The sequence below is a fragment of the Labilibaculum manganireducens genome (genome assembly GCF_963665805.2).
GTDB lineage: Bacteria > Bacteroidota > Bacteroidia > Bacteroidales > Marinifilaceae > Labilibaculum > Labilibaculum manganireducens.
On sequence record NZ_CAXXEE010000003.1, the window covers coordinates 1614804 to 1730146 of the forward strand.

General features: G+C 35.9%; 93 protein-coding genes (2 of these 93 cut by a window edge). 53 read left to right on the forward strand and 40 right to left on the reverse strand.

Features of this window, described 5'->3' with window-relative positions:
• From ACHZAX_RS06120 to ACHZAX_RS06130, 3 genes are all read left to right on the forward strand, one after another.
• Positions 1-1215, forward strand: partial view of a hypothetical protein gene (locus ACHZAX_RS06120; protein WP_320018425.1) — the 3' portion only. It extends 1167 nt beyond the left edge of the window; only the last 1215 of its 2382 coding nucleotides appear in the window; its start codon lies beyond the left edge, outside the window; it ends in the stop codon at positions 1213-1215.
• A 9-nt stretch (positions 1216-1224) separates the two neighbouring features.
• The gene (locus ACHZAX_RS06125) at positions 1225-3177 is read left to right on the forward strand and encodes a glycoside hydrolase family 97 protein (RefSeq protein ID WP_320018426.1); all 1953 of its coding nucleotides are present in this window, start codon (positions 1225-1227) and stop codon (positions 3175-3177) included.
• A 1214-nt stretch (positions 3178-4391) separates the two neighbouring features.
• Entirely contained in the window at positions 4392-7460 is a 3069-nt protein-coding gene (locus ACHZAX_RS06130; protein ID WP_320018427.1) for an ATP-binding cassette domain-containing protein, read from the forward strand.
• An 89-nt stretch (positions 7461-7549) separates the two neighbouring features.
• On the opposite strand, the gene ACHZAX_RS06135 is transcribed toward ACHZAX_RS06130, so the two are convergent.
• Both ACHZAX_RS06135 and ACHZAX_RS06140 read right to left on the reverse strand, forming a co-directional pair.
• Positions 7550-8131 carry a peroxiredoxin family protein gene (locus ACHZAX_RS06135; protein WP_320018428.1) on the reverse strand — a complete coding sequence of 194 codons (582 nt, stop codon included), beginning with the start codon at positions 8129-8131 and terminating at the stop codon, positions 7550-7552.
• A gap of 161 nt (positions 8132-8292) precedes the next feature.
• Positions 8293-8706: an OsmC family protein gene (locus ACHZAX_RS06140; protein ID WP_101310386.1), complete on the reverse strand. Its 414-nt coding sequence runs from the start codon at positions 8704-8706 to the stop codon at positions 8293-8295.
• Between the two features lie 366 nt (positions 8707-9072).
• Between ACHZAX_RS06140 and clpB the strand changes: the two genes are divergently transcribed.
• Both clpB and ACHZAX_RS06150 read left to right on the forward strand, forming a co-directional pair.
• The gene (gene clpB, locus ACHZAX_RS06145) at positions 9073-11664 is read left to right on the forward strand and encodes an ATP-dependent chaperone ClpB (protein ID WP_320018429.1); all 2592 of its coding nucleotides are present in this window, start codon (positions 9073-9075) and stop codon (positions 11662-11664) included.
• 233 nt (positions 11665-11897) lie between these two features.
• Complete coding sequence (locus tag ACHZAX_RS06150; protein WP_320018430.1) at positions 11898-13331, forward strand: ADP-dependent glucokinase/phosphofructokinase; 1434 nt, start codon at positions 11898-11900, stop codon at positions 13329-13331.
• A gap of 158 nt (positions 13332-13489) precedes the next feature.
• Here ACHZAX_RS06150 and ACHZAX_RS06155 read toward each other — a convergent pair whose 3' ends face one another.
• Complete coding sequence (locus ACHZAX_RS06155) at positions 13490-15763, reverse strand: GH92 family glycosyl hydrolase (RefSeq protein WP_320018431.1); 2274 nt, start codon at positions 15761-15763, stop codon at positions 13490-13492.
• Positions 15764-16640: 877 nt separating this feature from the next.
• Here ACHZAX_RS06155 and citD point away from each other — a divergent pair.
• The 5 genes from citD (at position 16641) to ACHZAX_RS06180 (ending at position 22146) form a co-directional block, all read left to right on the forward strand.
• Positions 16641-16928, forward strand: coding sequence for a citrate lyase acyl carrier protein (gene citD / locus ACHZAX_RS06160; RefSeq protein WP_101310382.1), 288 nt, complete (start codon positions 16641-16643; stop codon positions 16926-16928).
• Between the two features lie 23 nt (positions 16929-16951).
• Positions 16952-17824, forward strand: coding sequence for an HpcH/HpaI aldolase/citrate lyase family protein (locus ACHZAX_RS06165; protein WP_197092754.1), 873 nt, complete (start codon positions 16952-16954; stop codon positions 17822-17824).
• Positions 17825-17854: 30 nt separating this feature from the next.
• Positions 17855-19414 (forward strand): citrate lyase subunit alpha, encoded by a 1560-nt coding sequence (citF, locus tag ACHZAX_RS06170; RefSeq protein WP_320018432.1) that lies wholly within the window; start codon positions 17855-17857, stop codon positions 19412-19414.
• Between the two features lie 87 nt (positions 19415-19501).
• Entirely contained in the window at positions 19502-20893 is a 1392-nt protein-coding gene (locus ACHZAX_RS06175) for a triphosphoribosyl-dephospho-CoA synthase (protein ID WP_320018433.1), read from the forward strand.
• Positions 20894-21072: 179 nt separating this feature from the next.
• The gene (locus ACHZAX_RS06180) at positions 21073-22146 is read left to right on the forward strand and encodes a [citrate (pro-3S)-lyase] ligase (protein WP_320018434.1); all 1074 of its coding nucleotides are present in this window, start codon (positions 21073-21075) and stop codon (positions 22144-22146) included.
• Positions 22147-22194: 48 nt separating this feature from the next.
• Here the strand turns inward: ACHZAX_RS06180 and ACHZAX_RS06185 are convergent, their stop codons facing one another.
• From ACHZAX_RS06185 to ACHZAX_RS06200, 4 genes are read right to left on the reverse strand one after another with little or no spacing between them, the layout of a single operon-like run.
• On the reverse strand, positions 22195-22512 hold the full coding sequence (locus ACHZAX_RS06185; protein WP_101310377.1) for a PQ-loop repeat-containing protein: 318 nt from the start codon (positions 22510-22512) through the stop codon (positions 22195-22197).
• Between the two features lie 57 nt (positions 22513-22569).
• Positions 22570-24132 (reverse strand): response regulator, encoded by a 1563-nt coding sequence (locus ACHZAX_RS06190; protein WP_101310376.1) that lies wholly within the window; start codon positions 24130-24132, stop codon positions 22570-22572.
• Positions 24133-24141: 9 nt separating this feature from the next.
• Positions 24142-24492 (reverse strand): STAS domain-containing protein, encoded by a 351-nt coding sequence (locus ACHZAX_RS06195; RefSeq protein ID WP_101310375.1) that lies wholly within the window; start codon positions 24490-24492, stop codon positions 24142-24144.
• 24 nt (positions 24493-24516) lie between these two features.
• Positions 24517-24972: an Hpt domain-containing protein gene (locus tag ACHZAX_RS06200; protein ID WP_101310374.1), complete on the reverse strand. Its 456-nt coding sequence runs from the start codon at positions 24970-24972 to the stop codon at positions 24517-24519.
• A 333-nt stretch (positions 24973-25305) separates the two neighbouring features.
• Here ACHZAX_RS06200 and ACHZAX_RS06205 point away from each other — a divergent pair, with 333 nt between their 5' ends.
• From ACHZAX_RS06205 to ACHZAX_RS06300, 20 genes are all read left to right on the forward strand, one after another.
• Entirely contained in the window at positions 25306-27054 is a 1749-nt protein-coding gene (locus tag ACHZAX_RS06205; RefSeq protein WP_320018435.1) for a hypothetical protein, read from the forward strand.
• 153 nt (positions 27055-27207) lie between these two features.
• Positions 27208-28311, forward strand: a complete 1104-nt coding sequence (gcvT, locus tag ACHZAX_RS06210; protein ID WP_320018436.1) for a glycine cleavage system aminomethyltransferase GcvT — start codon at positions 27208-27210, stop codon at positions 28309-28311.
• A gap of 437 nt (positions 28312-28748) precedes the next feature.
• Entirely contained in the window at positions 28749-29825 is a 1077-nt protein-coding gene (gene serC / locus ACHZAX_RS06215) for a 3-phosphoserine/phosphohydroxythreonine transaminase (protein WP_320018437.1), read from the forward strand.
• Between the two features lie 148 nt (positions 29826-29973).
• A complete protein-coding gene (locus ACHZAX_RS06220) occupies positions 29974-30897 on the forward strand; it encodes a 3-phosphoglycerate dehydrogenase (RefSeq protein ID WP_320018438.1) in 924 nt (307 codons plus the stop codon).
• Positions 30898-31012: 115 nt separating this feature from the next.
• Entirely contained in the window at positions 31013-32263 is a 1251-nt protein-coding gene (locus tag ACHZAX_RS06225) for a DUF1015 domain-containing protein (protein ID WP_320018439.1), read from the forward strand.
• Positions 32264-32451: 188 nt separating this feature from the next.
• The gene (locus ACHZAX_RS06230; RefSeq protein ID WP_320018440.1) at positions 32452-33894 is read left to right on the forward strand and encodes an ABC transporter permease; all 1443 of its coding nucleotides are present in this window, start codon (positions 32452-32454) and stop codon (positions 33892-33894) included.
• On the forward strand, positions 33870-34874 hold the full coding sequence (locus tag ACHZAX_RS06235; protein WP_320018441.1) for an ABC transporter permease: 1005 nt from the start codon (positions 33870-33872) through the stop codon (positions 34872-34874). Before ACHZAX_RS06230 ends, ACHZAX_RS06235 begins: the two co-directional genes overlap by 25 nt.
• 207 nt (positions 34875-35081) lie before the next feature.
• The gene (locus ACHZAX_RS06240) at positions 35082-35690 is read left to right on the forward strand and encodes a TetR/AcrR family transcriptional regulator (protein ID WP_320018442.1); all 609 of its coding nucleotides are present in this window, start codon (positions 35082-35084) and stop codon (positions 35688-35690) included.
• 10 nt (positions 35691-35700) lie between these two features.
• A complete protein-coding gene (locus ACHZAX_RS06245) occupies positions 35701-36984 on the forward strand; it encodes a TolC family protein (protein WP_320018443.1) in 1284 nt (427 codons plus the stop codon).
• Between the two features lie 107 nt (positions 36985-37091).
• The gene (locus tag ACHZAX_RS06250; RefSeq protein WP_320018444.1) at positions 37092-37976 is read left to right on the forward strand and encodes an HlyD family secretion protein; all 885 of its coding nucleotides are present in this window, start codon (positions 37092-37094) and stop codon (positions 37974-37976) included.
• Between the two features lie 3 nt (positions 37977-37979).
• Positions 37980-38906: an ABC transporter ATP-binding protein gene (locus tag ACHZAX_RS06255; RefSeq protein ID WP_320018445.1), complete on the forward strand. Its 927-nt coding sequence runs from the start codon at positions 37980-37982 to the stop codon at positions 38904-38906.
• Complete coding sequence (locus ACHZAX_RS06260; RefSeq protein ID WP_101310363.1) at positions 38903-39649, forward strand: ABC transporter ATP-binding protein; 747 nt, start codon at positions 38903-38905, stop codon at positions 39647-39649. Before ACHZAX_RS06255 ends, ACHZAX_RS06260 begins: the two co-directional genes overlap by 4 nt.
• Positions 39650-39772: 123 nt before the next feature.
• On the forward strand, positions 39773-40879 hold the full coding sequence (locus ACHZAX_RS06265; protein WP_320018446.1) for an ABC transporter permease: 1107 nt from the start codon (positions 39773-39775) through the stop codon (positions 40877-40879).
• A gap of 47 nt (positions 40880-40926) precedes the next feature.
• Positions 40927-42045 carry an ABC transporter permease gene (locus tag ACHZAX_RS06270; protein WP_320018447.1) on the forward strand — a complete coding sequence of 373 codons (1119 nt, stop codon included), beginning with the start codon at positions 40927-40929 and terminating at the stop codon, positions 42043-42045.
• A gap of 258 nt (positions 42046-42303) precedes the next feature.
• Positions 42304-43590 carry an adenylate/guanylate cyclase domain-containing protein gene (locus tag ACHZAX_RS06275; RefSeq protein ID WP_320018448.1) on the forward strand — a complete coding sequence of 429 codons (1287 nt, stop codon included), beginning with the start codon at positions 42304-42306 and terminating at the stop codon, positions 43588-43590.
• Positions 43591-43975: 385 nt separating this feature from the next.
• Positions 43976-45316 carry a serine hydrolase domain-containing protein gene (locus ACHZAX_RS06280; RefSeq protein ID WP_320018449.1) on the forward strand — a complete coding sequence of 447 codons (1341 nt, stop codon included), beginning with the start codon at positions 43976-43978 and terminating at the stop codon, positions 45314-45316.
• Positions 45317-45655: 339 nt separating this feature from the next.
• Complete coding sequence (gene buk / locus ACHZAX_RS06285) at positions 45656-46732, forward strand: butyrate kinase (protein ID WP_101310359.1); 1077 nt, start codon at positions 45656-45658, stop codon at positions 46730-46732.
• 344 nt (positions 46733-47076) lie between these two features.
• Positions 47077-47544, forward strand: coding sequence for an NADH-quinone oxidoreductase subunit NuoE (nuoE, locus tag ACHZAX_RS06290; protein ID WP_101310358.1), 468 nt, complete (start codon positions 47077-47079; stop codon positions 47542-47544).
• A 47-nt stretch (positions 47545-47591) separates the two neighbouring features.
• Positions 47592-48785 (forward strand): NADH-ubiquinone oxidoreductase-F iron-sulfur binding region domain-containing protein, encoded by a 1194-nt coding sequence (locus ACHZAX_RS06295; RefSeq protein ID WP_101310357.1) that lies wholly within the window; start codon positions 47592-47594, stop codon positions 48783-48785.
• Positions 48786-48842: 57 nt separating this feature from the next.
• Positions 48843-50624 (forward strand): NADH-dependent [FeFe] hydrogenase, group A6, encoded by a 1782-nt coding sequence (locus ACHZAX_RS06300; RefSeq protein ID WP_245870374.1) that lies wholly within the window; start codon positions 48843-48845, stop codon positions 50622-50624.
• Between the two features lie 75 nt (positions 50625-50699).
• Here the strand turns inward: ACHZAX_RS06300 and kdsA are convergent, their stop codons facing one another.
• The 3 genes from kdsA to ACHZAX_RS06315 all read right to left on the reverse strand — a co-directional run bounded on the left by kdsA (position 50700) and on the right by ACHZAX_RS06315 (position 55019).
• Positions 50700-51518, reverse strand: a complete 819-nt coding sequence (gene kdsA / locus ACHZAX_RS06305) for a 3-deoxy-8-phosphooctulonate synthase (RefSeq protein ID WP_180327317.1) — start codon at positions 51516-51518, stop codon at positions 50700-50702.
• Positions 51519-51737: 219 nt separating this feature from the next.
• Positions 51738-53012, reverse strand: a complete 1275-nt coding sequence (locus ACHZAX_RS06310; RefSeq protein ID WP_101310354.1) for a replication-associated recombination protein A — start codon at positions 53010-53012, stop codon at positions 51738-51740.
• Between the two features lie 30 nt (positions 53013-53042).
• A complete protein-coding gene (locus tag ACHZAX_RS06315) occupies positions 53043-55019 on the reverse strand; it encodes a tetratricopeptide repeat protein (RefSeq protein WP_320018450.1) in 1977 nt (658 codons plus the stop codon).
• A gap of 170 nt (positions 55020-55189) precedes the next feature.
• Here ACHZAX_RS06315 and ACHZAX_RS06320 point away from each other — a divergent pair, with 170 nt between their 5' ends.
• The 7 genes from ACHZAX_RS06320 to ACHZAX_RS06350 all read left to right on the forward strand — a co-directional run bounded on the left by ACHZAX_RS06320 (position 55190) and on the right by ACHZAX_RS06350 (position 64275).
• Positions 55190-55900 (forward strand): cytidylate kinase-like family protein, encoded by a 711-nt coding sequence (locus tag ACHZAX_RS06320; protein WP_320018451.1) that lies wholly within the window; start codon positions 55190-55192, stop codon positions 55898-55900.
• A gap of 206 nt (positions 55901-56106) precedes the next feature.
• A complete protein-coding gene (locus ACHZAX_RS06325) occupies positions 56107-57321 on the forward strand; it encodes a C1 family peptidase (protein WP_320018452.1) in 1215 nt (404 codons plus the stop codon).
• A gap of 189 nt (positions 57322-57510) precedes the next feature.
• The gene (locus ACHZAX_RS06330) at positions 57511-58092 is read left to right on the forward strand and encodes a porin family protein (RefSeq protein WP_320018453.1); all 582 of its coding nucleotides are present in this window, start codon (positions 57511-57513) and stop codon (positions 58090-58092) included.
• A 125-nt stretch (positions 58093-58217) separates the two neighbouring features.
• Positions 58218-59405, forward strand: a complete 1188-nt coding sequence (locus tag ACHZAX_RS06335; protein WP_320018454.1) for an ATP-binding protein — start codon at positions 58218-58220, stop codon at positions 59403-59405.
• A gap of 101 nt (positions 59406-59506) precedes the next feature.
• Complete coding sequence (locus ACHZAX_RS06340) at positions 59507-61906, forward strand: ABC transporter substrate binding protein (RefSeq protein WP_320018455.1); 2400 nt, start codon at positions 59507-59509, stop codon at positions 61904-61906.
• Between the two features lie 65 nt (positions 61907-61971).
• On the forward strand, positions 61972-63417 hold the full coding sequence (locus tag ACHZAX_RS06345) for a sigma-54-dependent transcriptional regulator (protein WP_320018456.1): 1446 nt from the start codon (positions 61972-61974) through the stop codon (positions 63415-63417).
• A 342-nt stretch (positions 63418-63759) separates the two neighbouring features.
• Complete coding sequence (locus tag ACHZAX_RS06350; protein ID WP_320018457.1) at positions 63760-64275, forward strand: LUD domain-containing protein; 516 nt, start codon at positions 63760-63762, stop codon at positions 64273-64275.
• A 248-nt stretch (positions 64276-64523) separates the two neighbouring features.
• On the opposite strand, the gene ACHZAX_RS06355 is transcribed toward ACHZAX_RS06350, so the two are convergent.
• The 4 genes from ACHZAX_RS06355 to ACHZAX_RS06370 all read right to left on the reverse strand — a co-directional run bounded on the left by ACHZAX_RS06355 (position 64524) and on the right by ACHZAX_RS06370 (position 68341).
• A complete protein-coding gene (locus ACHZAX_RS06355; protein WP_320018458.1) occupies positions 64524-65153 on the reverse strand; it encodes a chloramphenicol acetyltransferase in 630 nt (209 codons plus the stop codon).
• 245 nt (positions 65154-65398) lie between these two features.
• A complete protein-coding gene (locus tag ACHZAX_RS06360) occupies positions 65399-66778 on the reverse strand; it encodes a pectate lyase family protein (RefSeq protein ID WP_320018459.1) in 1380 nt (459 codons plus the stop codon).
• A gap of 236 nt (positions 66779-67014) precedes the next feature.
• Complete coding sequence (locus tag ACHZAX_RS06365) at positions 67015-67770, reverse strand: DUF1835 domain-containing protein (protein ID WP_320018460.1); 756 nt, start codon at positions 67768-67770, stop codon at positions 67015-67017.
• 157 nt (positions 67771-67927) lie between these two features.
• Entirely contained in the window at positions 67928-68341 is a 414-nt protein-coding gene (locus tag ACHZAX_RS06370) for a winged helix-turn-helix transcriptional regulator (protein WP_101310343.1), read from the reverse strand.
• 101 nt (positions 68342-68442) lie between these two features.
• Between ACHZAX_RS06370 and ACHZAX_RS06375 the strand changes: the two genes are divergently transcribed.
• The 5 genes from ACHZAX_RS06375 to ACHZAX_RS06395 all read left to right on the forward strand — a co-directional run bounded on the left by ACHZAX_RS06375 (position 68443) and on the right by ACHZAX_RS06395 (position 73439).
• Complete coding sequence (locus ACHZAX_RS06375) at positions 68443-69207, forward strand: SDR family oxidoreductase (RefSeq protein ID WP_320018461.1); 765 nt, start codon at positions 68443-68445, stop codon at positions 69205-69207.
• A 571-nt stretch (positions 69208-69778) separates the two neighbouring features.
• Positions 69779-70876 carry an alkene reductase gene (locus tag ACHZAX_RS06380; RefSeq protein ID WP_320018462.1) on the forward strand — a complete coding sequence of 366 codons (1098 nt, stop codon included), beginning with the start codon at positions 69779-69781 and terminating at the stop codon, positions 70874-70876.
• 26 nt (positions 70877-70902) lie between these two features.
• A complete protein-coding gene (locus tag ACHZAX_RS06385) occupies positions 70903-71628 on the forward strand; it encodes an SDR family oxidoreductase (RefSeq protein ID WP_320018463.1) in 726 nt (241 codons plus the stop codon).
• Between the two features lie 27 nt (positions 71629-71655).
• Entirely contained in the window at positions 71656-72423 is a 768-nt protein-coding gene (locus ACHZAX_RS06390; protein ID WP_320018464.1) for an SDR family oxidoreductase, read from the forward strand.
• Positions 72423-73439, forward strand: coding sequence for an NADP-dependent oxidoreductase (locus ACHZAX_RS06395; RefSeq protein ID WP_320018465.1), 1017 nt, complete (start codon positions 72423-72425; stop codon positions 73437-73439). Before ACHZAX_RS06390 ends, ACHZAX_RS06395 begins: the two co-directional genes overlap by 1 nt.
• Positions 73440-74060: 621 nt before the next feature.
• On the opposite strand, the gene ACHZAX_RS06400 is transcribed toward ACHZAX_RS06395, so the two are convergent.
• The 11 genes from ACHZAX_RS06400 to ACHZAX_RS06450 form a co-directional block, all read right to left on the reverse strand.
• Positions 74061-74477, reverse strand: coding sequence for a VOC family protein (locus ACHZAX_RS06400; RefSeq protein WP_320018466.1), 417 nt, complete (start codon positions 74475-74477; stop codon positions 74061-74063).
• 74 nt (positions 74478-74551) lie between these two features.
• Positions 74552-75124, reverse strand: a complete 573-nt coding sequence (locus ACHZAX_RS06405) for a Crp/Fnr family transcriptional regulator (RefSeq protein WP_320018467.1) — start codon at positions 75122-75124, stop codon at positions 74552-74554.
• Positions 75117-75383, reverse strand: coding sequence for a DUF3781 domain-containing protein (locus tag ACHZAX_RS06410; protein ID WP_101310338.1), 267 nt, complete (start codon positions 75381-75383; stop codon positions 75117-75119). The genes ACHZAX_RS06405 and ACHZAX_RS06410 overlap by 8 nt, the downstream gene beginning before the upstream one ends.
• A gap of 10 nt (positions 75384-75393) precedes the next feature.
• Positions 75394-75873, reverse strand: coding sequence for a GyrI-like domain-containing protein (locus ACHZAX_RS06415; RefSeq protein WP_320018468.1), 480 nt, complete (start codon positions 75871-75873; stop codon positions 75394-75396).
• A 172-nt stretch (positions 75874-76045) separates the two neighbouring features.
• Positions 76046-76681, reverse strand: coding sequence for a MarC family protein (locus ACHZAX_RS06420; protein ID WP_320018469.1), 636 nt, complete (start codon positions 76679-76681; stop codon positions 76046-76048).
• Between the two features lie 63 nt (positions 76682-76744).
• The gene (locus ACHZAX_RS06425; protein WP_101310336.1) at positions 76745-77260 is read right to left on the reverse strand and encodes a DUF3124 domain-containing protein; all 516 of its coding nucleotides are present in this window, start codon (positions 77258-77260) and stop codon (positions 76745-76747) included.
• A 521-nt stretch (positions 77261-77781) separates the two neighbouring features.
• On the reverse strand, positions 77782-78159 hold the full coding sequence (locus ACHZAX_RS06430; protein WP_320018470.1) for a nuclear transport factor 2 family protein: 378 nt from the start codon (positions 78157-78159) through the stop codon (positions 77782-77784).
• Positions 78160-78284: 125 nt separating this feature from the next.
• Entirely contained in the window at positions 78285-79469 is a 1185-nt protein-coding gene (locus tag ACHZAX_RS06435) for an iron-containing alcohol dehydrogenase (protein ID WP_101310334.1), read from the reverse strand.
• A gap of 18 nt (positions 79470-79487) precedes the next feature.
• Positions 79488-80255 carry a carboxymuconolactone decarboxylase family protein gene (locus ACHZAX_RS06440; protein WP_320018471.1) on the reverse strand — a complete coding sequence of 256 codons (768 nt, stop codon included), beginning with the start codon at positions 80253-80255 and terminating at the stop codon, positions 79488-79490.
• 10 nt (positions 80256-80265) lie between these two features.
• Positions 80266-81255 (reverse strand): aldo/keto reductase, encoded by a 990-nt coding sequence (locus ACHZAX_RS06445; protein ID WP_320018472.1) that lies wholly within the window; start codon positions 81253-81255, stop codon positions 80266-80268.
• A gap of 3 nt (positions 81256-81258) precedes the next feature.
• Positions 81259-81777, reverse strand: a complete 519-nt coding sequence (locus ACHZAX_RS06450; RefSeq protein WP_320018473.1) for a flavodoxin — start codon at positions 81775-81777, stop codon at positions 81259-81261.
• Between the two features lie 263 nt (positions 81778-82040).
• Here ACHZAX_RS06450 and ACHZAX_RS06455 point away from each other — a divergent pair, with 263 nt between their 5' ends.
• Positions 82041-82940 (forward strand): helix-turn-helix domain-containing protein, encoded by a 900-nt coding sequence (locus ACHZAX_RS06455; protein ID WP_320018474.1) that lies wholly within the window; start codon positions 82041-82043, stop codon positions 82938-82940.
• 434 nt (positions 82941-83374) lie between these two features.
• Here the strand turns inward: ACHZAX_RS06455 and ACHZAX_RS06460 are convergent, their stop codons facing one another.
• From ACHZAX_RS06460 to ACHZAX_RS06505, 10 genes are all read right to left on the reverse strand, one after another.
• Positions 83375-84583 carry a GIY-YIG nuclease family protein gene (locus tag ACHZAX_RS06460; RefSeq protein ID WP_320018475.1) on the reverse strand — a complete coding sequence of 403 codons (1209 nt, stop codon included), beginning with the start codon at positions 84581-84583 and terminating at the stop codon, positions 83375-83377.
• A 65-nt stretch (positions 84584-84648) separates the two neighbouring features.
• Entirely contained in the window at positions 84649-86610 is a 1962-nt protein-coding gene (locus ACHZAX_RS06465; protein ID WP_324292980.1) for a DEAD/DEAH box helicase, read from the reverse strand.
• Positions 86611-86686: 76 nt separating this feature from the next.
• A complete protein-coding gene (locus tag ACHZAX_RS06470) occupies positions 86687-87781 on the reverse strand; it encodes a virulence RhuM family protein (protein WP_320018477.1) in 1095 nt (364 codons plus the stop codon).
• Positions 87782-87804: 23 nt separating this feature from the next.
• Positions 87805-87963, reverse strand: coding sequence for a four helix bundle protein (locus ACHZAX_RS06475; protein ID WP_394698229.1), 159 nt, complete (start codon positions 87961-87963; stop codon positions 87805-87807).
• Entirely contained in the window at positions 87944-88165 is a 222-nt protein-coding gene (locus ACHZAX_RS06480) for a four helix bundle protein (RefSeq protein ID WP_320018478.1), read from the reverse strand. The genes ACHZAX_RS06475 and ACHZAX_RS06480 overlap by 20 nt, the downstream gene beginning before the upstream one ends.
• 1034 nt (positions 88166-89199) lie before the next feature.
• Positions 89200-89661, reverse strand: coding sequence for a phage tail protein (locus ACHZAX_RS06485; RefSeq protein ID WP_101310327.1), 462 nt, complete (start codon positions 89659-89661; stop codon positions 89200-89202).
• A gap of 863 nt (positions 89662-90524) precedes the next feature.
• The gene (locus ACHZAX_RS06490; protein WP_320018479.1) at positions 90525-91100 is read right to left on the reverse strand and encodes a hypothetical protein; all 576 of its coding nucleotides are present in this window, start codon (positions 91098-91100) and stop codon (positions 90525-90527) included.
• Positions 91101-91115: 15 nt separating this feature from the next.
• Positions 91116-91604: a hypothetical protein gene (locus ACHZAX_RS06495; protein WP_320018480.1), complete on the reverse strand. Its 489-nt coding sequence runs from the start codon at positions 91602-91604 to the stop codon at positions 91116-91118.
• Positions 91605-91743: 139 nt separating this feature from the next.
• Positions 91744-92112, reverse strand: coding sequence for a tyrosine-type recombinase/integrase (locus tag ACHZAX_RS06500; protein WP_320018481.1), 369 nt, complete (start codon positions 92110-92112; stop codon positions 91744-91746).
• Positions 92113-92469: 357 nt separating this feature from the next.
• Positions 92470-93219 carry a hypothetical protein gene (locus ACHZAX_RS06505; protein WP_320018482.1) on the reverse strand — a complete coding sequence of 250 codons (750 nt, stop codon included), beginning with the start codon at positions 93217-93219 and terminating at the stop codon, positions 92470-92472.
• Positions 93220-93763: 544 nt separating this feature from the next.
• Here ACHZAX_RS06505 and ACHZAX_RS06510 point away from each other — a divergent pair.
• The 6 genes from ACHZAX_RS06510 (at position 93764) to ACHZAX_RS06535 (ending at position 102694) form a co-directional block, all read left to right on the forward strand.
• A complete protein-coding gene (locus ACHZAX_RS06510; protein ID WP_320018483.1) occupies positions 93764-94237 on the forward strand; it encodes a LutC/YkgG family protein in 474 nt (157 codons plus the stop codon).
• 9 nt (positions 94238-94246) lie between these two features.
• Positions 94247-96397 carry an L-lactate dehydrogenase (quinone) large subunit LdhH gene (gene ldhH / locus ACHZAX_RS06515; protein ID WP_320018484.1) on the forward strand — a complete coding sequence of 717 codons (2151 nt, stop codon included), beginning with the start codon at positions 94247-94249 and terminating at the stop codon, positions 96395-96397.
• Between the two features lie 12 nt (positions 96398-96409).
• Positions 96410-96601, forward strand: a complete 192-nt coding sequence (locus tag ACHZAX_RS06520; RefSeq protein WP_320018485.1) for a hypothetical protein — start codon at positions 96410-96412, stop codon at positions 96599-96601.
• Positions 96602-96617: 16 nt separating this feature from the next.
• Complete coding sequence (locus ACHZAX_RS06525) at positions 96618-98276, forward strand: L-lactate permease (RefSeq protein WP_101311642.1); 1659 nt, start codon at positions 96618-96620, stop codon at positions 98274-98276.
• Between the two features lie 147 nt (positions 98277-98423).
• A complete protein-coding gene (locus tag ACHZAX_RS06530; RefSeq protein WP_320018486.1) occupies positions 98424-101252 on the forward strand; it encodes an FAD-binding and (Fe-S)-binding domain-containing protein in 2829 nt (942 codons plus the stop codon).
• Between the two features lie 206 nt (positions 101253-101458).
• Positions 101459-102694 carry a hypothetical protein gene (locus ACHZAX_RS06535; protein WP_320018487.1) on the forward strand — a complete coding sequence of 412 codons (1236 nt, stop codon included), beginning with the start codon at positions 101459-101461 and terminating at the stop codon, positions 102692-102694.
• A gap of 522 nt (positions 102695-103216) precedes the next feature.
• Here ACHZAX_RS06535 and ACHZAX_RS06540 read toward each other — a convergent pair.
• The gene (locus ACHZAX_RS06540; RefSeq protein ID WP_101311645.1) at positions 103217-106708 is read right to left on the reverse strand and encodes a hypothetical protein; all 3492 of its coding nucleotides are present in this window, start codon (positions 106706-106708) and stop codon (positions 103217-103219) included.
• Between the two features lie 430 nt (positions 106709-107138).
• On the opposite strand from ACHZAX_RS06540, the gene ACHZAX_RS06545 reads away from it, so the two are divergent.
• The gene (locus tag ACHZAX_RS06545; protein WP_320018488.1) at positions 107139-108065 is read left to right on the forward strand and encodes a PfkB family carbohydrate kinase; all 927 of its coding nucleotides are present in this window, start codon (positions 107139-107141) and stop codon (positions 108063-108065) included.
• Positions 108066-108246: 181 nt separating this feature from the next.
• Here the strand turns inward: ACHZAX_RS06545 and pdxH are convergent, their stop codons facing one another.
• The 3 genes from pdxH to ACHZAX_RS06560 all read right to left on the reverse strand — a co-directional run bounded on the left by pdxH (position 108247) and on the right by ACHZAX_RS06560 (position 110987).
• Entirely contained in the window at positions 108247-108885 is a 639-nt protein-coding gene (gene pdxH, locus ACHZAX_RS06550) for a pyridoxamine 5'-phosphate oxidase (RefSeq protein ID WP_320018489.1), read from the reverse strand.
• A gap of 4 nt (positions 108886-108889) precedes the next feature.
• The gene (locus ACHZAX_RS06555) at positions 108890-109387 is read right to left on the reverse strand and encodes a hypothetical protein (RefSeq protein WP_320018490.1); all 498 of its coding nucleotides are present in this window, start codon (positions 109385-109387) and stop codon (positions 108890-108892) included.
• A gap of 94 nt (positions 109388-109481) precedes the next feature.
• Entirely contained in the window at positions 109482-110987 is a 1506-nt protein-coding gene (locus ACHZAX_RS06560) for a NapC/NirT family cytochrome c (RefSeq protein WP_218973180.1), read from the reverse strand.
• A 405-nt stretch (positions 110988-111392) separates the two neighbouring features.
• Here ACHZAX_RS06560 and ACHZAX_RS06565 point away from each other — a divergent pair, with 405 nt between their 5' ends.
• The 3 genes from ACHZAX_RS06565 (at position 111393) to ACHZAX_RS06575 (ending at position 113561) form a co-directional block, all read left to right on the forward strand.
• Positions 111393-112550, forward strand: coding sequence for an adenylate kinase (locus tag ACHZAX_RS06565; RefSeq protein WP_320018491.1), 1158 nt, complete (start codon positions 111393-111395; stop codon positions 112548-112550).
• 18 nt (positions 112551-112568) lie between these two features.
• Positions 112569-113072, forward strand: coding sequence for a hypothetical protein (locus tag ACHZAX_RS06570; protein WP_320018492.1), 504 nt, complete (start codon positions 112569-112571; stop codon positions 113070-113072).
• A gap of 120 nt (positions 113073-113192) precedes the next feature.
• Positions 113193-113561, forward strand: a complete 369-nt coding sequence (locus tag ACHZAX_RS06575) for a putative zinc-binding protein (RefSeq protein WP_101311651.1) — start codon at positions 113193-113195, stop codon at positions 113559-113561.
• Between the two features lie 436 nt (positions 113562-113997).
• Here the strand turns inward: ACHZAX_RS06575 and ACHZAX_RS06580 are convergent, their stop codons facing one another.
• A protein-coding gene (locus tag ACHZAX_RS06580; protein ID WP_320018493.1) for an ABC transporter permease crosses the window boundary here: on the reverse strand, positions 113998-115343 show its 3' portion. The gene runs 1012 nt beyond the window's last position; the window shows 1346 of its 2358 coding nt (coding positions 1013-2358); the start codon falls outside the window, past its right edge; the stop codon is at positions 113998-114000.

The window sequence follows — 115343 nt, forward strand, 5'->3', positions numbered from 1 at the left end:
CTTATTGCCGGTTTCCAGGCTTATGATGAGCCCAGCCTAGTAGGAATAGACTATCAGTTGGTTCGCAATGTTCCCGATAAACCTATATTGATTAAAGTTTTAGGAATGCCTGGAACCAGTGCTGAAATTCAGCTGAAAAATGCAGGAGATTATAAAACGGCTACTCTTAATGGAAATGATGTTAGCAATTTACTGAATGGAAAATCGCTTAATGTGAAATTTGAAGGAAGAAAGCTGGGAAATGCATTTCATAGAAAAATAGCCGACTTCAAAATAATTAAAACACCGGTTGATGCAGACGTATTATATGAAGCAACCTGTTTTGCTGCCGATAATAATGCGCTTGAAGTGAGATCAATTAAACGATCTGGTGCAACAAGTATTCCTCAGGTACAAAAAGCCCGGGATGCCTTTTTTCAGCAATCTACTTTCGTTGATCGTGGTATTTGGGATAAAAATTTGTTTGATGGAGATATGAAAACAGGATTCTGGCCATCACGAAAATATGATATTGACTTAAAAGTTAAAGGCGGTTGTTTCCGGCTTGATTTTGGAGAAGTCACCGATATCGATCAGATCATTATTAAAGTACCTGATGATTTTTCTCTTCAGCCATTATTAAAGGGGGAAGGAAATTACGCTGAAGTATCTTCGGATCTGAAAAAATGGAGAATCATCACTTATTGCGCAGGTGAGGAAATGATGATTGATGTGAACGAGCCTATCCGTTACTTAAGATTAAGAGAGCAACCAGGACGAATTGTTGAAATTGAAGCTCTTAAAGATGGCAGGAAAATAGATAGAACCAATTGGAGAGCATCCAATCTATTTGCCCATGCTGGGAAAATGAAAACTGAGAAAGTCTGGATGTCAACCTTTAGATTGAATGAGATTCCGGAAGGTTCCTATCTGTCAATAGCAATAAATGGAAAACATGGTGTTGAAGGAGCTTATGCTGCAGCTAAAATAGGTGGCGAATACAAGGGGTGTTTTGATCGCAGTGTTTCATTTCCATCAAATACCTGGGAGTATGTGAATTCAGAAAGTGATAGTAATTACACGTATTATCTGCCTTTGGATGAAAGTATGACAGGACAGGAAATTGAAGTTTTTGTGATGGGATACGATAAGGAGAATCTCGATTTTAATCCTGAAGTATGGATTTCAGCAAATCCAACTCCATTTAAAGAGCAAATTTTAGAATTAACCAAATAAACTTAAATAATGAATAAAAAGATATTGGCCTTACTGTGTTTTTGCCTGTTGATTACTTCAACTTTTGCGAAAAACTATAAATTAGAATCTCCAAATAAAAAAATAAGTGTCAGCATTCAAACAGGAACTGATCTGAGTTTTACAGTTAAGCATGATCAAACATTTTTGATTAGCCCAACCAAGATTGCGATGGAACTTGTAAATGGTACTATTTTGGGTGCAAATCCTGTTGTTATTAAAAACAGCAACAATAGTGTTAATAGGGAATTAAGACCTGAGGTACGTGAAAAGAACGAAACGATAATCGAAAACTATAATGAGTTAAAATTGTCTTTCAAACAAAATTTCGATTTGGTATTCAGAGCCTACGATAACGGGATTGCTTACCGTTTCGAAACCCGTTTCTCTGGTGAAATTACAGTGAAATCGGAAACGGGTCAGTTCAACTTCCCAAACAACAATTTGGTTTATTGGCCTAGAGAGAAGAGTTTTCATTCAAACAATCAGGTGTATTACGATTTCACCTCATTGGGAGAACTTTCATCTAAAGACCTGGGATCTTTACCAGTGCTTATGACATCAGAAAATGCACCCAGTATTCTAATTGGAGAAACCGATTTGGAAGACTATCCAGGTATGTGGTTCAATGGTGCAAAAGGGAACAATTTGGTGTCAACATTTCCTGCTTATCCTGATAAAACAGAACAGGAAGGCGACAGGGATGTATTCGTGCGTACGAGAAAAGAGTATATCGCAAAAACAGATGGAACCAGAACTTTTCCCTGGCGTTATGTCGCAATTGCTGAAAATGACGGTGATTTTATTACTAACCAACTATCATGGTTATTGGCTGACACTTGCGTGATTGAGGATCCAAGCTGGATTAAACCTGGGAAAATCGCCTGGGACTGGTGGAATGCAAACAATATTTACAGGGTCGATTTCCGTGCGGGGATCAATACCGAAACTTATAAATATTACATTGATTTCGCTGCTGATTATGGTCTTGAATACATTATCATGGACGAAGGCTGGTATGAATTAGGCGATTTATTAAAAATTGTACCCGAAATTGACATGGAAGAATTGACATCTTACGCCAAAGAAAAAGGTGTGGGTATTATTTTGTGGGTTGTTTGGAAAACCTTGGATGATCAGTTGGCAGCAGCGCTTGATCAGTTCCAATCTTGGGGTATAAAAGGAATTAAGGTGGACTTTATGGATAAGGATGACCAATGGATGGTGAATTATTACCACAAAATAGCGAAAGAATGTGCTGATCGAAAGCTGCTGGTTGATTTCCATGGCTCTTACAAGCCTGCTGGAATAAGAAGGAAGTATCCAAATGTTTTAACACGCGAAGGAGTGAATGGAGGAGAGCAGTACAAATGGAGCATGCGTCAAACGCCTGAGCATAATTTGATTACTCCTTTTTCAAGAATGGTTGCCGGCCCTATGGATTATACTCCCGGAGCGATGAGTAATGCTCAGCAAAAAGATTACAGACCAATTTTCGATACTCCTATGAGTATGGGAACCCGTTGTCATCAATTGGGGATGTATGTGGTTTATGAAAGTCCTTTGCAAATGCTTTGTGATAACCCATCGAATTATAGAAAAGAAGAAGAGTGTATGGAATTTCTATCGGCTGTACCTTCTGTTTGGGATGAAACCAAGATACTGCGAGCTAAAATTTCAGATTATATTTTAATAGCCCGAAGAAGTGGCAATGAATGGTATGTAGGTGCAATGGGTGATTGGGATAAACATGAGCTTTTATTGGATTTTAGCTTTCTGGAAAAAGGGAATTATGAAATGAGTCTTTACCGGGATGGTGACAATGCTGACCGTAACGCCATCGACTATAAAAAAGAAGTGAAAAGAGTAAAGTCAACAGATAAACAAACTCTTAAATTGGCTCCAGGTGGGGGTTGGGTTGCTCGGATTATTCCAATAAAATAAGACTTGTGAATGGTGTGATTAAAAAATAATAAGATGGTTGTTAATGAAAAAATCCGGGTCCCCACCCGGATTTTAATCTAACCACTAATAGTAACTAATCTATGAAAAAAAACATTTGTGTGTTTTTACATTTCAAAAGTAGACAAGAGACGAGTAAACTACATTAAGATGATCTTAAGTAATTATAAACTATATGTACTCTTTTATACTTATTCTGCAGGGTTTATTTTTAACGTAGTTTATAAAAACAGAAAAAAGCCTGGATCCCCACCCAAGCTTTTCTACTAACCACTATTTACTAACCTAAATCTATTTTCTATGAAAAAACGTTTACCACTCGTTTACCTTACAAACATACTGCATTCTTTCGTTAAGTGCTTTTAACAAAAGTTAAAGAATGCTAAAAGGGTTTTTATAGCTGATTCTTCTTTGCTTTTAAATCAGAGATGAAAAAAAGTAGCAAACAGAAAAAAGCTTGGATCCCCACCCAAGCTTTTCTACTAACCACTAATTACTAACCTAAATCTATTTTCTATGAAAAAACGTTTACCACTCGTTTACCTTACAAACATACCGCATTCTTTCGTTAAGTGCTTTTAACAAAAGTTAAAGAATGCTAAAAGGTTTTTTTATAGCCGATTCTTTTTTGCTTTAGATCAGAAATGAAAAAAAAGGGTAAACAGAAAAAAGCCTGGATCCCCACCCAAGCTTTTCTACTAACCACTAATTACTAACCTAAATCTACTATCTATGAAAAAAACGTTTATTATTCGTCTACTTTACAAACATACTGCATTCTTTTGTTAAGTGCTTTTAACAGATGTTAATTGTTGCTAAAAATACGAAGCTCGGTAAGTTTGCTGCAACATAGGTTTTCCAAAATAAATAATTTAAAAAAAGCCTAGGTAATCACCTAGGCTTTTTAATCTAATCAATAACCTAAATCTATTATCTATGAAAAAACCTTTTTTGTCGTCTGCTATTATAAATATACGAAAATCTTTGATAAACGGTTATAAATAGATGTTAAAAATCCTTAATATGTTTTTTTACTGTTCTGAAATGGGATAAACGGGATCTGATTTAGATTGTTTTTAAATTAATTTTAGAAAATTACTTTATGGAGTTTGAGCCTTATAAAAAAGAACTTTTCCATAGCTCGGGGAATTTATCTAAATTAGGCCTTTAGCAAAAATTTAACTTCTATATAACCCATGAATGAGTCAGTACTAAATGCTCTAATGCAACTTTTTGCCATTATTGTGGATGAACAACAGGTTGGTTTTGAGATCGCTGCGCGAGATGTTGTTTCAAAGTATTTAGTGAAGCGGTTTAGTAAGGAATGGCATGAAAGATATTTGGATAATTTCAATCGTTACCTGAAAGAATCATATTCCACCAAAGGAAATAAGGATACAATTCAAAACAAACACAAGCAAGTGGCAGATGTTTGTGCAAAATTAGTTGAGGAGGCAGAGCAGGAACAGAAAGTTTGGATTATGTTGCAGCTTCTTGAATTTATTGATGATTCTGAATTTACAGGTCCTGAAGAACTTGGATTTGTAAAGACCGTATCGAAAGCTTTTAAGATTCCTAAAGAAGAATTTGAATACAGTCTGCAGTTTATTTTAGGAACCGAATATTCTATTCCGTTTAATCCGTATTTATTAATTATTGATGCTAATGAAACTTTCGAACATGAGGTAGTTAAGCATATTTTTAGTCCCAGACTACGAGGTCGTTTATTTATTCTTCATCTTGAAAGTACGAATACTTTCCTGATGAAATATTTTGGTGAGTACAACCTTTTTTTAAACGGTCATAATATTAAATTGGATCGTGCCTATATACTCTCGTATGGATCTGTGATTAGAAGTCATAGAATTGATCCAATATACTATTCTCAAATTGTATCAGTATTTATTGAGCGGAAAAATCTTTCGGATATTCGCTTCGTCGCTAAAAATATTGAATTTAAGTTCCCAGGTTCTAATAATGGTGTATTCCCTGTTAATTTTCATGTAGAATCAGGACAGCTGATTGGAATAATGGGAGGCAGTGGTACAGGGAAATCTACTTTGTTAAATGTGTTGAATGGGAATTTGCCTTTAAATCAGGGTGATATATATATTAATGGATATAATCTCCATAAGGATAAAGAGGAACTTGAAGGTGTTATTGGATACGTTCCTCAGGATGATTTGCTGGTTGAGGAATTAACAGTTTACCAGAATTTGTTTTTTAATGCCAAGTTATGTTTCGATAATTTGGATGAGGAAACAATTGAGAATATTATAGATGATACTATTGAAAACTTTGATTTGGTTGAAGCCAGAGATTTAAAAGTTGGAGATCCTATTAATAAGGTTTTGAGTGGAGGACAAAGAAAGCGCTTAAATATCGCATTGGAATTAATGCGGGAACCTTCGGTTTTGTTTGTGGATGAGCCTACCTCCGGATTATCGAGTATGGATTCGGAAAAGGTGATGCTGTTGCTGAAAAGACAGGTTTTAAAAGGGAAATTGGTGATGTGTAACATTCATCAACCCTCATCAGATATTTTTAAGCTGCTGGATAAGTTAATTATTATGGATCAAGGTGGTAAAGTGATCTATTTTGGAAATCCAATTGATGCAGTTGTCTATTTTAAAACTCAAAGTCAGTATGTTAAAGCAGATGAAAGTGAGTGCCTGACTTGTGGTAATGTAAATTCGGAGCAGATTCTAAGAATTGTGGAAACACGGATGATGAATGAGTACGGCAGGCAAATCCGTAAAAGAAAGAGAAGCTCCGATGAATGGTATGAATTGTACAAAGAGAATATTGAAGCGAAGAATCCGGTTAAGGTACCAAAGCGGAAACGAATGATTCCAATCAATTATTTTAGTATTCCCAAACGAACAGAGCAGTTAAAGATTTATTTGGCGCGTGATGTAAAGGCTAAAATCAGCAATAAACAGTACATTTTTATTACTCTCCTTGAAGCTCCTGTTTTAGCAGTTATATTAGGATATTTCACCAAATATATTAGTGGCACAGATGATGATCCTTCGGCTTATATTTTCTCAAATAATGAAAATATCCCCTCCTTTATTTTTATGGCAGTGGTGGTATCTCTCTTTTTAGGATTGATTATTTCGGCGGAAGAAATTCTTCATGACAGGAGAATTATGAAGAGGGAATCCTTTCTCAATTTAAGCCGGTTTAGCTACTTAAACTCAAAGGTAATTGTGATGCTTGTAATTTCGGCAATTCAAACCTTGCTGTTTGTTTTAATAGCTAATACTATTCTCGAAATTAAAGGATTGACTTTAGAATATTGGTTGGTTTTGTATACAGCATCAGCCTGCGCTAATATGATCGGCTTAAATTTGTCGGCAGCATTGAATACAGTTGTGGCGGTTTATGTTTCCATCCCTTTTATTTTGGTGCCACAGCTATTGTTTTCAGGTGTAATTGTGAACTTTACCAAATTGCATCCAGCTATAACTTCGCAAAAATATGTGCCGTTTGTCGGCGATTTAATGACTTCGCGTTGGGCTTATGAAGCTTTAATAGTAGAACAATTCAGAAACAACGATTTTGAGAGTCAGTTTTTTGATTATGAACAAAAAATGAGCGAGGCTTCGTTTCGGTCATCATTCTATATCCCTGAATTAAAGCAACGATACCAAAGCTGGTTGCAATCAGGGAATTTAAAACAGCTGCAGGTATTGCAGAACGAATTTGGAAAATTGGCAGACTTATATACTTTGCCAAGTGGAGTGGAACTTACCGAAAATGGATTTGTGAACTCTTCGGTTGATTTATTGGAATGGCTAAAGAAAATCAAACAAAACGGGTGGGCTAATTACAAAACCGAATCAGATAAAAGAGATCAGGCTTACCTAAATTTACTGGAACAGTACGGAGGTAAAAAAGGATTGTTTGAATTCAAACAAAAACACCATAATGAAGCTATTGAACAGATTGTTTTAAATCGAAGAGAGCTAAATAAAATTGTTGAATTTAAAGGCGAATTGATTCAATTGAAAGACCCTGTTTTTCAAATTCCCGTGAACAAAATGGGAAGAGCTCAACTATTTTCATCTCAGAAACGAATTGGCAATTACCTTGTGAATACTTTTTGGTTTAATGTGATTGTTATTTGGTTAACCAGCTTGTTTTTTTATTTTACACTTTATTTCGACGCTTTAAGAAGAGTATTGCTTCTGATAGAAATATTATGGGTGAAAATACTTCCCGAAGGTCACATACGAATTACCAGAAAACGTCTGAAGTAATTGTGATGAATATAAAAAAGGAGTTAAAATCAATGGTTTAACTCCTTTTTTATTAGAGTTTTTTTGTACTTAAAGCGAATAATAACATATTACAAATGTTTTAATATTTCTTTAGCATTCGATCTGTTTTTGTAATCAGGATCATACTGCACATATTTTACGATACCATCTTTTCCAATCACATAAGTTGCTGGAACAGGAAGTGTCTGATCATCATTTCCATTTGAAACGGCAAGATCAATACCATATTCCTTATATTTTTTCTGTAATTTTTCAGGCAATACAAAATCAACACCGTATTGCTTCATGATTTTGGAATCTACATCGTGCAGAATGGAATATTCTGCTTTTGTTTTATCGATGGTTTTACTAACACTCATAGTGGTTTCTGGTGTAATTGCTACCAGTCGGGCACCTGCTTTTTTAAAATCTCCAACATGATCTTGTAGATGAGATAGGTGTTTATTGCAGTAAGGACACCACTGTCCGCGGTAAAATACAACGATTAATTGTTCATTCTTTAAAATTTCATCGCTTGCTATTGTTTTGCCATATTGATCCACTGCCTTAAACATAGGAGCTTTTTGCCCTACCAATATGCTGCTTTGTTCCATCTGACCAAAACTTGTAAGACTGATCAAGAATATTGCTGTCACCAGTAAAATTTTCATATTCTAATTGTTTTTCGTGAAATAAGATACAAATTAGTCTTTTATTTTTTATTTATAAACAAATAGAAGGCTGTGTTGGCGTTAATGATTTGTTAATGGCTGTAAATGAAAAAAAAATCCCTTGCGCAAGCAAGGGATTAGATTACTGATTTAGTTTCAGTTTATGCTTTTTGTAATTTTTCAATTTTGTAAGTTGTGTTTACACCTGCTTGGTGAAATAAAACACCTACAGGACACATTTTCAAAGTTTGTTGTAAGCACTTGTCGATTTTTTCATCACTTGCATTAGAGTCAATTCTCAATTCAACCTCAACATCAGTAAAGGTTGGAGCTCCATCTTTCTGATATCCGGTAGTATCTACTTCTAGAGTAGTAAATTCAATTCTCATTTTTTTTGCAACGATATTGAAAATTGTATTTACGCATCCGGAGTAACTCATTAAGCACAATTCAAATGCTGTAGCTCCTAAATCTTCTCCACCTTTTCCTTCAGGTAGGTCAATTGTAACTTCGTGACCTCTGTTATCTGTAATAATTGAAGACGTTCCTTGAGTCCAAGTTGTAGTTGCTTTCATATGTTTATTATTTGTTTTTCAGTTGCCATATGGAACTTACCATGCCGGGAATAATCATCTCCCTGTGTGTCAAAAAATGTTTTGGCATGGACGTTTCATATAGTATCTTTATTTGTTTTAAATTTCAGCTTGTAAATATATATAATTATGCAGATGTGTTGCTATTTTTTTGTTTGTTTAACAGCATGTCGGAAATGTTTTCAGGTAAGTTGTTGATAATATGTCAAATTGGCTGATTGTTTTACTGTAGTTCAGACATTTTTTCTGCTTATTGACCACATTGTTGACTTGGCAAATGTTTTGAATGATTCGTTTTGAATGACAATTAGCCATTTTATAATACAATGAAGTCGTAAAATCAAAAATATGAACTACAATAATTTTACAATTAAATCGCAGCAGGCAATTGAAAAGGCTTTTCAGTTAGCCACAGGTAAACAACAACAGGCAGTTGATACCGGACACATTTTAAAGGGTGTTTTGGTAGAAGGAGAGAATATCACCAATTTTCTATTTAAGAAGTTAGGAGTAAACTTAATAAACTTCTCGTTGGTCTTAGATAAGGTTTTAGAAAGCTATCCAAAGGTAGTTGGAGGCGATCCTTACCTTTCAAGAGAAGCCACAAGTGCTTTGCAGTTTTCAACCGAGATCTCAAATAAAATGGGCGATCAGTTTGTTTCTCTTGAGCATATATTGTTAGGTCTTTTAAAAGGGAAGGATCAAATTTCAAATCTGCTTAAGGATAATCAAATTAATGAAAAAGACCTTACTGTGGCTATTAATGAATTACGAAAAGGAGCAAAGGTCGATTCTCAAACTGCTGAGGATACATTTAATTCTTTACGAAGATTTGCCATTGATTTAAACGAACGGGCCCGAAACGGAAAATTGGATCCTGTAATTGGACGAGATGAGGAAATAAGAAGAATTCTTCAGATTTTATCGCGGAGAACGAAAAATAACCCGATTCTAATTGGTGAGCCAGGTGTGGGAAAAACAGCTATTGCCGAAGGATTGGCTCATCGTATTGTTAAGGGTGATGTTCCGGATAATTTGAAAAACAAACAGGTTTTTTCTTTGGATATGGGCGCATTGATTGCGGGGGCAAAATACAAAGGTGAATTCGAAGAGCGGTTAAAGTCAGTGGTGAAAGAGGTGGTTGAATCGGATGGTGATATTGTTTTGTTCATTGATGAGATTCACACTTTAATTGGTGCAGGAAAAGGCGAAGGTGCTATGGATGCGGCCAATATTTTAAAGCCGGCATTGGCTCGTGGTGATTTGCGGGCAATTGGTGCGACTACCTTAGATGAATATCAAAAGTATTTTGAAAAGGACAAAGCTTTAGAGAGACGTTTTCAAAAGGTTATGGTGAATGAACCGGATACCCTAAGTGCAATTTCCATCCTTCGTGGATTAAAAGAGCGATATGAAAATCATCATAAGGTTCAGATTAAAGATGAGGCAATTATAGCGGCTGTTGAGTTATCTCAAAGATATATCTCTGATCGGTTTTTGCCTGATAAGGCGATTGATTTGATTGATGAGGCTGCTGCCAAATTGCGTTTGGAAATGAATTCGTTGCCCGAAGAACTGGATGAAATTGAACGACGAATCAAACAATTGGAAATTGAACGAATGGCAATTCAGCGGGAAGGTGATAAAAAGAAATTGGAAGATTTATCGCGGGAAATTGCTGAGTTGAATGATGAAAGAAATCGTCTTCGGGCAAAATGGGAAGCTGAACGCGAAGTAATTGACGGCATTCAAAAGAATAAGGAAGAATTGGAAAACCTGAAGTACGAGGCAGAAAAAGCTGAGCGTGAAGGTGATTATGCCAGAGTTGCGGAAATTCGTTACGGAAGAGTAAAAGAGGTTGAGAAAGAAATTGAGCGTTTGAATGAACAGTTGAAAATCAATCAGAATTCAGATGCTATGATTAAAGAGGAGGTTGGAAGTGAAGATATTGCTTATGTGGTATCACGCTGGACGGGTATTCCTGTAAACAGAATGTTGAAAAGTGAAAGGCAAAAATTGCTTGGTTTGGAAACAGAGCTTCATAAAAGAGTTGTAGGGCAAGAGGAGGCAATTTCCGCTGTTGCTGATGCTGTTCGCAGAAGCAGAGCGGGCTTGCAGGATGCGAAAAGGCCAATTGGATCATTCATTTTTTTAGGGACAACCGGTGTGGGGAAAACGGAATTGGCAAAAGCATTGGCCGAATTTCTGTTCGATAACGAAAACTATATGACTAGAATTGATATGTCCGAATATCAGGAACGTCATTCCGTTTCAAGATTGATTGGAGCGCCTCCGGGATACGTTGGATACGATGAAGGTGGTCAGTTAACCGAAGCGGTTCGCAGAAAGCCATATTCTGTTGTTCTTCTTGACGAGATTGAGAAAGCGCATCCGGATGTTTTTAATATTCTGCTGCAGGTTCTTGACGACGGGCGATTAACGGATAACAAAGGAAGGGTAGTTGATTTCAAGAATACGATTATCATCATGACTTCAAATGTGGGTTCTCACCTGATTCAGGAAAAAATTTCGAAAATGAACTCTAACAATAGGGGAGAACTAATCTGGGAAGCCCGAAATGAAGTTCTCAATTTGTTGAAAAAGACCATTCGTCCTGAATTTTTAAATCGTATCGATGAAACCATTGTTTTTACTCCATTGGATCGGGAAGAAGTAAAACAAATTGTTCGATTACAGTTTGAGATGGTAAAATCAATGCTCCTGAAAAACGAAATTAGTATTGAGTTAAGCGAAAAGGCAGTTAGTTACCTTGGAAATGTTGGTTTTGATCCTCAATTTGGTGCCCGTCCAATAAAAAGGGTACTTCAAAGAGAGGTTCTTAACGAACTGTCAAAACAAATTTTGTCAGAAAGTATTGCTCCCAATCAAAAGATTCTAATTGATGCTGAGGAAAATGGATTGGTTTTTCGTAATCTGTAAAAAGATCAAACGTAATTAAATACAAAGCCTGCTTGCATTGTGAGCAGGCTTTTTTTAGCTTAAAATTTGATAACATGAAATTGTGAATGTTGAAGTTTATCTGTTATTTCAAACCATTGCGGAGATATATTTATGCTTTTCATGGACTATTTTTATAAATTGAGATTTAATTTAATTTCTTTGTTAATTGATAAATTTAGAAAACTAGTATTTTAACTCTAAAATAGGACCAAATGTCTTCGATCGAATTAAAAACAAAATGGCTTGAAAACTACAAAACAGCACCAGCCCAATTGCAAAAAATGGGTGAAATTAATGGACTGATTAGTGCTTTTAATGCCAATGTTGATGCCGTAATTAAGGTGAATGGCAAAGGAATTCAAAACCTGATTGCTGAAAATAACCTGAACACAGATTTGATTCTTGGTGAAGGAGAGAATAACATTCGCTGCAATGAAGATGCAATTCGTGGTTTTCTGAATTGTTTTAAAAATGGAATTGCCGAAGAATGGTTGATTGAAGATGTTGGCGTTTTTGAATGGCTAAACAAAAATGTTGGCTACGACAAAATGCAAATGGGAGGCCAGGGTGGTATTGTTGCAAATGTGATGGCTGTTTGCGGTGTAAACTCGGTTTATGTGCATTGTGCATCAGCTCCAAAAGATCAATCTAAACTGTTTTTAGATCTTCCCAATTTATTAACAAACGATGAAAACGGCGAAATTAAGCAGGCATCTAAGGTCGATCGCTCTTCCGATTTAGCTTTAATTCATTGGATTATCGAATTTGATAAGGGAGATTCTATCAGTTTGAACGGTAAAACTTATGTGTGCCCGAAAGCAAACCGTTTTATTGCAACCTACGATCCATTAAATTTTAAACTGCATATCGACGAGAATTTTGCAAACAGAATGTCGCAAAACGACATCAATCCTGAATATATAATTTTATCTGGTTATCAGATGCTTCATGAGTCTCTTCGCGATGGAACCAAAGGAACTGATCGAATCGATTTTTCAAAGGCAATGATTGAAAAATGGCGGGAATCTTGTACGGATAGTTTACTGCATTTAGAAGTTGCTTCAACTCAGAATAAAGTAATTCGTAAGTATTTAATTGATAATTTGGTTGAAAGTGTTGATAGTTTAGGTTTTAACGAACGGGAATTAATCGATATTTTAGAAGTGATCGGTGAGGACGAATTGGCGCAAAAATGCGAAGAAAATACCAATAGTTCGAACTTGTTTGAAGGAATGCTGAAGATTCGTGAGTATACCAATTGCTCTAGAATGCAGCTTCATATGTTTGGACTGTATCTTACTCTTCAGGAAAAAGGATTTAGCGTTTCTCCTCTTCAGAACCGAAATGGAATGCAATTAGCCGCTACTGTTGCTGCAGCAAAAGCAGGAACAGGCGCTATCGATAAAAAAGAAGTATTGCTTTGGGCTAAAGACCATGAAGTGTCTGAGGTTGGGTTAAATGAATTGTCAAAACTTTCAAAGACAGTAACCAATTTTTTTGGAGACAATCAGCTCTTGGAAACAGGAATATTTACAAATGAGAAATTAGAAATTATTGCAGTTCCAACCATCTTAATTGATAAACCAGTTACACTTGTTGGTATGGGAGATACAATCTCTTCGGTATCATTGGTTGGTGCGCGTTAAAGAAGAACGAAATTGAATAAAAATGGAGGTCATGAAATCATCTGATTTTATTGCCTCCATTTTTTGTGACATAGAGAAACCCCGATATGGTACTTTCGGGGCTTACTACTGAACTACTTGTGTGGAATAGTTCTTACTAACCTAATCTAAATCACTAACTAATTTTTACTCACCGAATAGGGAACAAATTTTGGATTGCTTCCCCATGTTTTATTTGGTCTTGGCCCCATCTCCAATATTAGTTTGGCTCCGTTAATAATTTCCGAATGCTCAAAGTAGGGACCTTTTAATTCCTTACCATTCAAACTTGCCGATTGAATGTATTTGTTTTTTGCAGAGCAATTGTTCGCAATTATTTGTAGTTGATTACCATTGCCTAAATCAATTGTAATCTCGTTAAATATCGGACTACCAATGTTGTACTCCGGAACACCTGGTGTGACCGGATAAAATCCCATGGCCGAAAAAACGTAAAATGCAGATAAACCTCCGCCATCTTCATCGCCGCAAATTCCAAAAGGAGAGTTGGTGAACCACACTTCCATAAGGGAACGGATTCGTTTTTGTGTTTTCCATGGTGCTCCCGAATAATTATACAAATAAGGAATGTGTAAACTGGGTTCATTTCCCATTACAAATTGACCGGTTAAGCCCGTTGCATCCGGAAAAATATCCCAATAATCCCACTTCGGAATACCGAATGGTTCTACAAATAGTTGATCCAGTTTGTTGTTAAATTTTTCATTTCCACCCATCAAATTTATTAATCCGGCAATGTCATGCTGAATATCCCAGGTGTAAGTCCAGGAGTTGTTTTCTGCGAAATAGGCTCTTCCACCTAAACCACCGGATAATTTTGGATCGAATGGTCTAATCCATTTTCCATCAGATGATTTTGGAGCCATAAAACCGATTTCAGAATCAAAATTGTTTTTATAATTATTGGCTTTTTTTGAGAAAAGCTGGTAGTCTTCTTTCTTGTTAAGATCCTTTGCCAATTGTGCAATGCACCAATCATCATAGCTATGCCCAAGTGTTAAGGCCACTGCTTGTCTTTTTTCCCAATGGTGAACTTCTTTCACCCATTCTTTTTCTCCTGGCTTTAAAGCTGGGAAAAAGCCATTTTCATGATAAAAGGTATCTAATTCTGTTGCCGGACCATTCTTCCATGGTAACATGGTAGCTTCCAATTCATTCTTTTTTAAGCCCTCAAAGGCTTTCTCGATGTTAAATCCTCTTATTCCTTTAAAATAAGCATCTGCTATAATCGAAGAGGCGTGATTTCCATTCATGCAAGTATGATCGCCCGTAAACAGGGGAAAGGATGGCATCCAGCCACTTTGTTCATACATTTTAATGTAGGAATTGATTTTTTTTGATTGATTCTCCGGATCAATTAAGCACATCAATGGATGAGTCGCCCGGTATGTATCCCAAACCCAATCGTCAACGAAAAAATCAACGCCATCATCACTATGGATTTTTTGATCGTAATTACTAAAGTATTTTCCGTCTTCAGAAATATTCACCATTCTCTCATAGCAACGGTAAAGTGCCGTGTAGAAAACTGTTTTTTGATCTTCACTTCCACCTTTCACCAGTATTTTACTCAGTGCATCATTCCATATCCGTTTGTGAGATTCTTTGTATTGATCAAAATCCCAATCAGGCATTTCGCTTTTCAAATGTTTTTTAGCCTCTTCTGCCGAAATATAAGAAACAGCTATTTTAAGTTGTAATGGATTTGAAGTATCATCAAATCGAAAAAACGCTCCAATTTTATTTCCCGAAATAGTTTTGCTGTTAGAGTCTAATTTGTTTGTGTCGAAAGTGCCGTAATCAGACATGTTTTGATCAAACCGGACTGCAAAATAAACTTTTACAGGATGCTCAAGATCAATGCCGTCAACCGCTGTAATCATATCAAAACCTGTAATTGTATTTTCTTTAGGAGAAATGTTAAATTTCCCATTATCTCTGCATTGCAAGTATAAATTTGCAGGAGCATTGTTTGTGAAGCTAAAACGTGAAAGTGAAACATGTTGACTTGCAGTTAATTCCATTTTGATATCAAAATCTTCCAATAAAACGGAATAGTAATACGGACTGACTGTTTCCTGGTCATGGTCATAGGCAGACTCCCAATTTTCAGGTTTTTGCGAGGTCGGATTCTGAGAAATCATGAATTTGCCGATTGTACCTTTCCTGTGAGAAACAATAGTGAAGGGAAAGTGTGTAATTTTCTCGCTTTGATAACCTTTTGGCTCTTTTGAAATACGCATCATGCTGTTGGGAAGATGCACCAATGGAATTGTTGGTTCGAGCATATGACCAATGCCTCCGATATTTGGATTCACATAGTCGACAATTTTCTTTTGTGCAAATAGAGTCAAAGAAAAAAGTAGAGAGAATAGTAAAGTGAGCTTCTTCATTAAAAGGTATTCTGATTAATATATTGAAGCAAAACTATGTTGCGTCAATTAATTTTAATTTAATTGTGGATTAACTCCGTAAATTAAATTATTAATCAATGTTTTCTTTTGGGTTTAGTTGGCAGTTTGTAAGGGAGTTGTGTTGTTTGTTTTTGTAATTGATATTTTTTTAGATAGGATCTTTTTTGTATTTATCATGATAAGAGGAAAGTGCATTTCGGTTGAATTAGTTTACCCATTACTAAATTACTTCAAGATTTATGAGTGCTTTTTTGGACTATCTGTGCTCTTTAAGTTCATTTTTATTCAGATTTTATGAAAATTATGGGCTTACAAGTGAAAAAATCATGGAAACGTTTGCGTAAACCAATTATTTACACTTATATTGTGAATCCTTTGTGAAAAAAACAAAAAATACCATTTGTAATCACATTGAATCACACTTTTTTTACTCATCAATTATTTGGTGAGACTTTACTAACCACTAACTAATCACTAACAATTAGATCCTGTTTATTCTAAATAAGCAGGATCTTTTTTTATCTTTTTTTTTCAATTTACCTTTATCGTTAGCTTAAGCATTTTGAAGAAAAAAGTCTTTTATTGTGATTAAAGTATGGAGATGTTCAACGAAAAAGTTTTAATTAGTAATAATTAGGCTTTATTAAAGCAAATGAGAAGATCCATAAATACTTGTGAAATTTTTATGGGTTAATAACAGACTGATCTGCAATCGTTTCCAATGGGTGTTTTATAACACGTAAAGATTGGGTTAAAAATACTTCAAAGTGCTTTGAATTGTATCGAAAGACCTTAAAATTTGCAGAAGCAAATTATACATATCATATAAGACTTAATTAACAAATATTTATTAACAATGACACCCAAGTTTAAAGCGCAAGCCGGAACTTTTGAATCAAGCGATATTATGATTCTGATTGAGCCTCTTGAAAAAGATTCTGGTCGCAAAGTTGATATTTCTTCAACAGTAATACTTCAGTTCGAAGAAGATATTAAAAAAACTATAAATCAGGTACTTGATCGGCTTCAGGTTAAAGATTTGCATCTTATTGCCAAGGACAAAGGAGCACTGACGCAGACAATCGAAGCACGAGTTGAAACAGCAGTTAAACGATCTTTAGGTATCCAGGAGGGGACAATGTAATGGTAAAGAAAAAAAGAAGGTCGATGTTGTACATTCCCGGTAATAATCCGGCAATGATTCAACAAGCAGGAGTTTATGGTTGTGATGCTGTTCTTCTTGATCTGGAAGATGCTGTAGCATTAAACCAAAAAGATGCAGCAAGAATTTTGGTTCGTAATATGCTTAAAACGGTTAATTTTTACGACACCGAAGTATGTGTGCGTGTAAATAATTTTCATACTCCGTTTGGATTAACGGATTTGGAGGAAATAGTGCCGTTACAGCCAGATAATATCCGTTTCCCGAAAACAGAAACAGTAGCCGATGTTAAGGAGTTCATGAAAGAAGTGCGGCGCATCGAAAAGGAACATGGAATTAAGAATCCAACCATGACTATTCATGTGATGATAGAAACAGCCAAAGGGGTTGCGAATGTTTATGATATCGCGGCTGCCGATCCAAGAATAGATGCTATTACTATTGGAGGGCAGGATTTAACTGCAGATATGGGTATTATAAAAACTCCGGATGGAGTTGGTATTGATTACGCACGTAAGAGAATCGTGATGGCTGGAAAAGCCAATGATTTAGACGTTTTAGATACTATTTTTGCTGATGTGAACGACGATGAAGGTTTGCGGGAAGAAACAGAATATATTAAAAAAATAGGTTTTGCAGGTAAGGCTCTTATAAATCCACGTCAGGTTGATGTTGTTCATGATGTGTTTAACCCGACTGAAAATGAGGTGCGTAAGGCATATCGTGTTTATTCTGAGTTTATTAAAAACAAAAAAGCTGGTATTGGAGTTTTTGCAATTGATGGAAAAATGGTAGATGCTCCTGTTGTTCAAAGAGCAATTACAGTTTTGGAATATGCCAAAATAGATTTGAAAGAAATTGAAAAGAATGCTGGTTAGTTTTTAAGCTTGGATTTAAAACGTAGACAAATGAAAAATGCAATAGGAGTTGAAATTCCTGAATATATAGAAGGCCTTGGGAAACTTGAACCTTTCCAGGGAGTTTGGAAAAGTATTATTGAAGACGAAGTTCCATCAACAAATATTTCACGAACGCTTAAGGCTAAAAAACCTCATGTTTCCAAACTTTGTAAAAATCTGGAAGAGGCTATCAAAAGATGTAAACCTTTTGATGGAATGACTGTTACTTGTCATCATCATTTAAGAGGTGGAGATGGAGTGTTGATGCAGACCATTAAAATACTTGATGAGATGGGCATTAAGGATATCACCTTGGCGTCCTCATCACTTACATCAGCTCATGATGGTTTGGTTCCTTATGTTGAAAAAGGAATGATTACCAGAATCTTCACATCAGGTATCAGAGGTGCATTAGGCGATGCAATATCAGTTGGGAAATTAAAATATCCGGCAATTATTCACTCTCACGGTGGTCGTGTACGTGATTTTTTAACAGGAAGAATTAAGCCTGATTTATCGGTTTTAGCAGCATCTGCAGCTGATGAAGAAGGAAATGCAACAGGTGCTCATGGCCCATCAGCTTTTGGATCTATGGGATACGCAGATATTGATGCCCGGTATTCTCGTAATGTAATTATTGTTACTGATAATTTGGTTGAATATCCTTGTGTGCCTTGTACTGTACGTCAACATTTTATCGATTATGTGGTAAAAGTGGATAGTATCGGTGATGCAACAAAAATTGCGTCGGGAACTACCCGTATTACCAATTCACCAATGGATTTACGTATTGCCCGAATTGCTGCAACAGTAATTGAACATTCTGGTTTGTTCAAAAATGGAATGTCGTTTCAGGTAGGTGCAGGTGGAGCTTCTTTGGCGGTGGCCAAATTTCTTCGCGAAGATATGAAGCGGAAAAATATAATTGGCAGCTTCATGATTGGAGGGGTAACTTCCTATGGTGTTGATATGTTGAATGAAGGGTTGTTTCATTCTATTTTTGATGTGCAGTCTTTCGATGCCGCAGTGAGTACTTCGGTATTGAATAATCCAAATCATATCGAAATTTCGTGTGATCAATATGCGAATCCCAATAACTGCGGATCTATGACTAATAAGTTGGATGTGGTTGTTTTGGGTGCACTCGAAGTGGATGTTGATTTCAATGTAAATGTAATTACGGGTTCTTCAGGAGAAATAAGAGGCGCATCCGGAGGTCACTCCGATACCGCATCCGGAGCGAACTTAACAGTTGTTGTTTGTCCGGCATTTCGCGGTCGGTTACCCATTGTAAAAGATCGCGTTCACACTGTTGTTACTCCTGGAGAAAGTGTTGATGTAATTGTAACCGAGAGAGGTGTATGTGTTAATCCAGCGAAACCAAATTTGGCAGCGAAACTTAAAGAAGCCGGGGTGCAGGTGGTTGATATTCGTGACTTGAAAGAGGAAGTGGAGAAAATGACTGGTGTACCTGCCGAAAAGCAATTGGGAGATCAGATTGTAGGCTTGGTTGAATATCGCGACGGGACTATTATTGATGTAATTTATAATGTAAAGAATCTCTCATAAGCTGAGGCCGATTTATACAAATGAAATATGATACACCCTACTTGTTTTAAGCATTTAGGGTGTATTTGTAAACAGGAAGTAGACAAAATGGAGAAAGTCGTAAGAGAAATTTTGGAGGCTAAAGAAATCCGGTCAAAAGAGAGACAGAAATTTGCTGAGTTAGGAGATATTTCACTAAGTCTGACTCTTAATATTCCCGGTGTTCCAAAATCGAATGATCAGATCAAATTGTTTTTCTCAGAATGTTTGTCTGATCTGAAACGATTTTTACTTTCTCATCGGATTATTATTGAGGAAAAAAGAGAAATTATTCGTCCTGATGCAGCAGGAGATTTTTATTTAGTCCCTGTTTCAGGCATTGAAATTTCAGCAGCAACAATAAAAGAGATTGCAGAGCTTTATGAAAAGGAGCATTCGTTAGGTAGACTCTTGGACGTTGATATTACTGATGAAAAAGGAAATCCGGTTTCATCGGGAAAAGCCAAGAAGTGTTATTTCTGTGATGAGCACCCTGCTGTGTTTTGTATGAGAAGGCAAACTCATGAATATGGAGAAATGAGAGCTGTTATCGAGAAAGACATATCCCGTTTTTTACAGGAAAGAAGGAAAATCAGGGTTTGTAAAGATTTGTCTGCATTTGCTTTAAAAGCACTTCTTCATGAAGTATCTCTGTCTCCAAAACCGGGTTTGGTCGATCGTTTTTCGAACGGATCTCATTCGGATATGGACTTTTCAACATTTTTAAATTCGAGTGCTGTCTTGTCTGTCTATTTTAAAGAAATAGCTGAGTATGGTTATTCTTATTCGTCTGCAAATATAAAAGATGCTCTGCCAAAATTGAGACAAATTGGGTTGCAAATGGAAGAGGATATGTACCGTGAAACTTGTGGGGTGAATACTCATAAGGGGGCCATATTTTTGTTGGGATTTTCACTGTTTGTAAGTGCCAATCAAATAAAAAACCGGAATTTTTCGTATGATTCATTTGTTAATCAAATAAAGGAATTAAACGGTAACTTAGTTGAGAATGAGTTGGGGAAGAAACTTTATAGCAGCAAAAAAACACATGGAGAAGAGTGTTTTGAGAAGTTTGGAGATATGGGGAAAGGAATTAGAGGCGAAATTCAATCAGGATTACCTTGTGTTTTCAATCATGCAATTCCTGTTTTGAGTTCTCATTTCGATAAAATGGATACAGTAAAAGATGAAATTATTCATGAAGGATTAAAACAAACACTTTTAGTTTTAATTGCTCACAATAACGACAGCAATATTTTATATCGTAAAGGAGAAAAAGTTCTTAATGAATTACAGGATATTTCACAACAGGCTTTTATTCTTTTTGGAACTCAATATTTTAATTCAAAGTATCAGGATTTATTGGATTATTGTAATGAAAATCGGATATCTCCAGGTGGTTCTGCTGATTTGCTTGCGGTTGCATTCTTTACATATATGGTGAATAAAAAGTACAATTAAAAAGTACTCAATACAAATTGAAAATGAATAATAAAACAACATTTGTCATGCTTTCATAGATGCTGAGCACCTTTCATAACATATAAAATTAGAGGGGTATTTTCTGTGAAATGCATATTATTGAGTGCGGAAATAAAAAGAAAATATTTACACAAAACAATACTAAACAACGAATAAGGATGGGAGTTGAGAATACAGATTATAGGGAAGAGTCTTTAGATCTAAACAATCCCTTTGATATAAAGCTGGTCTCAGAATTTCTGGAGCCATTGGGTTTTGAGTTCGATTCTACAGACGTTGATTACACCATGATTCTTTATAATTTGAATCAGGAGGTAATAGGAACCGGGTCGTATAAAGGAAGAGTACTTAAATATGTTGCAGTTTCTCCTAAATTTAGAGAAGGAGCTGCTTTTGCGCAAATTGTAACACATTTAATTGAATTGGTTATTAATGAGCACAAACACATTTTTGTTTACACGAAGCCTCGTAATTTAGAGGTTTTTAAAGGATTGGGATTTACCGAAATTGCAACTGCAGAGCCATTGTTCTCTGTTTTGGAATTTGGATATGAGAATATCAAAACATATCAGGACTATTTGCGGTCAATAAAAAAGGATGTAACTTTTGGTGGCATCGCAGCCATAGTTGTAAATTGCAATCCTTTTACTAAAGGGCATAAATATCTGATCGAAAAAGCTTGTGCGGAGAATAGAGTGTTGTACCTATTTATAGTTGAAGAGGATCGTTCGTCATTTACTTTTGATGTTCGATGGCGATTGATTCAGGAAGAATTGGGGCACATTAAAAATCTGGTAATGGTGAAGGGGGGAGATTATGTAGTTTCAGGAACTATTTTTCCTTGTTATTTTTTGAAAGATGAGAAAGAATGTGACATTGCGGCTAAACAAGCCGAATTGGATGTAGTCACTTTTTTGAATTATATTGTTCCAATTTTAAATATTAATAGAAGATACGTTGGAACTGAAATGTATTCGCCGGTAACTGCAGCCTACAACGAAGCCATGATTAAATATTTACCGTCCAATGGCGTTGAAATTCTTGAAATACCAAGAATTACACAAGGGAGCTCAGATAATTATATTTCTGCATCAAAAGTAAGAATTGCGATCCGTGAAGACAGACTGAATGAAATCCTCGATTTTTTACCGGATTCAACGAAGAATTATTTGTTGTCGGAGGAATCTGCTGAAATTAGAGAGAAGATAAAAAATACAGTTACCAGACATTAAACAGAAAAGCCGGATGAGCATCATCCGGCTTTTTTTAACTTTACAATATTATAAACCTATTCGTTTTCGGATATTAGAAAGTGTGGTTGGTTTTGAATTGTAGGTGTATTTTGCGAATATCAAATAAAAAAGCAATAGTAGATTGAATAAGTAATTGAAATACAGAGGTATATGGTAGTTGTTGCGGGCTATATCATCTATAAAAATATAGCATAAGGTAAAAACTTCACCCCAAAACCACAGCCATAAAAACAACTCGCTTAGGTCATCTGTTTTTTTTGTTTTAAACGTGTGGATTACTTGTGGCAGAGCACAAATTGCGAAAAGAATGCTTCCCATCCATCCAATAATTTCATTTGCTTGCATGTCGTCGTATTTTCATGCAAAAATGAACAAAACAAAGGAGAAAAATAAGAAATCCGGCTAATTTCTTTGGATTAACAACAAAGTGCGGTCATCATCAAATTTAGAGACATTGTAGATTTTGGTTAATTCCAATTCCACATCTTTGGGTTCAATAATTTCTTTTTCTTTGTTATTATCAAGAATGTAGAATATAGCTTCATCACCAATCATCTCACCGGTTCTGTCATTAACAGCTTCGGTGTACCCATCGGTATAAAAGAATAGTTTGTCTCCCTTATTAAACTCGTGAACTAAGCTTCTATATTTGATTCCCTTTACAACACCCAATAAGGTTCCAACAATATTTAATTGCGATATGGTTTTATCTATTCCATCATAAAGAAAAGGTCGAAGAGCTCCCGCTGATGCAATACTAATCTTATTCGACGAAGTACAAAGCGATATGATACTCAGAGTTGTGAATACTTCAGTTAACTGAATGTCTTTAAAAAGATATTCATTTATAATATCCAGAAATTTGCCCGGTGATTCAACAAAATCGAGTTCTTGTCGATTAACGAAAAAATTAATGGTACTTCGTATGTAGGCAATATAGGCTGGTACAAAGAACCAGGCATCCCATTTTTTTCCCATTACATCACCCAAAATCAATATTTTTCTATTCTGGTCTACATCAATAATTTCATAATAATCACCTCCGGGTAATTTATTGTAGGGCTGATGAAGAATTTGAATGTTGTAGTCTCGTATGGTATCCTGAAATTCATTTTCGAAACGAATTGGAGATCTTTTTGCTGCCGAATTAAGCGCGCTTAAGTATTTGCTTTTTAAATCATGTTCGCGCTGAACATTGGAGTTTATTTGATGGATAATTAGCTTCGGATTCAGATTCTTGAATAGAAAACCACTTATTTTGGATTGCATTAGACTTTCCAGTTTGTCCATGTCGTCAGCATCAGTAACAAGAATGTTTATTGGAATATGATTCGAAACAATTTCCGTTATTTTATCTAAGATTGAGATCGCCCAATTTGCTTTATCGTCAATAATAATGCCCCAGGTATTGGTGTCCTGCAGAGCCATGAAAAAATCAGAATCGGAATAAACAGCGGTAATATTTGTTTTGAGATGTTTTCTTGGAAGAGGAAAGGGTTTAATTCTATTTGCACAATATATCAGGTTTCCTTTTTCAAAACTGATGTCATCTTTTCTCGCACTATCAAGAATATCTTTTCTTAAATAGGCTTTCTTTAAATGGGATTTGATCTTTGAGATAAAGATCTTTTGTTTGATTGGTTTGGTGATAAAATCATCCGCACCGTCATTCAGATTTTTAATCCATGTGTCTTCCTCGTTGTTTCCAGAAAGAAAAATAAAAGGAGTGTGCTGGTATTCAGGTGTCTGTCTTAGTCTTCTTACCAGTTCATTGCCATCCATTAATGGCATGTATAAATCTGAGATGATAAGATCGAAATGTTGACTTTTGGCCTGATCAATAGCCTCTTTTCCGTTTTTTGCAAGTGTTGTTTGGTAACCTAATCCTTTTAGAGTAAACTCAATGAATTTTAGGATAACTACGTCATCATCAACAACCAGTATATTTGGCGAGACTTTTGCCATATCAGTATTTTATTCAACTGATGAAAAGCTGTTAACACATGCGGTTTGGTCTTGTAAAATATCAAAAATAGAATCCAACTGCATTAATTCTATCAGCTCCATCACATCTCTGTTGATATTGCAAAGTTTTATAAAACTTTTATGTTCTTTTGATGTTTTAAGAGCCGATAAAAGTGCACCAAAACCAGAACTGTCAATAAAGCTGATTTCTTCAAAATCAACAATTAATTTTGATTTAGGTTGAGACAAAAGTTCATTCATTTTTTCCTTCGCAATATTTGCATTTAAGGCATACAAACGATTGGTTTCTCCCAATTTCATTATTGTTATAGAGTTTACCTGTTTGGTTTCAATATTCATAGCAGTAAAATATGGTTACAGTGATTAAAGTTGTCCTAAGGTTTCTTTTAATTCTTTTATGGCTAAAGGACATTGTGATAAAAATTCCTCTACTAATACAGGAATATTTACTAAATCAATGTCATTCATAGTTTCGTTTTTTACGTTAGTCCAGTTTTTTTCATCTTGAGGACTAAATTCAATCCTGTTTTCTCTCTTCAGCTGCAATTCAAACTTTAAATTTCCTTTTGAAAAATGCTCTAATTGTTCTAGACAATCACCAGAATTTTCCATTCCCATTGTTCGTACGGATGATTTTGCCTTGTGGGCAATAGCGCCTAAATCCTGCCAGTTCCGAGCTTCAAAACTTCTTGATATTTCTTCTTCAAATTCAGGGATTTGTTCCAGAAAAATATCAATCATTTCACTGATGATGTTTTTGTCATTTCCAGACATCTCCTTTAAATAGGAGAGATCTGTGATCATTTCACCTTGAGTCATTCTGTTGATATGAGCTTGTTCGATTTAACATTTGTTTGATTTTTTTTATAAATTCAACTTTTATTTCGATAGAAATAATGCGCTGAATTTTGAGCAAAATCTTCATTATCGCATATGCAATAATACTAATTTATTTTTAATTTACCTATTGCTCCAGCTATTCAATTAGAGCTTAGTATGCTTGATTTTACTGATTGTTTATTGATCGTAATTTTTTAGATTTGCTATTGTTTGCCCGATTAATAATTAGGATTAAGCTCAACAAAAGATTTTTTTTTTCGTAACACTAATTTTTACAGAATTTATCTGAACAAAATATCTAACTTAATGTTTATGATCTGGAAGTTTACTACCGCTGTTTTTCTTTTTGTTTTTTTATTATCAGGGAATCTAACCGGGCAAGAGTTGTTGCCTGTGAAAAAGTCTGAATTTGTTGATAATGAACCGAATCGAAAACAAGCTTTTGCCCAAGTGAAAGAGGCATCTGAGCTGTATCAAAAAGGAATTGGATATGTGCCCCAGAGTTTAAATCTCTTTTTGAGTGCCTACAACTTAAATAATAATAATCCTGAGTTAAATTACAATATTGGTCTTTGTTATTTAATATCAGGACCAAGAGATGCTGCGCTGTCATATTTACTTGCTGCAAAATCTGCTAATGCTGATATCAGTGCAGATATTCATTTTCTGATTGGCTTGGCTTATAAATATCAAAATAATTTTTCTGATGCAATCATTCATTTTAAAATGAATAAAGAGTTAATTCAGCAGAATAAGTATAAAGAGCAGAAAGAACTTTTGCCTATAAGTGATAAACACATTCAAGAGTGTCGAAGCGGCAGGTTGCTAATGAAAAATAGTCTTGATCTGGAGATACAACCTGTTGAAGGAAATGTAAACTCAGAATTTGATGAATTTAATCCTCAAATAATAGATAGTAATCTGTTTTTTAGTTCGCGAAGAGGATTAGAGAATGATAGCAGGTCACCAGAAGATCAAAAGTTTTTTGAAAAACTTTTTAAGGCTTCAAAAAGTGAGGTGTTGGATATTGAGGTTCGTGAAGAGAAAAATAATTTAGGAGAAAATGTAAATTCTACTTTGCTGTCTAAATTTGACGATAAACAATTTGTATTTTATAATAGTAATTCGGGAGCAGGTGATTTGTTTCTGGCAGAAAAGGAGAGAGGCAAATGGAAAATAGGAAGAGCAATTAAATTCATTAACGAAAAGGATTCAAGAGAGAGTTCTGCAAGTTTACCTCAGTCGGGAGATGAAATTTATTTTGTAAGTAATCGTAAAGGCGGCTTTGGCGATTGTGATATCTATTTTTGTAAAAAAGAGTCGGAGTCTAAATGGTCTAAGCCAATTAATATTGGTGGCGATATTAATACTGAATATGACGAAGGTGATGTTTTTATAAGTGCGGATGGCACTAAGTTATTTTTCAGTTCAAAGGGGCACAATACCATGGGGGGATATGATATATTCAAGTCTGACCGTCAGGACGATGGAACTTGGAGTAAGCCAATAAATCTGGGATATCCAATAAATAGTACTGATAACGATATTACCTATTGTGAAGATCAGAATGGTGTTTTTTATTTTGCATCCGAGCGTAGCGGAGGCAAAGGAGGATTTGATATTTATTGTCAAAAAACACCTGAGCCGGTAATCGAAGAAGTTGCAGAGGAAGTCATAGCAGAACCAGTGATTGAACTTCCTGAAACGAAACTAGAAGTTCCTGTTACTCTTCCGCTTGTAAGTTTTAAAAGTGAGGCCGTTGCAATAACTGAAACTCCGGTAAAACAAGAATTAGTTGAAGAAGACTTTGTTTATAGAGTTCAAATTGCTGCGGCAAGAAAAGAAATGGATCCTAAAGATTTATTTAAAAGGTATAAAGGAGGTGATGTTATAGATCATTTGTTTGTAGAAAACTGGCATAAATATACTATCGGAGGATTTTTAACATTTAAGGAGGCTGCCAAATATAGGGATGCCAGTGGAGTGAAGGATGCTTTTGTTGTTTTGTTTAAAGGAGGTTATCGATTAGGTATTGCAAGAAGACCTTTTGAGGCAAACTAGTGTATTGGCACAAACGATATCTGAGAAAAATTTTTACATTTGCAAAAGATAACACAAACACGATTTAATAACTTTTTTCTCAGGTAAATCTTCAGTAAAAAAGCTTGACTTTTTTATGATTACTTGAAGATCTTGCCCAAAATACGTAAACAAATGAAAAGAACAGCATTCACTAGCTTTCATGAAGAATTAGGTGCAAAAATGGCGCCATTTGCCGGGTATAACATGCCTATTGAGTATACCGGAATTAACGATGAGCACAAATGTGTTCGTGAAAAATTAGGGGTTTTTGATGTATCTCACATGGGTGAGTTTTGGGTGAAAGGTCCAAAAGCTTTTAGTTTTGTACAAAAATTGACTACAAATGATGTAGCTACACTTTCCAATGGAAAAGTTCAGTATAGTTGCTTCCCAAATGGGAAAGGCGGAATCGTTGATGATTTATTAGTATATCAGATTGATAGCGAGACGTATCTATTGGTTGTAAATGCAGCTAATATTGAGAAAGATTGGAATTGGTGTTGTAAAAATGCTGAGGAAATGGGATTGGAAGTTGGAACTGAACTTTATAATGCTTCCGATGAAATATGTCAGTTAGCAGTACAAGGTCCTTTGGCATTGAAAGCGATGCAGAAAATTGTGGATCGTCCGATTGAAGATATGGAGTATTACACATTTCAAAAAGTAACCATTGCAGGAATCGAAAATGCTATTTTTTCGACTACCGGTTATACTGGTTCGGGCGGATGTGAAATTTATGTATCAAACGAAGATGGAGCGAAGCTTTGGAATGCTGTAATGGAAGCAGGAAAAGAATTTGGAATCCAGCCAATTGGTTTGGCTGCCCGTGATACACTGCGCTTAGAAGTTGGTTTCTGTTTATACGGTAACGATATTGATGATGATCATTCACCGATTGAAGCAGGTTTAGGTTGGATCACCAAGTTTGTGGAAGGAAACGATTTTATCGATCGTGAATTTTTCGAAAAGCAACAAGAGGAGAAACCAAAACGCAGATTAAAAGGTTTTGAATTGATTGATAGAGGAATTGCTCGTCATGGCTATAAAATTGAAGATGCTGAAGGAAACGAAATTGGCGAAGTAACTTCGGGAACAATGGCTCCAATGGTAGGAAAATCAATTGGTTTAGGATATGTTAAGGAAGGATTTTATAAACTGGATACTGAGATTTTTATTCGTGTTCGAAATAAAGCGGTAAAAGCTAAAATCACAAAAATTCCTTTTTACAAAGCGTAAATCGAATTTTTATTGAAATAACAAAAGACAGTTACCCGTGATGTAGCTGTCTTTTTTTGTTTTTAATCATAGCGGTTGGGGCTTTTCAAACATAAATTCTTATATTTGGAATGGTTTTTTAAGGGAAATTAATTCTGAAAATAGAATTTAATTTTTCTTGTTACCATCTAAATTCACATAGATTGCTCCGAACAATCCAAATATTTGGATTTTCAGGAAAAAACACCATCGTGTGAATGAATATAAGTAAAAAATTCTGCAGGTTAAGTTTCTGTTTTTCAGAACGTAAATATTAATCTATACGAAGGGGGATAAGAGGATAAATTATTTGTTATAAAACATACATTTTAACAAGTAAAAGCGTCTTAAAATAAATTTTTATTTGCAATTTTGCCTCAGGATATGGAATAATACAAAAATTTAAAACGTTTGAAAAAATGAAAGTACACAACTTTTCTGCAGGTCCTTCAATTCTTCCTGATTTTACAGTTGAAAAAACAGCTGAAGCAATTAAAAATTTTGCCGGAACAAGTCTTTCTTTGATGGAAGTGTCTCACCGCAGCAAAGAATTTGTTGCAGTAATGGATGAGGCTATCGCTTTGTTTAAGGAATTATTAAGTATTCCTGAAGGTTATTCGGTTTTGTTTCTTGGTGGTGGTGCCTCAACTCAGTTTTGCATGATTCCTTACAATTTGTTAGGAAAAAAAGCAGCTTATCTGAATACAGGAGCTTGGGCAAACAAAGCTTTGAAAGAAGCAAAACTATTTGGTGAAGTAATAGAAGTAGCATCTTCGAAAGATACTGTTTACAACTACATTCCTAAAGGATATAATATTCCTTCTGATGTAGATTATTTTCACATTACTACCAACAACACTATCTACGGTACAGAGATTAAAGAAGATTTAGATATTAATGTTCCTTTAGTAGCTGATATGTCATCTGATATTTTCTCCCGCCCGGTTGATGTTTCAAAGTATGCATTAATTTATGGCGGTGCTCAAAAGAACCTTGCACCGGCAGGTGTTACTTTTGTGATTGTAAAAGATGAAATTCTTGGTAAGGTAGATCGTCAGATTCCAACCATGTTGAACTACCAAACACACATCGATGGAGAGTCAATGTTCAATACTCCTCCGGTTGTTCCTGTTTTTGCAGCTCTTCAAACTTTGCAGTGGATCAAAGAACAAGGTGGCGTATCTGCAATGCAGAAACGAAATGAAGATAAAGCAGCAGTGCTTTACAATGAGATTGACAGCAATCCAATGTTTAAAGGAACTGTTATTAATAAAGAAGATCGTTCATTAATGAATATCTGTTTTGTGATGAATGACGAGTATAAAGAATTGGAAAAAGACTTCTACGAATTTGCAAGCGCGAAAGGAATGTCTGGAATTAAAGGACACCGTTCAGTTGGAGGGTTCCGTGCTTCTACTTACAATGCTCTGCCAAAATCAAGCGTACAGGCATTAGTAGATTGTATGCAGGAATTCAAAAACATTCACGTAAAATAATTATAATAGGAAATGAGCAGGAATGGAGAAATCCATCTCCTGCTTGTTTGTCATTCAGTGCACGAGGAACGACTAAAGTAATGTACACATTACTTCGATTTGGCTGGCGATGACATTTTATTTTTTCATAATTCAAATATCAAATAAAATGACAAAAGTATTAATTGCAACCGATAAGCCTTTTGCTCCTGCCGCTGTTGATAGTATCAGGACTGTTGTGGAAGGTGCTGGTTACGAATTGGTTTTATTGGAATCTTATACTGATAAAGCAGATTTATTAGCTGCAGTTGCCGATGTGGACGCCATGATTATTCGCAGCGATAAAGCAACACGCGAAGTAATTGAAGCTGCTAAAAACCTTAAAGTAATTGTTCGTGCAGGTGCAGGATACGATAATATCGATCTTGAGGCTTGTACTGAGAAAGGCGTTGTTGCCATGAATACTCCGGGACAGAATTCAAATGCTGTTGCTGAGTTGGTTTTTGGAATGATGGTATTTTTGGCAAGAAATGGGTTTAACGGAAGTGCTGGTGTTGAAGTACGAGGAAAGAAAATCGGAATTCATGCATATGGTAATGTGGGGCGTTATGTTGGTGAAATAGCTAAAGGCTTTGGAATGGAAGTATATGCTTTCGATCCATTTGTGGCTAAGGAAACAATTGAAGCTGACGGTGTAAAGGTAGTTGACTCTGTTGAGGAATTGTATAGCACCTGCAACTATGTTTCTCTGCATATTCCGGCAAATGAAAAAACAAAAAATTCAATCAACTTCGATTTGTTGAACAAGATGCCTAAAGGTGGTGTGCTTGTTAATACAGCTCGTAAAGAGGTGATTGATGAAGAAGGTTTGATTCAATTAATGGATGCCCGTAAAGATTTTGCATACATTTCGGATATTGCTCCTGACTGTAAAGAAGAAATTGAGGATAAATTTCAAGGCAGATTCTTCTTCACTCCAAAGAAAATGGGTGCACAAACTGCTGAGGCAAATATCAATGCTGGTATTGCCGGAGCAAATCAAATTGTGAACTACATTAAAAACGGAGACGAAACATTCAGAGTAAATAAATAGTATTTGGAAAACAAGAGGAAAGTCATTTTCTTCTTGTTTTCTACCTTATATATTTGAACGCAATTAGCATTCAGATAGATTAAAACAAACAAACACAACGAAAACATAAAACGCGATGGCTATTTTAAAACCATTTAAGGGCTTGCGCCCACCAAAAGAGATTTCAAAAGATTTGGCTTGTTTGCCATATGATGTAATGAATTCAGAGGAAGCCGCTCAAATGGCTGAAGGAAAGGAAGTGTCTTTGCTTCATATCACTCGTGCCGAAATCGATTGCCCTGCCGGAACAGACGTTCACTCAGAAGAGGTGTATAAAAAATCTGTATCCAATTTAAAAATGTTCCAGGATAAGGGATGGTTGGTTCAGGACGAAGAAGCTAAGTTTTATATCTATGCTCAAACCATGGATGGCAGAACTCAGTATGGTATTGTTGCAAATGCAGCTTGCGAAGATTACAAGAATGGAGTAATTAAGAAACATGAATTAACCCGTCCGGATAAAGAGGAAGATCGTATGATTTTAACTCGTTATACCGAAGCTAATCTTGAACCGGTATTCTTTTCGTACAAAGCTGTTCCTGAAATTGATGCAATTGTTGCAGATATAGTAAAGAACGAAGAAGCTGAGTATGATTTTGTTGCTGAAGACGGATTTGGCCATCATTTTTGGCCGGTAAATAATCCAGCAACAAATAAAGAGTTGGAAGAGTTGTTCGCAACAAAAGTTCCTGCTACATATGTTGCTGACGGTCATCATCGTACTGCGGCCGCAGCTCGTATTGGGGATGAATTTGCTGCTAAGAATCCTAACCACACAGGTGATGAGGAGTACAATTATTTTATGGCTGTCCATTTTCCAGATAATCAATTGGCAATTATTGATTACAATCGTGTTGTTAAGGACTTAAACGGAATGACTGAAACTGAGTTTTTGGCAAAGTTGGAACAAACATTTGAAGTTGAGTGCATGGGTGAGGAGATTTACAAGCCTGCTAAATTGCATGAATTCTCAATGTATTTGGATAATAAATGGTACAAACTAAATGCGAAAGAAGGAACTTACGATGATAAGGATCCTATTGGAGTTTTGGATGTAACTATTTTATCAAGTCATGTATTGGATAATCTTTTAGGTGTTGAAGATCTTCGTACTACAACTCGTGTTGAGTTTGTGGGTGGAATTCGCGGATTAGGAGAGTTGAAAAAACGTGTTGATGGTGGTGATATGAAAGTTGCATTTGCTTTGTATGCAGTGTCGATGCAGCAGTTAATTGATATTGCTGATACAGGAAATATTATGCCTCCTAAAACAACTTGGTTTGAACCGAAACTTCGTTCAGGTTTGTTAATTCACAAGTTGGATTAAGCAAGTTTACATAAGAAATATGAAAGGGTGCCAATTGGCATCCTTTTTTTGTGCGAAAACGTACATATACGTGCTTATTCGAACAGATTTTGTCCCGCATGACTTTTTGTAGTTGTCAGATATATAGGTTTTTATGTGTGGTGGCATATGGATTGATACATAAAGGCTGTAAATCTAATCCCTAAACTATGATACTGAACTTTTTTAAGGTTGCCTTTCGGAATATGAGAAAATACAAAGGTTACACTTTTATTAATATTGTTGGTTTAGCTGTGGGACTGGCTTGTGTATTTCTTATTTATCTGTTTGTTCAGGATGAGTTGAGTTACGATAAATTTTATCCCAAATCTAAAGATATTTATCGTGTAGCAACTAAAGTAAAAATGGGAGAGCGAAAAATGGATGGCAATACCATTTGTGCGCCTTTTTCTCCAAACGCAGTTGCTGATTTTCCAGAGGTAAAATATGCTGTCCGAATAAATTTCTGGAACAATGTGTTGTTTAAATATGAGGACAAGCAATTTGTGGAAGACAAATTCTTACGCACAGATTCTACTTTCTTCGAAGTCTTCTCTCGTCCTTTTGTGTTTGGTGATTCAAGGACAGCTTTAAAGGAGAAGAATAATATTGTATTGACTCAAAGTACATCTCAAAAATATTTTGGCGATGCAAATCCTGTTGGGAAAATTTTGAAGATGAGTGAGGATAAGCTCTTTACTATAAGTGGAGTGGTTGAAGATGTACCTGAAAATTCTCATTTTCATTATGATTTAGTTGGCTTGTTAAATTTAAGTGCAGAAGAGGAAGATGCTTGGTTTAGTGACTATATGCAGGCTTATTTTTTGCTGCAGCCAGGAACGAACCACAAGGATTTAGAAGCTAAATTTCGTGATTTCACGATCAGACATATGGGACCTAAATTGATTGAAGTTCTTGGGATTGATATTGTAGCATGGGAAAAAAACGGAAATGAATTTAAGTATTATTTAGAGCCATTAGAGTCGATTTATCTTAAGACTACTACTGAAGGTCAGATAGAGCCTGTTAGTGATATAAAATACATTTATATATTTTCGGCGATTGCTTTTTTCATTCTATTACTGGCATGTGTTAATTTCTTAAATCTAACGACAGCCAGATCGTATACCCGGGCTCGTGAGGTGGGAGTAAGAAAAGTGTTTGGAAGTAATCGGAATATGCTTATGATTCAATTTTATGCAGAAACTTTCTTAATGACTTTATTGGCGACTGTTATTTCTTTCTTCCTGGTTGAGTTGACCTTGCCTTATTTTAATGAAATTACCCGGAAAAATTTGATGTCACCTTTATTATGGCAGGAGGAGTATCTTTTATTTATGGGAGGCGTAATTGCATTTGTTGTATTGTTTGCCGGGAGTTATACAGCCATTTCTTTATCGGGTTTTAAGGTGATGAGTGTACTGAAAGGTGAAGTGCAAAAAGGACGGCTGGGGAAACGAATAAGAGCTGGTCTTGTTATTTTTCAATTTGTGGTTGCCATTGGTATTTTGATATCTGCATTTATTATTAAAGAACAGGTTAATTTTATGCAGGAAAAAAGCTCGGATTTGATAAGGAACGTGTATTGGTGGTTGATAGGGCAAATTCATTAGAAGATGAAGAGAGAATATCCATTAAAGAAAAGCTAAAGGAGTATTCGGGAATTGAAGACGTATCATTTTCAGGAATGGTTCCCGGCCGGGGTACAAATGGATGGTCGATGTATCGTGAAGGAGCAAACAATGAAGATATAATCAATTTTCGATTGATGCATGTTGATGAAAACTTTATTGATTTGCTGGGACTGAAAATAATTGATGGAAGGAAATTTGATAAAAACAGGTTGTCGGATTCTTCTGTTTTTATAGCTAACGAAGCTGCGATTGCAGCATTGGGATATGCCGATAATCCTGTGGGACGAAATATTTACAAACCGGATTTTAATCAAAATGGTCGGAAGGCTATTGAGATTATTGGTGTAATTGAAGATTTTCATTTTGAATCGATGCGCGATAAAATACTTCCTATGTTATTGGTATCTGACCCGAAACTTTTTAAGCGTTATATGTTGGTTAAGTTACAGCCGGATAATGTAATGGATGGAGTAAAGATGGTAAAAAAGTACTGGTCAAAAATGACTGATGGGGAGCCTTTCGAATATTTCTTTTTGGATAGTGATTTTAATAACCTGTTTAAGGGAGAAGAAAGGGTTGCAAATATCCTTAGTTCTTTTACTATTTTGGCCTTTTTTATTGCACTTCTTGGTTTATTGGGATTGGTTTCTTTTGAAATGCAGCAAAGAGTAAAAGAGATCGGAATTCGTAAAGTACTGGGTAGTTCGGAATTTGGATTGATGGTGATTTTAAGTCGCAGTCTTTGTTTGAATGTAGTAATTGCAAATATTGCTGCATGGCCATTAACTTATTTTGTGATGCAGCACTGGTTATCGAATTTTGTTTACAGAATCAATTTTCCATGGTATTATTTTCCATTCGCTTTATTGATGTCAATTATTCTTACTTTAGTTACTGTAAGTGGACATTCGTTAAAGGTTGCAAGAGCAAATCCAATAGAATCCTTAAAATACGAATAGTTTTTTGTAAGTTTTAATACACGTTAAGAAAGCTCTCATCAGGAATTGGCGGGAGTTTTTTGTTGTATGTTTTTTAACCAAATGGTTAAAAAGCAGCAAATTTATTTGGAGGGACAAAAAAAAGCAATATATTTGCATTAACCAAACGGTTAATCCGAATGGTTAATTTTTTGAATATCAATTAACCAATTGGTTAAGAAAATAAAAATGGAAAAGAAATCAGTCGAGACCCAAGAGAATATTCTAATTGCAGCAAGAACTATTTTTGCACAAAAAGGATTAGCCGGAGCCAGAATGCAGGAGATTGCAGATCGTGCAGGAATAAATAAAGCTTTGCTCCATTATTACTATCGGAACAAAGAAAAATTATTTGAACAGGTTTTTGATGAAGCACTAAAAAAAATGCTTCGCCCCATAGCTGCGTTTTTAGCAGATGATTCTGATTTGTTTCAAAAGATCAGAAATATTTGCAGGCACTATCATGAAGTGTTAGTTGAGTATCCGTTCCTTCCTAATTTTGTAATTAATGAAATTAATTCGGATCCGACACGAATACTTAAATTGTTTGATGCTGAAGGGTTTTTGGAGGGAAGAGAAAAGACAATAATTCAAATTAACGAAGCTGTTAAGTCAGGAATGATAAGACCGATTGATCCAAGAGAGTTAATTCTAAATATCATTAGTTTGTCTATTTTTCCGTTCGCAGGCCGACCTGTAATTAAGGAGATTTTATATAAAAATGAAAATATATATGAGATACTGAAAGAGCGGGCCGATCGTGTTTCTGATTTCATAATTCAATCAATAAAAATTTAATTCTTTTGAAATGATATCAATTTGTAGAAAAAGCAAATACATTCTTTTGCTGATTATCTTTTTTAAGATTCAGATAGGATGGTCTCAGGAAGAGGTTCTTAGTTTGGATCAGTGTCAAAAAGAAGTTCAGGAATTTTTCCCATTAATGAAAGGAAAGGAACTTTTGAGTAAATCTTCGGATTTGAATACAGAGAATTTGAAACTTGCCTATTTACCAAAGATTTATGCCAATGGAAACCTCAGTTATCAGTCCGATGTAACAGGTATTTCATTTCCCGGAATGAATACGCCCAAAGCGCCAAAGGATAGATACTCGCTAAACGTAGATGTTGAACAGTTGATATTTGATGGCGGAAAAACTCATGACAGGGTTGAGGTGGAGAAGAAATCTTCGGAGGTTGAAATTAAAAATCTGGAGATTCAGATGTATCAACTTCGAGAACGCGTTAATATGGCCTATTTTGGAATTCTGTTGGTTCGAAAAAGTAAATTGGTAATACTTGATAAACAAAATACCATTGTTAAACGCTTGCAGCAATTGAAATCTGCTGTGGAAAATGGAATGGTTCTTCCTGCTAATTTGAAAATTATGGAGTCTGAATTGCTTTTAATAGAACAGCAGGTGTTAGAGCTAAATGCTCGTGAGGAATCCTCATTTAATGTGCTTTCTCAGCTAATGGGACGCAGTTTAAGTGTGAATACAAAACTTGAAGAAACAGAATATGATCAACTGTCAGTAAATGGTTTGGAATCTAAGGATAGGCCTGAATATCAATGGTACTTAAGCCGGCAATCATTGTTGGATGCTCAAAAAGAGTTATTGAAGAAAGACCGGTATCCGGTGGTGTCAGCTTTTGGTCAGATGGGATATGGAAATCCCGGTTACAATCAATTAAAGGATGAATTTGATACTTATTACATGTTGGGAGCAAAAATTTCCTGGAATATTTTCGATTGGAAATCAAATCGCAGAAAGCAAAAAGTAATTGGAATTCAAAAAGATTTACTGGGAACCCAGGAGTTAAGCTTTACGCAAAATCAGCGTATTAATTTGGGGAAAGAAAGCAGTGAGATCAGAAAATTCGAAATTTTACTGGAAAAGGATGATGCCATCATCGAATTGCAGGAGGATATTAGCAGAAGTTCAGCCTCGCAGTTGGATAATGGCGTGATTACCTCAAGTGATTATTTAGAGGATTTGAATAAGGAGATTCAAGCGAAATTAAATAAAGAATACCATACAATTCAATTGCAGCAATCATTGGCTGAGTTCAAACGAATCAAAGGAATTTAAATATCAATAAAATTTGCATGATTAAATAATTATTAGCTCACATACAAAAGTGATTATTTATTCACAGCAAGTTCCATATAGCAGTTAAAAAACAAATTATAAAACAGATGAAATTAACAACAATTATAGGAGCAGCCATTCTTTTCTTTGCTTTTGGCTGCAATCAAAATGAAGCCGATTCGGATGCTTTTGGAAATTTTGAGGCTACAGAGTATATGATTTCAGCTGAAAACAGCGGTAAGATACTTGCTCTTGATGTTAATGAGGGAGATGTTTTCTCAGAGGCAAAACAAGTTGGAATTATTGATACCACTCAGTTGTATCTGCAAAGAGAGCAGTTAAAAGCGCAAAAGTCAGCTGTGGCATCAGGAGTGAAGAATATCCTTTCTCGTATCGCGGTTTATCAGGAACAGATTTCTATCCTTGAAAAAGATAAATCGAGAATTGATAAAATGTTTGCAGACGGCGCAGCAACCAGCAAAGATGTTGATGATGTTAATGGTGGAATTTTGCTTGCTCAGAAGCAAATACAAGCGGTTAAAACGGAGAATGCCAAGGTTTTGGGAGAGCTGGAAAGTCTCGGTCGGAGAATTGAATCCTTAAACGATTTAATTGAGAAAAGTAAGATATATGTGCCAGAGACCGCTACGGTTTTGGAAAAATATCATGAAGCTTATGAAATGGTGAACACAGGAACACCACTATTTAAACTAGCCGATTTAAGTACGCTGGATTTACGGGTTTATATTAGTGGCGATCAGCTTACAGAGGTTAAAATCGGTCAAGAAGTGAAGGTGTTGATTGATAAAAATAAAGAGGAGAATGAAATACTTCAGGGGAAAGTAATCTGGATTTCTTCCCAATCTGAATTTACACCCAAAATTATCCAAACAAAAAAAGAGCGTGTGAAATTGGTTTATGCTGTAAAGGTTAAGGTGGTAAATGACGGACGTTTGAAGATTGGAATGCCGGGTGAAATTAGATTTAAATAGCATATGAACTCCACTATTAGCATAAATAATTTATCGAAATCTTACGGTGACGTTTCAGCTCTTAAAGAAATTAATCTGAATATTAAATCGGGAGAATTATTCGGATTAATAGGACCGGATGGGGCAGGTAAAACAACATTGTTTCGCCTGCTTGCGACTCTCTTGCTTCCCGATTCCGGCTCAGCGGAATTGTGTGGTTTCGATATGGTAAAGAAGTACAGGCACATTCGAAATATACTGGGCTATATGCCGGGTAAATTTTCTCTTTATCAGGATTTAACGGTTCTGGAAAATCTTAACTTCTTCGCCACAGTTTTCAATACCCGAATTGAAGACAATATGGATATGATTCGGGATATTTGGGTGCAGATTGAACCATTTAAGGACAGACCGGCTGGCAAATTATCGGGCGGAATGAAGCAAAAACTGGCTCTTTGCTGTGCGCTGATTCATCAGCCAAAAATATTGCTTTTAGATGAACCTACAACCGGTGTTGATGCTGTTTCGAGAAGTGAGTTTTGGCAAATGCTGAAAGGTTTAAAAACAAAAGGGATCACTATAGTTGTGGCTACTCCTTATATGGATGAGGCAAATTTGTGCGGGCGTGTTGCGCTTATGCAATCAGGCGAAATTCTAAGTCTGGATAGTCCATCTGGTATAATTGCCAGTTTCGAAAAAGATTTATACTCTTTTGAGGCAAAAGATACCTATCAGCTTTTGTTGAATTTACGCGCTTATCCATTTGTTAATTCTGTTTTTTTATTTGGCCAAAGTGTTCATTATACAGATGTTCGGGATGTTGTTGTCCTTTCAGATTTCAAAGATTATTTGAAATCGAAAGGGCAGGATCATGTTGAAATCAAACAAATTGCGGCAGGTATAGAGGATTGTTTTATGGCTTTGAGTCAACAAAATACTGTTCAGAAATGAATTCGGATAAAAAAGTAATATCAGTAAGGAATTTGACTAAAAAGTTTGGCTCGTTTACAGCAAATGATGATTTGTCATTTGATGTATATCAGGGGGAGATTTTCGGCTTTTTGGGTGCAAACGGAGCGGGAAAGACAACGGCAATGAAAATTTTGTGCGGACTTTCTTATCCTACTTCCGGGGAGATAATGGTTGCCGGCTTAGATGTTTACAAACAAAGGGAAGAACTGAAAAGAAATATTGGTTACATGAGTCAGAAGTTTTCATTGTACGAGGATTTAACGGTATTTGAGAATATTCGTTTCTATGCCGGTATTTATGGAATGTCATTGAAGGATATCAAGTTGAAATCGGATGATTTGCTGAAAAAACTGGATTTAGTTCATGCCCGAAATAAAAGAATTGGCGAACTGCCACTTGGTTGGAAGCAGAAACTGGCTTTTTCGGTTGCTATTTTTCACAATCCGGAAATCGTGTTTTTAGATGAACCAACCGGAGGGGTTGATCCGGTTACCCGAAGGCAGTTTTGGGATCTGATTTACGAAGCTTCCCGAAATGGAATTACCGTTTTTGTTACCACTCACTATATGGATGAGGCAGAATATTGCAACCGGGTTTCAATAATGGTTGATGGAAGAATTGAAGCCTTGGATACACCGGAAGGACTAAAAAATAAATTCGAAGCCAAAGATATGGATGAGGTTTTTCTTCGTTTGGCAAGAAAAAGCAATTACAAAGAGTAAGAATCTGAACAGATTTACTAAAAATATAAAGAGATGAAACACCCATTTAAAAGGCTTTACACAGAGGGATATGGTTGCAATTTGGGTGTTCCATGTGACAAATAAAAATCAAATTATAAACACATGAAACGATTTATCGGTTTCCTGAAAAAAGAATTCTATCACATTTTTCGCGATAAAAGATCGATGCTGATATTATTTGGAATGCCCATTGTGCAGTTGCTGCTTTTTGGTTTTGTTATCACCAACGACCTTAAAGATGTTAAAATGGCTGTTGTTGATCATTCTAAAGATGAATATACATCTGAAATCATTAATAAGATAACCTCTTCGGGCTATTTTAAACTTGTTAAGAATCTGGATGGCATTGCACAGGTAGATGAGCTTTTCCGAAAAGGAGAAACGAAGCTGGTTTTGGTATTTGAGCCTGATTTTGGACAAAATTTGATTAAAGGATCAAAAGCTTCGGTGCAAATATTGACTGATGCTTCGGAACCGAATATGGCAAGTTTAGAGGTGAATTATCTTCAGGGAATTCTTCAAAATTACAATCTGGAAATTAATAGAGGAGAGATAGTTCCCAGTCAAATCAGACCCCAGACAAGAATGTATTTTAACCCCAACATGGAGAGTGTATACATGTTTGTTCCGGGAATTATGGCCACAATTTTAATGTTGGTTTCTGCCATGATGACTTCTATATCTATTGCACGTGAAAAGGAAATGGGAACCATGGAGATTTTGCTGGTTTCACCATTGCGTCCTTTGCAAATCATCTTAGGGAAAGTTACTCCTTATCTGTTTTTGTCGTTTATTAATGCTTTGGTAATTGTCGGAATGGGCTATTTTGTATTTGGAGTTCCGGTTTTGGGTAGTTTCGCCTTACTTATGGCAGAGAGTCTTTTGTTTATTTTGATGGCTCTTTCTTTAGGAATCTTTATTTCAACCGTTTCGGACAGTCAGCAGGTTGCTATGATGCTTTCTATGTTTGCATTAATGTTGCCAACAATTTTGCTTTCAGGTTTCATTTTCCCTTTACGGAATATGCCTGTACCTCTGCAAATAATCAGTCATATTATTCCACCACGATGGTTCATTATAATCATCAAAAATATCATGTTAAAGGGAGCCGGATTTGAATTTGTTTGGAAAGAAACCTTAATTCTTATTGGAATGACTGCTGGATTTATTGGTCTTAGCGTCAAAAAGTTTAAAATCAGATTGGAGTAATACCCATCGAGATTTAAATTTATTTTTAACTGCAATGTAAATAAAAGATGCGCACTATAAAATTCATATTACAAAAAGAGTTTCTTCAGATTTTTAGAAACAAAAGTATGTTGCCTGTAATTTTTGTTATGCCAATTATTCAGCTTTGTGTATTGGTATTTGCAGCAACTTACGAAATGAAAAATACCAATTTATTTGTTGTTGATAAAGATCTTTCCAGCCATTCCCGTGAACTGATTTCCAAATTTAACGGTTCTCCTTTTTTTACGGTTAAGGATATCGATTTTTCGATTAATAACGCTGAAGATGAGTTGTTAAAGGACGATGTTGATGCGATTCTGGTTTTTGAAAATGGCTTTGGAAAGTTGGTGGATAAAAAAGAGCCTGCAGAGGTTCAGGTGTTGGTAAATGCAATAGATGCCAGTGCTGCCGGATTATACAATGCCTACATTTTATCGGTAATACAGGAATATAATTTGCAGCTCAAAGCTAAACTTCAGATTGTAGGAAAAGACAACGGAATTCATTTGGTTCAAAATACATATTCCTTTTTGTTTAATCCTGAAATGAAATACATTCCCTATATGCTGCCGGGAATTCTGGTTTTATTGGTAACTGTAATTGGCCTGTTTTTATCTGCAATGAATGTGGTGCGCGAAAAAGAAATTGGGACTATCGAACAAATTAACGTGACACCAATTAAAAAATATCAATTCCTTATTGGAAAGCTAATCCCGTTTTTGGTGATTGGTTTTTTTGAACTGGGAGTTGGTTTGCTGCTAGCTGCATTTGTGTTCAAAATTCCAATTTTAGGTTCGGTTTGGTTAATTTATTTAGTTGCATTTGTTTATCTGCTTACTATTTTAGGAATTGGCTTATTTATATCAACCCAAACCGATACGCAGCAACAAGCCATGTTTATTGCCTGGTTTTTCATGATTATTTTTATCATGATGAGTGGGTTGTTTACGCCCACCGATAGTATGCCCATGTGGGGACAAAAACTGAATTATTTAAATCCTGTCGCTTATTTCATTAAAATAATTAGAATGATTATGCTGAAGGGATCCGGATTTATGGATGTTGCAAAGGAGTTGAGTATTCTGGGAGTGTACGCTGTTGCAATACTGGGGATTGCCGTAAATCGGTATCGAAAAGTTGCTTAACAACTTTTATTTTTGTCTGATTCTAAAGGAAGCTTGCAAGTGTAAAGAATACTTACGCTTACAAAGTCTTGACTTTGTGCGATTATAGTCTGCTTGTAAATAGGATGAGTTAACTGATCACTCTACTTTTACTGAAGTTGAATGTTGAATTTATTGAAACAGGGGATTATTTACCGATAATAATGTGACGTTAACCTATTTCTAATTTCATGTTTTGTCAATATAATTTTATTTTGAGATCTATTTAAATCTTCCATCATGTTTGCAGAACATTATAAATTTCATGAGCCATTACATCTGGAGTTTCTTAAAATTGAAAGGAAGCGGGTTGGCATCATTTTAGTTCTTTTCGTAATCAGCTCCGTTTTAATTCCAGTGCTGCATCATTTAAGTCCTAATTTACTGAGAGCCTCTTTGAATAACAAAAAGTTTGTTGATTCGATGTTCTTTTGGTGGATGATTTTTTTCCTGTTCGAAATTTTTGTCTTTATCCGGATGAATTGGCTCATTAGAAACAAGCGCTCCATTTCTAAAAAAATTTTGATTCCCAATTTAATTATGGAGTTTGGATTACCAGCCGTTATTCTACTTAATGCAATAAAATATGACAACTCACTTTTGCTGTTGGAATACGATGGGCTTACTTTTTATTTTTTGCTTTTGATGCTGTCGGCAATGCATCTTGATTTTAAGATCTCTCTGGGTGCCGGTATATTGGCTTGCATTGGATATTGGGGCGTTTCTTACTGGGGAATACAATTTTTGAAACCTGCTGGAGATGTTGAGCAAATGATTGAAATTTATTTGATGAGGAGTATGGGTTTGTTGTCAGCAGGAATAATTGCAGGTGTGGTAGCAGCAGAAATACGAAAGAGAGTGAATAATCTGCTGAAAGCAAAAGATGATCAAAATGAAATGGAATCTCTTCTTGGTCAGCAGTTATCAACACATATAGCGAAAGAATTGATTTTGCATAAAAATGATAAGGTAGGGCAAAAAATAACAGGATCTATTATGTTCATGGATATTCGTAATTTCACATCAATGGCCGATCAGCAGAGTCCTGAAGAAACTATCGAATTTCAAAATGCAATTTTTGATCCTCTTATCCGGATTATCGAGAAGAATAATGGAATTATTCACCAAATATTGGGGGATGGATTCATGGCTTCTTTTGGTGTTGCAGTTGAAAATCCAAATCATGTGTTTGATGCTTATTGTGCGGGTGTTCAAATAGTCGAAGTTATTAATCATTGCAGGAATGAGATAAACGGCGATAAAACCCGTGTTGGCATAGGTCTTCATTGTGGCGAAGTAATTACGGGGAATATAGGGAATGAAATCCGAAAACAATTTTCCATTGCGGGCAAAAATGTAATAATAGCTTCCCGAATAGAACAGTTGAATAAGCAATTCGATTCACAATTTTTAGTGAGCAGGGCAGTCGCCGATCAATTAAATGGCAATCGTAATACTTTAATTAATCATGGAAAAATTAAGATGAAAGGAATTGATGAAAAAATTGAATTGTTTCAGGTGGTATAATTCATTAAAAACCAGCATTCCTCGCACCAAGTAACTTCAGTTTTGTTTTTATGCTCTCGTATTAAACAGCTTCTGTTCTGCGTTTTTTTCATTTTAAATACCATTTTATTCATAATTATGCTTTTCTGATTGCTTTAAAGCAGATGATCCTATACCTTATATATAGAGCTTGATTTTGTTCAATTGACTTGTTTTAGTGATTAAATAAATTATATTTGTGATAAAAATCCCTATTTTTAATATTTATAAATAGAGGCTAATTTAGAATGGTATTACGAAAAAATATAAACATTTTTGTAGTCTTAATAGTAAAAAGAATGTACTGGCTTGTTGCTGGGATGAGTTGTGATGTTGAAATATAACAAGTTGAATCAAATTACATTTAATGATTGTAAGAAGATTAGTATCAATAATTATCGTTGTGGTTCTGGTTATTCTTGACCAGACCTTAAGTTTCTCTACACAGGAAGCTCCCGCTGTGCCGATCAATAACAGTATCGAAGCAGTGTCTCATAGAATTTCAAATAAATTATCTGATTGCGACCAAACTAAAAGGGCAGATAAAATACTAAATCGCTTTTTAAGGAAGTGGGAAGTTGCAGGCGCAACCATTGCTGTTGTTAAAGATGGTAAATTGGTTTTTGCGAAAGGCTATGGTTATTCTGATGTGGATAAAGAGAAAGAGGTTGTGCCATCCAGTTTGTTTCGAATTGCGAGCGTTTCTAAATTGGTTACTGCAACGGCAATTATGAAATTGCAGGAGGAAGGTAAATTACATTTAGATGATTACGTTTTTGGGGAACATGGTATTCTGAATGATGAGACATACAGCAACATTAAGGATAAGCGAACCAAAAGAATTACTGTGGAGCATTTACTGCGTCATTCATCTGGATTTTCAAGCAAATACGGAGATCCAATGTTTTTGCCTTTGGCAATAGCAAAAAAAATGAATGTTGAACCACCAATCGATGCTCAAACTACGATTCAGTTTGCCTTATCAAGAAGATTAAGCTTTACGCCCGGAACCAGAGGGAGTTATTCTAACCTGGGTTACGTTATTCTCGAGAAAGTAATTGAGAAACTGGCTGAAGAACCCTATGAAGAATATGTTCAAGCTCATATTTTAAATCCTTCAGGAATTTTTGATATGCATTTAGGGAAAAGCCTTCAAAAGGATCACTTCCCTAATGAGGTAAATTATTACGAGCAGTCTGATGCGATTAAGATTTCTTCGTTTGACGGATCTGGAAAAACTGTTTTTAGAAGCAATGGTGGAAATAATTTGGAAGTTCTTGGTGGTGCAGGTGGTTGGATTGCATCAGGCGCTGAACTGATTAAATTTATGATGGCCATTGATGGTGATGATACTCTTCCAGACATTCTTTCCAGAAAAAGCATAAAATATATGACTACGCCCAATAAGCTTGGGCATAGTCCAATTGGCTGGAAAGGAACCCGAGGTGATGGTACATGGTGGAGAACTGGTACTTTAGCAGGAAGTTCTGCTTTGTTAAAGCACAATAAAAATGGCGTAAGCTATGTAATCATTACAAATAGTTCTACTTGGCGCGGCTCCGATTTTACTAAGGATTTAAGCGCGCTGATGACTCAATTTTTAAGGTCGGTAAAGGAATGGCCGAATCATGATCTTTTTAATCATTTTGAAGCCCGCCAAGAGGTAATTGCTCTTGATAAATTACCGTCCTATCAAGATTGGAGCTAAATCTAATTTTTCTGCGTCTCTTTTTCAGAGTAAATTTAGTTTTTGATTGCTCCCAAATTTCATTTGAGTATTCGTCGTGTATTTTAATTGTTCATTGAAAGGTTTCGTTGTTATTTGTGCAATGTGGTTTACTTATGCGATTTAGGTGATTACTCAAATAAATTAGATCCTTTCTTTGTATTTCCGATAAAGTGATGGGTTTTGTGATAATTTATTACTAAAAATCAAACTAATTAGATAAATTGAAGTAAAATATCATTAAATGATATTGAATTCTAATCAAGTTTGGTATTTTTGCATTCAAATTGAATAATACACAAACACAAACATACTTAACAAATGGAAACTCGTAGAATCTTAGCTATTAATCCTGGCTCCACATCTACTAAGATCGCTGTATTTCAGGGAGATAAATCCGTCTTTTTGAAAAATATAAAACATTCGAACGAAGAATTGGCTCAGTTTGGTAAAATTTCTGAACAGTTCGAATTTCGTAAGAATATTATTATGAAAGAGCTGGTAGATGCAGAAATTCAAATAGATTTAATCGAAGCAGTTGTCGGAAGAGGAGGATTGGTTAAACCAATTGAATCTGGAATTTACTCAGTAAACGAGCGCTTGAAAGAAGATTTAAGAATTGGTGTTCTTGGAGAGCATGCGAGTAATTTAGGTGGTTTAATAGCCGATAATATTGCTCAGGCATTACCAAGAGCGAAAGCTTATATTGCAGATCCGGTTGTTGTTGATGAAATGATTGATGTTGCCAGAATATCAGGGCATCCGGAATTTCAAAGAGTGTCTATTTTTCATGCTCTGAATCAGAAAGCAATTGGCCGGGCTTTTGCGCAGTCGGTTGATAAAAAGTATGAGGAAATTAATGTGATTGTTGCTCACTTAGGGGGCGGAATTTCTGTAGGTGCTCACTGTAAAGGACGAGTAATTGATGTAAACAATGCTTTAGATGGTGAAGGACCGTTTTCTCCTGAGAGATCGGGTACGCTTCCTGCCGGAGCATTGGCAAAACTTTGTTTTAGCGGAGACTATACCCTTGAAGATGTAAAAAAAATGATCAAGGGCGAAGGAGGTTTGGTTGCTCATTTAGGAACAAATGATGCTTATGATGTTGAGTTAAAAGCCAAAGCCGGTGATGCAAATGCAAAATTGATTCAGGATGCTATGTCATATCAGGTTGGGAAATCTATTGGAGAAATGGCAGCAGTTTTAAAAGGTAAGGTGGATGGAATTCTGCTGACAGGTGGAATTGCTCATAATCCGGATTTGGTAAATTATATAAAAGAAATGGTTTCCTTTATTGCTCCTGTGGTTGTATATCCCGGAGAAGATGAAATGAAAGCACTGGCAATGAATGGATATATGGTTCTGCGTGGTGAAATTCAGCCCCGGGAATATTGCTAATAATATAACAGTCTAATAAAGAAAGCCTTCGGTAATGCACCGAAGGCTTTTTTTGTGTTGTATGTGAAAAACTACAGTTTAAAAGAAGTCTAAATTCAAATTAGCTATGTTTTACAGCATCACCTGTTTAATATAAAGAAAAATTATTATGCAAATTTATTTAGTAAGATATTATATTTTATAGGGTGTTTGTTGATTTTGATATATTATGTGATGTTGATTTTTTTAGTAAAACGTTTAATGTGTTGTATTAGAGTTGGTAAAATTAAATAGAGAAAAATTTCTTTATTTTTTTTATCTTCAAAGAGAAACTCTATTAATATTAACTCTTAAACCATTACTTTATGGATTTTCAAGAAAAATTAGTGCAGGATTTGGTTTCCAAACATGGGAAAGACCGGGAAAATCTGCTTCCAATTTTACAGGGAGTGATTGATCAGGAGCGATTTCTTTCTGAGGAAGCAATTCTAAAAATTTCGAAGGAAATGAGTATTCCAGCTGCAGATGTTTATGGAACTGCAAGTTTTTACTCTTTTCTGGATATTGAACCACGAGGGAAGTATGTAATTCGTGTATGTAAAACCATCACGTGTGCAATGAAGGGGAAAAATCAAATTGTTCTCGCATTAGAGAATTTTTTGAAAATTAAAGTTGGTGAAACTACAATTGATAAAAAATTTACCATTCTTCAAACAAACTGTTTGGGGTGGTGCCACAAGGCTCCTGCCATGTTAATAAACGATGAGGTATATACAGAGCTAAGTCCGGAGAAAGTTGTGGATATTCTGCGTGAGTACAAGGAGAAAAATTAAACATCAAAACCTAACAAAGCAAAACTAACATCTAAATACCCTTAGGTATGACAACTACAGCAACTAAAAAACAACTTCATAGAATCGATTTAATCTTTAATAATGATGATGATTGTAAAGAGATTCTTCGAAATGCATTGTCAAGATCTGATCAGGAGATTGTCAATGAAATGGTGAATTCTGGTCTTAAAGGCAGAGGCGGGGCAGGTTTCCCTACAGGATTAAAATGGAAACTGACTGCTGAATCTAAAGAAAAAGAAAAATATGTAATCTGTAATGCAGATGAAGGAGAACCTGGAACGTTTAAAGACAGGGAAATATTAACCAGAGTACCTCATAAGGTTCTTTCGGGTATGGCTATGTGTGCCAAAATAATCGGAGCACAAAAAGGCTATATTTATTTAAGAGGAGAATATAAATTCTTAGTTCCTGATTTAAAGAAAGAGCTAAGAAAATTTCATGATATATTGGATGAGTTGGGATTGGATTTCCGGGTTGAAATTTTTTTAGGAAGCGGAGCATACATTTGTGGTGAAGAGAGTGCTCTGATTGAATCCATGGAAGGCAAAAGAGGGGAACCTAGAAATAAACCCCCATTTCCCAGTGTGAATGGTTTTAAAGGAAAACCTACAGTAGTTAATAATGTGGAAACTCTGGCACATTCATACACAATATTAAAATTTGGAGCCAAAAAGTTTAGAGATCTTGGAGTTAAGGATTCTCGTGGATCTAAGGTGTTTTCCGTATCAGGAGATACTCCAATACCGGGTATTTATGAGTTGGAATTAGGGATGACTGTTCAAGACTTTGTTGATGATTTTGGCGATGGCGATTGCAAGGCAGTTCAGGTTGGTGGAGCATCAGGTTTTTTGGTTCCGCGTAAGCGATTTGGAAAAACGACTATTGGTTATGAAGGGAAATTAACTGGTATATCCTTGCCTACCGGAGGATCCATGATGATCTTTAATAGTTCACGATCCATGTATAATGTTCTTAATAATTATCTGGAATTCTTTGAGGAAGAATCTTGCGGACAGTGCACTCCTTGCCGGGTTGGATGTCAGCAGCTTTTAAAAGGAATTAAAGCGGTTAAACGTGGCGAAAAACCAACCTCTTATCTCGATCAACTACTTAAATTAACTGAAACCATGAAGTTGACAGCTAAATGTGGATTGGGTCAATCAGTGGCGAATTCGTTTTCGTCTATTGTCGAAAATTTCCGCGAGGAGATGATTTATTAGGGAGAAAATAACCAATCTGAATTTTGAACAATTTAAACTAAAATTGATATGTCAAACATGGTGAATTTAACAATTAATGGAATAGCTGTTAGTGTTGAGGAAAATAAGACCATACTCGAGGCAGCAAAACATCTCCATATAAAAATACCAACGCTTTGTTATCACAAAGACCTTTGTGTAGCAGGAAACTGCAGAGTTTGCGTTGTCGAACAAGTGGGTAATCATAAATTAGTAGCATCCTGTGCCACTCCTGTTGCAGAGGGGATGGAGATCAATACAAACACTTTAAAGGTAAGAAATTGCCGCAAGCATATTATTGAGCTTTTACTCACAGAGCATAGAGAAGAGTGTACAAAATGCTATCGTAACGGGCATTGCGAATTGCAGGCATTATCTGCAGAATATCAAATCACAAATCAGGATTTTATTGATTTGGTACCGGATAAAAATTATACCGTTGACAGGCTTTCTCCCGCAATTGAGAAGGATGACAGCAAGTGTATCCGTTGTCAGAGATGTGTTCGTACATGTGCTGAAATACAGAGTGTTGGTGCTATTGCAGTTGCTCATAAAGGATCTGAGATGAAGATTTCTACATTTTTTGATCGATCGCTTGACGAAGTTGTTTGTACCAATTGCGGTCAGTGTATTGTTCATTGTCCCACGGGCGCATTAACCGAAAAATCATATGTAGAGAAAGTATGGGATGCGCTCGCCGATCCGGATACACACGTTATTGTACAAACAGCTCCGGCCGTTCGTGTTGGATTGGGAGAGGAATTGGGTTTAGGACTGGGAACCCGAGTTACAGGCAAAATGGTTTCTGCTTTAAAAAGATTGGGTTTTGATTCCGTTCTGGATACCAATTTTACCGCTGATTTAACCATTATGGAGGAAGGAACAGAATTGCTAACCCGATTAAAGCGGGCACTTGTGGATGATGATCCTGATGTTGCCTTGCCAATGGCTACTTCTTGTTCGCCGGGTTGGGTAAAATACATAGAGCATAAGTATCCTGAGTATCTGCCTAATCTTTCTACTTGTAAATCACCGCAACAAATGTTTGGCGCTTTGGCTAAGACGTATTACGCTAAAAATGTAAATGTTGCGCCGGAGAATATCGTATCTGTTTCTATTATGCCTTGTACGGCTAAGAAATTTGAGGCAAATCGTCCTGAAATGAAAGACAGCGGTTATAAGGATGTTGATTATGTATTGACTACCAGAGAATTGGCTGTAATGATAAAACAAGCAGGTATCGAATTCGAAAAATTAAATGATGAAATTTTTGATTCAATAATGGGTGTCGGTTCTGGTGCAGGAGCTATTTTTGGTGCTACTGGCGGTGTTATGGAAGCTGCATTAAGAACGGCTTACGAGATAGTTACAGGCCGCGAAGTTCCATTTGATAATTTGGAGATTATTCCGGTTCGTGGCTTGGAAGGAGTAAAAGAGGCAACTGTTAAAATTGAGGGAACTGTTGAGGCATGGAATTTTCTGGAAGGAGCCGAATTAAAATGCGCAATAACTAATGGTCTCGAGAATGCTCACAAATTGCTGGAAGCAATTAAGAGAGGCGATAAATTCTATCATTTTATTGAGATAATGGCTTGTCCGGGTGGATGTTTAGGCGGTGGTGGTCAGCCATTCCCTGTTGATAATGAAATTCGATTACAGAGGATGAATGCTCTTTACGAAGAGGATAGAAATCTTCCAATTCGAAAATCTCATGAAAATCCTGAAATTGTTCAGATTTATAAGGAGTTTTTGGATGAGCCTCTAAGTCATAAATCACATAAACTTCTTCATACTTCTTACGTGAAGAGGGAACAGTATTAGTGTTTAATTAAAGACTAATGAGTGGTTATTGGTAAGTAAAAAAAGATCCGGTGTAGCCGGATCTTTTGTTTGTCTTTAAAATTGATTGATCACTTTTCGAATAGCAACCAGTTTAGTCAATAAATCTTCTAAATAATCCAGGTGAAGCATGTTGGCTCCATCCGATTTTGCGTTTGCCGGATCAGGATGAGTTTCGATGAAGATTCCATCCACACCAACAGCAATACCTGCTTTGGCAACAGTTTCGATTAATTCAGGGCGACCACCGGTAACTCCGCTTGTTTGGTTTGGTTGTTGCAACGAGTGTGTAATATCCAAAACCACAGGACAATTATTCTCTTGCATCACAGGAATTCCTCTGTAATCTATAATCATATCCTGATACCCAAACATATTTCCGCGATCTGTTAAGATCACTTGGTTATTTCCCGATTCGCGCACTTTATTTACTGCAAATTTCATCGATTCAGCAGAAAGAAACTGGCCTTTTTTAATATTAACAACTTTTCCTGTTTCTGCTGCAGCAACCAATAAATCAGTTTGGCGGCATAAAAAAGCAGGAATCTGCAAGACATCAACATAAGCAGCAGCCATTGCTGCCTCTTCAGCAGTGTGAATATCTGTAACAGTAGGTACGCCAAAAGTATCGCTTACCTTTTTCAAGATTTTTAAAGCTTTTTCATCACCAATACCTGCAAAAGAATCTAATCTGGATCGGTTTGCTTTTCGGTATGATCCCTTAAAAATGAAAGGGATTTCAAGCTTATCGGTAATCTGAACAATTCGCTCAGCAATTTTCATGGCAATTTCTTCACCTTCAATGGCACACGGACCGGCCAAAAGAAAGAAGTTACCACTATCTGTATGTTTTATATTTGGAATATTTTCTATCATGATGTTCTAATTTATTTAGAAGCTGTTTAAATTTATTTTTAGAAATTTTTATCGAAGAAAAAAAAACTCAGAATAAGGCAAATTTGATGCGAATAGTGGTTCTATTTAAAGATAATTTAACGCAATTATGAGGTTTTTGACTTATAAAAAAGCGAAAATATAAATCTTTAAACAGTTTCTTAGGGCAAAAGTAACAATTTTTGCTTGTTTAAGCAGAAATTAAAACCTGTTCTTCCACCAGCTTCTTAATCTTTCCCAAATTTTTAATTCCTGAGCATTTTGCTGTGGTATGTACAATCTTTGAGTTTTTATTTGATCCGGAAGGTATTGCTGATCTACAAAATTACCCGGATAATCATGGGAGTATAAATAGTCCTTTTTGTACCCCAGATCTTTCATTAGTTTGGTTGGAGCATTTCGTAAATGAAGAGGCACAGGTAAATTTCCAGTTTCTCTAACCAATGCCTGAGCTCTGCCAATTGCCATGTAAGCAGCATTACTTTTGGGCGAAGTTGCCAGATAAATGGCTGTTTCGGATAAAATAATGCGTGATTCCGGCATTCCAACCAAATTAACCGATTGAAAACAGGCATTTGCAAGCAAAAGGGCATTCGGATTTGCCAGTCCAATATCTTCACTCGCCGATATTACCAGTCTTCGGGCAATAAATTTTGGTTGTTCTCCACCTTCAATCATTCGGGCCAGCCAATACACAGCAGCATCAGGATCTCCGCCACGAATTGATTTTATTAGAGCAGAAGCAATGTCAAAATGCTGTTCTCCATCCTTATCATACATCGAGGGGTTTTCCTGCAACTCTCTGGTCACCATTTCGTTGGTAATGCTTATTGATGTGGTATTTTGAGAATTCACAACCAATTCCAGAATGTTTAAAAGTTTTCGGGCATCTCCACCTGAAAATTTTAGCAGTGCATCTTTTTCAGGAGTAAGAATTTCTTTTTCTTTTAGGTAGCTGTCGTTGGCAACAGCATAATCAATCAGGGCTTCCAAATCTGCTTTCTCCTGAGCCTTTAGCACATAAACCTGGCATCTTGAAAGCAAGGGAGATATTACTTCGAAGGATGGATTTTCTGTTGTTGCTCCAATCAAAGTTACGGTTCCATTTTCAACAGCTCCCAATAATGAATCCTGCTGCGATTTACTGAATCGATGGATTTCATCAATAAATAAAATGGGATTTGGAGTATTGAAGAATTTTTGTTTTTCAGCTTTGGAAATTACTTCCCGTACATCTTTTACTCCCGAATTTACAGCCGAAAGAGTATAGAATGGCCGGTTGAGTTGTTTGGCGATGATTTTGGCCAAAGTTGTTTTACCAACACCGGGAGGTCCCCATAAAATGAATGAGGACACATTGCCTGATTCAATCATTTTACGTAAAACGGCGTTTTCCCCGACCAAATGTTTCTGACCTAGATAATTTTTCAGATCAGTGGGGCGTAATCGTTCAGCTAAGGGTTGATTGGGAGTCATGTATTTTGTATTCTGTTTGTTATGCTTGATTTAGTCTTTATTGCAGTATCTTTTAATTACGTTGTAAGCATCAATTAAGCCCAATTCGCCGGCCTTACTTAAATCTTCGTAAGCCAGATCCTTCTGATCAAGAAATAGATAGACTAAACCTCGGTTATAGTATGCCTCAGTAAAATTAGGATCCAGTTGAATCACCCAATCGTAATCGGCAATAGCCTTTTTAAATTGTTTCGATTTGGCATATGCGTTACCTCGGTTGTATATGGAAAACAAGAAGGATGGATCGAGTTGTATTGCCTTTGTGTAATCGGCAATAGCACTGCTGTAATCCACAATTGTCTCGTTTTTCTTTTTCTTTTGTTCCGGATCAAGATTAAGTAACGATTCTCCTGCTTCACCAATGGATTGAATGTAATCGGTCATAGCAGCAGATGCATTCGCACGATTGAAATAAGCAAAGCAAAAATCGTTTTTATTCTCAATTGCGATACTAAAATCCTCAATTGCCTTATTAAATTTCTTGTCTAACAAATAGTAAGTTCCACGTTGAAAGTAGCCATCGGCATTCTTTGCTTCAATCTTAGAATTGGCATTCGCAATCTGTTCGTCAATTATTTTCTTGGGGTATTTAAAATGTCTGTTATTAATTGTAAATGCCGGATTGTAATTTTGTTTTTGATTGTAATTCATTATTGCCTGGTCGTAATATTGAACCTTACCGGCTCGTAAAGTATCAAGATCCAAGTGAGTAATGTGAAAATTATCTTCTAACTGTATGGTAACATATTTATCCTGAACACGGCCTTTAATGATGTCCTCGGTAAAGGATTCCCTTGAATTTAAGTCGATCAGTTTTTGGAAATTCTCAGTTGTATCAACAAAGGCCGACATGGCGCCTTCATTTTTCATTTTTTTATAGCGCTCGATAATGAGCAAAGCCTGATTTCTATCCTGAATGGAACCATCAATATTATTCAATTGTCGTTTTGCCGAAGATCTTGCCAAATATGCTTTTGCAAAATCAGGATAAATTTTAATGGCTGTTGTGTAATCTGCAATAGCACCCTTAAAATCTCCAATGTCCATTTTAACAAATCCCCGGTTAAAATAAATAAGCATGTTATCAGGATTCATTTCCAAAACATTGTTAAAATCCTCAATGGCCGAATTGTAGTCACCAATTTCAGATTTTAGTAAAGCTCTGTTGTAATAACAGTGTGCATTGTTTGGATCCAACTCCAGAACCGTATTGTAATCTTCAAGAGCTCCTTTGGGATTTTTATTTGCATAATTGGCAATTCCTCTACTCATAATTACCCGTGTGTTTTCCGGTTCTATTTTAAGAGCTCGGTCGTAATCTTTAATGGCTTCATCGTATTCTTTTTTCTTGAATTTTAAATAGCCTCTGTTTCCAAATGCATCTGCCGAAAATTCGTTCAGTTGAATGGCTTTACTGCAATCCTGGATTGCCCCATCAGTATCTCCAAGATTATCGCGGACAATTGATCTGTTAAGATAGGCACCCATTAACTCAGGATCTATTTGAATGGCTTTTGAATAATTTAGATTGGCTTCGTTGAATTTTTCAAGAGCAGCTAAACTGTTCGCTTTACTGAAATAGATATTCGCATTGTTAGGTTTGAATTCCAAAGCTTTTTCAAAATCTTTTAAAGCTCCCTGATAGTTTTTTAACTGATATTGGGCGATGCCCCGATAGAGATAAGCAAAAGTGTAATTTGGATTTAATTCCAGAGCTTTTGTGTAGTCAACAATTGCACCGTTAAAATCTTCGAGCTGTGATTTTGCCAGTCCTCTGAAAAAAAACGGCTCGGGAAGGTATGGCTTAACCCGAATAATATCATTAAACTTTGTGATTGCTTCGGTATAATCATCAAACTGAATAGCACTTCTACCTTTATCGAATATATTTTCGGTGTTTAATTGTGCGCTAAGCTCAAAAGAGGTTAAACTGAATAGGAAGAGAATCAAAAGGGTTATTCTGGGCATTCTATATGTTTTTATGAGTAAAAGTTATCCGGATTACAAATTTAAGAAATAATATACTCCTTCTTTTAAATAATCACTCTATATAACAAAAAACACGCCAAATGATTTCCGTTTTTTCTTAAAAAGCCTTAAATTAAGAATAGAGCTTAAACTAATTACAGGAGGTTGAAATGAATAATATTCTGTTAAAGTACATGGAGAGTCGGTTTCAATCCAAAATAATTGATCCCCGAAGAGGTGTTTTTTGTGAAGGACCGGTAGTTACTATTTCACGGGAGTGTGGCTGTACTGCAATAAATATTGCAAATATGATGGCGGAAAAGCTTACCCTAAAAACAGGGAATAAGTGGACTTGCTTAACCAAGGAAATTCTTGAACAATCTGCAAAAGAATTGAATTTAGCGCCTGAGAAAATTGAATATGTTTTTAATTCGAAGGAGAAATCAACCTGGGATGAAATTTTAGCCGCTTTGTCGAGTAAATATTATCAAAGTGACCGTAAGATTAAAAAGACTATTTCGGATGTTGTTCGGGCATTTGCATCCAAAGGGAACTGCATTATAATTGGTAGAGGGGGAGTCGTTCTTACACAGAATATTGAACGGTCGTTTCATATTAAGCTACATGCTCCATTGGAATGGAGAGCTGCACAATTGCAGGAAATTTACAAGTTGAGTACCATCGAAATGTTGTCTTACGCAAAAGAGATTGATAAGAAAAGAGAGATTTTAAGAAACTATTTTAATAAAGAACCTCTTTCCAATACTGTTTTTGATGTGATTTATAACTCGAAAAATTTATCAGATGAGATGATTGCCGAAGCGAGTATTCATATGATGGAGATGAAAGGAGTGCTTGGCAAACACATCGTAATGAGATAAAAACGGAATAATGTAATTTTTTGGAGAAATTAACTTTAGGTTGATTTCTCTTTTTTATGCGTTATATTTTTAATTTATAATTAATACAACTTGTATTGATAGTATTTCATCGAAAAAATGAATGAAAACAGGCTGTTGACTTGCTTGTAATCGTGATTTTATTACTTTTGCAACCGTTTGAAAAGAGAATATTAAAGCAAAATATGATGAAAATTAAATTCCTTAGCGTATTGCTTTTAGCTGCAGGCATGTTACTGTCTACCGCAGTTAAAGCAGAGAAAAAAGAAAAAGAGGAGAAGAAAGAAGGTTATGTTTTTACTGATGTTAAAAGATTACCTGCTACTTCTGTAAAAAATCAACACAGATCTGGTACCTGCTGGTCATTTTCAGGATTATCATTTATCGAATCAGAAATGATTAGAATGGGAAAACCAGAAACTGACTTGTCGGAAATGTTTGTGGTTTATAACTGTTATTCAGATAAATCGATTAAGCATGTAAGATTAAACGGCAAATTTAACTTTGGTGGCGGAGGTGCATTTCACGATGTAACTTATGTGATGAAAAATTATGGTATTGTTCCAGAAAGTGTTTACCAAGGCTTAAACTATGGAGAAGAAGGACACACACATGGAGAATTGGATGTTGTTTTGAATGATTATGTTGAGGCGGTTATTAAAAACAAAAACAAAAAACTTACGCCGGTTTGGCACAACGGATTTGACGGAATATTGGATGCTTATTTAGGAGAACTTCCTACCAAGTTCGATTATGAAGGAAAGGAATATACTCCAAAATCATTTGCCAAGGACTTTGTTGGTGTGAATCCTGATGATTATATCGAAATAACCTCTTATACTCACCATCCTTTTTATGAGAAATTTATTATTGAGGTGCCTGACAACTGGTTGTGGAATGAGGTTTACAATGTACCAATGAATGAGATGATGGAAATTATGGAAGGTGCAATCATGAAAGGTTACACAATTGGTTGGGCTTCTGATGTAAGTGAAAAAGGTTTTGCATACCGAAAAGGTGTTGCAATTGTTCCGGGAGTTGATACAAAGAATATGACTGATTCGGAGATTTCTAAATGGGAAAATCTTTCGAAAAAAGAAAAAGATGATAAATTATTTGATTTTGACGAGCCTGGTACTGAAAAAGTAATTACTCAGGAAATGCGTCAGGAAGCGTTCGATAATTACAACACTACTGATGATCATGGAATGCATATTGTTGGAATTGCCAAAGATCAAAAAGACAACAAATATTTCATTGTGAAGAACTCATGGGGTACTGATAATAATCCTTACGATGGGTATTTTTATGCTTCTTATCCGTTTGTTGCGTATAAAACAATGTCTTTTATGATTCATAAAGATGCATTGTCGAAAGAAATGAAAAAGAAATTGGGCTTGTAATTGCCTAATACTTATAATATTTGAACCCCGGCCAATTGGTCGGGGTTTTTGTTTTTTACATCTTTGTAGACAATTTGTTTTATATGAATGCTAATATTCTTTATCTTAGTGGCTGTTTATTACTGATAAATGAAATAAAAATCCACGTTTAACGGGATTTATAATAACTTGAATGTAAAGATATTAATTATGAAAAAGATTTTTTTAGTTGCAGTAATCTGTATGTTTTCAAGCGCATTGTTCGCACAATTATCTTCGCCGATAAATTTTGGTTTACACGCAGGATTGGTTAGCACCAAAGCTGATACTGATATGGGAGGGTTGTCAGGAATTAAAGAAAAAGCCGATAACGGAATGATGCTTGGAGCCTTTTTACGAATTAATTTGAATAAATGGTATGTACAGCCAGAGTTGAATTATGTGTCCAGAAAATCTCAACTTGATATTCTTGGGGAATCGTATGATATTAAAACGAAGAGTTTGGATATACCGATGTTATTGGGTTACAAAATTGTAAAATTGCCGGCATTCAAATTAAGAGCATTTGCAGGACCGGTTGCTTCTTTTAAAATTGACGATAGTCTTAAAAGTAGCGTAGAAGGAAAATTAGATGGAGATTTTAAAGGTGCTGTTTGGAATGCAAAATTTGGCGCTGGTGTTGATGTTTGGAAATTGACATTGGATGTTGATTATGAAGTTGGTCTTTCTGATGTTGCGAATGACCTAAAGCAAAATATGGTAAATGTAACTTTAGGATTTAAAATATTCTAAACTGCTTTTTCAATGATATTAAAAACTGCTGATTTCGATCAGCAGTTTTTTTTTGTGTGCTGAATATTTTTTGTAATTGCTATATTTACGTTTCTTCTAATCTTCGTTTAAAACAAATTTCAGTCATGTTACTAAGTCCCGAAAAAAAGTTAGATCTTCTAAAAGTACTGGATTTCCTTGTGGAACAGGATGTTGCATCCTTCCAGTTTTTAGCTGGCATTGCGGATGAAGTTAATTTTGCGAAAGGGGAAACGATATTTTCAAAAGGGGATTTGGGTGGAGCTGTATTTATTATTGCAAAAGGCTGTATTCAGATTCATGACGAAGGGCATATTTTTATTGAGCTGAAGGAAGGGAAAAGTTTTGGTGAGTATGCGCTGATAAAAACAGAAACTCGTTCAGCTTCTGCAAGTGCCAAAAGCGATTCTGTACTTCTGCGGATTACTGACGATCATATTCAGTTGCTTGAAGAAGAATTTGATGTTCGTATAATTGATGCCATCCTTAATCCACTCCGGAACATTCGGAAAAGAATGGTGGTAAAAGATCTTCTTGAGGAAGAATTAACTCAACAAAAGGCGACCATCGAAAAACAACGGAAAGAATTGGAGAGTTTGAATGCTACCAAAGACAAATTTTTCTCCATTATTGCGCATGACCTAAAAAATCCATTTGCTTCACTAATTGGAGCTTCAGATTTACTGGTTGAAAATGCTGATGAATTGTCTCAGGAACAAGTAAAAACTTTCTCAGGAATTATCAACCAGTCTGCTCGTCAGGCTTTTCGGTTATTAGAGAATTTATTAACATGGTCGAGAATGCAGACTGGTGTCATCGCATGGAAACCGAAAGAAATAGATTTATGGGATTTGGTGAACGAGGTTGTGATTTTGCATACCGGAAGCGCAGAAAATAAGGAGATCAATATAGAAGCAGTAATTGATGAGGATTTAAGGATTTTGGCTGATCCTAACATGATAAATACCGTTGTTCGTAACTTGGTATCCAATGCCATTAAATTTACTCCAAGGGGTGGCAGTATCACCGTTTCATCACATGTTACGCATAATCAGGTTGAGATTTGGGTGACTGATACAGGTATTGGAATTAATTCTGAGGGAAAGAAAAAACTATTTCGAATTGATGAACAGTTGATGAAATCGGGTACTGAAAATGAAACAGGAACAGGATTGGGGCTGATATTGTGCAAAGAATTTATTGAACTGCACAATGGGAACATTTGGGTAGAAAGCGAACCGGGGAAAGGCAGTTCTTTTAAGTTTTCTCTTCCTGTATCTTTATCTTCTTTATAATAACCTCTTAAAACATTTCACGTAACATCTGTTTGTATTCTTTATTTGAGTTGCATTGTTATACTTTAGGGCTTTCTTATTCTCTAAGTAAAGATTCTTGTATGAAGTATTTAAAGTACATCTTCTTTTCATTGTTTTTGTTTGCATCGATTAATGCTTATTCGATTGAACGAAAGAAAATTCTTGTTTTGCATTCTTATCATCAAGGCTTAAAATGGACCGATAATGTTAATATTGGAATCCGGGAGGTGATGGATTCGTTAGGAAATAAGTTTGAACTGGACTATGAATATTTGGATACCAAAAGAAATCCTTCCAAAGAGTATCTCGATAAAATAATTGAGCTGTATGATCTAAAATTGCAGGGGGAAAAGTATGATGCGATTATAGTTTCTGATAATAATGCTTTATCATTTGTGAAGAATCACGGCAAAAAATACTTTACTAATACGCCCATTGTATTTTGTGGAATTAATCATTATCGTGACGATTTAATTGAAGGCATAACTAATATTACAGGAGTGGCCGAAGAGGTTGACTGGGATGGAGCTATTGATTTGATTTTAAGAACAAGACCGAATACAAAACACCTTGTTGTTATTAATGATGATAAAACCACTACGGCCAGATTAAATAAGCTTACTCTGCTCGATTTGGAAAAAAAATACGAGTCGAAACTACAGTTTATTTATTTCGAGGATCAGACTGTTGATGAGCTGGAGGAAAATGTTCGCAGCATTAAAGGAGACACGTGTATTTTACTTTTGACATTTAATAAGGATAAAAACGGCAGGTTTATCAGTTTTCAGGATAATTTAGATTTATTCGTTCCTCAAAGTAAAGTACCGGTGTTTATTACCTGGGCTTTCCTGATTAACGATGGTGTTGTTGGCGGAAAGGTTGTGAGTGGACGTCTTCATGGAAAAATGGCAGCCACTATGATTGATCAGATTGTTTCGGGAATACCTGCCGACTCAATTCCTGTTTATCGTAAGCCATTGGATAAGTATGTTGTTAATTATAATGAAATTAAGCGTTTCGGGATTAGTGAGAAGCTGCTTCCTGATAAAACATTATTGGTAAATGCACCTCAGTCTTTTTATAGTGAGAATAAAGAATGGATTCATTTAATTGGTGGGATTACATTCCTGGCAGCACTTATTATTTTGGTTTTATCAAGAGCGATTTTAAGACGGATTAGGGCTGAAAAAGCGTTAATTATAGAGCAAAACCGTTTGAAAATATCCGTAAAGCATGAGCGTCTAATTGGTTTAATAGGGCGTTTATTGAATGCATCCGAAGATTTTAAGAGCGTATTGGATGATGTTTTGAAGTTGATGACTGATGAATTGAATGTGGCAAGGATAAGTCTATATTCATTAAAGGACTCAACCAATACCGGGATTAAGATTAAAAGCAGGATCTCTTTAAAAGGGAAAAATATAAAGGATGTTAATCAGTTTTATTTTTCCGAAATTGATGAAATTATTTCACGGGTTAAAATGAATAAAAGTATTGTATCCCGCGATTTGTCGAATTTAACACAGAAAGAACAGGAATATTATAGCAGAAGAAATATTGGAGCGGTTGTTTTGCTGCCTGTAATGGTAGAAAATGAAGTGGTAGGTTTAATGGGATTTGCTCAAAATAAAGCACATGGCTGGACTCGGGACGAGATTAGTATCTTTTTTTCGACTGTAAATATGATTGCTAATGCCTGGGAACGAAATTCTTTAATGATTGATAGAATTGAGGCAGAACAAAAGAATGTAGAAGCTTTAAGAATGCTGGAGCAGTCATCGCGACTGGCTTCCATTGGGGTAATGGCTGCGGGAATAACACATGAAATTAATCAGCCCTTAAATGCAATTAAAATAACTGCGGACAGTGTATTGTTTTGGCAAAAAAGAAATCCGGGACAGCTGCCTGAGATGTTTACAAGAAAAATTCAAACTATTTCTGAAGGAACATCAAGAATTGATTCCATTATTAAGCACATGAGGACTTTTTGGGAGAAGCCTCACATATCAGAGGAAGAGATTGTTGATATGGTGGAAGGTGTAAACCGGTCTTTATCCTTGGTAAAAAGGCAGGTGTCGGATCATAGCATCGAATTAATCGATAATCTGCCAAAGAATGCAGTAAATGTGTACGCAAATTACATTCAGTTTGAACAGATTGTAGTCAACCTGATTGTGAATTCAATTCACTCTTTGGATAAAGTTCAGAAGGAGAATAAAAAAATTAAATTGAATGTTTATCAGGATTCCAAGCATGGAGTTTTGGAGATTCATGATAATGGAACAGGCATTGAATCAAGCATTCGGGAGAAAATATACGATCCGTTGTTTACAACCAAAGGAAATGAAAGCGGCAGTGGCTTAGGGATGGCGATCGTAAAAACATTTATTGATCGGTTTCAGGGAGAAATATCAGATTACAATAATGAAGATGGCGGGGCAAGTTTTATTTTACGTTTTAAATTGAAGGAAAATAGTTAAAGCTGTAGAGTGAAGATAGATTGGCGAAAGAGGAGAGTACTGTAAAAAATAAAATCAGAAAGAAAATGAAAATTCTTATTGTTGATGATGACATATCGAGTGGAACGGCCGTTGCTGAATTTATTGAGGAGCAATTGGCTTATTCTATTCATCTGTGTCATAATGGCGAAGAGGCATATAATTCTTTGAAGAATGAGGATTTTCAGATGGTTATTTCAGATCTGAGAATGCCTGGAATTTCAGGTTTGGATTTGCTGAAAAAAATAAAGCTTTTACCCAAAGGGGATGAGATTGAGGTAGTAATTATGACTGGTTTTGGTGATATGGAAAGTTCCATTGAAGCATTACGAGGCGGAGCATATGATTATCTGTTAAAACCGGTTAATATTGAAGAATTAGCTATTTTAATTGAGCGGGTTGCCGAGAAAATTCAATTGAAAGGCGAGAACAGGGATCTTAAAGAAAATATAAAGCAAACAATCTCTCACGTTAGGAGAGAGGAAGCCGAGCGAATTCAATATTACGAAACTACCATTCGTGAGATTACAAGCGTTGGTAAAATTGGTGTTTTTTCGGATGTTATGCGGGGAGTGGTGCATATGGCAGAGCAATTTCATGAAGATCGTTCGGTGCCGGTTTTAATTGAAGGAGAAACAGGAACAGGAAAAGAGGTTGTTGCGCGTTTGGTTCACTTCGGAAAATCGAGCGATGTTACAAAGCCATTTATTTCGATCAATTGTTCGGCAATTTCACCTGCACTATTTGAAAGTGAATTGTTTGGGTACGACGAAGGAGCTTTTACAGGCGCTCGTAAAGAGGGAAAGCCCGGCAAACTGGAGTTGGCACAGGGAGGAACTTTGTTTTTAGATGAAATTGGTGAAATGCCATTGGATATGCAGCCTAAATTGTTGCGCGTACTGCAACAGAGAGAAATGTATCGGGTTGGTGGAAGCAAACCTATTGAATTGGATGTTAGAGTAATTTTTGCCACCAACAGGAATTTAAAAGAAATGGTGGCCGAAAAAACATTCAGAAGTGATTTGTATTATCGTTTAAATACCGGACGATTGTATATTCCTCCTTTGCGGGAAAGAAAAGAAGCAATCTTATCTTTTTCTCAAATCTTTTTAGATCAGTATTCGAAGAAGCGGAACCGAAAGTTTCGATTCATAAGTAAGGATGCCAAAAAATTGATGCAGGATTATGTATGGCCAGGTAATATCAGGGAACTGAAAAATACAATTGAGAGGGCAACTTTACTTTATAATGATTTAGAATTAAAACCCGAACATCTGAGATTTTTGCAGGCCGATGACAATGAGCTTGAGCTCAAAGAACAGCCAATTGTTTTGGGGCGTATTGTTTTACCCGATGATGAATTAAGAATTGAGCAGTTAGAGCTGGAGATTGTTAGGAAAGCATTAAAAAAGTTTGATGATAACAAATCAAAAACAGCCGAATATTTGGGAATCACCAGAAGTGCTCTTCGCAGCAGAATGAATAAATTATAAGTACAGTTGAGGTTCGAATTTATCAGGGATTTTCTTTCCCTAAAATAGGTCGTAATAATTACATCTTGGGTGTGATTTTTTTCCCCATATGTGTATTTTTTTCACATCTCTTTTGATGATTATAAGTGTTTGAAATGAGACGTTTGTTCGTTTTTGAAACAGATTGCATTAAAGTTGTTCAAAATTGAACATTATAAGTGCATTTATCAATTCTTCAGATATTTATTAAGTTCCTTGTTGTTAGCATGTTGTGTGTTTGTGCTTATGTGATCTCTATTTTACAGTTTTTTGGCATTCCTTTTGCGCTTAAATGGCTGATGTTTCATTTAAAATCTAAAGGGTATGGAAGTAAGGACTGATACACAAATTAAAAAGATCAATTTTAGGAGTAATAAAAGGAACCTTTTGGAATCATTTTTATCGGGTTCAAATGAATTAGGTCACGAACCGTTAAAAGTGGATTATAAACTTTTTATTGAAGCTGCGAATAAGAAAAACGTTCAGTTTGAATTTATTCGTTTGAAAAGTTTTAATCTGGATAAAACATCATTTGATATTAGTAATGCTCAAAATGCGTTACTCGAAGCAGATTATGCTTTGGCAGATTCAGGAATGCTGATTATCGATACTCAGGATCAGGATGTTTTATTAACCGTTTTTCTGGCAGAAGTACTTCATGTTGTGATACCGGCAAGCAAAATTCTTCATTCAATGGACGATTTTGAATTAATAAAAGGAAAGCGTGCCATTGAACTCGGTGGTGGAATAGCAAGTATTTCAGTTTCTTCTTCCGATAAAGGACATCGGTTTTCATCGAAAGTATTACGTACAATGGTTTATGTCCTCGAAGATATCTAGAAATTTTATCGATAATTATAGAGGGGCTTGGGATTCGCCCCTTTTTTTAGTTGGGGACTTTATTAAGGGAGTCTGCAAAGTTCAATTTTATTGTCATTTGGGACTTGTCGAAGAATTTTTATCTTGAATAACATATGTTTCGTCTTCGCTCCAATAATCATAGTTTTTCATACGAATGCTCCTGAGGTGATGGATGAGGAGCACCCCGACTAAAATAGCGGGAGCATAAATACGGTTAACTTCAGCTGTCATTTTAAATTCAGTTGATTCTGAAATTCATTAAGATATTTTGCTAAATGCAATCCATCAACCAATCCGTGATGAGCTTCAATAGAAATCGGCAACATTTTTTTACCGTCTCGGATCATATATTTTCCAAAAGTAATTTTCGGTACAGATTCTTTTTGATTGAAATTCGTTGGATGTAATAACCCACTAAATGAATTCCAAGGAATAGTCGAATGACGAATTAAATCTTTTTTTACATCATCATTGTTAAGTCGAAGTCCCGATGAGTTTTTAACAGCTTCAATTTCTTTTTGTAATTCAGAATTAAAAACATCAAATTTATCCGAGAAGTTCATAAAAACAAAGCCAAAAGTTCCATCTTCTCTACCTATTGTTGCTCCAGCATTTATTTTGTCAAAAACTACAATTTCATTATCGATGATTCTGTATTTTAATTCTTCAACCGCATTAACGGCTATCATTGATTTATGCAGGTAACTCGCGAAAAATGATTTTCCAATTTCTTTCGAGTTTTTATAACATTCTGTGCAATCAACTTCAGTTACTATCCCGAAAAAAGGGCTGGCCATTTTAGAGAAAAAATTGAAATGCTCTTTTCTATTCCAATTATTTATATCTATTTTCCTCATTTTATTTTTTTAGTTTCTCACAACAATTACCTCTCAGGACAGTCTGTCTGATATCCTCAATCAACTCATTTAGAGTCTTATGTTTTTTCATTTTACAGACAGCAACTGTCTGCATAAATTACTATCAAGTTTTATTTTTTTAGACAGTCTGACTGCTTCTGCTTTAAGAATCTCACGATTTAAATTTGCTTTTTCTATTGAAAGTAAGTTTGCAATAAGTTCTAATCGATTGTGCTGTTGTGCATTTAGTTTAAGCTATTGATATACATTTCCAGCATTGTATATCCGTCAGAATTGACCATATTTCTATCATCAGGATTCTCTTTATCCAGTTTGTTTTTGTCCTCCCAATAATCAGGTATTCCATCATGGTCTGTATCCTTAGGGGCTGGAACCGATTTAAGTGCAGGCCAACCACCAACATCATTTTGTGTGTCAATTATACCGCAAATTTTGGTTGTATCAGCGACCTGATATTCTTTTTTGTAACTTTTACCTTCGTAGGTAGCACATCCATTTTTTACTTCATTAATAATACGTACATCTATCACGTCCCTTTTGGGTAAATTTGCTCCGGCTTTGTCAAGTACAGTTTTATATGCTTCTTGTGCAGTGTTTTGGTTAATAGGCATTGATGGCCAAGGCTCTTCGAGTTTAATTTTATCAAAAGAAAGCTTTGTTTGTATGCCGTCATTCCAATTATCGGTTGAAACTTTTGTATTGCCTTCAACTGTATTTTTTGCTACATACCATTTTCCATAGTCTTCATCACTTCTACATAAGGGATTTGCAATTCTATGCATAACCTCTCCCGGTTGTGTTCCAGGACCCGGTTTGTAATAGTTGGCAACAATGTTAAAATTTGAAAAATTTAATTTATCATTTCCTTCTTGATATTTTTCTCCGCCATAAAGACTTTGATAGCCCCAATTGTAAATGACATTATTTCTATAATCAGTATTTCCACAACCGGAAGCCATGCGGGGATTTCGGCTAGAATGATGAGCCAATAAATTGTGATGATAGGTACCATAATTACTGCCCCAAATGCCACCAAAGCCATGAGAACCTTTTACATGATTTGAATGGCTCATGCTTTCTGAAATGATGCACCATTGCACAGTTATACTATCACAATGATAAATCGACATACACTCATCAACACTCCAACTTGCAGATATATGGTCTAAAATAATATGCTTACAATATCTGCTCGATATGGCATCATAGTCGTTCCCTGATTCGTCCCCTAACCTTACACGCAAATATCTTATTATCACATTGTCTGCTCCAATATTAAGAGGGTGTCTGCGAATACAAATACCATCACCAGGGGCGGTTTGTCCTGCAACGGTAATAAACGGATGTCTAATTGTTAATGGACTATCAAGGATAATTGTCCCTGAAACCCTAAAAACAACAGTACGTGGTTCAGAAGCTTCAATTGCAGCTCTTAAACTCCCTTCTCCGCTATTGTTTAGATTGGTCACTTCATAAACAATGCCGCCACGACCACCTTTGGTGTATTTTCCATATCCTTCAGCGGTTGGAAAAGCTAATTGCTGAGTCCATGAACTGGAAATATTTAAAATCGAGATCAGTCCTATCAAAATTATTGTTCTCATCTTAATTAGTATTGGTTATTAAATAATTTGCTCAAGAATTCAACAATGGCAGTCTGTCTAAAAACTCATTAAACTGCTCAATTCAATTTTGAATATAGCTATTTTAAGGACACATAAAAATTGAAAAGCTTTTATTTGTAAATAGAATTGAGGTTCTTGTTTGGGGTAACATCAATTCAAGAAAACAGGATAAATGCTGTATTGCTCATTTCAGGAGGTTTTTTTAGCCCCTTGGATTATCGGTTGTTAGTTATTTTGTTAATCAGTCGTTTCACATGTAAATCACCAAATCCATATATTCCTTCTCGTTTACTAAATTCACTAAAGACGGGCTCGAATTCAATAGTATTAAGTTCGTCCATTATTTGAATAAGTGATTGTGTTGGTTTTCCTAAATTTCCTTTTTGTGGAAACCGGTCTCTTTGTGCTATAATGGCAGGATAAAGAAAAGGAAATTGAATTTCTAATTTCTTCGCTATTTTTAGCATTTTATTACAATCATTCTGTTGATAGAGTTTCCATAATTTACTTAATTCAATAATCTCAGATAATTCAATTTTTATTTTTGTCTGAAATGCTGTGATTAACTCTTTTTCATTCATTCCACCAAAACTATATCCACTTTTAAATTTGGGTCGAATTAAGAAAATAGATTGATTTTTATAATTTTCGTAAATCAAGTTAAGTACAAACCAAAAATTTACTTGACAAAATAAGTCATCTTCAAACCAAAAATTAATATCAACATTATCAGGAATACCTTGCATTTTCAGAAACTCGGGAACTGTTTTTTCATAATAATTCTGCTCATTGTAACCTTCATAATTTAGACTTATGAAGGTGGCTCTTGTATGAATAAGTTCAGTCAGATTGTTTCCTTCTACATTTCCATCTACCAAACATTCCCGAGCTACAATGAACTCGCCTTGAATAGCTTCAGGTAACTGATGTTTTAACGAATCCCCGTTTAGTATATGATATTGTTTCTTCATTCGTTTCTTTATAATAACCCCTAACGTTTGATAATATGGTCAGTAAGCGATTGCAACCGATTTTCTGTCAAGTTGCACGAAAATTTGAAGCGGACTACAACACTTTGCATACCGCTGAAACTCTTATTTATATGGTGTGTTGGTGGCCACTTTTTTGTCAAATCATTTTCTTCAAATCATTTTTCGCTGTTTTAATAAATGTTTCTTTGTCTTTCTTCACTTCTTTTAAAATTGCTTTCTGGTCGGCTGGTATCGTAAAATACTTTTCTGCCCACAAATTTATTTCAATCATTATGGGCAGCAAATCAATTCCTTTTTGGGTAAGCTTGTATAAAACCTTTGCTTTACTGTCAGGGTGGTCAGATTTAGTAATGATTCTGTTTTCTTCAAGTGTTTGCAGACGTGAAGCCAATATATTGGTTGCAATTTTCTCTTCTGATTTCAGAAAGTCGCCATAAGTACATTGTTTTGAAAACATTAAATCTCGAACAATAAGCAACGACCATTTGTCGCCCCAAATATCAAGCGAACAGCTAACGGGACAATTCGACCTTTTTTTTTTCTCTTTCATAAAAAAATATTTTACAAACAACTTGCAAAGCGCAAGTGGATGATTATCTTTGAACTTGCAATTTGCAAGCAAAAATAGTAAATTTTTAAATAGAGAGAAATATGGACTTAAGAAATAAGACAATTTTAATTACAGGAGGCAGTGCTGGCATTGGATTTGAAGCTGCCAAACAATTTTTAGAAATTGGTTCAAAGGTTATCATCACCGGACGGAATCAAGAAAAATTAGATGCCGCAAAAAAACTGTATCCGAATTTAATAGCTATAAAAAGTGATGCAGCAAAAGCTGAAGATGCAATTTCGCTCTACAATCAAGTTAAAGATTTGGGCGGAATTGATATTCTTTACAACAATGCAGGTGTTGGGGTTATGCCGTCAAATTTAGGTGTTACCAACAACAGGCATTTAGAAGGAGCTGCCTACGAAATGAATATCAATTACTTGGCTGTTATACGTTTAAATAATCTCTTTTTGGATATGCTGAAATCAAGAAAAGAAAGTGCAATCATCAACACAACATCCGTTTTAAGTTATGTGCCTTCATTGCTTGAAGCAACTTATTCGGCTACCAAAACTGCCCTGGCATTTTACACAAAATCGTTGAGAAAGCATTTACGAATTGCAAACAGCCATGTAAAAGTATTCGAACTATTGCCACCTGCGGTAGAAACCGAACTAATTGCTCATAGAAAGATAAAAAAAATGAGCACCGAAAAACTTATCAAAGGATTGATTGCAGGATTGAAAAAAGACCGATACACAATTCGTATGGGCTATACTTCAACCTTTTATTTTCTTAATCGCTTGTTCCCAAAATTGGCGTTTGCATTGGTTAATCCAAAGAAATCGGAGCAATATTTAAAATAAGAACACAACAGTATGAAAGCATATACAATATATCGTTAGAGTAAAAAAGATAAACTTCAACTTGTTGAGCTGTCCGCCCCAACTGTTAAAGAAAATGATGTTTTGATACAAATTTATCTTTTTTCACTTCTTTAATTGTTGCTTTTATGTTGGTTGGCGCTGTAAAATATTTGTCTGACCAAATGTAAACTTCCATAATTATTGGCAACAAGTCAATTCTTTTTTGTGTAAGTCAGTGCAATGTTTTAGCCTTACTGCCGGGGTGCTCCAGTTTTTCAATTATGTCGTTTTCTTCAAGTACTTTTAGTCTTGACGCTAAAATATTGGTTGCGATACCTTCTTCCGACTTTAAAAAGTCATTAGAGTTTTTTTTATAAAACATCAAGTCTCGGATACTGAGTAATTACCACTTGTTGCCAAATACGTCAAGTGAACAACTCAATGGGCTGTTGGATCTTTTTTTTTACTCGTTTCATAAAATATTTTAAAAAAACAACTTGCATATTGAAAGTTGTTTGTATATTTACACTTGCAATATGCAAGTAAACTTACAAATTTATTTATAAACATAATGGAAAATTTATCAATTTTTGATTCTTATCAGTTAAATGGAGTACAGCTAAACAACCGAATTGTGATGGCTCCTATGACTAGAAGTCGATCTAATAATGTAGGTAATGTAGCAACTGAACTTACTGCAAAGTATTATGAACAAAGAGCTTCTGCAGGCGTAATTATTACAGAAGGTACTTTTATAAGCGAAGAAGCTATAGGTGTTGTTAACGTTCCCGGAATTTATACTGCAGCACAAGTCGGAGGTTGGAAACTAACAACCGAAGCAGTTCATAAAAAAGGAGGAAAGATAGTTGCTCAATTATGGCATACAGGAGCTTACTCGCATCCTGATTTACACAATGGGAAAAAGCCTTTAGCTCCATCGGCTGTTAATCCGAATCAGCAGGTTTTTACTGCAACAGGTTTTAAACCTTCCGAAGTTTCACAAGCTATGACTATTGAAGATATTAAAAGAACCATTGCTGATTTTAAACACGGAGCAATCAATGCTTTCGCAGCAGGTTTTGATGGTGTAGAACTTCACGGTGCTAATGGTTATTTGCTGCAACAATTCTTCAGTAAAAACACAAACTTTCGTGAAGATGAATATGGTGGTTCTGTGGAAAATCGTGCTAGAATTTTGTTTGATATTTTAGATGAATTGAAACAAGTGGTTGATATTAAAAAAGTAGGAATTCGCCTAAATCCCTCATTAAATGGAATTATGGGGATTTTAGTAGATGATGAAACCATCGCTCTTTATGACTATATCGTGAACCGGTTAAATGATTACGACCTGGCTTATATTCATTTAATTGAGCCATTTACTGATGTTTCTGGTATTTCAGATGCAATTCAGGAAGTGGCTAAGCATTTCCGAAAAATATACAAAGGGACTGTTATTATCAACAGAGGATTTAATAAAGAAACTGCAAAAAAAGTCTTGAATGAGGGGGATGCCGATTTAGTTTCTTTTGGAGTTCCGTTTATTGCAAATCCCGATTTGGTTGAAAGATTCAAAACCGATGCATTACTTAGTGCACCAGACCAAGACACCTTTTATACTCCAGGCGAAAAAGGATATACAGATTATCCAACTCTAAATAATCAATAAATTTTAAAATTAAATATTCAATAATAATGAAAACATCAGGAAACACAGTTTTCATCAGTGGTGGAAGTGCAGGAATTGGATTAGCAATAGCTAAAAAGTTAAGCGCAGCAGGTAATAAAATTATTATCAATGGGCGTAACGAAGAGCGTCTTCAAACTGCTTTGAAAGAACTGGATAATGCTGTTGCTATACAAGGAGATTTATCCATTGAAGCAGACAGAATTCACATTGCGGAAGAACTGAAAACCAAGTACCCAAACGTGAATATCATCGTAAATAATGCTGGTGCAGCTTTTATGAATGATTTAGCTGATTGTAATGATGCTGCTGAAAAAGCTTATCAGGAAATTAACACCAATTACATTAGTGTTATCCATTTTACATCACTATTAACGCAACAGCTTTTGCAACAAAAAGAGGCTGCAATTATCAATATTTCGTCTATCGCGGTGTTTAGGTCAAACAAATACCTGCCTACTTATTCGGCCAGTAAAGCGGCACTTCATAGTTATACGCAAGGCTTGAGAGATACCTTTGCAGAAAACGAAAATCTGAATGTTTACGAAGTATATCCACCTTTGGTAAACACGCAATTTTCAGCTGAGATTGGTGGTGCCAATGGTATTCCGCCATCAGAAGTGGCAGATGAATTATTTGTATCTTTAGAGAAAAACCAGTTTGAAGTTCCGGTTGGTGACAGTAAACAGATACACGCTTTGTTGAATCCTATTACAGAACAAGTGCCTCATTAGTCAATATAATTTTAAAACTAACTTGAAATGAATTTAAAAGGAAAAGCAATTCTGATAACAGGTGGCGGATCGGGCATAGGACTGGAAGCAGCAAAGCAATTTTTGGAAATTGGGGCGAAAGTTATTGTTACGGGGAGAAATCAGGCCAAGCTGGATGCAGTAAAAAAACTGTATCCTCAATTGACAGCCATCAAGAGTGATGCTGGTAATGAAGCAGATGCCCGATCTCTTTTCAATAAAGTCCAGGAATTGGGTGGTATAGATATTTTGTACAACAATGCAGGTGTCGGTGTGGCGCCTGCTAATTTAGGTATTGCCAATGATAAACATTTGGAAGGTGCAGTATATGAAATGGAGGTTAACTACCTAGGTGTAATCAGGTTGAACAATTTTTTCATTGAAATGCTGAAAGCAAGAAAAGAAAGTGCAATCATCAATACCACTTCTATTCTGAGCATTGTACCCTCAATGATTGAAGCTACCTATTCAGCATCAAAATCGGCCTTGGCGTTCTACACCAAATCTTTAAGAGGTCATTTAAAAATTTTGAACAGTAATGTGAAAATTTTTGAATTATTACCTCCTTTGGTAGATACAGATATGGTAGCTGATCGTGATGATAAAAAAATAAGTCCCGAAAAACTGGTAAAAGAATTGATAAGAGGTCTGGAAAAAGACCAGTACACTATTCGTGTAGGAGACTCAAAATTGATTTATATGTTTAGCCGAATTTTTCCAAAACTGACTTTTGGATTGATTAATCCGAAGAAATCAGACTTGGTATTAAAAGCATAATGACATACAGAAATATGAAAGCATATACTATTCAAAAATACAGCAAAAAAGAACTGTTACAACTTGCTGATGTACCTGTGCCGGAAGTGAAAGACAACGATGTTTTAGTAGAGATACATGCATCAGGGTTAAATCTTTTAGACTCCAAAATAAAAACAGGAGAGTTTAAACTGATTCTGCCTTATAAACTTCCATTAGTTTTAGGACACGATGTTGCCGGTGTAGTGGCCAAGGTTGGGAAAAATGTGAAAAAATTCAAAGTCGGTGATGAAGTCTATTCACGTCCTGCTGATTTTCGCATCGGGACATTGGCAGAGTTTATTGCCATAGATGAAAAAGATATAGCCCTTAAGCCTAAAAACTTAACCATGGAGCAAGCAGCTTCGATTCCATTGGTTGCACTAACGGTTTGGCAGGCTCTTATTGAAAAAGCAGACCTAAAGAAAGGGCAAAAAGTATTTATACAGGCAGGATCGGGTGGTGTTGGAACCATTGCCATTCAGTTAGCCAAACATTTAGGTGCTACTGTAGCTGCTACAGCTAGCGAGAAAAGCTTCCCAATGCTCAAAGAATTGGGAGCAGATGTTTTAATTGACTATAAATCCCAGGATTTTGAAAGTATTTTGAAAGACTATGATGTGGTATTGAACAGTCAGGATACAAAAACATTGGAAAAGTCGTTGCGAATTTTGAAACATGGAGGTAAACTAATCTCTATTTCAGGTCCTCCAACCGCTGATTTTGCAAAAGCAATTGGCGCACCTTGGTTTGTCAAAATTATCTTGTCACTTATTAGTTCTGGAGTTCGTAAAAAAGCTTCAAAATTAGGAGTCCATTATTCGTTTCTTTTTATGAGAGCTGATGGAGCACAATTAAGTCAAATTTCAAGCCTTATCGAATCGGGAGCATTAAAGCCTGTTTTAGACAAGACTTTTCCATTTGAGCAAACTAACGATGCTTTAGCATACGTAGAAAGTGGTCGTGCTAAAGGAAAGGTGGTTGTCAAAGTCAAGTAGTTTGTTTTTTGGAGCGGTGTCAGTAAAGTAGCAGTCAACGGAAGATTGGTCGAGTAGTGGCAGATTGCTTGATACTTTACTGACAAACTGCTGCATAGCTTGAGCGGATTACACACCTTAATATTTAGCACTTTCCCTGCCTTACATATGCATAATGTTGGCGGTTTATGCTTTTTTATATTATTCAGGATTATCATCTGTTTTTTTAGCTGTCAGATTTTAATTTCTCAATTTCTTCCTTCCAAATTCGTCTGCCAATAACAACGAATTTTTCTGTCTTCCCATCATTTTTTTTAAATTATAAGTCCATTCGGAATAATTCCTAGGGTATTTGGATTTGATTAAGGTCTATACTCTCTCCATGGTTTTGAACATTGAAATTATGTGATCCTGCTAAAATTGAGTTTCTTTTTTCTGTCATAACTTTAAATTGTTTTGGTTGTCTATTTATCCGATTACTTGTCAACAACTTATCAAGGTTTCTAGATAGTCTGACGGTTCGTCAATATGAGTAGGGTGGGGTTTCGAAGCCACTGTTTTGTCAAGCCGTTACTAATTTTCTTTTTTGTATACCTAACTACCAAAACCCAGATTACTTATATTAGCTGTTGTTCGGTGTTTTTACTTCTCTGAATGAAGTCCTATTCTGTTTCCTTCAGAATCAACAATTACAGCAATAAATCCAAAAGGCATTGAAGTCTTAGGTTCCAGTATTTTACCTCCAGCTTTCTCAACTCTATCCAATATGAGTTGAATTTCTGGACTTGCATTGATATAAACAAGTGCTCCACAATTTGAAGGTGTATTTGTATCTGATTTAGTCAGAACGCCTGTAACCCTTCCGGATGTTGCCTGAATAACATCTGGATTATAAGGAAAAAAAGTCAGTTCTTCATTAGTCTCTGGAAAAATGCGGGTAGTCATTTTAATATCCAGAATTGTTTCATAAAACGTTTTTGCTCTCCCTGTATTAGTAACGGGTATCTCAAACCAAGTTAAAATATTGGTTTCCGAATCGATTTTCTTTAAATTTTGCATAAACTCTGTATTTAAATTATTTATACAAATATCTAATTCTACTTTTAGTATTAACTGTATCAATTGTCACAAAATCACTTATGCAATCTGCGTTTTCTTATTCTGCTTAATGTTTCTCTTGAAATACCAAGAAACGAGGATAATTGTGTTAGCGAAACCCTTTGTATAATGCTGGGATAATTTTTTTCTAAATATTCGAAACGTTCTTGCGGAGAGTAAAGCTTATACAGATTTGAGAATTCTTCTTGTTTCGCCGCAAATGAACGAATGCAATTACGCCCTAAGGTTTCTATTTCTATTGACTCTTTAGCAATTTGAAATAATTTATCCTTATCAAAGATAATTACAGTTAAAGGTTCACATGCAATCAGATTAGAATCAGATCTTTGTCCACTTCCAAAACTCTTAATATTTGTGGCGATTTCATTCTCAAAATAGAAAGCTGTATTTTTTATTGCACCATCAATCTCGAAGAAGCTTTTACAAAAACCTTTATCAATATAAAAGAGTGAATTACAGACTTGCCCTTGTTGAAGTAGAAATTCATTTTTCTTTAATTTTCTTTTCGTTAATGCAAATTGAAGTAAATCCCAACTTTTATCAGAAAATACTGTTAGCGATTGAATATATTTTAAAAGGTTATCCATTTATTTTAGCTGCTGTAATTATTCTATTCGTAAAAGAATTAATTGTCAAACGAATATTTCTGTCCATATTATTTATATAGATATTTTTTCCTTTTTTATGAAATTCTATCTCATCTGTTTCTTTGATAATTGTGAGAATCATTTTCTCAATTTGATCTTTTGAAAGCGCTAAGTTTAGTTTCTTGTTAATTCTTCCATAAACAAGGTCTGTGTAACAAATATTTTCTAAAATTTCTTTTTTATAATTAATCTTATTCATATTGTCACATTTACATTCTCGTATTTAGCGGCAGATAAATATCAAGCATTGAAGTTTGTTTATTCCATTGAAAACGATGATCATATTTTTCAAAATGAAAAAATCCCGTCGTTCTTTGGTCTTCAATCTTTAATTCTGATTTTGGCAAAATTACCTTATAAATCTCGTGAAGTGTTCGTTTTATATTTTCCATTTTTCCTTGATGTGTAAATATTTCGTATTCACCCTTTGGTATTTCTTTATTTATAAAGTAATCAGGAACCATTTTTTTATTTGACGGGATTCCTGCCAAGTAAAAATATCTTTCATCAGTTTTAAATGTTATTCCATATTTTGTCCAATTACCACCGTTCTGATTAAGTTTTAATCTATTCAATTCTTCATTAAATATTTTCCAATGTTTCTGAATTACTTTAGAATTATCAGTCTGAGATTTTGTCAATTCTGTAACAAGTCCATAAACCTGAATATTTTGTTTTATCTCTACCATTCTTTTCTCAGCTTTGCACTAATGAGCGCTATCGTCAGTTTGTCTAAAAACAAATTGGCGGATTACAGGGCGATTACTTATCAAGGTACACCAACTTTAAATGCGAGCAACAACATTTACATCCGGAAAACCCCGCCATGCCTAATAACCGCTTGTTGTGTGCTGTTATTACTTAATTCATAAAAAACTCTTTTACTCCACTCAAAATACTTTGTGCTGCGTATGATGCCAAAATCAAGCCCATAATTTTACTAATCACAATAATTCCGGATTCTCCTATTCTCTTGTGAATGAAATTTGATGCAAGCAGTAAAATACATGTAATTGTAACCACAATCAAAAGCATTAATGTCGTAGTAACTTGTTGGTTTAATGAATAAATATGATTATCAGTTAGCAATACAACTGCCATTATAGCACCAGGTGAGGCTATTGAAGGAACTGCAACAGGAAAAACGGTTACATGTTTGTAATCTTTTATTAAGTGTTTCTCAGATTCTGGTTTTCCTTCACCAAATATCATTGTAAGAGCAAATAGAAATAGAATTACGCCACCCGAAATTTGAAAGGCTTCAAGGGTAATGTCCATGCCCTCAAGTATAATCTGACCAACAACAATAAAAAATAAAAGGACTAAAAAAGCTGTTATTGAAGCATTAATTGCAATTTTTCTCTTATGTATTTTGTCAAAATGCTTGGTTGCTTCTAAATAAACAGGAATCGAACCCAAAGGGTCTATCACTGCAATTAACAATAGTATGGTGTTAATTAATTCTTTCATTTGTCTAATTTGTTTTTTTATTGCCACATGGAACTCGCCAGCTTAGCCATCCTCGTGTGCGAAAAAAGTCTTCTCATGGCTCGTTGCATATTATTCAAATACAGGTAGTCCTCTTGTAGTAAATGATAATCCTTGTTGGCCATACGTTGAAATCATTACAGCCTCAAACAACGGCGGATTTATATCATTTCTTTTTGCCCAGTCAAAAACGAAATTTGCTCCCGAACCTCCCTCCATGTCTTGTTCTTCAATGATTATTTCCAAGGTTTCTAATGGTCTTAAAAAAATAGGCTTTTTAATATACTGTCGAATATTTTCTCCAATGGTATTATAATAGTCAGCCTTTAAAATATAAACAGAATCGGTTGGTGAAATATTCCGAATACTAACAGTACTTGTAAGGTCAAATGTACGATGCTCATGAATATGGTATATATGAGAGTAGACCGGAAGATATGTTTTTCCTTGAAAAAACTCATCAAATTTCTCAATATTAGCTTGTTTGCTTTTCCAGTCTGCTTGCCGAACAGGGTATTTATCAGTTTCTTTTTCGTTGCAGGAACCAATAATCAGGGCTATAACTAATATTTTAAATGTATTTCTCATTTATATCTGCTTTTATTACTCGATCATAAATTTACAATAAATTATCCTGTGCACTACAGTTGTCTTTTTTTAATTCTGACTAAGGTCAAAATTCTGGACTCAAAGTTGCAAAACCCAATATCTTATGGCTTTATGTCAAACTTAATAATATTTTTCTTTATTCTTGAAACAAGCTTTAATTTTCTCTTCTGGTCTAAAAACAAATGAGATGCCGGTGGCTGATAAGGCACTTTTTGAGTAATCATTGTCCATATTACTGCAGCCAATTTTAAATGTGGGCAATTGCAGGCTTCAAACTTATCAAACCGCAATAATTAATAGCGGGCTATAGCGTTCGAATTTAGTACAATCTCGCCCATTTTGTATATTCAGTATTATGTTCTGGTGTTCCCGATTCACTGTCAATCCGTTACGTTTCTCAACAAATTTAATCTTTTACTTTATCATCTGCTCTGACCTTGCAGCGAAGCACGAATTTATTTTGTTTTTTAAGGGGGGAAAAACCAAAATTTATGTTATTATCAAAAAATCGTTGCAACAGATTCCCGAATTAACCATTTTTCATCACGTTTCTCTAGTTGAAAAGTCTGCTGTAAACGCCAGATGTCACGTGAACCCCAAATTCGTGCATCTAATAAGTGTCGTACGACACATTTCGCTTTATCTCCTTTGATATCTGCTTTAGAAAATACCGCCTGTGCTGAATAATATTTCATGCTTTCGGATACAATTTCAGCAAACCATTCCTTTTTCGGTTGAACGTAACCGGTAATATGGGTTAATGAGAGATTCTCATCCACAATTTCATTCATCCGGGATGTATCTCTATCAATCATCAACTTTATAAATAACCGGATAAGGTTTATTATTTGTGATTCATCTGTAGTCTGTTTGGCCATCGATTCATCCGTATCAGTTTGTTTTTAATGAGCAATTTGGGGCTACACGGTAAATAAGAAGAACATACAAAGTGTATTAAATTAAATCGGGATACTCAAAACAGAAGAGTATCCCGAAAAAACATTTAATTAAAAGCCCTTCTGAAAATTTCAAGAGTATCATCTTTATTGATTTCGCATAAAGCAGTAAGGCTGCCCCATTCAGTTGCTTTTTCTGCTAAATATTCCAGTTTACTTTCTTCAACTCCGGCTTCCTTCAGGTTTTTAGGCATGTTAATACGATCAGCAAATTCCTTTACTTTACCAATACCCAATTTAGCAGCAGTAGCATCATCAGCTTCACTTACTCCAAAAACGTTTCGTGCAAAATTCGCAAACAGCCAGGTGTATTGGGGAGCTTTTTCTAATGTGTAAGCCAAATACGAAGGTGCAATTAATGCCAATGTAACACCATGGGTCATATCATATAAACTCGACAATTCGTGACCCATTCCATGCATAGGCCACTTTGAACCTTTTTTACCAGCCACAAATTGAAAACCTGCCAATGCCATAGAACTCGCCCACATAATATTTGCACGGGCATCGTAATCTTCAGGATTAGCTAAAACTTTTGGTGCATTTTTAATGATAGACCGCATAACGCCCTCATTCATCATATTCTGCACATCAGTGGTTTCGCTTCCAGCCACAAAATAGCATTCTAATAAATGGTCAAGCGCATCGAAACAGCCAGCCATCGAGTGCTTTTCAGGAACAGAGAATGTATAGGTAGGATCCAAAATTGAGAATTTAGGATAAAGAAACGGATGCATAATGGTATGCTTCTTATGGTTCTTTTCTCCTGTAATTACACCACCCATATCCAATTCACTACCGGTTCCGGCCATAGTCAGTACCGATGCCAAGGGAGCCGCTGCATTGATTTCTCCATGTCCGCCAGCCATCAAATCCATAACATCGCCATCATAGCAAACTCCGGCAGCAATTGCTTTGGCAGCATCAATGGTAGAACCACCACCAACGGCAAGTATAAAATCGCACGAATTTTCACGATAGATTTGTATGCCTTTCCTTACATCGCTAACCGGAGGATTTGGTTTGATTCCATCGCAATCAACAAAATCTATATCTGCTTTTTTTAATTCATTAGTTACAGCATCGTAAATACCATTCTTTTTAATACTTCCACCGCCATAGGCAAGCAGTACTTTGCTGCCTCCAAACTGTTTTATTGAACTTGATAGATTTTCAATTTGCCCTTTGCCAAAATGAATGGTTGTTGGTACATAAAAACTAAAATTTTCCATATCTAACTTTTTATTGATTTATTGTTTTGTTATTTCGTTAATTGTGCTTAAAGCGTTAAGTGTCCGGGGATAACCAATGTATGGCAAAAGTTGCGTGGTAATTCCGATAAGCGTTTCACGATTGTTTCCAACATTCAGGTTGCCTTGAATATGCCCCCGAACTTGCGAATCGGTTCCACCCATGCTAATAAGCATACTAAATGTAAGCAGTTCACGGATTTTTATATCCAAACCTTTGCGGGTGTAATAATCGCCAAAGCAATTTGCAGCAAGGTTGTACTGAATGTGTTTTTGGTCTTCCGGTGCATTGTAGCGTATTTCTTCAATTCGCTCGCCAAAGGTTGTTTTCATCAGTTCTAATCCTTTAGCCTCACGATTTTCAGGCGTTGTTGCCGATTGGTTTTCTAAAGGAAGTTCAATGCTATGTTCGAGCATTATTGTATTTGAAGCATAAAGAAAGTCAATTACTTTTGCCACGCCCACATAAGCAATCGATTGGTAAACTATTTCTTTAATTTCAATTGGAGTAACCCCTATATTCAAAGCTGCATTTACAAACATTTTGTATTCGGTTAAAGCTCCCTGTGCAATACACGAACCCATAATCATCATTACACGAGTTTTAGTGTCGATTGAGCTTTGGGTTATTACTTCATCAAACGCCCAGTTGTCGAAAATCGCGATTAGTTCAGGGTCAGTTTGTATTGCTTTCGATTTGTAATTTGGCCAGAGTTCTTCGTGATTCTTTACTGCGGCGTTGCTCAGATTTATATTTTCTTTTTTCATGATTTTGGTTTCAATCCTTATCGACCATTTTTTCGCTGCTTTCCGGATAACGTTGTCCTACAATATCAATTTTTGAAATTGCATTTTGTATTTCGGTCAAATCCCCGGAAGTTAAGCTTACATTTACCGAGCCTGTGTTTTCTTCCAAACGATGAATTTTAGTTGTTCCGGGTATAGGCACAATCCAGTCTTTTTGAGCATGAATCCATGCAAGCGCCACTTGTGCAGGCGTTGCTTCTTTTTGCTGAGCCATTTGTTTTACCAGATTTACCAAAGCCATATTTGCTTCGCGGTTTTCAATATTGAATCGGGGAATGCCATTGCGGAAATCGTTATCTGAGAATTTTGTATCTGCATCAATTTTCCCGGTCAAAAAACCCTTACCCAGAGGACTGAATGGCACAAAACCAATTCCTAATTCTTCCAAAGTTGAGAATGTTTTTGTTTCGGGTTCACGCCACCACAATGAGTATTCGCTTTGCAATGCAGAAACAGGCTGAACCGCATGAGCTTTCCGGATATTTGTTTCTCCGGCTTCTGACATACCAAAGTATTTTACTTTCCCTTCCTGAATTAAATCCTTAACCGCACCAGCCACATCTTCAATGGGTACGTTAGGGTCGATGCGGTGTTGGTACAGTAAATCAATGGCTTCAACCTTCAAGCGTTTTAATGAACCTTCTACTGCATGACGAATATTAGCAGGCTTACTGTTTAATCCTGCCGGTTGCCCATTAACATAGTTGAATCCGAATTTTGTAGCAATCACAATGTCATTTCTGAATGGAGCAATTGCCTCTCCTACAACTTCTTCGTTTAAATAGGGACCGTATATTTCTGCGGTGTCAAAAAAAGTGATTCCTAATTCGTAGGCCTTTCTAATTAGTTTAATTGCCTCACTTTTTTGTATGGCTGGCCCATATCCGTAACTAAGTCCCATACAGCCTAGTCCTAGTGCTGAAACTTCTAATCCTTGTTTTCCTAATTTACGTGTTTTCATAATTTATTTTTTTAATCTATTTAGCCATTTTTCAATTTGAAAATCGGCATTTTGCACTGAACCCCCTTTAATTGCAATACCATCCAAAACATTTGCTCCCTGGCAATATTTTTTAATATCTGCAAGGCTATGTCCTAATCCGCTGCCTTCATGTGTACAAAAAGTAATTATGGTCTTCCCTGAAAAATCGTAGGATTCCAAGAATGTGAATACAGGCATTGGGAATGTGCCCCACCAATTGGGATAACCCAGGTATATTACATCATATTCATCCATATTATCAACGGTATCTGTAAGCTCCGGTCGGGCATCATCATCTAATTCCCTTTGAGCAACACGAGTTGTTTCCATGTAATCAATAGGGTACTCTTTCATGGTATCGATAAAAAATAAATCACTTCCGGTTAGTATTTGTATTTTTTTAGCCACCACTTCTGTATTACCTATAGGTAGATTTATAATACTACCACCTACATAATTCTGACCTTTCCTTGAGTAATATGCTATTAATCCTTTTTTCATTTTGTTAGCTTCTTGTTATACAAAATTTCACATTACAAATATCCAAAGAGAAAAAAGCAGTTTTATTATACAGATTACGGATTGACTTACCATTATTACTGAATATACTTTGAGGTATTATATTTTTGGTTTTTGACTTCAATTTAAAGCCTTAAATTATACCGATTACGGATATACCTACCATTATTACTGATTTGCTCTATTGGATTTATAAATAAGCAATTACTGATGTATATTTGTAATATAATTTCAGATTTACAGCGATGAAAAATATTTTTAGAATTGAATCGGTTGCAGACTACAATAAACTAAATGGACTGGAAACATTTCATCCTCTGGTTAGCATCGTCGACTTTTCGCAGACAGTAATAAACTACTCCGAACACACGCATTTTTATTATGGTGTGTACGCTATCTTTTTAAAGGAAGTAAATTGTGGGGAACTTAAGTATGGCAGAAATACCTATGATTATGAAGAAGGTAGTTTGGTTTTTGTTTCTCGCGGACAAATTCTTGAATTGGTACGTAATAATTCTAAAGTTAGAAAAGGCTGGGCATTGATGTTTCATCCTGATTTGATATTAGGAACCAACCTTGGAAAACAAATCAGCGATTACAGCTTCTTTTCATATGACATAAACGAGGCTTTGCATATTTCGGAGCGGGAACGAAAAATGATATTGGAACTGTTCGATAAAATTCAGTTTGAAGTTAGTCAACCCATAGACAAACACAGCAGAAGACTTATTGTTAATAATATTCAATTGTTTCTCGATTATTGTATGAGGTTTTACGACCGTCAGTTTATAACCCGAGAGTATTTAAACAAAGGGATTCTTGAAAAATTCGAAAACGAATTGAATACCTATTTTAAGTCAGTTAAACCACAAGAACTTGGTTTACCTTCGGTAGCGTATTTTGCAGATGCATTTCATCTATCGGCTAACTATTTTGGCGATTTAGTTAAAAAAGAGACTGGAAAAACGGCTCAGGAATACATTCAATTAACTGTGATGAATATTGCAAAAGATAGAATCCTTGATATTTCAAAACCTGTTAGTGAAATTGCATATGAACTTGGATTTAAATATCCACAGCATTTTACCCGGATGTTCAAGAAGAGTGTTGGTATGTCGCCCAGTGAGTATCGGAATCTGAATTAACTTTCCAGAAGTAACAAAGTATAGCTGTACTGTTTGCAGATAGGGTTCCAATCCAGTATATGGGTCTTCGGAAAATCAATACCATAGGCATTCGCCAGGCCAACAAGCTAATGCACATGTCTGCTGTGGCCTATCATCTTAAAAAACTACTGAAATTTGTGACAAAAAAGGACTGAAACAATGGCAAATGAAGCCATTGGTTCTGTGAGAAGTTAGGGGTGAATTGAAAATCGACGAAGTCAAATTCCCCTAGCTTATTCGACTGTTCGTTCGGTGTTCTTTTTCGCCTGTTTGCCAGCGTTGGTAAAGACATACTCTTTTGCAATTTTTGGCTTGCGAGTTGGCTGGTGCGAAACAAAGTTCACGAACTCCAAAATAAAATTAATAAACCGTGAGTAATTGCAAATGTGTATGGCTTTTAGCGTTGGCATGAGTTATTTTAATTTAATTTTTTTTGTCAAAGTGTCGTATTCGTAATTCACAATATTTTCATTTAAAATCAATTGAATTGCCTCTTCGATTACCTCAAAAGGAACTACAAACCATTCTCTCGGATTTAGTCTTTGTCCTTTTTCATTAAACAAATCAATGTCTAAACAAGCACTTGCAAAAAATCTATGCAAAAGACTTTCTAATTTGTCTGCATTTCGATTGTAAACCTTGTAAGTTGCAACTTTCTGTACATCAGCAAATAAATAGGTCGCTTCGTGTCGAGCATTTTTAATTCTTTCATCTACAGAACTGGTTGTGAAACCAATTTTGTATAAATCTTTAATTTCTGCTAATTCCTTTTTTGGTGATTTCGTTTTCAAAACATAAATCCAACCCGATTGAATATCTTCTTCCTTTACAAGTCCTGCATTAAGAAACAATTCATGTTCGATATTCTCATCTGTATTAGTAATAAGTTTTCCATTTTTTTGGATTTGTTTACCCAATGAGCGATAAAGCATATTACTGTAGGTTCCATTTTCAAAAACGGTTCTTGTTCTGCCTTCAATTCTTATTCTGTTTCCTGATTTTTGCTCCCATTCATCTCTTTTCAGATTCGCCGATTCCAAATAGAGCAGTATGCCATCCATTAAATAAAAGTCGCCAACGTGCAGGTTTTTCTCAATATTTTTAAATGGCAAAATCTTTCTTTTCCCTTCTTTAATTTCTTTATGCACTTTTTGAAACATTGCTTCATATTTCTCAAATTCCTTTTCTTTTAGCGGTTTCCTTTGTGCAACAAAATCGGCCTCAGCTCTTTCTTCTGGTCTTGGGGTATGCTTGAATTTGAAAATATCTAAATCTTTATCAGAATCCAATAAACCTAAATCATCATCATTTAAAATGTCATCAATGGTTTGTTTTTCCATTTCCACATAACCCAAAAGGTTATGTCTGTCAAATGGTTTTAGAATTTTCTTTTGAGCTTCATTTTCTCTAAAGTTCTTCAGTTTTGCCATCAAACCATATTCAGACATACTTGACTTATTTGGCTCTCTCTTGTTTTTATCAAAAAATGTATTTATTTCTTCAAAGGAATCAATAAGTCTATCTTCATCTGTTTTAATAATGGAAGTTTTAGCTTTTGAATCTAATAATCCAAAATCGTCATCATCAAAAATGTCGTCTATTGTTAGTTTCTTTTTAGCCATTTTTACTAATTGTTAATGGTGAATTATGAATGGTTAATGATTTGACCGACTCTTTCATTAATAATTTACAATTTATCATTCATAATTCGTTGTCGTTTCAACTCTCTTAAAAACACTAATGCCTCCGCCATTCTTTTTTCCTTGTGGTCAAATGCCTGAATGTTCGGTTGCTCACCATTATTATGTTGCACCCATTCTTTTATTTTAGGCCATAACAAAATGGCTTCTTCTTCGGTCATTTCAATTTTAATAGATTGAATATGCTCGTCAATTAATTTTAACACTTGGGTTGTAACCGATTTTGATAAAATTTCGAAGGCTTTTTGGAACGGATTTATTCTATCTATTAGGTCAATGTGAATGTCATCAATGTTTACAAAACTACCCGCCATTCTTATAAACTTCTTGTCGCCTTGTTCTTCAATCGTACTATTTTTTATAACAGAATCAACAACTACATGCTGTCTAACTGCTTCTACATCATCATCACTTAAATCAGGATATATTTCTCTGATGATTTTAGGAATTAAAACAGTATTAATAATTTCCGGCTCAACATTGCCCGGCATTGCTTTTAGCATTTGAGGGTCTTGCAATAATTTTGCCTTTAAATCATTCAAATCTGTTTCAATAATGTCCTTTGCTCTTTGAGAAGTAGGAAGCTTAAAACCTCTAATTTTAATCGTCTTATCATCATCTTCTTCCTCGTCATCATCATCTTTTTTAAGTTTGAATTTGAAGTTTGGGGCCAAAACTTGTTCCATTAGTAAAGATGCTGTAATTGCTTTTAGCATATTGTTTACAGAAAGCTTTACATCTTCATCTTGTGCGTCAGGTTGAGCAATGAGGTTGGTAAATTGAGCGTGAATTTTATTGTTGCTGTCTCGGGTAGCTCTGCCAATAATTTGAATAATTTCAGTTAGCGAACCTCTGTAACCTATGGTTAAAGCGTGTTGACAGTAGGGCCAATCAAAGCCTTCTTTTGCCATACCTAAAGCAATTATTATATCAATATCATCTACCGATTTTACTTCACGTAGATAGACACTTATTTTATCTCTTGATTTAGGGTTGTCATTTACCAAGTCGGCAACTTTTAAAGTTTTACCAGTTTTGTGGCTTTTGATGTTCAAAACGCCAGTATTTTCATCTTGAAACTCTAATTCTCCCAAAACATCAATAATATGATTGACTTCTTCGTATTTTTCTTTTGACGATTCAGCAGAGTTTACACTAGGTATGTGAATAATTGTTTTTTGGTTTTCGTCTAAAATTTCTGCCAATGCCGAAATTCCTGTTTCTGGATTTTTCTTAAAATACCTGCCTTGGTAAAAATGATAACCAATCCCTAATGATTTTAAATACTCATAGCCATTTAATTGTTGGTAGTAGGAGTAAGTAACTTTAGTGAATTTTGCTTCATCTTCGGGCATTAAAACCGGCACATTATCACCTCTAAAATAAGAACCTGTCATAGCCACAATGTGAGCGTTGGAATTTGCCATGATACTCTTTAACACTTGACCTAAAATATTGTCGCCTTCTGCTGAAACGTGGTGGAATTCATCAATGGCTACTAAAGTTTCATCCAACTTTTTCGCGTCCAAACCGTCAAAAGCAAACCGTAGAGTGGCGTGCGTGCAAACCAATATTGGTTCGTTAGAATCTAAAAAGTTTAAGAAAGCCGTTACCTTGCTTTTTTCTTCGCCTGGTGTACAGAGGTTGTATTTTGGATTTGGATTCCAATCGGCAAAAAAGCCAAACTTCTTGAGTTCAGTTGAGCCAAAAGATGCTCCAATAGATTTTTCGGGAACGGCAACAATTGCTTTTTTAATGCCTTGATTTTTTAACTTATCCAAAGCAATAAACATTAAAGCCCTTGATTTACCTGATGCCGGCGGTGCTTTTAGCAATAAGTATTGTGCAGTTCTGCCTTCATAAGCTTTCTCCTGCATTTCTCGCATCCCCAAAGCATTGGTGCTTTTGCTTTTCCCTGTTTGGTTGTATGTTACGTGTACTAAATCCATTTTTTTTAATTATAAATTGTGAATGATAAATGATGAATGACTGTTTTGCTGAAGAACATTCATAATTCACAATTCATCATTCACCATTATTTTTCTTGTCAATTAATTTTCTCATTTCCTTATCAAAATCACTTTCAAATAATCTGTCCTGAATAATTCTGTATTTTTCAAACTCACTTTCTGCATGGGCTTTGGCTATTTCGGCAGTTACTTTTCCAGCGTTTTGTAAAATTTCTCTATCGGTCGCTTCAATAAATTTATTCAAGCGACTTTCCCAATCTTCCATTGTCATAGGGATTTGCCTTAACGCCATATCTTCTGCAATATCTAAATAGGCCGAAACTAAACGTTGTAATTGTTGCATTTCGTTTTCCGACAAATAGTTTTTAGCAACGCCCACATCAAATTTTTGGATTTTACCCTTTGGAGCATCTTTCCAAGTTGCTAATCCCATATTTTCCTTTTGGTGGTCGGCTCTATTTATAATTACTTCGGCTGCTGTTTGACCATGAATAGCCCAATGCAATTTATTTTGCACGGTAGCGAAGAAACGTTTAGTGTTTTGAGCTGTCACATCATAATCAATGGATGTTGCATAAATATCTGTTATTTTTTGATAGAATTTACGCTCACTCAATCGGATTTCCCTTATCCGTTGCAGCTGTTCTTCAAAGTATTTTTTACCGAGAATTGTACCGTCATTTTTAAGACGTTCATCATCCATAGCAAATCCTTTGATGGTAAACTCTTGAACTATTTGCGTTGCCCATTTGCGAAAAAGCACGGCTCGCTCAGAGTTTACTTTGTAACCTACAGCAATTATTGCCAAAAGGTTATAATGCTTGTTATTATAGTTTTTACCATCATTTGCAGTTATTCGAAAATTTCGAATAACTGAACTTTCCTCCAACTCGTTGTCTGAAAATATCTTTTTAAGATGATAATTTACGGTATGAGTTTCTACATTGTACAGCGTACCCATCATTTTTTGTGTCAACCAAATATTCTCGTCAGCATAAATGGCATCTACACCCCCTTCTCCCGTAGCGGCAATAAATGTCAAATATTCAGCGGACGAAGAGCGAACCAATGATGAATTGTGAATTGTGAATTGTGAATTTTTATCTTCATCATTTTTTCCTTTTATATTTTTTTTTTTCTTCTCATTCATAATTTATCATTTATAATTCACAATTATTTTCTTTCTTTTGAAGTAATGATTATTGATGCCAAAATTTTGTTCAATTCCTGAATATCTGAAATGATTGAATTGTATTGAGTTGCTTCTAAATATTCTAAGTGAAACAATAGTTCTAACCAATATTCTGTTTCGTTAGCTTCTTTTTTGAGCAATAGCCATTTTATGAATAAAGTCAGCCGTACTTTCTGCGTGTTCGGCTTCCCTTACCAAAGCTCCAACAGCCGTTCCACTTCGTAATAATTGTTTGCTCATTACAAATTCTTTGTTCTCAACAAGAAATTTGTAACACTTTACAACTCTTATTGCAAAAGTAAAACTCTTATCCTTAATAATATTTGGTCTTTTCCCATTCACAATTCAACATTCATAATTTTTTTCTCTTCTTCTGCTTCGCAAAAAGTGTGTTCTTCTGCAACATCTCCTCATACTGCTTAAACAAATACTCCAAACGCTCGGTATCGTTTTTAAATTACCGCCAACGTTTGATGGTATGGTGTCGTGCGGGATTACGAAGCGATTTCCTATCAGTTTACACCGACTTTTTTTACGAGCCAAAAACACTCGCAAACCACTTTAACCCCAATGTTTTATACCGCATGTGTGTGCCTTGAATGGTAAATTTAGTAAAAGTTCTTTTATAATGTTAAGTTTTGTAAAAGAAAGTCCAGAGGGTGTAAGCCCTTATGTACTGGGGTGACTTCTGGAAGCATTAGCCCCGAGGCATTGGGGGCAAGGAGGTTTGATGAATCATGGGTGGTTGGGCTACGGCGAAGCCCTCTCGAATACCTTACTATAAAATGATTTTATGAGTCATTGCTCTACGGAGAAGCCTTCATGAACGCCCGAAATAATATATTTGTGAATAAAGTCCAATTCTGAGAACGACCATTACTCTTGAAAGGTTGAAGAAGCGAGGTTATGAATCTATGCTCGACATTTACAAACAAATCACGCCTGTTCGACGTGATTCCTTATTCCCCTTAACTTAATCCCGATTTCTCGGAACCGTATACGTACGGCGAAGCCTTAATGAATACCTTATTGTGAAATTATTTTGTGAATAAACCCGCTTGGTTTATGCTGAGCTTGCGAAGTATCTGGTGGTGTGAGAGGCACAGTGGCGGTCAATAGACCGTCACCTGTCTACTCGATTAGCGGTTCGTTGTTTTATTTAGTTCACGTTTTATTTCTCGCTTACATTTTATCAATATTTCTTCCTATGATTTGGTAGAATCCAACAGAGTTGAATTACCTTGAGGTGTTTCATCTATCCTTATTACTATAGTTATTCCAGGTGCCTATTTATAATTAACTCCGGCCTTTTTAGGTACACCTGAAAAAGACATTTAGAAATAAAAGGATACTTATGTGTCAATCTCACTCACATACTAACCATTTGCTATGGTTATTCCTTCATGAGCTAACTCCAATGTTTCAATTGCAACTTCATTCGCATCCGATTTTAAATCAAGGCTTGAAATTTTTGTAGGCCAAGCGTTAATTAACGTCCATGTCATAGTAGATTTTCCACCTTCGTCTAATAACTGAATAGTAACGGTTTCTCTTTTAATGGTATTCATCTTAATGGCATCATACCATTTAAAGAAATTATTGTCTTTTACAAAAACGCCTTTTTTAAGTGTTACGTTGCCAGTTTTAGCTATTCCCGGCATTTTAATGGTCGAAAATTGTTTGCTGTCACCGTGTCTATATTCAATTACTTGTGTCTCCGTTTCTAATCCGGAAATCTCTTGAAAAGAAACGGTATTGTCTTGTGAGCCTAGTTTTACTTTGAAGTAAAACTTTGGTAAAGGCCATACATTATCTTGAGTTGCACCATTTGCTGCCATAATGTTCTGTATTTTAAATTAGTTATTAATGTTCAGTTTCTTCAATGTCGTTTTACAATGACCGCTAACGGCAGACTGTCTAAAAAGCAAAGCTTGACAGTGATTTATATAAGTAGTCTGTAAAAATGAATAAATAGGAGAATCTAAGCAAGTTAGTTTAGGTTATTAGACAGACTGACGTTAAATGTATGAAATGTAGGCGAATAGAAACTAATGCCTTATCCGACTGCACTAAACTTAATAGAAAGTAGAAACATTAATAACCGCACAAAACCGCCTATATTTTATACATATTGTGTGTGCCTTGAATGGTAAATTTAGTAAAAGTTCGTTTATAATGTTAAGTTTTGTAAAAGAAAGTCCAGAGGGTGTAAGTTCCTTATACACAGGGGTGATTTCTGGAAGCATTAGCCCCGAGGCATTGGGAGCAAGGAGGTTTGATGAATCATGGGTGGTTGGGCTACGGCGAAGCCCTCTTGAATACCTTACTATAAAATGATTTTATGAGTCATTGCTCTACGGCGAAGCCTTCATGAACGCCCGAAATAATATATTTGTGAATAAAGTCCAATTCTGAGAACGACCATTACTCGTGAAAGGTTGCGGAAGCGAGGTTATGAATCTATGCTCGACATTTACAAACAAATCACGCCTGTAAGACGTGATTCCTTATTCCCCTTAACTTAATCCCGATTTCTCGGAACCGTATACGTACGGCGAAGCCTTAATGAATACCTTATTGTGAAATTATTTTGTGAATAAACCCGCTTGGTTTATGCTGAGCTTGCGAAGTATCTGGTGGTGTGAGAGGCACAGTGGCGGCCAATAGACCGTCACCTGTCTACTCGATTAGGTGCTGTTTTTTATATTAATTGTGTCAATGCAGGAATAAATGGAGCTATAACTGTCATGTGACTTGCAAGTAATCCAATAAATTCTTGATAATTTGCAAGATATGACGGAGTTTTTTTAGAACTCTTTAATTCCTCTAATAATTGTAACGATTTTTCTTTTATATCTCCTTCAATTATTCCTTCTAAAACTACCTTCAATTCTTTGAAAAGCAAATCAGAATCATTTGAGTAATTATTAGAATTATCTGTCGAATTAATATTTATTCTTGAATTTGCACCACTTGCATGATAAACAACAATCGATTTGTACTTGTCTTCGTTAATACTACCTTCTTTTCTTACTTTCGCCTGATAATGTCCTTTAATTCCACCAATGCCAGAATAATAACCTCGGTCAATAACAATATAGGTTTCAACTAATCCACTTGGCAATTTGCGATATATTTTGTCATTTTCTTCTAATGGTAATTTTTCGTCATGTATGAAAATTATTTTGGGTTGAACATTTGCCTTAATATTTTCAAAAATCTCACCACTTTGCTTTATTAGTGTAATTATGTCTTTAGAAAGACTTGATAGACTCATATTATATCTCCTTTATTATTTGTTATTTGACAATGATTTAAGGAATTGTAAAGCCGAATTTCCACAATCTTCCATAATATCTCTTTTTTTATAGACATCTACACTGTCTGCTTTTTCGATTCTTTCAATTACTGTTTTTTTATAAGAATTATATGTTTCGGGATAGATGTCTTTGTTAGATTCAAGCAATATTAATAGACCATAAATGAAACCCTCGTTTTCACCAGGTTCATAGTGACTAATATATGAAGGAGCACTTTTTAACAGCCCTTTTGCTTCAGTCTTGAAAGCTTCTTTTCGTGATTCTATTTTCAACCTTTCATTTGTTACTTTGGAATAACTATAGCTTAGTATTGAGGTTGAAACAGCCAAAAGAAAAATAATCCCAAACAATACAATATTTCGTTTCTTTCCTCCATTTTCTTCTTTCTTAATGGTAATTATCAGTCCAGTAATTGATGCCAAAGAACCTAAACTTGATAGCAATATATTTATCAAATCCATTATATTTTTATTTTATAAGTTGTCTTCTTCATTTCTTAAAATTGCACCTACGATTGTGAATGTGTAGGTACATTTATATTTCTTTATCGATCTTAAAACATACACTTACACAGCTGATAGTGTTGTGTAAGTGTATGTTTTACGTATCCTCAATAAGATCATCAATGGGATTCTTAAATTTAATAAAGTCTTTATTGGAAACATGGGTATATATTTCAGTCGTTTTTGAACTTCCATGTCCAAGCCATTCTTGAATATATCTTAAATCAGTTCCTTGTTCCAATAAATGTGTGGCAAATGAATGCCTTAGCATATGTGGTGTTACGTGCTTCTCAATATTTGCTAATTTACCTGCTTTAATAACAATTTTAACAATTGTTCCAGGATTATATTTCGCTCTGTTCTTATCCAAATATTTTTTTAAAACCATTGCCAGGCTTTCAGATAATATGCTCGTTCTGTCTTTACTGCGATGCGTATTGGCCGATAGGTGGATTTTTGTGCTCATTTACATGCTCTTGTTAAAGGGTTACTAAATTATAAAATGAATATTGTTTAGCAAAGCAGAATCAAATTAAATAAGCAGGAAATAAGCTGATCTTTTTGCCGGAAAAACAAAAAAAACATCCCCGGCCTAAGCCAGAGATGTTTCCTTTCTTCAGTTGTATGTAGTAATTAAAAAAAATGATTCCAGTTGCTTGAATCGGTATTCCAGTTGGAGCAATTGGTATTTCAGTTGCCAAATTTTAATGCCTGTTGTAAGTATTATCCTTCAGTTGCTTAATTCACCCTCCAGTTGCATATATTTAAGTGTCTGTTGGGTAAGTTAAGCTCCTGTTGCAAAACAAGTCAACAGTTGTGGGTGTTACAGAGAATTATCGCTTGTTTTCTCTTTCGTGTTTCTTGCGAATTTTCTTCTTTGATACTCACTCGAATACCTCTTTTGTTTCTCTTCGTCGTTCCAGAAGGCATATTTGCCATAAGCACGAATTTCGTCGACCAATTGCTTCAGATAAGTGTAGGCTCGGTCGCGCATTAGTTTTTCCGGTCTGTTTTTGCTGTTTTTTACGCCGTCAACCTTGTTCAACAGGTCGAAAAGCTCGCGCGCCAGCTGTTGGGAGCGGTCAGTTTTGGTGGTATCAAATAGAATTGCTTTTAAAGGTTCAGGATATTGTCTGGCAAAAGCAGGGTAGTCGCTCAGATCCTGAATTAAATCCATGTGGCCGTTTCCATCAAGAATGTTTTGCAGTTTTTTCAGAATATCCGGATGGTTTCGGTAGGCAAACTGAAAATCGTATTTTAATTCGCGTTGCAGCAGGCTGGCTTCCTCAATTTTTTCTTCCCACTCTTGTGTGCTGGTTAAAGCCGATTCATAAACAGCAGTCCAAACCGATTGCTGTTCCTGCAAAAATTTAGCTCTTGGTGCAAGCTCATTAATTGTATCCTCGCTTAGTCCTTTTGCCAAAAGCTCTTCTTTGTCTTCCAAAGCATATTGGTGAAGTACTCCGGCCTCGCCAATGGCAATGGCCACTGGGACGGCAGTCGAAACAATTTTGTCTTCAGAAATTTCAAGAACCAATTCATTAATTGTTTTTGTTGCAGTTGTATCTGTCATTTTTTTTAAGTTTTTAGGGTTGACTAATCAACCTGGTTTGTATAAATAATCATTTGGGGTTCTGAAAGTAGGAAATGTATGTTAATAATAAAAATTTATGTGAAATAATTTTTAATTTATTTTATGATATTATTACAAAACCTCTGAGTTTTAGATAGTTTAACTGTAATTATTCATTACAGTTAAGTGATGTTCCGATTTTATATTTTTTATAAAGAGTAATTGTGCATCGAATAAGCCACCTGCAGCTGCAAATTCATCCATCTAAAATCAGGTTATTTTGCTGTCTTAAACTGAACATTCGTTCAAAACAGCACACTTGCTTATGTGTGGCTGTGCAGTTCTGAACACCTTCGAAATCGTTTTAAATCCCATTTTCTGAAAACCTTTGCGTGTGTTAATAATCAGATATTCAGACTGTAGTCGAATAGAATGATTCTGAATAACAAGTGCGTGAAATTCTTGGCATCCCTCTTGGTTAGTGAGATTTCCAAATAGTCATCTTTTCAGACTAAAATGATTAAAACCTATAAACTAAAAATATATGAACAACCTTGAACTTTTTTTAGACAAATCAGCACTGGTCGGAAACGAAAATCAGATTCTGTCTTCTGAAGAATTTAAAAACCTCTTACAAAAGGAAAGCTTCGAATACATCGATGTTCCTAGTTTTAATCAGTTAAAAGGTATACAAGCCGGAGAAGCGGGAATCAAAAATGCTCTTATCGAAGTTGATTACGCCATTGCGGAAACGGGAACGGTTGTTATTGATAGTATCAATGAAAACAAACGTTTGGCAACCTGTTTGGCCGAGAAGCTGTTTGTTGTGATGCCCATAAGCAAGCTGGTTGCCAGTTTAAACGATGTGGCCGGTTTTATTGAGGAGAGAACTTCGGATATGGGGGGTTACGTCGCTTTTATTACGGGGGCCAGCCGAACAGCAGATATTGAGCGTGTTTTAACGGTTGGAGTGCACGGACCAAAAGAGATGGCAGTATATATTTTAAACGATTTATAAGTAGAAGCGATGAATATACAGGATAAAATACAGGAGAAATTAAACGATGAGGTTTTGTATAAAAACCTGAAAGGTTTTGCAGCAGCATATAAAGCTTCTAAAATTAATGCTTATAAAGGATTGGATTTTGAAGCCCTGCGAACAAGGGTTCACGACATAAAAGACCGTGATTTAAACAAGGTAATGCAGCAATTCAATTTGTTTAAAACGAATGTTGAGAAGTACGGCTGCAAAGTGTTTCAGGCAAAAACAGGCGAAGATGCCTGCCAATACATTGCTGATGTAATGAAAAAACACAATGCTAAATTCATGGTGAAAAGTAAATCGATGACTTCGGAAGAGATTTTACTCAACCATTATTTAGAGAAGGAGGGACTGCAGCCAATCGAAACCGATTTGGGAGAGTGGATTCTGCAGTTGGCCAACGAACATCCATCGCACATGGTAATGCCGGCTATTCATAAAACCAGACAGCAGGTGGCAAAAATATTTTCTGATTATACAGGAGAAGCGGTAGATCCTGAAGATATCAAAGCAATGGTGGAGATCGCCCGTCGATTTCTTCGCGAATCGTATTTTAAAGCCGGTGTTGGAATGACAGGGGCGAATGTTGCCGTAGCAAGTACGGGTACCATTGGTTTGGTTACCAACGAAGGAAATGCCCGACTGTCGTCTACCGTGCCCCCTGTGCACATTGTTTTGGTTGGATACGAGAAATTGTGCGACGATTTTAATCAGGCCTTGGATATTGTTCGTGTATTGCCGAAAAGTGCTACCGGACAAACCATAACATCATATACTACATGGATTAAAGGGAGGGTGCCTTCTCATAAAAATGAAGACGGCGTAAAAGAAACCCATTATGTGTTTTTGGATAACGGACGTTTGGCATTTTTCGAACATCCCAAATTTAAAGAAGCACTAAAATGTGTGCGTTGCGGCAGTTGTGCCAACATTTGTCCGGCTTACGAAATGGTGGGCGGTCATGTTTACGGCGATCGTTATATCGGTTCAATTGGTCTGATTTTAACAGCCCTTTATCAGGGCGACGAAGCGGCCAAAGATATTCTGAAAATGTGTATTGGCTGCCGTGCCTGTTCTTTTAATTGCCCTTCGGGCATTGATTTGCAGGCTTTAATTTCTGATTTGAAATTGGTTGTCGGCAAAAAATACGGCATCAATCCTATAAAGAAAAAAGTATTTAAAAGCCTGGTTGCAAAACCCGGCAGAATGAAGTCTGTTTTGAGTTTAGGGGCTAATTTCCAGTTTCCGTTAACGAAAACCAATCCATCAAATCAGGAAAAAATTATTGGTACAATTCCAATGCTGCCTAAAGAAATGGATTTTAGAAAATTTCCGGCTTTGGCTTCAAAAACCTTTAGCAAGCGTTTCTATAAAGATGGATACGATCAGTTTTCATCCGACAGAAAAGTATTTTTCTATCCTGGTTGCGCAATAGAATATTTTTATCCTGAAATGGGACTGGCAATGGTCAAACTGCTTCAAAAGAGTGGATTTCAGGTTGATATTCCTAAAAAAGCAGCCTGTTGCGGCATTCCTGCCATTGCATCGGGCGATCCCGAAAATGCAAAAAGCATGATTTACAATACCCTTGATAATTTACAAGGACCTAAAGACTATGAAGCTCTGTTGGTATTGTGTCCTACCTGTGGGGGAGCCATTAAACACGAGTTTCTGGATTTTACCAAAGAAGATCCAAACCGTTATAAAAAAGCGGCACAATTGGGTGATATGGTAACACCAATCGGGAAGTTTTTAGAAAACAACAACATCCGCTTTAAAGTGAAAGGGAACAAGAAGGTTACCTATCATACGCCTTGTCATGATTCCCGTTCATTGGATTATTCTGCAGAAGCCTTCCTTTCCAAACTAATCGGAAAACAATTTATTCCATTAACCGACAGCAATGTGTGCTGTGGTTTTGGAGGAACTTACTCTCTCGACTTTGCCACCATATCGAACGGAATATTAACCAAGAAAATAGAAAATATCGAGGCAAGTAAGGCTGAGATATTGGTTACCGATTGTCCGGGATGTGTAATGCAGATTAACGGAGGTTTGATGTATAAAAAAGTACCTGTTAAAGTGCTTCATCTAACCGAATTTATTGAAAAGTATGTTGAACTCATCGGGAAATAAAAACTATGAATTATGGACTTCAATAACGATAAGGTAGATATAAACAAAAGTCTGGAAGCTCTGAAACAAAAGCTTATCGACCTCGACGTTTTGATGCGCAACAGTGCAATGAACGGAAATCTTAAAAAACTGGACAATTCAATCATCGAAAAATACAGTAGATCTAACCCATTTACTACGATCAGTAATACAATTTGTAACTAAACCTAAACTATTTTTTATGGATGCATTATTAGCTTTTTCGCCTATTTTATTAACCATCGTTCTGATGGTCGGCTTCAATTGGGGAGCAAAAAAGGCTTTACCTTTATCACTGCTGCTATCGGTGATAGTTGCTTACACAGTATGGGAAATTGATATATTCCACATCATGGGCTATTCAGTTTTTGGATTTCTGAAAGCATTGGATATTTTAATCATTATTTTTGGTGCCATTCTCATTTTAAATACCATGAAGTTGTCGGGAGCCATGACAACAATTAATAATGGATTTAACGGGATTACCACTGATAGAAGAATTCAAGCCATTATTATAGGTTTCATGTTCGGTGCATTTATCGAGGGTGCAGCCGGATTCGGAACGCCTGCCGCCTTGGCCGGTCCTTTGTTGGTCGGACTCGGATTCCCTCCTTTGGCAGCAGCAATGGTTGCTTTAATATTTAATTCGGTTCCGGTTCCTTATGGTGCGGTTGGTACTCCAATTAGTGGTGGTGCAATGGTTACTTTAGAGCAAAATCTGGCCGATATGGGTGCAAATGCCGATGTATTTAAAATGGCATTAACCAAGTGGATTGCAATTCCGAATGCCTTGGTTGGTATCTTTATTCCTTTGTTGGGAATCATGATTATGACTAAGTTTTTTGGGAAAGAAAAATCGATTAAACCTGCATTGGCGGCGGCTCCGTTTGCAATTTTTGCAGGACTGGCATTCGCGGTTCCTTATGTGCTTATCGCAACCACTCTCGGACCGGATCTTCCATCATTACTAGGTGCATTTATTGGTTTGGGAATAATCATTTTTGCTGCAAAAAGAGGTTTCCTTATGCCTAAAACGTCATGGGATTTTCCTCCAAAATCAGAGTGGGAAGAAAATTGGAAATCGAATGATTCCAATGGCGATACCGGCGAAGCAAAAATGGGATTGGTGAAAGCATGGATGCCATACGTATTGATCGCAGTAATTTTAGTGGTTACCCGTATTCCATCATTAGGTTTAAAAGGATGGTTGGCCTCTCAGACACTAACACTTTCGAACCTTTTTGGTATTGATGGTTTAACATACGTGTTAAAATGGGCTTATTTACCTGGAACAATCCCTTTTATTTTGGTAGCAGTTATTACAAATTTTATGCATAAAATGCCAATAAAACAGGTCGTTTCTTCCTGGAAAACAACTTTCAAACAAATTACCGGGGCTGCAATAGCATTATTTGCGGGTGTTGCAATGGTTCAGCTCATGCTGAAATCGGGAACGAACGGAGCAGGAATGGATAGTATGCTCACAACTATGGCCACAGCTATTGCCGATTTATCGGGAAATGCATATCCAATAATTGCACCTATCGTAGGTATTTTAGGTTCTTTTATGTCAGGATCGGCTACGGTTTCTAACCTGCTGTTTGCTTCACTTCAGTTCGAAACTGCTACAATTTTAGGGATACCTCAGGTATTAATTGTTGCAGTTCAAACCATTGGTGCAGCTTTAGGAAATATGATTTGTGTAAACAATGTTGTTGCAGTTTGTGCTACCGTTGGTTGTATTGGTGCCGAAGGAACCATTATAAGAAGAAACTCAATACCAGCCTTTATTTACTATTTAATGGTAATGATAATTGTTGTTGTTTTGATTTCATCAGGCTTTAATCCGCTGCCATTGTAAAAAATTAGGAACCAAATTTTCAATTCCATGAAAGTTTGGTTCATTATTAAAGACTGAAAACGTACATTTGTCATACAAGTTACCAATTTAAGACGTAACTATTATCCGAATACTTGATATTGACTTGATCATAAAATCAAAAAAAAGATGCTTACAGGAGAATATAAAACTTTACATGAACGATTGCTGAAGACAATTGATAAGAACAGAATGTTTCATGATCCTCTTCATACGCTTGCATGGGGAACCGATGCTAGTTTTTACAGACTGATACCTAAATTGGTAGTAAAGTCGAAAAGCGAGGAAGAAGTGAGTTTAATTATGCGGGAATGTCATAATTTAAACATACCGGTTACTTATCGTGCTGCAGGAACCAGTTTATCGGGGCAGGCAATCAGCGATTCTGTATTGGTGGTTGCCGGAGAGCATTGGAAAAAGCATACGATACTTGATAATGGAGAGAAAATTCGTCTTCAGCCAGGTATTACGGGTGCCCGTGCAAATGCTTTGCTGGCACGCTATGGTAAGAAAATCGGACCGGATCCGGCTTCTATTAATGCCGCAATGATTGGCGGTATTGCTGCCAATAATGCATCAGGAATGTGTTGCGGTACCTCCGAGAATTCATACAAAACAATCGATTCTATCCGTGTAGTCTTGCATGACGGAACCGTTTTGGATACCTCCTGTAAGGAAAGTATTGCTTCATTTAAAAGTACTCATTCAAACATGCTGAAGGACTTAAGCCAATTGGCTGCAGCTGTTCGGAAGAATAAGATTTTGGATGCCCGCATTCGTGAGAAATTCAAAATGAAGAATACAACAGGTTACAGCCTGAATGCTTTGGTTGATTATAAGGATCCGATTGATATTTTAACTCACCTTATGATTGGTTCTGAGGGAACCTTAGGATTTATTTCTGAAGTGGTTTACAGAACGGTAATTGAGCACAAGTACAAAGCAAGTTCGTTAATGATTTTTCCTGATATTGAGAAAGCCTGCCGGGCGGTTTCAATTTTAAAATCGGAGCCTGTCGCAGCGGTTGAATTAATGGATAGGGCAGCATTGCGTTCTGTGGAGAATGATGCTGGAGTGCCTGCTTATTTAAAAACACTTTCGGTTGGTGCATCGGCTATTTTAGTTGAAACCAGAGCGGGCGATGCTAAAGCACTGAACAAGCAGATTGAAGTAATTACAAATTCCGTTCGGGATATTCAGGTAGAATTGCCCATTGAATTTACCGATGTTCCGGCAGAATTTGCAATGCTTTGGAAAATCCGTAAAGGTTTACTTCCAACAGTTGGCGGTATGCGTAAAGTTGGTACTACAGTTATTATCGAAGATGTTTGTTTTCCGGTACCAAAGTTAGCCGAGGCAACTTTAGATCTTCAGGACTTGTTTAAAAAGTACAAGTATTCGGAAGCAGTTATTTTTGGTCACGCTTTGGAAGGTAATCTGCACTTTGTATTTACTCAGGATTTTGGTACCCAGCCGGAAATCGACAGGTATGCCAAATTCATGGATGAACTGGCAGAATTGGTTGTTGGCCGTTACGATGGAGCTCTAAAAGCAGAACACGGTACCGGACGAAATATGGCTCCTTATGTTGAAATGGAGTGGGGGACAGATGCTTACAACCTGATGAAGGAAATCAAGGCCATCTTCGATCCTCATTTTTTAATCAATCCGGGAGTTATCCTGAATGCCGATAAGCAAGCTCATTTAAAGGATTTGAAACCTCTTCCTGCTGCTCACGAAAAAATAGATCAGTGTATGGAGTGTGGTTTTTGCGAACCATCATGCGTATCACACAACCTGACTTTAAGTCCGCGTCAAAGAATTGTTACCTACCGCGAAATTACCCGACTGAAAGCCTCAGGAGAGACTCCACACGAGTTAGCCAGTATGGTAAAACAATTCGATTACGAAGCCTTGCAAATGTGTGCTACCGATAGTTTGTGTGCGCTTAGTTGTCCGGTAAAAATTGATACCGGCAAATTGGTTAAGGAGCTTCGGGCGGATGATGCATCACCAAAAGCAAAGAAATATGCCATGTGGTGTGCCGATAATATGGATAAAGTTCAGTCCTATGCTAAAGTGGGTCTGAATACTGTGAATTTCTTTCACTCCATACTTGGATCAGGCTTGATGGGTGGAATTGCTGGTGGTGTAAGAACTTTATCAGGAAATACAATTCCTCGCTGGACGAAGGCTTTTCCAAAAGGATCACCTAAAATTGTTCCGCCTGCAGTAAATAAGAGCAATCCTAAAAAGGTTGTGTATTTCCCGTCTTGTATCAACAGAAGTATGGGCGTATCGAAAGATTACGACGAAAAGGTGGCTTTGACCATTAAAATGGAGAAGTTGATTAAAAAGGCAGGATATGAAATTATTTATCCTGAGGATTTAAACAACCAATGCTGTGGAATGGCATTCTTAAGTAAAGGCTTTAAAGAAGCTGGAATGAAAAAATCCAATAATTTGGAAGCCGCTTTGAAAAAAGCAAGCAACAACGGGGAATACCCAATTCTCTGCGACATGAGTCCTTGCTTGTATACCATGAAGGAGAATATGGAGTCAAGATTGAAACTATACGAACCAATTGAATTCATAATGGATCATTTAAAAGATCATTTGAATTTTAAACAACTCGATGAAACAGTTTCAGTATTTGCAGTATGTTCTGCTAAAAAATTAGGCGTGGAAGACAAGCTGGTTGATTTGGCTAAACTATGTGCTAAAAATGTTGTTAAGCCTGACACAAATTGCTGTGGTTTTGCCGGAGACAGAGGTTTTACTCACTCCGAACTGAATGATCATGGTTTACGGGATCTTAAAATTCAGCATCCTGCCGAAGTTAAGCATGGCTATTCAACAAGCAGAACCTGCGAAATTGGCTTGACATTAAACAGCGGCGTTTCTTATCAATCAATAGTTTATCTGGTTGATAGAGCTACTACTGCAAAAAGAAAATAAAAATTATTAATCACTATGATCGAAACAGGCATGATCTATTATTTATATAATTAGTATATGAATTCGTTTCGGGAGAATAAGATCATGTTCTGTTTCAATTCAAAAAACCCAAATTAATATGAAACGTCCATGTATAAAGCTTTCTACACACAGGGAGATGATTATATGGTAAGTTCCATATGACAAAAACTTAAAATTATAATCATATGAAAAAAGTATTTTTGATGTTCTTAGGACTTCTGCCTTTAGTTGGTATGGCTCAAAAAGCTGATGAGGTAAAGGTTAAATTGAGCGGTTTTGTAACTGCAGAAGCAATATTTGATTCAAGAAAGACTGTTAATACCCGCGAAGGAGATGTAATTCTTTACCCGGCAGCAAAATCTTTTGATGCGAATGGCGCCGATTTAAATGACCGTTCAGAATTGTTCATGACTACCATTCATTCACGACTAAATGTTGGTGTTACAGGATTCGAGGCTTTTGGTGCTAAAGGATCAGCAACAATTCAAGGTGATTTCGTAGGTACTTCGAATGATAAAATTGGTTTATTTCGTTTACGACATGCATTTGTAAAATTAGATTGGGGAAAAGATGAACTTTTGGTGGGTAAAACCTGGCATCCTATGTTTGTAACCTCTTGTTATCCTGATGTATTGCATTGGGGTGGAGGTCTGCCGTTTAATGTGTTGGGAAGAGCTCCTCAGTTTAGATATACCCGTAAGTTAGGAGATAGAGGTTATGCATTTATCGCCGCTTTGTCGGAAATGGATTTTAAATCGAATGGTCCGGAAGGTGCCGATGTTAAATATGTACAGCAAGCCAGTATTCCTGAATTTTCAGCTCAGGTTAAGTACGATTTTGCGAAAGGATTTACTTTGGGTGCAACAGCAGGTTATAAATTCTTAAAGCCTATGGTTGTGAATTCAGCAGGTTTAAAAACCGACGAAATGTTGAGCAGCTACCAAATGAATGCCTGGATGACTGTAAAAACAGATAAATTGGTTTGGAATTTGCAAACGATCTACGGACAAAACATGTATAATTTTGTAATGATAGGTGGTTATGGTGTGAAAGGTGTTAAAGCCAATGGTGATTACGAATATACAAATGTGAAAACATCTTCTGTTTGGTCAGATGTACATACTACAACAGGGAACGTTCGTTACGGATTATTTGCAGGTTACACCAAAAATTTAGGTGCTGATGATAATTTGGCAATGAATGGAAGTAGTTTTGTCGGTTTGTACAGCCGTGGTTCAAATATTGATTATATCTATCAGTTTGGTCCAAGAGTTGAATTCCATTCGGGAAGTTTCATGATTGGAACTCAAGCATTATATACTGCAGCGGCTTACGGTACAACTCAAATCAATGGCAAGGTTGCAGATTCAAAAGAAGTGGGAAGTACTCGTGTAAGTGTACATTTTAAATATTCATTTTAGGAATATAAAATAAATCTGGAAAGTCTGTTTTTCAATTTTAAGTGTTTAGGAAACAAGTTCGTCAATGAATAGGTTCCTTAATTGACAATTAGCTTCGGTTTATAATCGGAGCTAATTTTTTATTATATACATTAATAATGGTGCATATGTAACTATTATACTGACTATCCAAATCATGTTACGTTCTGAGAAACGTCAAATGTGTTGATGAAATATGGTAAATTAAGTTTGAAAAATCATCTATGTGCAATATTATGAAGAGTTTGGAATTGTTTTAAAGAAAGGGAAATGTTACTAAATGTTAAAATATTTTATTTTTTTTTTTATATCTTTAGTATTGCGTTCTTACTGAAAGGATAGAACGCATAAAGGTTCAGCCGTAAGGCTGGTTAGTAGGTTAATTAACCCTTTAGAATTGTTGCCCGTGATTCCCCTATATCACGGGCATTATTTTTTCAATTTGCTGAATAAAAAAAGGGAACCCCAAGAGAGTTCCCAATTATTTTAAAAGTAAAGTCTGTATTAGGCCTTAAATAAAGGATCGGCACCAATTGTACCAACTAAACTTTGTAGATATTCTTCAGATTTTACGTGTTCTAAATCTTTTTTAGCTTTCCAGAAACGTTCTTCCAAACTCAATTCGTCATTCCATTCTGCGTTTATCTTGTTGGCCATGAAAGCCTCTAAGTAAGCAATTTGCTTTTCGTAGAAATTAATGTCGATTTGCTGCTTGTTTTTCAAACGAGCCTGATACCACGATGAGTTAATCACCAATTCACGGTCGAATTGTTTACGTAACTCAGGATCACTGATTTCTTTTCCTTCATATTGACCATAGGCCATAATATTTAAAAGAATCTGCAATGGTGGAATTGCAGCTGAAACGCTGTTGTCTTTAAAGTAGTTGACAGCAACTTTTTTCTGTGCTTCAACAATGTTTTTAATTCCATCAGCGTAAGCTTCCAAATCCTGAATTTCAGGTTTTAGCATTCTTTCGTTGAAGACGTTCTGAGGCTCATCAAAAATACGATTCATATATCGGAAAAGGAATTCTTCTGTAATACGATATCCTAAACGACTGGCATGAATTGTTTCACCTTCGTATTCAAAATCAGATAGTTTTTCAAGAGAACCTTCTTGAATCAATAATTTAGGATCACGGTTTTCCTCTTTCAATCGACACCAAAGCTCAGGAATCAGCAATGAAACATCATGATCGAATCTGTTTTCAGTTCCCACATATCCTGCTGCCGATGAAAATCCTTGATATCCTGTTAGAATGTAGGAAAGTAAGGCATTATTTAAATCCGTAGTAGGAGATAACATGTTAAAAGGACCTTTTGTTAAAGCACCTTCGGAACCAGCACCTGTTGTTGAAGGAGATTTACCTGTTAAACTGCAAATAAAATCCATAAACAATTCAGGTAATTCCTGATAATGAACAGGGTTGTAAACACTCAATGCACGAATTCCGGCTTTTTTATCGGCAGGATTATTTCTACGACCAGGTAAAACTGCATTTACCGGGTGATGTACTGGTTGATCCAAAGGAATTTTTCTGGCCAAACGAATACCAATTTCGGCTAAACGATCGTCAACCGGATTTACTAAATCGGGTCTTATCTGCAAATAACGCGGATTTTCAGATGGTTTTCCATTAACAATCCGGGTGTGGGAAGGAGAAATAAAGTAATTTGATTTTTTACTCTCTGCACCTTGACGAATAATTCCCTGAATAGGTTTTGTATACAAGTCGAAACCTATAGCATCAGCCAATAATTCTTTCCCGTCTTCTCTGGTAAGAGGTTCGTAGTTTGATGTAAAGTTATTTCTCATGGAAAGATCAGCTTCAGCCTCCTTGTCGTATCCTCGGTGAACAGCTTCATCGGGACGCTGGAAAAAGCGCTCTTCGCAATTTGCTGTTAACTTGATACTTTTATTGTCGTAAGATTTGTTCAAATAATTGAATCGACTGGCAGGAAGTACAATAGAAGCTGTAATGTCATCTTCCATTTGTATTTTGGCTGCTGCAATAAAATCCTGACGCAGCTTATTTAAATACCATGATTTATCTCCTGCGAATCCTACCCGTAAGTAACTGGCAACAATTTTACGATTGTTGAAGAGCAATTCATGACCTTTTCGTCCGTTAATAACATCAACTGAGAAGTAATCTCTCCAGTTACTGTCTGTTCTTTCCGGACGGTAGAATCTTTTTACAAATAATACTAATGCTTTAACATGATCAGGAATAGTATTCAGGAATTCATTGTATTCAGCAGTATAATATTTCGAAGGAGTTAATAGTTTCACCACAGAACCTAATGATCGGTCAGAACTTAAAAGAGATCTTGCCGGGGTTGTTCTGTTTGGAGTATCTTTCCAACGTTTTGTATAATCGTGATTAATTACCTGATCAGCAAGATTAAAGTCTTTCTCCATGTCCTGGATATAGAAAGAGCTGTAAATGATTGCATTTAATAATGATTTTGAAATCTCCGATTTACCTCCACCGGAAACAGTGCAAGGTTTGTGACAGAAAGTTCCCTCCGAAGCAGTACTTACTAATCTCCATGATGGAGCCGAAGGATGTTTCTCCATGTGCATTTTATATCCGGAAGGGTGAACGTAGTAACTATTAGGTACTAAACGGATGCTTTGTTCTTTACCATTCTTTTCCCAGCTTACCTTACTTTCATAAACATCAATATTCGCATTTTCGTTGATGTAATAGATGTCTGAATATTCTTTGTCAACAGCATAACCTTCCGGATGAACATTCATTGTTTCACCAAATTGTTTCACCATTTCATCGAAACTGTACTGTTTTTTCAATACATTATTCATGAAAAGCGCACCGCTAAAGCTGTCACCCAAATTTTTACGGGGGAATGCAATTGCACCACCCGAATGCTCTTCTTCAGATAAACCGTAAAGATTGGCAGAGTAACTGATTTGAGTTTTGATTTCCTTTTTAGAGTATCCAAAATAGTTATCAGCAATCAACGTAATTACAACACCTTTTTCGCTTCGGCATGTTAGCTTAAATGCATTTCCGTTGTTGTAAAGCTCATTTTCATCTTTCCAGCAAACACCATCATTTCTCTGGCGCTCAGTAGCATCATCGTAATGAGGTAAACCTAATTCTTTTTTCTTAAGATTTAATAATTGCGGAGCCAGTACAATACAACCAGTATGACCTGTCCAGTGTTCAATATCTAAACCAGCATCGTTGGCAGGAATGTTAGGATCACCGGCATTACCAAAAATTGATTCAACAAAATCAAGATTACTTACTAAGCTGCCAGGAGCAAAGAAGCGAACCTCCATCGATTTTTGACTGATTATTCCTTTTACTTCCGGACATACTATCGGGCGGAGTAAAAGAGAGACCATCAGCTCCGCTTTTTCTTCCTGTGTTGCTGTAAATGGAAGTTGTTTTATTTCTGAGCTTGGATTGAAAGCTGCTTGCAGAAATTTACCAAAAGCTTTTTTGGGCAGTTCAATTTTGTCCAAAGGTACCGGCAAACTACCACCTACAATATGAAATGAACCGCTTGTAGTTCTTCTATCGTGTTTTGGGTTGTGAAGTACACCTTGTTTTATTCTGTAAGAGCTTAACAACTCTGTGATATGTTCATCCTTATCTGGTGGAAGACTTAATTCTCTGGCTATACCCGGTTGATCCAGAATAAAGGTGGAAGTAGGAAGCTTTGCAACTTCTGCGTCAACATCTTCCAGATATTCATTTAAAAAGTTTTGTATACGCTGATCGACAGGACATAAATGATCTGCCAGTAATCGCGATTGAGCACGATAATTTTTTATTAAGCTGTCGGTAAGCTGAATAAATTTTGGATCAGATAATTGATTTTTTTCTCCTTCGGAATTTTCCGTAAAAATAGGCTGGCCCATTGCTGCCAGCTGAAGGTTGATATAACGAATCAAATCTTTTTGATCAATTTTAACCTCCTTCGATTTAATTTCAATTTTACTTGGGTTTTTACTTTGCATATGTCTCCAATTTATTTTTGCTTAGGGAATGACGGAACCAAATTTACTTATTTTTTCCTGTTGTAAAAATTCCTGCATCCCTTACTATCGTTCAGCTATATTCAATTTAACCTTACATTTTTTTACTGGCTTAATTAGTTGGAAGCGAAAACGATTTAAGTATGATGTTTTGATTATTATTTAGAAAGATTACAAATTATACTTTTTTTTAAACTCTTTGCAAATAATTGATGATTATTTTTTGATTTAAAGTTAGTTGATCGCTGTTTGTTCGTTTATTCTACCTTGTGTATTGTTTTCATGAGTTGCTGCCTCGGTCTTCTTATGTTTTTTATCGAACACAGTCAGGTTCAGATTTAGGTTAAATTGGTGTTGTAATTTGTATCTTGTCGGCCTTTATCACGAAAAATAACGAATAATAAAAATGCAGATGAGAAAAGTATATACCATTGGGGATTGTGTGTTGGATTTATTCTTTGAGAATGATACTCCGGTTGAAGCAAAACCAGGTGGATCTTTCCTAAATTCAGCGGTTTCTTTAAGTCGGTTGGGGATCAATGTGTCATTGATAAGTGAGTTGGGAATTGATAGGGTTGGCAATCAAATAAAAAACTTCCTGGTTGAGAATGGTGTGGATATAAGACATATATCTTATTTTTCAGATACCAATTCGAATTTGGCATTGGCCTTTTTGGATGAAAATAAAAATGCTGATTATGCTTTCTATAAGACCCGAAAAGGACTTCCCAACGCAATCGTGTTTCCGAACGATGTTCAAAAGGATGATATTGTTCTTTTCGGATCTTTTTTGGCTGTTAAAAAGGAGTTTCGCTCTGCTTTGCTAACATTTTTACTTGAATGTAAAGAGAGAGGGGCTTTAATTATTTACGATCCAAATTTTAGATCTCAGCACTTACCAATGCTGCCGGAAGTTTTGCCGTTTATTAAAGAGAATATGGCTGTGGCGCATGTAGTAAAAGCATCGAATGAAGATTTCGAACTAATTTGTAAAATGGAGAATTCAGATCAGGCTTACAATTGGCTGAATGAATTTTCTGATGCGATACTGATTTATACCGCAAACAAACACGGATTATCCATTTACAATCAGCAAAAGTATTTCTTTGAAGTTCCTCCAATAAATCCCATTAGTACCGTGGGGGCAGGAGATACAGTAAATGCTGCTATTGCATTTGTTTTTGTTCGTGATGGAATTAAAACTTCCGATCTTGCTGCACTTTCACAAGAGCAAATAAATAAGCTTGCTGCTGTTACAACAACATTTTCGCAGGATGTTTGTATGATTTATGATAATTTTTTACCGATTGCAACAGCTGATAAATACCGGTTACGATAAAAGCACCCCCTCTACAACAAAAAACGGGGATGCTTTTAACTACATACATATTTCTGAATAGGAACAATGGACATCGTTCCTATCCTTTAGTTCTTATTTTAGTCAAAAGGTGACCCTCAAAAATTACTTTTTTTTAAGTTTTTGTATGAATGTGAGTTTTTTGTTGATAAAATGAACTGTTTTATGGAGCAAGTCTTCTGATTTTCCATTCTTTATTTTTGAGATTGTACTCGATCCGATCATTTAACCGACTCTCCCTTCCTTGCCAAAATTCAAAAAGATCAGGAATAAGACGATATCCGCCCCAAAAATCCGGCCGGGTGAATTCCTCACCATTTTCTTTTTTAAACTGTTCAACCATTTGGTTTAGAATGTCCCGGTTTTCAATTTCATTACTCTGCGGCGATACCGCTGCTGCTGTTCGGCTGCCAACAGGTCGATCAAAAAAGTACTCGTCGGATAATTCTGGTTCTAATTTCTCAATTTTCCCTTCAATACGGATTTGTCTTTCCAGTTCAGGCCAGAAAAAAACAAGTGAACCATAAGGATTTCCTTCTATATCAGTACCTTTTCGACTATTGTAATTGGTGAAGAAGCAAAAGCCCTTCTCATTATAATCTTTCAATAGCAGAATTCGTGCAGAAGGTTTGTTGTCAGCAGATACTGTTGCCAGTGTCATGGCATTGGCATCAGGCAGTTCCATTTTTATTGCTTGTTCAAGCCATATCCGGAATTGTGTAAATGGATTTGAATTAATATCCGATTTATTCAATTCAGCCATACCGTATTCATGTCTAAGCTTTTTAAAATCCTTTTTCATTTGCTTAGTTATTTGGATTCATGAGTATGTTTGGCTGAATAGTCAGGCCGGTATAATTGATGTAATACTGGCCGCCTTTTGTCGGATATTGCATTTCCTGTTCGTCTTGGCTATCTGCATTTGCAACGCCAACGTGGGCAAATAAAATTTTAGCCTTGTGCTTATCAGCATGTTGGATAATCTCTTCGGCAGCAGATGGCGAAAGTGAACCTACATCAGGATAGGTGCTGGTTTTCACCACTATAAAATGCAAAGTATCGTCTTTTTTAGCTAGAATTTGAGGATTTTTCTCAAATTCAGTATTCACAGATAAAACTTCAAACTCATCTTTTATGTGCTTGTATACCCACTTGATTCCTAATTCATGCAGTTCAGAACCGCTCAGTCTATTTCCTTTCATGTGTTTATAATTGTAAGTTTTTGCCACATAGCCTGTCCCGAACTTGTTTCGGGAGAACTTACCATCATGATCATCCCACTGTGTGTAGAATGCTTTATACATGGACGTTTCATTCTATGGATTTGTTCTAATTCAGATACGAATATCTTCTTTAATTAAAACAATTCCAAATAGAATGCTTTTGTTTGTTCTGATTTTATGGATAAAGATAGGCGTGACAATCTACACAGGAGTAATCTTTCCAGTCGGTACCAATATCAACAGGATGGATAAATTCCATTTTTTGAGTTGTAAAAGCCATTTGTAAAGAATCAGGTTTTCCCTGAGCAGTAATGGAGTGACAGAGATTGCAATCTTTGGAAATTACTCTACCATCCTTTGTACTGTGATTGTTGTCGTGACATCGGAAGCAACCTTGTGTTTCCATATGGCTTTTGTGGTTAGGATACGCATCCCAGCGAACCTTCATCTCAGGGAATGTATTTTCATGATAGGCAATTTTAATGCCTTCTATCGCTTTCAATATATTGGCTTCATGCTCTGCACCTTTATCAGGATAATTTTCTTTGTAGAAATTAAGAACTGTTTGTGCAATTAGTAAATCAGCACTGTCCTTGGTTGAATAAGTACCTTTTAATGCCTCCATTGCAGCCAGTTTTATATACGGGATTTGCGGATCAATTTCCTTCGAAGACATGGCCGCATCAATAAAGTCGGGAGGAGATAAATAGCCGTGTGATGGGCGGTTGTGACAGTCCATACAATCCATTTCATGCAATTTACCATCTGCAAAAAATGTACTGTCGGGTTCCATCATTGTATCTTCGAAAATGTGCTCTTCTCCTGTGGCTTTATTGGTATATTTAACCCACTGGATGTATTCAGATTTATTATCTGCCGACATAAACTCAATTTTCACATTTGGATTAATGTGCCAGTGAATTCCTTCGCTTAGTTTTTGTGTGTGATGGTCAGGTCCGGTTTTCATGGTAAGCTGGATGTTCCATTCAGTATTGTTTTCATCAGCTAAAAAATGCTGTTCATTTTTAATTCGGTTAGGATAGAATTTTTCGGGCCAATGGCAATGTTCGCAGGTTTCTCTGGCAGGTCGCAAATTTGCAAGAGGAGTAGGGATCGGGCGAGGAAAATTATTAACCGTAACAGCATATACCTGATACAAGCCACTTAATTTCGAACGCATGTACCAATCTGCTCCTTCGCCAACATGACACTCTACACAGGCAACCTTGGCATGAGCAGATTTTTGGTAGGTAACATATTCGGGCTCCATAACCTCATGACATAAAGTGCCGCAAAAAGGCACTGATTCACTATAAACAAAAGCTTCGTAACTTCCTATGGAAGAAAGAAAAAGGAAAATGAAACTTATTATCACAAAAAGAGAAAAGGCGTTTCTGTGCTTTTGATCATTTAAATCTACCCGAGGCCATCTCATGTCCTCAGAAATAAATAGTTGTTTCTTTTTTCTGCGAATCTGAATCAACATTCCAATAGGAATTAACAGCATTCCTATTACCATAAATATTGGGAGTACGATATAGATAATTAAGCCCATATAGGAACTTCCCTGGTCGAAAAGGACGGAAATAACAAAAAAGAAAATAATCAGAAAAAAGGCTATTATGGCTATACTTGCTCCTAAAATGGAGGTCCAATTGTACGAAGATTTAGGTAGTTTCATTTCGATTGGTTTTGGTTCGCGAAAATAATTTATAGAAAACTCTGATAATTACCTACTTGTCGGATTAATTTATACGCTTTCTTAGTTGTATGTTCAGCTTGTGTCAGTAAAAATAATTTGTTTTCATAAGATCGCGGCAAAGCTTGTAAATATTGAGTTCTGCGTATTTCTTAAATAGTGTAAGTGCATATAATAAAATAACATATCGACAATTATCGATATTAATACGATGAGTTCCTTTTATTCTTATGGAATTCAAGTCTTATTATTTAGGTGTGTATCAGGGGTAAAAATTCATCACATATGATAATAAATCTTGATCTTAATTGGTTTATGTACTACATTGTAGAATAATACCATGTGCGGTACATTCGTTTGTAAATTACACTTCTAACAAATTTTTATATGCTGAATATTGCATTGTTTGGTCCTCCGGGTGCCGGTAAAGGCACTCAATCAGAGTTTTTGATTAATAAATACAATCTTTTTTATATCTCGACAGGCGATTTGCTGCGGAAGGAGATCGCGGACAAGAGTAAATTGGGCCTCGAAGCACAAAGTATTATTGCTTCGGGAGGTTTGGTTTCCGATGAAATTATCGTTCAGATTATTGAGAAAACCATAACGGAAAATCCTGATTCCAATGGGTTCTTATTTGATGGCTTCCCAAGAACCTACATTCAGGCTTACATTTTGGAAGGCTTGATGATAAAGCTGAATACCGCATTGAATTGCCTGATTAGTTTGGAGGTAGATGAAGAGGTGTCTGTTTCAAGATTACTAAACAGAGGAAAGACATCGGGCAGGGCAGATGATAATGAAGTGGTGATTCGAAACAGACTAAAAGAGTACAATGATAAAACACTTCCTGTATTGCAGTTTTACAAAGACAAAGGCGTTTATTTTGGATTGAAGGGGGATCAGTCAATTGAAGAGGTAAATCTGAGTATACAGAAAATTATTAAAGACGAATTGAGTAAGAGTCTGTTCAACTTGGTGTTATTTGGTTATCCCGGCTCGGGAAGAGGATCGCAGGGAATTGCTTTGGCCAAAAAATATGACTTGGAATACCTTGCTACAGGTCAAATGCTCGATCAGGAAATTCAGAAAGGCAGCGAAATAGGAAAACGAATTATTGATTTGTATGAAAACGGCGAATTGGTGCCCGACGAAATTGTGGTGCAATTAATTGAAAAGAAAATCGCAAACTCGAACGGAGTGAATGGATTCATTTTTAAGGGATTTCCACGAACATTGGTTCAATCGTACATTTTAGATGGTTTGTTGAAAAAACATGGTTCTGCCATTTCTCAGATTATCGAAATTGAGGTACCAACATTGGAACTAATCAGCCGGCTGGATAAAAGAAGTAAGACCGATCGCTGCATGCCATACGATAACAACACCTCTAAAATTGTGAAACGCCTGCAGGAACATGAAATTAAAACAGTACCGGTAATTGAAAAGTACAATCAGTTGCATGGTGTTTTGAAAATAGATGGCCTTGGTGAGTTTAATGAAGTCTTTGATCGGATATGTGAAAAAATAAAGAATAGTATTTAAATAATTAAACTGTGTGGAATGAAGAAAATGATTACCCTTTTGCTCTTTTTTATAGTGTTTGGAGCTAAATCTCAAACTATTTTAGAGAAATTAGGAGCTGTGTCAACTAATTTTAAAATTACATCTGCATCGCAGCCTTTAAATGTTACGAATCAAATAATTTTAAAGCAAAACAGAACGGAGTCTAAGAAAGATCATGAAGATTATGAATATGCTGTTTATGAAAGATATTATTTTCAATTTATTAGTGACAGTAAACTAGTTGCTTCTGATCGGAGTGATATTAAAAAGGAAGCACTGGTAAAGTCCAATCATGATTTTTACTTCAATGGTTATTTTGTTCGTCTTTATGATGAAAATGATTTCCTGATTTGTGAATTTTCCAGAGAGGCTGGAATTAGATTTAACCGGGATTACAATTTAGGTAAGGGGGGTTATTTTACTTATGAGTTCTATTTAAGCGGTTTCCCCATAGTATTGCTTGATAAAGTTAAGCGCATTGATGTTCAGATTATCGATTAGAAAAGAAGAGTAAGACAATTTGATTCTGTTTTCGAACGAATCTCTGTCGAGCTTGAATTAGATTTAAAATACCTAAGATTATGGTTTTGTGAATAAATAATTTCATTTAAAATAAACATCATGGAAAATAGATCTGGTGGATGTGATGAAAAAAGTACGAAAGTGGTTTTTGCGTGCTCAGGTGCAGCCGATGTTGGTGAACTAACTGATTTGGTTGCAAGGAAGCTTCAAAAGAAGGGGAAAGCCCAAATGAAATGCCTTGCCTTTGTAGGAGCTGGGATTACTGAGATGATTGATTCCGTTCGGGGAGCAAAAATTTTGGTTATTGATGGTTGCTCAAAAGATTGTGGCAAATTGGTGATGTGTAAAAACGGAATCGCAGATTTTACGCATTTGCGTTTAACAGAATTAGGATACATCAAGGGCGAAACTCCTGCCGACACACACAATGTTGACGCTGTTTTTGAAGTGGCGTGTACTCTTCTGTAAGTACTAAATTTGCTTAAAGGGGCACTGTTTTAGGGAAGGTCAGTCACGTCGCTTCCCTTGTTTTTGTTGCCGAAAGTCTAAATTTAGTCGTTGCAAGTCTGAAGTGTCCGTCGCAAGTCTAAGGTTTTCCGGCGTAAGTCTGAAGTGTTCCGCCATAAGTTTAAGGTTTTCCGGCGTAAGTCTGAAGTGTTCCGCCATAAGTCTGAAGCGTTCCGTCGCAAGTCTAAGGTTTTCCGGCGTAAGTCTGAAGTGTTCCGCCATAAGTTTAAGGTTTTCCGGCGTAAGTCTGAAGCGTTCCGCCATAAGTCTAAGGTTTTCCGCCGTCGGAAAACCTTATAAATGCTCAGGAAACAGATAAATGTGTTATTCCAAAGAAAAAAGGAGCACAAGCCGAATGGAATGTGCTCCCTTATTGGATGATTTCTAAATAGGTCTGCTATTCACTTCGTAAGGAATCAACCGGATTTTGATTGGCTGCCTTCCAGGTTTGTCCGCCAACAACCAGTAAAGAAAAAATTGCGGTTAGTATTCCGGCAAAAACAAAAGGGAGCGGACCAATAGTAATGTGATAGGCAAATTGTTCCAACCAGTTTTGCATCATATAATACGAAACGGGGATCGATATCACAAAGGCTATTGCAATCCATTTTATGAAATTAGAAAACAGCAAGGATGTAATTTGCCATTCGCTGGCACCAGTAACTTTTCGAATGCCGATTTCTTTGGTGCGTTTTTGTACCATGAAAAGTGATAAAGCATACAAACCTAATAAGGCTAATACAAAGGACAGAATAGAAGTATAGCCCATTAATTGCATAGAATCTTCTTCGCTTTTATATTTATTGCGACAAAAATCTTCTATAATCGTATAGTCTAGCACATAACCAGGATCAAACCTGCGAATAACCTGAGTAACTTCTTCTAAAACGTTTGGTAGGTTATCTCCTTGATATCTGATTAAAACATCACTAATCATTTCAAAACTATTGTGGGTAAACATTAAGGGTTTTACCTTGGAATGAAGCGATTGATAATTGAAATCTTTAACAACACCAATTATTTCCTGTATCTCTTCATGGTATTCTACATTTACTCCAATCACATTATCTAAGTTGAGGAATTTTACTCCAGATTCGTTAATGATTATTCCTTTTTGATGAAATCCCCCGGTTTCTTTAAATGATTTCCCATCTATTAAATCAATACCCGTTGTTTTGAAATAATCGGGTTGAATTCGATAAGAGCTGAATGATTTCACATTATTTCCTTCCTGTCCTAGTAAAGTAAGAGATTGTCCGCTTGTACCACCTCCAGGTATGTGGTCCGAAGCCGATACGTATTGAATCGTAGGAAGCTTTAGTAATTCTTCTTTTATGGAAAAGTAAGATTGGTTAATTTTGGCATTCATGTTTCCTATTGCTACTACTTTCTCCGGATTAAAGCCCAAGTCAGCATTTTTCACGTAGGAAACTTGTTGATTAAGTATGTATAGTACTGAGATAAGTACAATTGAAATGGTGAACTGAGAAACAACAAGAAATTTTGTAAGAACATTTTTTCCATTCATTTTAATACCACCGCCACTTAGTGCTGAGGATGGAGATGGTTTAGATATAAAAATTGCCGGATAAACTCCTGAAATTATCCCTACAATTATTGCCAATAATGGAATTCCCAGACTTAGCAGAGGATTATTTGAATAATCTAAAATTAGATTTCGGTGAATTAAATGTTTAAAATGTGGCAGGAATACTTCAGCTAAAATGACACCGAATAGTAATG

Coding starts and splice junctions, on each gene's coding strand:
- ACHZAX_RS06200 (WP_101310374.1), bottom strand. CDS start 24,972: ATGACTCAAGGTGAAATGATCACAGATCTCTCCTATTTAAAGGAGATG.
- citF (WP_320018432.1), top strand. CDS start 17,855: ATGAAAAATGCAATAGGAGTTGAAATTCCTGAATATATAGAAGGCCTT.
- ACHZAX_RS06225 (WP_320018439.1), top strand. CDS start 31,013: ATGGCTATTTTAAAACCATTTAAGGGCTTGCGCCCACCAAAAGAGATT.
- ACHZAX_RS06540 (WP_101311645.1), bottom strand. CDS start 106,708: ATGCAAAGTAAAAACCCAAGTAAAATTGAAATTAAATCGAAGGAGGTT.
- ACHZAX_RS06140 (WP_101310386.1), bottom strand. CDS start 8,706: ATGAAAGCAACTACAACTTGGACTCAAGGAACGTCTTCAATTATTACA.
- ACHZAX_RS06265 (WP_320018446.1), top strand. CDS start 39,773: ATGAAACGATTTATCGGTTTCCTGAAAAAAGAATTCTATCACATTTTT.
- ACHZAX_RS06570 (WP_320018492.1), top strand. CDS start 112,569: ATGAAGAAAATGATTACCCTTTTGCTCTTTTTTATAGTGTTTGGAGCT.
- ACHZAX_RS06180 (WP_320018434.1), top strand. CDS start 21,073: ATGGGAGTTGAGAATACAGATTATAGGGAAGAGTCTTTAGATCTAAAC.
- ACHZAX_RS06135 (WP_320018428.1), bottom strand. CDS start 8,131: ATGAAAATTTTACTGGTGACAGCAATATTCTTGATCAGTCTTACAAGT.
- ACHZAX_RS06295 (WP_101310357.1), top strand. CDS start 47,592: ATGACAACTACAGCAACTAAAAAACAACTTCATAGAATCGATTTAATC.
- ACHZAX_RS06320 (WP_320018451.1), top strand. CDS start 55,190: ATGAATAATATTCTGTTAAAGTACATGGAGAGTCGGTTTCAATCCAAA.
- ACHZAX_RS06565 (WP_320018491.1), top strand. CDS start 111,393: ATGCTGAATATTGCATTGTTTGGTCCTCCGGGTGCCGGTAAAGGCACT.
- ACHZAX_RS06220 (WP_320018438.1), top strand. CDS start 29,974: ATGACAAAAGTATTAATTGCAACCGATAAGCCTTTTGCTCCTGCCGCT.
- ACHZAX_RS06445 (WP_320018472.1), bottom strand. CDS start 81,255: ATGAAAACACGTAAATTAGGAAAACAAGGATTAGAAGTTTCAGCACTA.
- ACHZAX_RS06245 (WP_320018443.1), top strand. CDS start 35,701: ATGATATCAATTTGTAGAAAAAGCAAATACATTCTTTTGCTGATTATC.
- ACHZAX_RS06195 (WP_101310375.1), bottom strand. CDS start 24,492: ATGAATATTGAAACCAAACAGGTAAACTCTATAACAATAATGAAATTG.
- ACHZAX_RS06415 (WP_320018468.1), bottom strand. CDS start 75,873: ATGGTAGAGATAAAACAAAATATTCAGGTTTATGGACTTGTTACAGAA.
- ACHZAX_RS06260 (WP_101310363.1), top strand. CDS start 38,903: ATGAATTCGGATAAAAAAGTAATATCAGTAAGGAATTTGACTAAAAAG.
- ACHZAX_RS06490 (WP_320018479.1), bottom strand. CDS start 91,100: ATGAGTCTATCAAGTCTTTCTAAAGACATAATTACACTAATAAAGCAA.
- buk (WP_101310359.1), top strand. CDS start 45,656: ATGGAAACTCGTAGAATCTTAGCTATTAATCCTGGCTCCACATCTACT.
- ACHZAX_RS06390 (WP_320018464.1), top strand. CDS start 71,656: ATGAATTTAAAAGGAAAAGCAATTCTGATAACAGGTGGCGGATCGGGC.
- ACHZAX_RS06300 (WP_245870374.1), top strand. CDS start 48,843: ATGGTGAATTTAACAATTAATGGAATAGCTGTTAGTGTTGAGGAAAAT.
- ACHZAX_RS06240 (WP_320018442.1), top strand. CDS start 35,082: ATGGAAAAGAAATCAGTCGAGACCCAAGAGAATATTCTAATTGCAGCA.
- ACHZAX_RS06365 (WP_320018460.1), bottom strand. CDS start 67,770: ATGAAGAAACAATATCATATACTAAACGGGGATTCGTTAAAACATCAG.
- ACHZAX_RS06495 (WP_320018480.1), bottom strand. CDS start 91,604: ATGGATTTGATAAATATATTGCTATCAAGTTTAGGTTCTTTGGCATCA.
- ACHZAX_RS06530 (WP_320018486.1), top strand. CDS start 98,424: ATGCTTACAGGAGAATATAAAACTTTACATGAACGATTGCTGAAGACA.
- ACHZAX_RS06545 (WP_320018488.1), top strand. CDS start 107,139: ATGAGAAAAGTATATACCATTGGGGATTGTGTGTTGGATTTATTCTTT.
- ACHZAX_RS06310 (WP_101310354.1), bottom strand. CDS start 53,012: ATGACTCCCAATCAACCCTTAGCTGAACGATTACGCCCCACTGATCTG.
- ACHZAX_RS06430 (WP_320018470.1), bottom strand. CDS start 78,159: ATGGCCAAACAGACTACAGATGAATCACAAATAATAAACCTTATCCGG.
- ACHZAX_RS06230 (WP_320018440.1), top strand. CDS start 32,452: ATGATACTGAACTTTTTTAAGGTTGCCTTTCGGAATATGAGAAAATAC.
- ACHZAX_RS06510 (WP_320018483.1), top strand. CDS start 93,764: ATGAACAACCTTGAACTTTTTTTAGACAAATCAGCACTGGTCGGAAAC.
- ACHZAX_RS06205 (WP_320018435.1), top strand. CDS start 25,306: ATGATCTGGAAGTTTACTACCGCTGTTTTTCTTTTTGTTTTTTTATTA.
- ACHZAX_RS06555 (WP_320018490.1), bottom strand. CDS start 109,387: ATGTATAAAGCATTCTACACACAGTGGGATGATCATGATGGTAAGTTC.
- ldhH (WP_320018484.1), top strand. CDS start 94,247: ATGAATATACAGGATAAAATACAGGAGAAATTAAACGATGAGGTTTTG.
- ACHZAX_RS06465 (WP_324292980.1), bottom strand. CDS start 86,610: ATGGATTTAGTACACGTAACATACAACCAAACAGGGAAAAGCAAAAGC.
- ACHZAX_RS06525 (WP_101311642.1), top strand. CDS start 96,618: ATGGATGCATTATTAGCTTTTTCGCCTATTTTATTAACCATCGTTCTG.
- ACHZAX_RS06485 (WP_101310327.1), bottom strand. CDS start 89,661: ATGGCAGCAAATGGTGCAACTCAAGATAATGTATGGCCTTTACCAAAG.
- pdxH (WP_320018489.1), bottom strand. CDS start 108,885: ATGAAAAAGGATTTTAAAAAGCTTAGACATGAATACGGTATGGCTGAA.
- ACHZAX_RS06505 (WP_320018482.1), bottom strand. CDS start 93,219: ATGACAGATACAACTGCAACAAAAACAATTAATGAATTGGTTCTTGAA.
- ACHZAX_RS06455 (WP_320018474.1), top strand. CDS start 82,041: ATGAAAAATATTTTTAGAATTGAATCGGTTGCAGACTACAATAAACTA.
- ACHZAX_RS06340 (WP_320018455.1), top strand. CDS start 59,507: ATGAAGTATTTAAAGTACATCTTCTTTTCATTGTTTTTGTTTGCATCG.
- ACHZAX_RS06360 (WP_320018459.1), bottom strand. CDS start 66,778: ATGAGAACAATAATTTTGATAGGACTGATCTCGATTTTAAATATTTCC.
- ACHZAX_RS06350 (WP_320018457.1), top strand. CDS start 63,760: ATGGAAGTAAGGACTGATACACAAATTAAAAAGATCAATTTTAGGAGT.
- ACHZAX_RS06395 (WP_320018465.1), top strand. CDS start 72,423: ATGACATACAGAAATATGAAAGCATATACTATTCAAAAATACAGCAAA.
- ACHZAX_RS06400 (WP_320018466.1), bottom strand. CDS start 74,477: ATGCAAAATTTAAAGAAAATCGATTCGGAAACCAATATTTTAACTTGG.
- ACHZAX_RS06440 (WP_320018471.1), bottom strand. CDS start 80,255: ATGAAAAAAGAAAATATAAATCTGAGCAACGCCGCAGTAAAGAATCAC.
- ACHZAX_RS06385 (WP_320018463.1), top strand. CDS start 70,903: ATGAAAACATCAGGAAACACAGTTTTCATCAGTGGTGGAAGTGCAGGA.
- ACHZAX_RS06125 (WP_320018426.1), top strand. CDS start 1,225: ATGAATAAAAAGATATTGGCCTTACTGTGTTTTTGCCTGTTGATTACT.
- ACHZAX_RS06500 (WP_320018481.1), bottom strand. CDS start 92,112: ATGAGCACAAAAATCCACCTATCGGCCAATACGCATCGCAGTAAAGAC.
- ACHZAX_RS06380 (WP_320018462.1), top strand. CDS start 69,779: ATGGAAAATTTATCAATTTTTGATTCTTATCAGTTAAATGGAGTACAG.
- ACHZAX_RS06275 (WP_320018448.1), top strand. CDS start 42,304: ATGTTTGCAGAACATTATAAATTTCATGAGCCATTACATCTGGAGTTT.
- gcvT (WP_320018436.1), top strand. CDS start 27,208: ATGAAAAGAACAGCATTCACTAGCTTTCATGAAGAATTAGGTGCAAAA.
- kdsA (WP_180327317.1), bottom strand. CDS start 51,518: ATGATAGAAAATATTCCAAATATAAAACATACAGATAGTGGTAACTTC.
- nuoE (WP_101310358.1), top strand. CDS start 47,077: ATGGATTTTCAAGAAAAATTAGTGCAGGATTTGGTTTCCAAACATGGG.
- ACHZAX_RS06405 (WP_320018467.1), bottom strand. CDS start 75,124: ATGGATAACCTTTTAAAATATATTCAATCGCTAACAGTATTTTCTGAT.
- ACHZAX_RS06155 (WP_320018431.1), bottom strand. CDS start 15,763: ATGAAGAAGCTCACTTTACTATTCTCTCTACTTTTTTCTTTGACTCTA.
- ACHZAX_RS06315 (WP_320018450.1), bottom strand. CDS start 55,019: ATGCCCAGAATAACCCTTTTGATTCTCTTCCTATTCAGTTTAACCTCT.
- ACHZAX_RS06375 (WP_320018461.1), top strand. CDS start 68,443: ATGGACTTAAGAAATAAGACAATTTTAATTACAGGAGGCAGTGCTGGC.
- ACHZAX_RS06355 (WP_320018458.1), bottom strand. CDS start 65,153: ATGAGGAAAATAGATATAAATAATTGGAATAGAAAAGAGCATTTCAAT.
- ACHZAX_RS06370 (WP_101310343.1), bottom strand. CDS start 68,341: ATGAAAGAGAAAAAAAAAAGGTCGAATTGTCCCGTTAGCTGTTCGCTT.
- ACHZAX_RS06150 (WP_320018430.1), top strand. CDS start 11,898: ATGTCTTCGATCGAATTAAAAACAAAATGGCTTGAAAACTACAAAACA.
- ACHZAX_RS06520 (WP_320018485.1), top strand. CDS start 96,410: ATGGACTTCAATAACGATAAGGTAGATATAAACAAAAGTCTGGAAGCT.
- ACHZAX_RS06185 (WP_101310377.1), bottom strand. CDS start 22,512: ATGCAAGCAAATGAAATTATTGGATGGATGGGAAGCATTCTTTTCGCA.
- ACHZAX_RS06330 (WP_320018453.1), top strand. CDS start 57,511: ATGAAAAAGATTTTTTTAGTTGCAGTAATCTGTATGTTTTCAAGCGCA.
- ACHZAX_RS06535 (WP_320018487.1), top strand. CDS start 101,459: ATGAAAAAAGTATTTTTGATGTTCTTAGGACTTCTGCCTTTAGTTGGT.
- ACHZAX_RS06250 (WP_320018444.1), top strand. CDS start 37,092: ATGAAATTAACAACAATTATAGGAGCAGCCATTCTTTTCTTTGCTTTT.
- ACHZAX_RS06190 (WP_101310376.1), bottom strand. CDS start 24,132: ATGGCAAAAGTCTCGCCAAATATACTGGTTGTTGATGATGACGTAGTT.
- citD (WP_101310382.1), top strand. CDS start 16,641: ATGACACCCAAGTTTAAAGCGCAAGCCGGAACTTTTGAATCAAGCGAT.
- ACHZAX_RS06410 (WP_101310338.1), bottom strand. CDS start 75,383: ATGAATAAGATTAATTATAAAAAAGAAATTTTAGAAAATATTTGTTAC.
- ACHZAX_RS06165 (WP_197092754.1), top strand. CDS start 16,952: ATGTTGTACATTCCCGGTAATAATCCGGCAATGATTCAACAAGCAGGA.
- ACHZAX_RS06450 (WP_320018473.1), bottom strand. CDS start 81,777: ATGAAAAAAGGATTAATAGCATATTACTCAAGGAAAGGTCAGAATTAT.
- ACHZAX_RS06425 (WP_101310336.1), bottom strand. CDS start 77,260: ATGAGAAATACATTTAAAATATTAGTTATAGCCCTGATTATTGGTTCC.
- ACHZAX_RS06460 (WP_320018475.1), bottom strand. CDS start 84,583: ATGGCTAAAAAGAAACTAACAATAGACGACATTTTTGATGATGACGAT.
- ACHZAX_RS06325 (WP_320018452.1), top strand. CDS start 56,107: ATGAAAATTAAATTCCTTAGCGTATTGCTTTTAGCTGCAGGCATGTTA.
- ACHZAX_RS06335 (WP_320018454.1), top strand. CDS start 58,218: ATGTTACTAAGTCCCGAAAAAAAGTTAGATCTTCTAAAAGTACTGGAT.
- ACHZAX_RS06435 (WP_101310334.1), bottom strand. CDS start 79,469: ATGGAAAATTTTAGTTTTTATGTACCAACAACCATTCATTTTGGCAAA.
- ACHZAX_RS06255 (WP_320018445.1), top strand. CDS start 37,980: ATGAACTCCACTATTAGCATAAATAATTTATCGAAATCTTACGGTGAC.
- ACHZAX_RS06470 (WP_320018477.1), bottom strand. CDS start 87,781: ATGAATGAGAAGAAAAAAAAAAATATAAAAGGAAAAAATGATGAAGAT.
- ACHZAX_RS06175 (WP_320018433.1), top strand. CDS start 19,502: ATGGAGAAAGTCGTAAGAGAAATTTTGGAGGCTAAAGAAATCCGGTCA.
- ACHZAX_RS06575 (WP_101311651.1), top strand. CDS start 113,193: ATGGAAAATAGATCTGGTGGATGTGATGAAAAAAGTACGAAAGTGGTT.
- ACHZAX_RS06560 (WP_218973180.1), bottom strand. CDS start 110,987: ATGAAACTACCTAAATCTTCGTACAATTGGACCTCCATTTTAGGAGCA.
- serC (WP_320018437.1), top strand. CDS start 28,749: ATGAAAGTACACAACTTTTCTGCAGGTCCTTCAATTCTTCCTGATTTT.
- ACHZAX_RS06270 (WP_320018447.1), top strand. CDS start 40,927: ATGCGCACTATAAAATTCATATTACAAAAAGAGTTTCTTCAGATTTTT.
- ACHZAX_RS06280 (WP_320018449.1), top strand. CDS start 43,976: ATGATTGTAAGAAGATTAGTATCAATAATTATCGTTGTGGTTCTGGTT.
- ACHZAX_RS06345 (WP_320018456.1), top strand. CDS start 61,972: ATGAAAATTCTTATTGTTGATGATGACATATCGAGTGGAACGGCCGTT.
- clpB (WP_320018429.1), top strand. CDS start 9,073: ATGAACTACAATAATTTTACAATTAAATCGCAGCAGGCAATTGAAAAG.
- ACHZAX_RS06130 (WP_320018427.1), top strand. CDS start 4,392: ATGAATGAGTCAGTACTAAATGCTCTAATGCAACTTTTTGCCATTATT.